The organism is Vibrio sp. MarTm2 (genome assembly GCF_027587055.1).
In the GTDB taxonomy this organism is placed as follows: Bacteria; Pseudomonadota; Gammaproteobacteria; order Enterobacterales; family Vibrionaceae; genus Vibrio; species Vibrio sinaloensis_D.
Window position 1 is genome coordinate 1 of sequence record NZ_JAPPTK010000006.1, and the last position, 115,343, is coordinate 115,343.

The following is a 115,343-nucleotide window of genomic DNA, read 5'->3' on the forward strand; positions in this document are numbered from 1 at the left end:
AAAACCTCACTTTTAAAAAAGCTTTGTCTTGATACATTAAGTGATGGTAAGTTTTCTGTATTCTTAGATGGTTCAGAAATAAAGAGAGCGGATAGATTCAAAGATAGTAAAATAGAAGAGCATATAAAAAAACAATATGAAGACTTTAGCTTCGATAAATTGTTATCAACAGATCAAGATAGGTACATATTTATAGATAACTTTAACTTGGTCAGAGGGGATGAGAATTCGTTATTAAAGCTAATTAAAACCCTGAAGAAATATTTTACTAAGTTAATATTGACGGTTTCCGATTCATATACATTGAATCACGATAAGATAAAAGGAGACGGAATATTAAATGAATCATTCACTAAGCTAGAAATATTGAAGCTAGGCCACGCTTCTCGTTGGGAGCTTATAACTAAGTGGAACAACTTAAAAAATGAGTGTAGAGAATCAACTCAAGAATTAATAGTTAGAACAGATCATGCTAATAAAGAGATTAGTCGCGTAATAGGAAAAAATTATATTCCGTCAACTCCTTTCTTTCTATTGACAATGTTGCAGTCTATGGATACGAGCATAGCAGCAGAATTAAATACTAGTTCTTATGGCCATTATTATCACTACTTAATTACATGTAGTCTGGGGCTTGCTGGTGTAAAAAAAGATAAGTTAGATGGGATATTTACCTATATTACTGAAATGTCTTATTTTTTCTATAACTCAGAACATAAAGAATTATCAAGAGACGAACTGTGGGAATTTAACTCTAAGATCAATGAGGAGTATACACTTAAGATAGATTGTGACAGTAGAATAAATCAACTTGTTTCTGCAAAAATAATTAAGGAAAATAACGGGTTTTATTCATTTAGATACCCTTACGTATATTACTATTTCTTATCTAAATACTTATCTGACAATCTATCTAATGATGGTATTCAAAACATTGTTTCAGACCTTATATCAGGTTTGGATAAGAGAAAAAACATGAATACATTAATGTTTTTAACTCATCATTCAAAGGATAGTCGTATACTTGATGGTATAATTAACCACTCAAAGACTATACTATCCGATTGCAATACCTCTCGGCTAGACGAAGACGTACTTTTTATTAACAATATAATTGATGAGTTAAACTTAGAAGAATTTGTATTTGTTGAAGGTGATGTTCAAGAAAATAGGATTAAGGCTGCCAAGGAGCAAGAAGAATATGAAGACATTCAAGGTAACCATGAGGAAGAGTTTGATAATGGCGTTAATGAGGAAGATAGTGATAAGCCAAATTCATCATTAAACAACCTATTGCGAGATTTTAATCTCGCTTTCAAGTCAGTTGATTTAATTGGGCAACTGACCAGAAATTATCACGAGTCTCTAAAAACTGAACCAAAAGTAAACCTTATAACGGAAGCTATAGAAGCGCCACTGCGAGCATTAGAAGCAATCTTAAAGATAATGCGTGAAGATCATGAAACACTTATAGATATGCTCAAGAAGAGGATTCAGGAAGAATTTGAAGTGCCTGATAAGTCTAAAGATGATATTGATTTAATAGCTAGGCAGCTTTTATTTAATATGGTTAGGGTTGTATCATATTCAATTATTAAAAAAATATCTTCTGCGATTGGAAGTCGAGATCTTATTCCTCTTATAGAAAAGGCTTACAGTGGTAAAGATAAATCTAATGCTATAAGATTAATTGAACTTTCAGTTCAGTTAGACTTGGGTAATTTCGGGTCTATTGACAAAATAAAAAAAATGAGTAGAGATTTTAAAATCAATACGGTGTCAGGAAATATTTTAAGAGATCTAATTGCTGACTATCTATACATGTTTGAAGACTCAGAGCGTAATAGGAAAGCTGTTTGTGCTGCGCTCCAAATAAATTACATTCCAATGCAAAGTAATCAACAACAAAAGTTGATATCAAAAACTTCATAATGCATACAACCCGGCCTGACACCATCATGGCGGGTTGTAACGCATCATCAATACTGGACACTACGCTAAGCTAACGTCCAAACTTGAAGTTAATCATTTATGCTAATTTACTAAATGGCTTTAAACTATTTCTGCTCAAAAATGAGCTAACCACTCAGGTGAGTTTAAAAAGACAAGCAGTTGCGATTAATTTCTTTATTCGTGGCTGCCACCTTCCTAGGCTTCATCCAAATCTACCTCTGTTTCAATCAGCTCTGCCAATTCATCAGCATGCGCAGTATAAGCATCTAATCCTTCGAGTAGCTCTTGCTTGGTAAAAGTCTTCTTATCCATTTCTGTAGCCTCACTAGAAAGCAATTTAACCGAAAGTATAACACTGATGTAGGATTTACTCGGAAGCCGTTTAGAGGTGCTTTCAGATATGTTCTAGAGTTAAAGAATAAAGTAGGGGAGTAGGGCAGTGATTTGAGTCGTGGTGAAAATGGGTCTAAGATAGTTGAGAGAGAAACTACTGTATAAGTCCACCTTTCGTCCACACTTAATCCACCCATAAATGATGTGGTTATTGTGGGGTTGGGTAAAGTGGCGAAGTTTCAGTAAGTTGAAGAGAGTTGAGAGCGTTTTTGAGGGCTCAAAAACGGTGAAACCCCGATGTTGGTAGCATCGGGGTTTCGAATTTTTAGATGTCTCGGTTGGTAAGTCCGATAATCTTTATGCAAAAGGTTGGATTAAATCCGGATTAATTCCTTGGTAGGGAATTAGATGCGGATGAAGTCCATGTGCTCAACTTTTGGCTTGAACGCGTGACGTTGAACGTCTTGTGGCTTAACTTTAACTTCAGCGCCGTCGATTACTAGAACGATACCTTCGTAGAACTCAGGCTTGTCCATTTGGTTAACAACGTCATCGTGGTTAAGAACGATAGAAACTGCTGCTTCTTCACCGCCGTATACAACTGCAGGGAATTTACCAGCGTGACGTAGGCGGCGGCTCGCACCTTTACCTAGTTCAGTACGTACTACTGCTTCAAATTTCATAGTATTTACTCTCAAATATGAAAAAATTTAAATTCACATTCAGCGATGCGACCTCGCTCGAATGTGCTAATCGCTTAAGAGTAATTGGTAGTAACTCTATAAGCGAGCGCGGATACTAACACTGTGCGGGGGTTCTAGCAATAGATAATCATGCTAACGGAACATCTTTTGAGTAAATCTATTCAATTAGTTAGCAAAAGGTTGTGGTTATTGTTCGTCGTGCTGAATTTATGAGCGCAAAGTCAGCCAAACCGCGTCATTTTGATAGTGGACGTTGCCCTCACAAGTGAATCGAATCTGAATGGCTTTCTCACGGGCGGTTAAGTCTACCTTGGTTAAATTGTTTATCAACAGCACAACAGTTTAATGAAAGGGTATCGCTATGGAACAGTTAAGTATTGTCATTATCACATTCAATGAAGAGAAGCGCATTGGTCGTTTACTCGAAAATCTAAGCCAGCAAACGTATAAGAATTTTGAAGTCATTGTCGTTGATTCAAACAGTGATGACGCCACATGCGATGTGGCTAAAGCTTACAGCAACGCTTTGCCGAAGCTAACCGTACATAAAATGGCGGGGCGCGGTACCAGTTTAGGTCGCAATACAGGGGCGGAGTTGGCGCAGTATGAGCGTGTCCTGTTTTTAGATGCGGATGTCCAGTTAAGAGCCAATTTCCTTCAAGAAGCGATGATGCAATTGGAAGAGAAGAAACTTGAAGTAGCAGGTGTGTTCATGGGGGCTAATGGCTTACCACTGATTCACAAGCTGGGTTACGGTTTGTTTAATGTCGGCTTATACCTGACTCAGTTCTTTTTCCCGACGGCAGTGGGCGCTTGTATCTTCTCGACTAAGCGTGTGCATAAAGAAATCGGAGGGTTTGATGAAGAAATCGTCTTATGTGAAGACTGTGATTACGTCAAACGAGCCAGTCAAACTTGGCGATACCGCTTTTTAAATCTTACCTTCAGCTTTGACCCACGCAGGCTGGATCAAGACGGCGTCTTTAAAATGGGTTACACCTATTTATCTGCCAATGTTCGTCGATTCATCTTTGGGGAAATGCGTAAAAACGAGATGAATTACCAGTTCGGTCACTACAAAGAGCAATAAGCGTTAGTGGTGACGAAATGGAAGGCGTAGTTAGTCTATTTTTTGGGGCGTTAATGGATGCGTTAATTGGCCCCAATTTGTTTGTACCCGGTGAGCCATTTCTATTGGCCGCTGGGTACCAATTGCATCAAGGCATCGTTACTGGTGTGTTGGCAGTATTGTTGGGCGGGTTGATTGGAGATCAAGCCAGTTACTTTATTGGTCGTCGATTAGGTAAACCCGCTCAGAGAAAACTACTCAACTGGCAACCCAAAACGAGAAGGCCAATTGCGCGCTGTCGTCATTTAATGGCGACAAAAGGGAATGCGATTTTGGTGTTTGCTCGCCTGCTTGGACCTGTCGCTTGGGTTGTTCCGTTTATGGCAGGGACGCAGCAGATAGGCTGGAGACGCTTTTCGTTTTATTCATCTATTGGGTTGCTATTGGGTGTTGGTCAGTTTGTATTCTGGGGCTACTTGCTGGCGTACGGCGTCGAGAAGTTTCCAATGTTAAATGAAGCAAAGACGTTTCTGATAGAGCACAAACTGTCTCTATATGCTTTGGCTGCAACAGGGCTGTTTTATCTCGTCGCGAGGGCGTTCAACTGGCGCTATAAAGTGAGTGCGTCTGTTGCTGTTCTCATGGGGTCAGCCCTGCTTGCCAATTACCTGCACTTTTTTCTCTACTCAGACGACTTTTTGCAGGTTGAGAAAACAGCAGAAAAATCGAATCATATTGCGTATGTTGAGCCTAGTGAGTTGGAACTAAAAGCGTACCCCGGGCGGTCATCGGTGTTCGATGCCCAAGCGGTCAATGTTATCTACTATGGCGAGAACCCAAGGCAAATAATGCTTGATTTGGGTTGGATTGAGAACCAAACCTTCTCACGTAATGATCTAGAGTTGGAGGATTATCTATCTTTGCTCAAGCAGAATACGCCGCCAGTCTCGGATCTATTTTGGAACGGGGTGCCACAAGAAATGGCGTTTCAACTGCCGGGAAACTTGCTAAAACGTAGCCATATTCGTTGGTGGAAGGGAGGGGTTGATCCTCAATCAGAGACGCTGTTTTGGGTTGGTGCGCTGAGCTATGACAATGGCCTGCAACTTACGCCTTACTCAGGTATTGTCACTGTTTTGCACAGCATTGACCCCAATGTTGATGTCGAACGAGATAAACTGGCACTGCAAGTTATGCAGTTGCCGGGTTTACGCCAAGTGTCACTTAATGCGACCGCGTTGCCGACTAGCCTTGATGAAGAGCACGATTACTACTCAGATGGTAAAGTTTTGTTCATTCGAGACAACGAACTTCAGATAGCCGAACGTTAACAGAATACTTGCCAAATACGGTCTTTATTTTTTAGCAAATTGCGCTAGGGTAAGAGGCACACTAAATCGCTTACCCAATCGATCATCATGCTAATAATTAATCAAATTTATCGTCTTAATTTGTTGGCGGGATTCATTGAGAACCTTTCCACGGGGCATAAGGCGTCCCTTGGCACCAATGAAACCGCTTTGCTGCAGTACATGGTGGATAATCCTCACAGACCTTTGTCTAAATTAGAACTATTGGAATACGTATGGCACCAAAAAGGAGTGATCGTTGAAGAGAGTAGTCTGCTTCACTGTGTCTCTAACTGTCGTAAGGCGATAGGTGACAGCGGAGAAATCATCACCACGGTTCGCGGAGTTGGTTATCAATTTAATGGTCAAGTTTCAAGCGAAGAAGAACGTGAAGAAGTACCAGAGCCGGCACCCCAGCCGGAAATCCTCCAACCTCAGATTGTTGAAGCTGAAGAGTCTCAGATCAAGAAGCGTAACCTGATCTGTATTTCACTGTTCACGCTTGCCACCGTTGTCAGTTTTGCCCTTTTTTCCTTTACTCGCTCTCCTTGGGTGCAAGCTGACTATCAAGAACAACGATTTATTGGTTGTACTATCCAAGCCAATACGCAAGACAAACCCATTGTGATGACCAACGTGCGTATGTTCACGACCAATAATCAGGTGATATTGGTTGACGCAGATGGCCATTCAATCAGCTACCTTGTTGATGAAGTGGAGGTGCAATGTGAATAAGCTTCTTATTGGGTTGAGTTTAGCCTCGGGTGCGGCCGTTGGCGCAATGGCGGCATACATTTTTTCGCCGACGGTTAGCCTTAATGTCGTCAGCAAAACCTCGATTTTAGTCCCGACTAAACAGAAGACTGAACAGTTAAACATGCACGCGACCATCACACTTAAACGTTCGGGGCAGTATGAAGCGTATTTCTTTACCGACGAAAAAGTGGGCTATAACGCATCGGGCAATTATGCGTTTGATTACCACGGTTTGTCGTTAACGCCGACCTCATCGGAGAAGGTGATTCCAGAAGGTAAAAAGCTAAGTCTGATTGAGATGATGTTCTCGCAGCAAGGTATGCACTCTATGGAAGGGTTAACCATCATTCCACTCTCTGATAAGCAGATGATAATGGTCGCGCCTCGATACTCCTATCTGTTTAGCGAAGTTACCCCTTAATCATAGGAGATTTTAAGAGCCATTTTTACTGGCTTTTTTATTGATTTAAATTCAATAAAATCAAAGGTTTGATATTTTTTTATAATCGCTAATTATTAAAAATCCTTTCGCTGACAAAGCGTTAACTTTGTAGGAGAAGTCTTAGGTATAACAACCGCAAGTTTCATCAATTAGAGACAAGCTATGACTCAGTACCTAAATTCTCCACTGTCGGTTTTCTGCGCAGTAAGTGCACTTTTTGCAACACACGTTTCTGCCGAAGAGACTCAACCTGCTATCCCTGTAACGGTAGAAGTGGTGGCGAAACAAGTCCATCAATCTTCGATTGAGGAAGTAGGGAAAGTAAAAGCAACAGATTCAGCGGCGTTAACGTTCAGCGCGGGTGAAAAACTTAAAGCCCTGAACTTTGAAGATGGCGACCAAGTTAACAAAGGCGATTTGATCGCACAGCTAGATGATGCACAAGCGCGAGCAGAATTGGATAAAGCCAAAAGCTCATTAGCGCTGGCAGAATCCAAGCTGGATCGCGTGCTCGCATTATTGAAAAAGCAACCTGATTCCATGTCTGCACAAGATGTCGAAGAGCTTAAGCAACAAGCCAATCTGGCTCGCGCCGACTTCCGTCAAAAGAAAACCGATCTGCAAAACTACCAATTGGTGGCTCCGTTTAACGGCCAACTGACTAATTTTACCCACTCAGTAGGCAGCCGAGTTGAGGCTGCGACGGCGTTGGTCAGCTTAATCAAGCTCGATCCTGTAGAAGTTCACTACTCAATCAGCCAAAACGAAGTCGGTAAAGCGCAGCTTGGCCAACCAGTATCGATTTCGGTTGACGCGTATCCTAACCAATCTTTTGTTGGCAAAGTGAACTACATTGCGCCTTTGGTCGATGAAAGCTCTGGCCGCGTTGAAATTCACGCCCATTTAGAGAATCAAAACAACCAACTGGTGCCAGGTATGTTTGCCAAAGTGTCACAAACCGTTGGTAAAGACAGTGCGGAGTTGGTGGTGTCACAGACCGCTGTTGATACTAATGGTGACCAGCGTTTTGTCTGGGTGATTGAAAATGACAAAGCAGTTAAGCGCTCGGTTGAGCTGGGCGATAATACAAATAATGGCTATGTCACGATTAAGTCGGGCTTGAAATTGGGTGAGATTGTGGTGGTCACGGGCCGTCAAAATCTAAATGAGCACTCTTCTGTAGCGGTGCAAAACTCTGTGTCAAAAGTGACGCTACCTTCGCGAACTTTACCTGCTACACCTAAACCCGCACCAAGCGAGGAAGTGAAGCAGGCGGTTAACAAAGACGCGAGTAAAGAAGTAAAACCAACCAATGAGCAATCTGAGGAGGTAACGAATGAAGCTGCCTGAGATATGCATTAAACATCCAGTGCTCGCATCCGTGCTGAGCATTGCAATTGTCCTACTGGGTATTGTCTCTTATCAAAAGTTGGCGATTCAGTATTTCCCTGAGCGTCAAACCGCATCAGCAACAGTGAGCGCTTCGATTACCGGTGCGAGTGCAGAGTTTATGTCGCAGAACGTGGCTGATGAGCTGATCACCGCGGTGACGGGGCTAGATAAGATTAAAACCATGACGACGGATTGTCAGGAGGGCAGTTGCTCTCTGAAAATTCAGTTCGAAGATGGGGTCAGTGACGTTGAATACGCGAGTCTTATGAACAACTTGCGTAGCAAAGTAGACGGTATTTCCGATTTTCCACCGGCAATGACAGATAAGCCAACCGTTACGGATGACTCATCTGAAACGTCTATGCCAAGTAACATCATCACCTTTGTGAATCGCGGCGAGATGGACAAGCAGGAAATGTTTGATTTCATTAGCCAGCAATTGGCTCCTCAGTTTAAGAATGTACTGGGTGTCGGCGGTGTATGGGGGCCATATGGTGGCTCAAACCGAGCTATTCGCGTTTGGTTACAGCCTGAGCGTATGGCGGCACTAAACGTCAGTGCTTCTGATGTGGTAGGCACGTTAAGTACTTACAACGCGACATTTACTGCAGGTACGATCAAAGGTGAAGTCCGTGATTTCTCAATCAACCCGGTTAACCAAGTCACTTCAATTGAAGACGTGCGCGACCTTGTTATTCGTGTCGACAATGGCAACATCATCCGCGTCAATGACGTAGCAGATATTCAAATGGGAGAGGAGAGCCTAGAGCCGAGTATGCTTAGCGTCGATGGCAACATGGCGATGTCTCTTCAGGTGCTACCGCTTAAATCTGAAAACCCAGTGACGGTTGCTAACCGAGTGAAAGCAACCATGGAGACCATGCAGGTGCCTGAAGGCATTGAAATGAAGATGGTCTACAACCAGGCGGACTTTATTGAAGAAGCGATCGATCAAGGTTTTATGACGCTAGTCGAAGCGATTGTGTTGGTTTCTGTGATTGTGGTGTTGTTCTTAGGCTCACTGCGTGTCGCGGCCATTCCATTGATCACTATTCCTGTGTGTGTCATTGGCGTATTTGCGGTTATGGCAATGCTTGGATTTAGTATCAACGTATTGACCATATTGGCGATCATCCTAGCCATTGGCTTGGTGGTGGACGACGCGATTGTGGTAGTAGAAAACTGTTATCGTCACATCGAAGAGGGGCTATCACCCTTTGAAGCAGCACTTAAGAGCTGTAAAGAGATCGTCTTCCCAGTTATCGCGATGACATTAACTCTGGCAGTGGTCTATTTACCTATCGGTTTAATGTCTGGCTTAACGGCGGATCTGTTCCAACAATTTGCGTTTACCTTAGCGGCGTCTGTGATTATTTCTGGCTTTGTTGCATTAACGTTGTCACCAATGGTGAGTGCTTATATGTTGAAATCAGTGACAACGTCACCAAAGTGGTTTCAATGGGTTGAGACAAAGCTAAATGCCATGACAGACAAGTACATGACATTCCTCAGTGCTTGGTTTAAACGCCCAATGCTGGTTATCGCAGGTACAACGTTGTTAACGGCGCTGTCTATTGTCGCAGTCTGGACCATGCCAAAAGTTTTATTGCCAACAGAAGATACTGGTTTCATCGAAGTCACGTCTCATGGCCCGGCGGGGGCAGGGCGACTGTACGACCTTGAAAACGCTGATCAGATCAACGCGGTATTTAAAGGTAACCAACAAATTGATGCAAACTTGGCCTACATCGAAAGTGCGCCAACAAACCATGTGCTACTAAAACCTTGGGAAGAGCGTAACCAAAGTGCCGATGAGGTCATTGATGAGATGAGCGCTAAGGCTAAAGAAAGTATCTCAGCCTACACGACTTCCTTCTCTGTGCGCTCTGCCGACAACCTTGATGTGGCGGACAATTTGATTTTGCAAGTTACGACGGTCAACCGTGACTTAGATGAATTGTTAGACACGGCAGCGAAAGTGGTGGAGTTGCTTGAAGGCTATGAAGGGTTAACCAATGTAGATAACTCAACTCACCGAGATCAAATGCGCTTTGACTTGTCGATTGACCGTAACGCGATTGTGTTATCAGGTGTTGATTATGGCAATGTGACCAATGCGATTTCTACTTTCCTAGGTTCAGTGAAAGCCGCTGATCTACAAGCGGATGATGGTTTCACTTATCCCATTCAGGTTCAGGTTAACCGCAAAGCATTAGGTGACTTTAAAGTACTCGATAAGCTGTACGTCAGCTCTGAATCAGGCCAGCGACTGCCGTTGTCTCAGTTTGTTTCGATCAAGCCTGTGACTGCAGAGTCGAACATCAAAACGTATGCGGGCAAAGATGCGGCAGAAATTACCGCGGACCTTGCTCCGGGTTACAGCGCAACGGATATTCAGACCTTTATTGACACTGAACTACCGGCGCTACTGAAAGCGGGGCAAAGCTACCAATATGACGGCGTGGTGAAAGAGCTCAATGAGTCGTCGGCGGGGATGCAAATGTTGTTTGGTTTAGCGTTGATTTTCATCTTCCTAATCCTGGCGGCTCAATTTGAAAGCTTCATTGATCCTCTAGTGATCATGATGACCGTACCGTTATGTCTGGTTGGCGCGGTGCTAACGCTGAGTGTGTTTGGCCAAAGCATTAACATGTACTCGAAGATTGGCTTGCTAACTCTGGTTGGGTTGGTGACCAAACACGGCATTTTGATGGTTGAGTTTGCTAACTTGAAGCGTAAAGAAGGCTTAGGCGTTTACGACGCGGCGGTAGAGAGTGCACGTTCTCGACTGCGTCCTATCTTGATGACGTCGTTGACCATGATAGTCGGCTCTTTGCCACTGGCACTAGCCGAAGGCCCGGGCTCGTTAGGTCGAGTGAACATCGGTTTAGTACTGGTTGGCGGGTTAACAGTGGGTACTTTCTTCTCCCTGTTCATCGTACCAATGGCGTATGTGGCTATCGCCAAAGTACGTGAAAAAATGCAAAACAAATCTCAGCTGGTGGAGGTGTAATTTATGTTGGTGATTAATGGCACCCACTTACTCAATCCAGATCAGGGTTTCATTCAGAGCCTGAACACTCATGTTCGTCATCCGATTGGGATTAACGAAATCACTCTGCTCAATTACATGATTGAGCGCAAAGGTGAAACGCTAACGAAAGATGAAATCATGCATGAAGTCTGGCTAAAGCGTGGCATTGTGGTTGAGAGCAGCAGTTTGTTGCATTGTATTTCAAACTGCCGCCGAGCGCTGGAAGATAAAGCGGCCATGGTGATACGCACGGTGCGAGGAATTGGCTATGAGTTTGACGCTTGCATTGAACCTTTCCAAGAGTTGAATACTGCTGAGGTGACTCAAGAGGAGCAGGTAGAATCGACCGTCGAGCAGATTGAGGAGCTGGCGATTGAGCCAGCTTCACAAAGCACGTCAATGAAGCAATGGGCGCTTGTCGCTGGGGTGGTCTTAGCCAGTGCAGGGCTGAGCTATGCACTCGTCGAGAAGCTTCATTCGCCGATACAAACGACCAGCTTCGAGCAACTGCACTACAGCCAGTGTACGTTTTCACCTAAAACAGAGCTGGCAAACATCCATTATCAAGAGGTGACTGTGTATAGATTTGACGACCTATCATTGCTGGTGAGTGCTGATGGGCGTTCCTTGAGTTTTGCAAGCGAGAGTAATGGGGTGCATTGTGAACAATAAGATAATCATAGGCGCGGTTGCATTGGGCGCTGTCCTTGGTGGAGCCGCTTCTTACTTAGATAGTAATAAGCTCAACCGCCACTTTAACAGCAGTACTATTGCGTACGTAGAAGCATCCAATCCAGATGATTCGTTCGCAAAGATGATTCCACTGAGGTTTGAGTTGACGTTAAAAGAGAACAGTGGCTATGACGTCTATGCGGCCATTCCTAACAGTAAAGTCGGTTACATGACTTCAGGTGACTATACATTGGACAGTGATGGCGTGTTTTTTAATATTCAAACTCACAGCCCGCTAAGGGCTGAGGGTAGCCATTATGGCCCAATAGAGCAGCTGTTCTTGCGTCGAAACGCATTTGAAGGACACAGAAAAGTAGCCAAATTAGAAGATAACAAAGCAGCCTTGATAGGCCATAAAGTGGTGTTACTGCTCAATTATTAAAGCTGAAACCACTAAAAAAGCGATGCTGAGCATCGCTTTTTGTTTTTAGGAAGGAGCATAACTTACACGAAGAGGGAAAGTGACCGAGTTAGCTAGAGAGTTTAAGGTGCAGTACTGCTTTTAGTCCACCCATCGAGCTTCTCTCTAGCGTGAAATTGCCGCGATAGCTGTGGGCCATTTCGCTAACAATATTCAATCCGAGCCCGGTTCCTGGGGTTGTCTCATCTAATCGCACACCACGTTTGATGACCTGTTCGAGTTTTTCTTCAGGGATGCCACAACCATCGTCTTCGATAATGATGTCGATTTCTTGATTCGAGTGTGTCGCTGAATGAACTCGAATGATGGAGCTTGACCACTTGTAGGCGTTTTCCAATAAGTTACCAACCATCTCATCAAAGTCGGTGTCTTCGACGGCAACGACAAGTTCAGAGTCGATTTCATTAATCAGTGTCACGTCTCGATGCGCGTAGACTTTATCAAACGCGAGTGAAATGGCGTCAATTCTCTCTGACGGGTTGGTTTTCACCGACAAAATGTTTTTTGAGCCGGCCATTCGAGCGCGACCAAGATGGTAATCAATTTGGTGCTGGATTTGGCTTACTGGGTCTTGCAGTCGATCACGAATGTCTTTCTCAGACGTACTGATCTCGTTTCTTAGTACCGATAGCGGTGTTTTGAGCGCATGTGAAAGGTTGCCTGCGTGGTGACGGGCGCGTTCAAGCAGCTCTTGATAGTGGAACAGCAACGCATTCAAGTCGAGCACGATAGGGGCAACTTCGCGTGGGTATTCTCCATCTAGGCTTGCTTTGTCTCCAGAGCGTACTTGCGATAGCTCTTTATGCATTTTGGTAAGGGGGCTAAGAGACCATTGGACCTGAATCACGATGATCATGAGAACGCCAAAATAGAGCAGGGCGAGGATAACCCAAAGTTGGCCCATAAGTTCGGCAACGGTGTCTTCTAGCGGTTGTTCATCAATGCCGATTAACACATCAATTGGACCGTCATATTCGGGGAAGTAAAGTGACGTTTCAATATAGATGAGACGCTCATCGCGTGCGCCTAGTGCGTGTTTTTCCCCTTTATCAAAGGTGATTTTTTTGTCCCAAAGCGAGCGTGAGCGAAGTTGATCTGCCGCGTTGTCAATAGACCAGTAGAGGCCACTGTATGGGCGATTGAATCTTGGGTCGGAAAGGGGAGTCGCTAAGGTCAGTTTGCCACTTTCATCGACTTCGATAGAGGCGGATAACTCATCAAGATAGAGAGAGAGCTGTTCGTTGGTCGAGTCCAACATATAGCTGAGCACCTGTTTGGGTACCGTTACGCCCGCAGCGATGACCATGGCGGTCAACCAAACAACGGCTGCCAGTACGAGGCGGCGTCTTAAGCTGAGGCGTTTAAGCGGGTAACGTATCTTATTCAGCATTCAATTGATATCCCAATCCTCTCACTGTTTTGATCACTTTAGGCGCAATTTTCTTTCGAATACGACCAATAAACACTTCGATGGTATTGGAGTCACGGTCAAAATCTTGCTTATAGATATGTTCCACCAGCTCGGTACGTGAGATGACCTTTTCAGGGTGGTGCATGAAGTAAGCGACAACCTTAAATTCAAGAGCGGTGAGGCTGATCGCTTGCCCTTGCCACATGACTTTAGACGTGCGGGTATCAAGGCTCAAGTTACCATTTTGAATCACAGGAGAGGCATTGCCCGAAGCGCGGCGAAGCTGAGCACGAATACGAGCAATCAGTTCGACCATTTCAAACGGTTTGGTTTGATAATCGTCGGCGCCAGCATTCAACCCTTCAACGCGTTGGGTGAGTGTATCTCGCGCACTGAGGATGATGATGGGGGTGTTGATGTTTTCATCACGAATGCTTTTCAGTACCGTTAGCCCATCAAGCTTGGGTAAGCCCAGATCAAGAACGATCGCTTCCCAGTCTTCTGAGGTAGCGCGATAGAGTGCGTCAATGCCATCGGTTGAGAGTTCTGGCGTCCAACCGTTTTGCTCAAGGGCTTCAACGATCTGTTCACCTAGGCGTGGTTCATCTTCTACGACAAGTATCTTCATATTATTGGTCTTCTAGATTCTTAAGGGCTTTTTTAAAATGGCGGCCTTTTATCAGCAGCATTTCGAGAGTTTCCGCATTGTATTCAACTTTGATGATGTTGTTTTGGTGATTGATCTTCAGCTCGTAAACCCAAATGTCGTCATCCTCTTCTAACTCAACTTCAATGATGCGTCCTCGCAAGTCGCGTTCAACAGCGGCATACATTTCAGAGAAAGGACGAATAACGCCTTTTTTGACGGCGTCATACACTTCATCTTGATCTTCTTCAAACTCAATTCTGGTTCCGGGTTTGTGCACATCTTGCACTAGCTCGTGGCCGTTATGGTCAGCCGCTACACAGCTGAAACTGGATAGAGAAAGTAGGCTAAGCATCAATGGAATGGAAAGAGATTTCATTTGGCGCACTCTCAATAGGTTGAATAGTCACAGTGTAAATGAACGAAGATGAATGGTGAATGAATAGTTGCCGTGCGGTCAAAACTGCTCCGCTTACAAAGTCTTACTTACTCTTAATATTGATAAGGATATCATCGCTGGGTTTGTATATTCGGTGTTAATTTATTAAAGCGGGTTTTACTCAATGGTTAGCAGGTTACTGGTTCTGTTTACGCTGTTTTCTAGCTTAGTGTATGCGGGTGATGGTAAGACAACATACACGTTGTCAGATGTCGACTATCGTCTGTTTGCGTCCAGTGAGCCTGCTGATGTAATTGCACAATCATCGAGTGAATATTTTAGCAGTGGCGTCATGTGTCGACCGAGTGCCAACGAGTCTTGCTGGCTTGAACTCTCTACAGCGGATGATGGCTTTGGCGATTACAGCCTTATTTTGAAAAGTTTGTCCTCTCGGGAAGGGGATGTCTATTTTGTCCATCAATCGAAAATCCAGCATAAACAGCAATTTGACCAATACCGCACCTTAAACTTGGAACGTAAATGGCCCTTTGAACGGGTGTTGCTAAGGTTCGATACCGGAAAATCAGTCAATGTCAGTACGATATTTATGCCCAACACTGTGTTGGCGAAAAAACTCATCGTCAATAATGGTATTGCACTGGCGATAACCTTGTTTATTTTTGCTGTCAGTCTGTTTTATGTGTTGAATGTCTGGCGAGTAAAGCGCTTTCAATCCGTCTATATTCTTCTTTACTCGGTTTCGTTTCTTCTGTTCTACATCTACAACTTCGGTTTTATATGGGATGGGTTGGATGAACTGGGCGTCTACATTCACCGATTTTTTGTCAGCCCTTATTGGTACGTTGCGTATACCGGCGCGCTGACAAGTTTGTATCTAATGATTGTCAGTGCAAGTGGTCTCCAAACCAATCACAGTCATTTCGCGATGTGTATAGGGATAGTGGCGCTTCAGGTTGCGATTATCTATTTTTCGCTGTTCCCCATATATTTAGTGATCAATAACACTTTGTTGGCGGCGCTTTCACTGTGTTTGTTGCTGAACGAGAAGAATATTAAGCATAAGCGCTATATTCTGTTTTGCTATCTGGTCTGTTTTCTCTCGTCGTATATGGTAGTGGAAACCTCGTTATCGCAGTCTAGGTTAACGCTTTATTTTTATGAAATTCAGTTGCTGTTTTTCATTTCTCATATGCTACTTATCTTGATCTGTATTTATGAGCTGTCAGAGCTGAGAGTGGTTAATTTCGGTGATTATAAGAAGCTAAAATCTTCGTCCATTCAAGACTTTATGACAGGGCTGCCGAATCGAAAGGCGATCAAATACAAGTCAAAGCTGCCAAACTCGATGTGCTTTTACTATATCGATGCAGACAAGCTCAAATTCACCAATGACACACAGGGGCACCATGTCGGCGATCGTATGTTGATTGGCTTGGCAAACCGGATTAAAGCGATTGCGGAAGAGTGCTTGGGTGAGGTCTATCGTGTTGGCGGTGACGAATTTGTGCTTGTGACGGCCAAATCTGCATCCAATGCGCTGATTCAATCGCAACAAGAAGTGGCATATGGAACAGGAGATGAGCAGTGTTTTCAGTTTAGCTTCGGACGTTACCGGAGCGTGCCGGGTGAATTGGTAGAGGACAGCATCTACAAGGCGGAGTACTGCTGCCGTAAAGCCAAGCAGTTAAAACGTCTTTTTCAGGATTGGTGTGACCAAGATGAGTTAATGCTTTACTCATTGCCAAGCTTGAGAATCGAAGCCATTAAACTGATAGAGTCGGACCGATTGGTCTGCTTTGCTCAGCAGATTGTTTCTCATTCATCCTCAGAGCAGCGCTATGAGCTGCTATGCCGATTAAAACGAAGTGACCAAGAAGGGGAGTTTCATTCTGCTGGTCAAGTTCTGGATATTGTGGCGTCCCATGGTCTCGAAAAAGAGCTCGATATCAAGATGCTTGCGTTTGCTCGCCAGTTTTTAACGCAGCATGACAATTTATATCTGAACTTAAACTTTTCGGTAAAAACCTTGTTTGAACCGCATGTGCTTGGATTGATCGAGCAGTTCCCACCGTCGAGTGCAAGGCGATTAACCATAGAGGTGACTGAGCAAGTGTTCTATCGAGCGGATGCCAAGTTTAAGAGTGTGGTGGCAAAGCTAAAGGCACTCGGTGTCGCGATTAGCCTAGATTATTTCGGTTCGGGGTACTCTTCCTATTCCATCTTGTCAGAAGTACAGTTTGATATGATTAAGATCGATGGTTCACTGATCAAAGATATTCATCTCTCACGCTTTAAACAGCATATGGTGAAATCAATGGTCGAGTTAGCATCGATGGACAATATACGTTTGGTTGCCGAGCGCATAGAGCTGCAATCTGAACTCGATATCCTGAAGCGACTTGGCGTTAAATATACTCAAGGGTATTTACTGCATAAGCCAGAATTGGCGTCATACCGATTCGATAGCATTTCTCATCAAGCGCATGAGACAACATGCGCTTCACAGTGGGTTGTGAACTAATCAGCAAGCTCATCGGTGAAAATTCGATCTCTCAGTTTCCAGAACCTACCCACCTTACGAGCGATGATAAACTGAGGTAGACGGAATCGATGCTGGTTGTTGACTACCTTGGTCGGTGATGCGTCATCAAACGGACGGTGTTTATCCGCCAAATGAGGACGAACAAACTGGTCTTTAAAGCGTTGCTTTTGGTTCTTGGTTGTCAGGGACCAAAACTCGTGAACTTGCGCCTGATTGTCGCCAATGTACGTGACCTTTAGGCTGCTTTTGCCTTTCTCGTCTTTGTGGACGGCTAATGTCATGTCTCGGCATTCAAATACTAACGCGTCTTTTAAGTTCAGCGCCTCTTTGAGTTTCTTGTCCGGGTCAACCAGCGTGGCATCGCACTCGTGACAAATACGTGCTGCAATGTCGTTATCAGCGCCGCATTCTCCGCAATACTTGGCGCGAAAACGGTAGTTACAATGCTCTCGTTCCCCCGTTTCTTCGTCTTCAAAAAAGCCTTGGCATTTGCGCCCGAAGTGTTCGATCAGAAAGCCATTGTTGTCTAATTTTCCCCAGAAATTGTTGTTAAAACCGCAAGCAGGGCAAGGAATAGTAATGATCTCGCTGTCGGAGTCTGGCTTCGCGTCGCCAACTTCAGGCTGATACAGATCGTAGCTGTTTCCGGCGTAGTCGAGGACCAAGCACTCTTCTTTACCCGGAGATAAACGAAGCCCTCGGCCGACGATCTGCTGGTACAAACTGATGGACTCGGTAGGTCGCAAGATAGCAATCAGATCAACGTGAGGGGCGTCGAACCCTGTTGTTAACACAGAGACATTGACCAGGTATTTCGTTTTACGGTCTTTGAAGCTTTGAATGATGCTATCGCGTTCAATCGTCGGCGTGTCGCCAATCACGAGGGCAGTTTCACCTTCTGGAAGTAATCCGTAGATTTCTTGTGCGTGCCTAACGGTGGCGGCGAAAATCATCACGCCTTGTTTGTCTTTGGCTAGGTGGATGATTTGCTCAACAATCTGAGGCGTAGCGCGCTTGGCTTTATCAATTACCATATCCATTTCGGATTCTTTGTAACGTCCGGTTGAGGCGGGAGTCAACTGCGAGAAATCGTAACTCAACACAGGCGCATCCATCATTCTCGCGGGCGTTAAGAACTTCTCATCGAGCAAATAGCGGATGGGCAGCTCGAAAATACAGTCGCGGAAGAACCTTGGCTCTTCGGTGCGTACCAAGCCGCGAGTATGATATTGGTATATCCAACCCATCCCAAGGCGATACGGTGTGGCGGTCAGTCCAAGTACTTTGATGCCAGGGTTGAGCTCTTTGAGGTGACCAATCACTTTTTGGTAACTGGTGTTTTTGTTGTCTGGGACGCGGTGGCACTCATCAATCACGAGTAGAGAGAACTGGTTCTTGAACTCGTCAAGATTCCTCACCACCGATTGAACGGAAGCAAATACCACCTGTTGATCGGTTTCTTTGCGTCCCAAGCCCGCCGAATATATCGCGCCTTTTAACCCATAGCCTTCATACTTTGCATGGTTTTGTTCAACCAGTTCCTTTACATGGGCAAGCACAAGAACGCGCCCTTTGGCTAAACGCGCCAGCTCTGCGATCACAAGGCTCTTTCCGGCACCGGTCGGCAATACAAGAACAGCAGGAGACGAGTGCTTACGAAAGTAATGAATAACGGCTTTGACGGAGTCGGCTTGATAGGGGCGAAGTGTATACATAAATTGTGTGAAATAGCTCAACTATTTGTGGCAGTCGCACTATAATACCCCACCTAACAAAGATGAGGTATTCATGCGTTTAGATAAATATTTGTGTGATGCACTGGGTGCGACACGTAAAGAAGCAACAAAAATCATTAAAAGTGGCGACGTAACGGTCAATGACGTTATGCAAAAAAGTGGTGCGTTTAAAGTTACCGATGCGTGTGTTGTTGAGTGGCAGGGACGCGAAGTTCAAAAGCCTGGCCCGCGCTACATTATGCTGTTTAAACCGGATGGTTTTGTTTGCTCGCATGAAGATGGTTTCAACCAAACGGCGTTCGCGTTGCTTGATGAAGTGAAAATGGAAGATCTACATTTCGCAGGTCGATTGGATGTTGATACTACAGGTTTGGTGCTCATTACCGATGATGGTCAATGGTCACACCGTATTACTTCACCTAAGCATAAGTGTGAAAAGACGTATCGTGTTTGGCTGGTGGATCCCATCGGGGGCGACTACGCGGATAAACTCGCCCAAGGCGTAGAACTTCGCAATGAAAAAGAGCCAACATTGCCTGCAAAAATGGAAGTGGTAAATCATGATGAAAACGAACTGCTACTGACCATCACGGAAGGCAAGTACCACCAAGTAAAACGCATGTTTGCAGCCTTGGGCAATAAAGTTGAGCATCTGCACCGTGAACGTATTGGTGCTATCGAGCTCGATTATTCGCTTGAACCGGGTGAATATCGCTACCTAACGGAAGAGGAAGTAGACTCTGTTTGGAAGTAATGCTCGTTATAGGAAATAGTTTAGTTCCAAATAGGAACTAGTTATTTTTATCAATTTGATTGAATATAGATCAGTTCAAGGCTCGCGGATGCGAGTCTTTTGTTTCTGTTTGGTTGCAGCACGGACGCTGCATATCTAACGCAACCGAGTAGGAGTCTTATGCCTAATTCTGCAGTCGAGCAAACCAGCACCCCACAAATCAATTTTCTTATCTTCGTTATTCTTGGGGCGATTGGTGCATTAACACCGCTCGCGATTGATATGTATCTACCTGCCATGCCAACGATCGCAAAAGATCTTGGGGTCGCGGAAGGTGCTGTTCAAATTACATTAACCGCTTATACCGCGGGCTTTGCTATCGGCCAGTTGATTCATGGCCCACTAGCTGACAGTTATGGACGCCGCCCAGTGCTGTTACTGGGTGTGCTGTTTTTTGGTATCGCTTCTGTGGTCAGTGCGACCACCACGGGAATCGAAGCGCTCACTTGGGTACGTACGGCTCAAGGTTTTGCAGGCGCTGCCGCTGCGGTGATTATCCAAGCGGTGGTACGCGACATGTTTGATCGCGAAGACTTTGCCCGCGCAATGTCGTTTGTCACTCTGGTAATGACAGTCGCGCCACTGGTGGCCCCTATGGTGGGGGGACACGTTGCCGTGTGGTTTGGCTGGCGCGCTATTTTTTGGATTCTGGCTGGTTTTGCGGCAATTGTTATTTTGCTGGTGGTCTGGAAAATCCCAGAAACGCTCAGTGAAGAAAAAAGGCAGCCTCTGCGTTTTAGAACGACGATGCGCAATTACTTCAGATTGTGTGCGAATCCGACTGCGATGGGGCTCATCTTCTCTGGGGCATTTTCGTTCTCTGGTATGTTCGCGTTCTTAACCGCGGGTTCGTTTGTCTATATTGATATCTATGGCGTGCGTCCTGACCAATTCGGCTATTTATTTGGGCTGAATATTATCGCCATGATCATCATGACAAGCATTAATGGCCGCTTGGTAAAGAAAGTCGGCTCCCATAACATGCTTCGTTTTGGTCTGGCTGTTCAGTTAATCGCCGGTTTGGGGCTTTTTGTCGGTTGGTTACTTGACCTAGGCTTATGGGGCACAGTACCTTTCGTGGTCATGTTTATTGGTACGATTTCGACCATAGGCAGTAACTCAATGGGGCTGCTACTCAGTGGCTACCCAACCATGGCGGGTACGGCGTCATCACTTGCTGGCACGTTGCGATTTGGTACGGGTTCCATTGTTGGTGCAATTGTGGCGTTTATGCCTGGTGGTGCTACTTGGCCTATGGTGACAACAATGACGGCATGTTCCGTGTTGTCTGCCGCGTTATATTGGATATTTGGAAGAAAGGCGTAATGTCTGAATACACGATTGAAATTCAAAAATTAGTCAACACCGCGCTCGCTGAACTGGCTGCCGAGCACAAATCTGGTAAAGCGGTGAATGCGCCTGCAGCAAACAACTTGTACTTGTTGCGCTGGGTAACGCGAGCGATCAAAGCTCAACGATTTCCTCGTGTTGTCAGTGGTGATCTCATCCGCTGGCAAAAGATGGGACGCTCAAAAGGCAATGATGCAGGCTTGATGATGACCTTTGAGCGTATCTCAAAATACTACGCTCAATTCTTTCCTGAAGGCCAACAAGATCGCGTGATTAAAGATCATGAGATCAATGCGTTCATTGACATGATGGAAGAGCAGGGCTGGGAAGTGACAACATCAGAAGCCTTGGTCGACTGCGGAAAGATTCAGATCTTTACTGAAGGTCCGAACTCTCTGGCGATGTGTACGGAACAGTGTGAAAGCTGTTTTGATGGTGAAGTGATGATCAAACCGATGAATTGGTTTGTAAGAGGCCATCACGCTGACTTTATTGAAAAGGCATCGGCAGCAGGGTTTATGGTTCACAAAGTGACCGACTATAAGTCTAACGTGAAATATCATGGTGAATACTTGGTTTACCCTGATAACCGAGGCGAGCATTTAGCGGAGATTCCGCTTAGCTTCAAAGCGTAGTAAGCCCCTAAGAAAGAGCTCCTATTATTGGAGCTCTTTTGATTTACGGACAATGGCTTTAACCATCCCTTTAAAGATAAACAGATGCGCTGGCATCATGGCAAACCAATAGAGCAATCCGAGCAACCCTTGTGGGTGCCACCAAGCGGTCACGTTTAAGACTCGTTTTTCTCCTAGATCTTCAATGGTGAATTCAAGCCTTCCTAAGCCAGGTCCTTTCATACCAAATAGCAGGGATATGAATCGATTAGGTTCACAGCGAATCACCTTCCAAGAATCAATGAAGTCACCGACTTGAAGCTCTGGACCGGGAGGAGAGCGACGAATCGGTTTCTGTCCGCCAAAGAAAATATCCAGCCATTCTCGTGTGCGCCACAGTAAGTTAGCGAAGAAGTACCCTTCTTTTTTACTACCAATCTGGCGGACGACTTTCCACAGCTGCTCACTTGAAAGCGAGGTCTCGATGCTTGCTCCGGTTTGTTTCGGGTAATAGCCATAACCCGCTTGCCAGCGCTTTAGTGCTGCGGGGTCAAATCCCCAAACTTCACTTCGCACAAAGGTTCCCTCAGCAGTAATGCTATTGCTCACCATTTCTCTAAACGAAATAAGAGGTTGAGGGAATCGCTGCCGAATAGCGGTGGAGTCAGCGATAAAATCGTGCTCCAGTCCTGAAAGTAACGCTGCTCCAATGCTCGAAGGTACGGAAGTAACTACGCCTAACCACTTTGACGCCATGGATGGAGTAAGTAGAGACGTGGACCACAGCTTTATCGGCTTTTTAATGACATCACTAATCACGTGGAACTGGTCTCGATAGGTTAGGGTATCGGGACCTCCGACTTCATAGAGCGCATTCTCAGTCGGTGTTTCTTCAGCAAGTGAGAGCAAATAGTGATTGAGATTTGGCAAGGCGATAGGGTTGGCTTTTGAATCTACCCACTTTGGCGTCACGAGTATCGGCATGTTATAGACAAAATCACGCATTATCTCAAAAGCGGCGGAACCGGGACCAATAATGACGCCGGCACGAAGTTCCGTAATAGGCACACCTGAACGACGAATAATGTCACCCGTCATACGTCGAGCTTTCAAGTGCTCAGAGTTGCCCGTCTGTGGCTGAATTGCGCTTAGGTAAATGACATGCTTAACAGCGCTGTTCTCTAATGCCGTTTTGAAGTTTTCAGCCAGGGAGAGTTCGTAGTCAAGGAAATCGTGGCCGTGTGCCATGCCATGGACAAGAAAATAGACTAAATCAAACTGAGGAACTAAGGCTTGCGTTGCATCGAGATCGGCAAGATCCAAATAGCAGATGTTCAAGTTTTGATGGGGGGTGATTCGTGCAGACAAATAATCAATTTGTCGAGCGGCAGCAGTGACATAGTAACCTTTTTCGCACAATTGAAATAACAGTTGCGAACCGACATAACCGGATGCTCCAAGGACAAGCACTTTTTTCATCCATTGCCTCTCTAAAATTGATGGTTTAGATATTCAACTGATCATATAATAAACAGTTAAAATTTCCCATTTATCATACTGTTGTTGTGAATCGGTAACGCCCTATGCTCTCAAATGTTTTATACCACACTAAAGGCGATTTTATTCGCCGCTTAATCGCAATCGCGTTACCCATCACGCTACAAAGTATTATGTTCTCGAGCCGTGGTTTGGTCGATGTCCTTATGCTTGGTCAGCTCGGTGAAGCAGAGATCGCGGCGGTTGGTGTGGCAGCACGGGCGACGTTTGTAACCACCATCATGCTCGTTGGTGTAACAACGGGGGGCGCGCTGCTCACGGCTCAATATTGGGGAGCAGGGGATAAGCAAGGGGTTCGCGAAAGTACCGCATTGACTTGGCTAGTCTCTAGTCTGTTTGCTGCATTCACTGCTGGCTTATTTATCCTCTTCCCAACTCAAATTATGAGCTTGGCAACCAGCGATCAAAACGTTATTGCTCTCGGTGCTGATTACTTGGTGATTACGTCGGTCAGTATGTTTGCGGTTGCTTGTGTGGCAAGTATGGCGGTGGGTTTACGCGCGATGCATAAACCAGGCGTCAGTACCTTTTTTAGTGGCATCGGAATTTTGTCGAACGTATTTCTTAACTGGGTACTTATTTTCGGTAAATTTGGTGTTCCCCCAATGGGCATTAAAGGGGCGGCTATCGCGACGGTTTTAAGTGGCGCGATTGAAGTGATGACCCTATTTAGCTACCTCTATATTCGTAAGCACCTTCTTGCTTTTGGACTCGTTGACCTTCGAAATGTCATCGATTGGCCGCGAATCGTAAAATTCCTAAAGCTCTCTTTGCCGACCACTTTTAACTTCCTCGCTTGGGCTGGTGGGTTGTTTGCCTACCACGCTATTTTAGGGCAATCAGGGGTGCAAGGCTTGGCTGCGTTGTCAGTTATGACACCAGTCGAATCCATTTCTCTTGCACTGTTAATTGGCATGTCCAACGCAGCGGCGGTGTTGGTGGGTAACCAAATTGGCGCAAAGAATTATGAGCAAGTCTATTACCAAGCGCTAGGCGTCACGATTCTTAGCCTTTTAGTAGGGGTTTGCGTGGCATTTTTACTCTATTTGCTGCAAGGGATAGTGCTAGATTCGTTTAGCGCCTTGACTCCAGAAACGCGCGCGCTCTCTGAAAAGTTCATGCTGGTATTGAGTTTGGGGATTGTCCTACGCTCCGTGCCGATGATGACGATAGTGGGGGTTTTACGGGCTGGTGGCGATGTCAAATTTTGCCTGTATCAAGACCTTGTCGCTCAGTGGTTGATTGGCATTCCGTTAGCAGCATTCGCTGCAATAGGTCTTGGATGGTCGCCAGAGTGGATTTATCTTTTGTTTTTGACGGAAGAGCTGCTCAAATGGTTTGGCTCTGTCTATAGAATGACCACGCGCAAGTGGATTCGTAATTTGATCGAAAATTAGACATAGAGCGATAACTTATTGCATTTCGATGCATATCTTGTGATCTAGTATCCAAAATGCTTCCTAGTTACGGCGAATTAGTGTAGATTCACAGTCCGAATTTTTTGTTTTCGAGAGTTTTGATGCTTCAACTAACAGACCTAAGTAAAGGCTATGTGGATGGTGGTGAGTTTCACCCAGTTTTACAAGGTGCTGAGTTGTCTTTAACCCAAGGTGAGCAAATCGCTTTGATGGGAGAGAGTGGTTCAGGCAAGAGTACGTTACTCAACCTAATTGCAGGTTTAGACACGGTTGACTCTGGCGAGATATTGTTCCCAAATTTTACTATGCATCAAGTCTCTGAAAGCAAACGAACGGCTTATAGACGAAACAACATTGGTCTTATTTTCCAGCAGTTTAACCTTCTGCCGACACTCAATGTCGCTGACAACATTCGCTTTTGTCGTCAACTTAAAGGCTTACCTGAAGATCAAGGTTTGTGGCGTCAAATCCTTTCCGCACTTGATCTTATGCCATTGCTTGGCCGCTACCCAGAGGAAGTCTCTGGTGGGCAACAGCAACGCGCTGCGATTGCTCGCGCTTTGTATATGGAACCTAAAATTCTGCTAGCCGATGAACCGACCGGAAGTCTCGATGAACGTAACGCTGAAGCGGTAATGCGATTGCTTACCTCGTTAACTAAGCAACTTGAATGCACGCTTTTACTGGTGACTCACAGTGAGCGAGTCGCTGCCCACATGGAAGGTAAGATTCGTCTTCAAGGAGGACAGCTTCATGTTATGGCCCGTAGTTAAAGCTCTACTTGGCCACTACAGACGCTATCCTTTTCAAATCCTCCTTGTCTGGCTTGGCCTCACTTTGGGTGTTTCACTCCTTGTTGGTGTGAGTTCGATTAACAACCATGCAAAACAAAGCTATGAGCATGGCGAAAAGCTGTTTTCCAACCCTCTTCCATACCGTATTCGTCCAAAACATACGACCAACAAGATCCCTCAAGGATTTTATGTCCAGTTGCGTCGTGATGGCTTCCACCAGTGCGCACCGTTTGAAAGCTTAAGAGTTCATACTGAGCAGGGGGCCGATCTCGTGCTAGTGGGTATTGACCCCGTTGCCATGCTTAAGATGCAAGACAGTGAGATGTTGAAGGACATCGCATCGCTCAAGTTGATGCGTCCACCGTACCCAGTACTGGTTAGTCAAGATCTCGCGGATCATATGAAGTGGCGAAATGGGGATTTTATTCGCTTAGAAGATGCCAGTAAGCTGGGGCCAATCCTAGTCGACACAGAAGGTATGTTGAACGGCACGCGTATAATCGCGGATATGTCGCTGCTGCGCATGTTGGAGCGTCGTTCGGGAATATCGGTTATTGCTTGCGGTGAAATGCCAGAAGCTAAACTGGCTCGACTGAAAGCCTCTTTACCAAATGGTATGGAACTAAGCCGTAGTTCTCGTACTCAACTGGAGTCCTTGACCCAAGCGTTTCATATGAATCTGAGCGCGATGGGGATGTTAGCCTTTTTGGTTGGCCTGTTCATTTTTTATCAAGCGATGTCGTTGTCTTTGGTTCAACGTCAGCCATTGGTTGGAATTCTCCGTCAAACTGGTGTCTCTGGATGGCAGCTCGCTCAAGCGCTGTTGCTTGAACTGATTTTCCTTGTGGTCGTGAGTTGGGTTTGCGGCAACGTGTTAGGGCTATTCTTAGCCAATCAACTGGTTCCTGCGGTTTCAGCCAGTTTAGGCGATCTTTATAATGCTAACGTTGGATTGGCTTTGAAGTGGAGCTTAAGTTCAAGTCTTCATAGCCTCTACCTTTCACTGACTGGGGCGTTTGTGGCTTGTGCTTGGCCACTGATTCGCTTGCTTCGATCGCAACCAATTCGTTTAACAACACGCTTGTCGTTGGTACGTTTTGCAGGCACTGAGTTTACGATTCAAGCGCTACTCGCATGTGCGCTATGTGTTGCAGCGATTGCGATCTATCAAGCCCCTCAAACGCAAGAGTCTGGCTTTGTCATCATTGCATTGATGTTGCTTAGCGTCGCTCTATTTACTCCTTTCCTTGTGTGGAAAGTGTTTGATGGGTTCTCTTACTCATTAAGGTGGGTGAAAGCTCGTTGGTTCTTTGCAGATGCGGCTGCCAGTATGAGTTATCGCGGTGTGGCTACCATGGCGTTTATGCTTGCGATGGCTGCCAATATTGGTGTTGAAACTATGGTTGGCAGTTTCCGCGATACAACGGATAAATGGTTGAGCCAGCGTTTAGCCGCAGATCTTTATATTTATCCAAACACCAACGCTGCCGCTCGTGTAAGTACTTGGCTGAGTAAGCAGCCTGAAGTCGACAAAGTGTGGTGGCGTTGGGAAAAAGAGGTCAACACCCTAAAAGGGCCATTACAAGTGGTTAGCACTGGGGCATCAGAAGGCGAACTCGAAGCGCTGACGGTAAAATTAGGTGTGCCAAACTATTGGTACCATTTGCATCATTCGAAAGGCGTGATGATCAGTGAATCGATGGCCCTCAAGTTGGATATCAGGCCAGGTGATTATGTTGACCTTGCTGAAGGGCTAGGGCAAGGCTGGCAAGTCGTGGGTGTCTACTACGATTACGGCAATCCATACAATCAAGTGCTTTTGTCACATCGTAATTGGCTCTACGCTTTTGCAGGCGGTGGCAGCGTTGCGCTTGGTGCAGTGTTGAATGACGGCGTTAACCCTATGGGATTGAAACGCCGGATGGAGTCTGTATTTAGAATCGACTCTGAACGCATTTTCGATAACAGCCACATCCATAAGCAAGCGATGCGGGTTTTTGATAGAACTTTCTCTATCGCGGATACACTAGGTAACATCACATTGGTGATTGCTGTGTTCGGTATCTTTTTTGCCACGATTGCAGGGGAAGTCTCGCGTCAAAAACACATCTCAGTGTTGAGGTGCTTGGGAATGTCGGGACGGGAGCTCGTCCTAATGGGAAGCTTACAGCTCTTTGTTTTTGGTGCAGTGTCTATTTTGATTGCCATGCCGTTAGGGATAGCCTTAGCGAATTTAGTCGTCGATATTATTATCAAGCAGTCGTTTGGTTGGACGTTAGAGCTGCAATTTATTCCAAGTGCATATTTGCAAACGGGCCTGCTAGCGATGATGTCTTTGGTCGTTGCCGGTGCAATACCAGTGTTAAGAATGATCCGCGGGACCGCCATGAAGTCATTGAGGGAATCGCTATAACATGAGCAAAAAATTAATAGCGTTTCTTCTTGTTGTGCTCGCCGTTTTGTCTTTGGTAGCTGTCATCTATTCTAATCATGACGAAGACAAGAACACCGCGGCTTCAAGCAGCGACGCCGTCAGTTCTGTTTTTCTGGCACAATCGAATCAAGTATTCGAACCTGTTTTGCCTGATGAACCCGTCATTTTGCCGCGTGACTTTGCATTCCATAATGCCTTTCAGCACGAGTGGTGGCACTACTTTGCTAATGTCACGGATCAATACGGTGAGAAGTACGGCATTCAGTGGAGCTACTTTCGAATCGCAAGCAGTGATAGCGATTGGTCGGGTTGGTTAAGCCCGCAGATTTTCGTCTCTCATATTGTGGTGACCCACGGAAAACGCGTGTGGAGAGAACAACGTATTGCTCGAGGTGGCATTGGCCAGGCTGGGATGTCTAACCGCCCATTTAGAACATGGATTGACAACTGGAGTTGGCGTTCATTGGCTCATACGCCATTCCCTGGGCAACTGACCGTATCGACCGATGAGTTTGATGTTCAGTTAACCACGATTACGCGCGGTCCTTACGTATTACCCGGTGAACGAGGTTATCGTCAGAAGCATGATCTTTTACCTGTCTCTTCTTACAACTTGTCTGCGCCGTTCTTGCGAGCCAAAGGACTCCTCAACTTGGGTGATGGCCGCTTGTTAACCGTTCAGGGAAATGCATGGATGAGCAAAGAGTGGGGAAGTGGCTTGATGGCTGAAGGTCAACAAGGTTGGGACTGGTTTGTCCTTCATTTAGATGATGAGCAAACATTGTCTCTTAGCCGTTACCGCCACGACAAACAGTTGCCATATTTGTTTGGCACGCTAGCAACCACAGATGGAAAGGTCGTTGACCTCACGTCAGAGGATGTGAAGATGGCGTCGTTACAATCGACGATGTTACCAAATGGAAAGGTGGTACCTGTTCGGTGGTCTATTGATATTCCGAAGCATGAGATCAGTGTAACGACACAAAGTGTGAATGCTGATTCTTGGCTGCCTTTTGTGATTCCGTATTGGGAGGGGCCAGTGACAACAACGGGGACTCATGATGCGAATGGATTTATGCAGTTGACCGGCTATTAGTGAAACCCGTAGTCAATTTGGGTGATAGAGAGCAGTTTCTCGTGATATGGGAAGCTGCTTTTTGCATTTCTGGGGTTCTTGCTTCATCTTGCCTATAATTGGCTAAAGAAAATGGAAGGAATTGCTCGAGTTTTTATCGGAAATTCCGAAATAAAAACTCTAAACAAGCGATTATTCCTGTGGTTTCGTAAACTATACACTCGTATTCTTTGTTAATCGCTTATTAACATAATAAATATAAGGAAGATATCATGAGTGATATTATTCGCGATTTTTTTAAGATGGAGTCAGCAGGCGGTATTCTGCTTGTTATTACTGCTGCCATCGCTATGACAATTGCTAACTCGCCATTAGGGGAGCTTTACCAGAGCACGCTTCATACTTATGTGTTAGGTATGTCAGTGTCGCACTGGATCAACGACGGCTTAATGGCGGTATTTTTCCTACTTATTGGCTTAGAAGTAAAACGAGAACTTCTTGAAGGTGCGTTAAAGTCTAAAGAGACCGCTATCTTCCCAGCCATTGCGGCTGTTGGCGGTATGCTAGCCCCTGCACTTGTATATGTATTGTTTAACTCTGGTGATCCAGAAGCGATTCAAGGTTGGGCTATTCCAGCGGCAACGGATATCGCATTTGCACTAGGTATCATGGCTCTGCTCGGTAAGCGTGTACCTGTGAGCTTAAAAGTGTTCCTTCTTGCATTAGCGATCATTGATGATCTTGGTGTTGTGGTAATAATCGCACTGTTCTACACGAGCGATCTGTCAACCACGGCATTGGCGATTGGTTTTGCCATGACGGCACTACTGTTCTTCTTGAACTCCAAGCATGTGACCAAGCTAACACCTTATATGATTGTCGGCTTTATCTTGTGGGTTGCGGTACTCAAATCGGGCGTACACGCGACACTTGCAGGTGTGGTTATCGGTTTTGCAATCCCACTTAAAGGGGATAACGGCTCTTACTCTCCATTGAAACACATGGAACATGCCTTGCACCCGTATGTTGCTTTCGCAATCTTGCCTATTTTCGCTTTTGCGAACGCAGGTATCTCGCTAGAGGGCGTATCACTTTCAAGCTTAGGCACTGCGCTGCCACTCGGTATCGCACTGGGTCTATTAGTTGGTAAGCCTTTGGGTATTTTCTCGTTCAGCTGGGCTGCAGTAAAGTTGGGTGTTGCCAAGTTACCAGAAGGGATCAACTTTAAGCATATCTTTGCTGTATCGGTGTTGTGTGGTATTGGCTTTACCATGTCGATATTCATATCGTCACTGGCGTTTGGCCAAGCGAACGTACAGTTCGACACGTTCGCTCGATTGGGCATCCTCATGGGATCAACGGTTTCAGCAGTGTTAGGCTATGTGTTGCTTAGATTGTCTTTGCCAGTTGCAAAAGCGTCAACTGCGAACAATGCAAATGAAGTGAACTCCCACCACTAATTTTGCTAAAGTGAGAACAAAAAGCGCCTCGTCAATGACGAGGCGCTTTCGTATTTAGGGTAGCTACTTCTCTTTCGACGTAAATATCGTCCATTCTTCAACGACAACTTCGCGTAATCCTACAACGGTAGCGGTTACTTTTCGGTTAAGGGCGTGAGAGGTTTCATCGTCACCTTCGGCTTCTAATCGAGTTTCACCATAGCCAACGATGGAAACTCGGCTTGGATCAACATCGAAAGAGATAAGTTCATCTTGCACTGCGTGAGCACGCTTTTTAGACAGCGCCAGATTGTACTCAGGAGCACCGACTTTACTAGCAAAGCCCTGAATTTGAATAGAGGCCGATTGGTATTTTTGTAGAAACTCTGCCATTGTCTGGATCTGGTCAGAAAAGATCGGATTAATCTCGTAGGAATCGTTAGCAAATAAAATTCTTAATTGCCGCTCTTCTTCGTTTTTGAGCGATTCTCCGCACCCGTCATTATCGACAAGGGCACCTTCCGGTGTGTTAGGGCAGAGATCACGGGCGTTAACCACCCCATCTTTATCGTCGTCAGTTAAATCCGCAATTTGCTCTGCAACAGGAGCCGCTATATAGCCGTACTCATCTTGTGCTGTGGTTATAAAAGAACCCGTTGTAGCCAAAACAGACAGAGGAACAATGATTAAAATTTTCATATTTAGTACTCCACTCTTTCGTTCCACTCTTTCGGCGTATCAACGAGTAATGCGTCTAAAAGAATGCCTGTTGCATTCATGACGCGGTATTTTGCGTACTGCTCGGAGTAATGAGCGTCGAGATAGTCTTTTCTCGCCTCAAACAATTCGTTCTCTGTGTTGAGCAAATCAAGCAATGTGCGTTGACCGATTCGATATTGTTTCTCATAGGAGATAACGGTTTCAGCTGCTGAGTCAACATGGTCTGCAAGGAAGTTTTTTTGCTGTAGGGTAAGATCTAGAGCGCTCCAAGAGAGTCGCAATCCTTCTTCAACTTGTCGATATGCGTCATCTCTGAGATCTTTGGCTTTATTCAATTGATACGCAGCTCTTTCTGAAAGATCAGAGTCCGACCCGCCATTGAACAAGTTATATCTCATCCTGATCATCGCGAGTGTTTCTTCGCTTCTTCCTTCATCGCCTCCGGCATCGTCTCGCCAGGTTTGGCTCGCTTCAATAGAGAATGTGGGGTAGAAGCTACCCTTAGATTGTTTGTATTGGAAGCGCGCTGCATCGACATCTATCATCGAGAGCTTGATCACAGGATGGTTGTCGTTGGCTTGAATGATGGCATCAGTGAGTGACAAAGGCAGTTTGCTTTCATCTGCTCTCGGGTAGATCAATCCCAGTGGGTCTTGACCCACCAATCGTTTGAACTGGGTGTGGGTATCAATCAAGTTGTTCTGCGCCGCGAGCAAGTTACCATGTGCTTTGGCAATTCGCGCTTCGACTTGAGAAACATCAGCCGTTGATCCAATCCCTGATTCTGCTCTGCGTTTTATGTCTCTATATATTTCTTTATGAACCGCTAAATTACTTTCAGATAGTGCGAGCACTTCGGTTGCTTTGACCGCATCCAAGTAAACATCAGTTACTTTTAATGCCATGTCTGACGCGTCTGATAGGAGTTGCAAACGTATGGATTCGGCTTCTGCCGCAGTTCTATCCATATCGTTAAGTGTCGCTGACCCATCCCAAATAAGCTGAGTTAGGCTCACGGTCGCTTCTTTTCTAGTTAAGTTAGTGGTGTCTCTCCGGGTCGAATCTGCCGGACTGATCCTTTCGTAACCGATGCCCGCATCCAGATCAATGCTAGGAAGGTAGGCGCCTTCAGCCGCAGAATTTTGTTTTACTGCGCTCTTAAACTCATTAAACACAGCTTTAATTTCTGGGTTGGTTGCAAGGGTAATCGCGACTGCTTGCTCTAAAGTTTGGCTATGACTATTAAAGCTAGCGAGTGCGACACAACTGGCAATCATGGATGTTTTCCAGTTCAAGGTGGCCTCCTTAAGCGCGAGCGTGAGCGGCTCACGAAAATGGGTTTGTGATGGAGAACAGGTACTAATGATAAGAAAAGCTTAGTCTAGTTAGTCAAAAAGTGAGCGTCATGTCTTAACTTTTAACTGTTTTAATAATGTTTTTATCAAGTTTCGTTGGTACTTTTTTGTCATTAATTGGTTTATCAGTTGTGAGACGACTAGCTTTATAGGATGCACCCTTACGTTTAAAAAACTGGATAGCCGAAGTTTGGCTTTTCAATTAGTCATACAACTAGGAAGTTTGACTATGAATACGAACAGTTCGTCCTTATTAGCAATAGCAAATTCAGTCGTCGTGATTGATGCCAATGGCCAGGTTAGAGAGTTACTTCCTGGTGAATCCCCACAACCTGGTGAAGTGGTCGTCTCTGCCGAACAAGGTGATAGTGCGCCTCCTCAGATAGATGCGCAGCTAGTTAACGACAATGGTGTGTTGAATGAGCTCAACTTAGACAATGAAATAGCGGCCATTTTTGACCAGATCGAGCAAGGCGTCGATCCAACCTTGAACGAAGAGTTTGCGACCGCTGCGGGTGGGCAAAATGGATCTAGCCTGACGGGTTCTGGTGATATCGAACGTATAGGCACGGAAACCATAGCGTCAACGTCGTTCGATACAACGGGATTGGAATCGCAAGGGCTTTCTGAAACTCAAAGTCTCTCTCTGTTGGATGTCGTACAAGATTCATTGACACCTCAAGCGATTATTTTGGGCGATGACTCAGTCAGAGCGGATGAAACAGACGAACCGTTAGTATTGACGGGAAGCTTGGTTGCGACAGAGTCGGAGGATACAAGCTTCATTCCTCAAACGGACGTGCAAGGAGAGTATGGTCTATTTTCGATTGATGCTGAGGGCAATTGGACGTTTACCGCTGATCACGCATTCGATGAGCTAAACGTTGGCGACTCTATTGTAGAAGTTTTTGAAGTTCAGTCTGGAGATGGCACAATTGCAAGTGTCTCCGTTGCGATTGATGGGACCAATGACTTACCGGAATTTGTGGCGACAGGGCAAGAAGCACCAGCAGATGATGTTAATCTCGCACCGTTTAATGTGAGCTCTTACTCGTTCGACTATTCTGAGGGAGCAAGTGCAGGAGAAACAATAGGCCAAGTTGCCGCGACGGATCCGGACAATAGCGTTTTAATCTTTAGTATTTCTACTAACCTTCAAGACAGCGAGGGCAACGACCTTTACCAAATTAACCCTGCAACAGGGGAAATCAGCTTAACTGAAGCGGGTACTGCTGCTTTTGTGAATGATTTTGAACAACTTTCCAATTCGCACAATATCGTTGTTACCGTGACAGAGGGAGATGGGGTTGGAGAGCCTCAATCTGTGGACGTTGATGTTTTCCTCAATGAGCAAAACCTAGACGATAATCCACCGACTTTTGAGGATGTCGATGATGGCGGCTACTCGTTTAATTACAACGAAAATGTGACTGATACTGACGTCATCGGTGTTGTGTCTGCATCTGATCCGGACGGCGAAAACGTCACCTACAGCATCACCACCAATGTGACCAACGACGCCGACGAGCCACTGTTTGAAATCGACGCCACCTCCGGTGAGATCAGCTTAACCGCAGCCGGGGTCGCCGCCTTTACTAACGATTTTGAGCTTGCGTCAAACGTGCACAATATTGTGGTCACCGCCACTGAAGACGAAGGCTTGGGTGACGTGAAATCCACCACCATCAATGTTGAGCTCAGTGAGCTGAACCTGGATGAAGACAGCCCAATCTTTGTCGATGATGACGACAATCCAGTGGAGGATTACGCGTTTGAGTACAACGAGAACTCACTCGACAGCGATGTGATTGGCACCGTAGCGGCGGTGGATGGCGATGGCGAAAACGTCACCTACAGCATCTCCACCAATGTCACCAACGACGCCGATGAGCCATTGTTTGAAATCGACGCCAACTCCGGTGAAGTCAGCTTAACCGCCGCTGGGGTGGCGGCGTTTACCAATGACTTTGAGCTTGCGTCAAACGTGCACAACATTGTGGTCACCGCCACCGAAGACGAAGGCTTGGGCGAAGTGAAATCCACTAACATCAATGTTGAGCTCAGTGAGCTGAACCTGGATGAAGACAGCCCAATCTTTGTCGATGATGACGACAATCCAGTGGAGGATTACGCGTTTGAGTACAACGAAAATTCGCTTGATAGCGATGTGATTGGCACCGTAGCGGCGGTCGATGGCGACGGTGAAAACGTCACCTACAGCATCGCCACCAATGTCACCAACGACGCCGATGAGCCGCTGTTTGAAATTGACGCCAATTCCGGCGAGATCAGTTTAACCGCAGCTGGGGTGGCGGCGTTTACCAATGACTTTGAGCTTGCGTCAAACGTGCACAATATTGTGGTCACCGCCACCGAAGACGAAGGTTTGGGCGACGTGAAACCCACCAACATCAATGTCGAGCTCAGTGAGCTAAACCTGGATGAAGACAGCCCCATCTTTGTGGATGACGACGACAATCCGGTGGCGGACTACGCGTTTGAGTACAACGAGAACTCACTCGACAGCGATGTGATTGGTTCAGTTTCCGCTGTTGATGGCGATGGTGAAAACGTCACCTACAGCATCGCTACCAATGTCACCAACGACGCCGATGAGCCATTGTTTGAAATCGACGCCAACTCCGGTGAAGTCAGCTTAACCGCAGCCGGGGTCGCCGCCTTTACCAATGACTTTGAGCTTGCGTCAAACGTGCACAATATTGTGGTCACCGCCACCGAAGACGAAGGCTTGGGCGAAGTGAAATCCACCAACATCAATGTCCAGCTCAGTGAGCTAAACCTTGATGAAGACAGTCCAATCTTTGTCGATGACGACGACAATCCAGTGGAGGATTACGCGTTTGAGTACAACGAGAACTCACTCGACAGCGATGTGATTGGCACCGTAGCGGCGGTGGATGGCGATGGCGAAAACGTCACCTACAGCATCTCCACCAATGTCACCAACGACGCCGATGAGCCATTGTTTGAAATCGACGCCAACTCCGGTGAAGTCAGCTTAACCGCCGCTGGGGTGGCGGCGTTTACCAATGACTTTGAGCTTGCGTCAAACGTGCACAACATTGTGGTCACCGCCACCGAAGACGAAGGCTTGGGCGAAGTGAAATCCACTAACATCAATGTTGAGCTCAGTGAGCTGAACCTGGATGAAGACAGCCCAATCTTTGTCGATGATGACGACAATCCAGTGGAGGATTACGCGTTTGAGTACAACGAAAATTCGCTTGATAGCGATGTGATTGGCACCGTAGCGGCGGTCGATGGCGACGGTGAAAACGTCACCTACAGCATCACCACCAATGTGACCAACGACGCCGATGAGCCACTGTTTGAAATCGACGCCAACTCCGGTGAGATCAGCTTAACGGCAGCCGGGGTCGCCGCCTTTACCAATGACTTTGAGATTGCGTCAAACGTGCACAATATTGTCGTGACCGCCACCGAAGACGAAGGTTTGGGCGAAGTGAAATCCACCAACATCAATGTTGAGCTCAGTGAGCTGAACTTGGATGAAGACAGCCCTATCTTTGTCGATGAAGACGACAATCCGGTGGAGGATTACGCGTTTGAATACAACGAGAACTCACTTGATAGCGATGTGATTGGTACAGTTTCCGCCGTTGATGGCGACGGTGAAGACGTCACCTACAGCATCACCACCAATGTGACCAACGACGCCGACGAGCCACTGTTTGAAATCGACGCCACCTCCGGTGAGATCAGCTTAACCGCCGCTGGGGTGGCGGCGTTTACCAATGACTTTGAGCTTGCGTCAAACGTGCACAACATTGTGGTCACCGCCACCGAAGACGAAGGCTTGGGTGACGTGAAATCCACCAACATCAATGTTGAGCTCAGTGAGCTGAACCTGGATGAAGACAGCCCAATCTTTGTCGATGATGACGACAATCCGGTGGAGGACTACGCGTTTGAGTACAACGAAAACTCACTCGATAGCGATGTGATTGGCACCGTAGCGGCGGTGGATGGCGATGGCGAAAACGTCACCTACAGCATCACCACCAATGTCACCAATGACTCCGATGAGCCGCTGTTTGAAATTGACGCCAATTCCGGCGAGATCAGCTTAACGGCAGCAGGGGTAGCGGCGTTTACCAATGACTTTGAGCTTGCGTCAAACGTGCACAATATTGTCGTGACCGCCACCGAAGACGAAGGTTTGGGCGAAGTGAAATCCACTAACATCAATGTTGAGCTCAGTGAGCTGAACCTGGATGAAGACAGCCCAATCTTTGTCGATGATGACGACAATCCAGTGGAGGACTACGCGTTTGAGTACAACGAAAACTCACTCGATAGCGATGTGATTGGCACCGTAGCGGCGGTGGATGGCGATGGCGAAAACGTCACCTACAGCATCACCACCAATGTGACCAACGACGCCGACGAGCCATTGTTTGAAATCGACGCCAACTCCGGTGAGATCAGCTTAACGGCAGCCGGGGTCGCCGCCTTTACCAATGACTTTGAGCTTGCGTCAAACGTGCACAATATTGTGGTGACCGCCACCGAAGACGAAGGCTTAGGCGAAGTGAAATCCACCAACATCAATGTCGAGCTCAGTGAGCTGAACCTGGATGAAGACAGCCCAATCTTTGTCGATGATGACGATAACCCCGTCGAGGACTACGCGTTTGAGTACAACGAGAACTCACTCGACAGCGATGTGATTGGCACCGTAGCGGCGGTGGATGGCGACGGTGAAAATGTCACCTACAGCATCACCGCCAATGTCACTAATGATGCCGATGAGCCGCTGTTTGAAATTGACGCCAATTCCGGCGAGATCAGCTTAACGGCAGCCGGGGTAGCGGCGTTTACCAATGACTTTGAGCTTGCGTCGAACGTGCACAACATTGTCGTCACCGCCACCGAAGATGAAGGCTTAGGTGACGTGAAATCCACCAACATCAATGTTGAGCTCAGTGAGCTGAATCTGGATGACAACGACCCTACCTTCAATGACACTAATCAAGAAGGCGAGTACTACTTTAGCTATGATGAAAACTCTAGCGATGACTATGTAATCGGCACTGTCTCAGCGACAGATGGTGATGGCGAGGAGATTGTTTACAGCATTAAAGAAAATGTGGTCAATGATGCAGACGAGCCATTGTTTGAAATTGATACCAGTAGCGGTCAAATTAGTTTGACGGTCGCTGGTGTGATTGCCTTTACCAATGATTTTGAACTTGCGGGCAATGTTCACAGTCTTGTCGTGACCGCTACGGAAGTTGATGGACTTGGTCCAATTAAATCTACTGACGTTCAAGTCACGCTTGAAGAACTCAATATTGATGACAATGCTCCGGTGTTTGATGCGAATGATGGTGACCAATATTCATTCTCCTACGATGAAAACAACAGCGACGAACATGTTATCGGAACCGTATCTGCAACCGATGCTGATGGCGAAGACGTCACCTACAGTATCACCACCAATGTCACCAACGATGCGAATGAGCCATTGTTTACGATTGACTCTTCAAGTGGTTCAATTTCCCTAACGGCTGCTGGTGTGCTTGCGTTTACAAACAACTTCGAGGCATTGGCCAATGCGCATACATTAGTGGTAACCGCCACAGAAGTGGATGGATTCGGTATTCAGAAGTCGACCAATATTGATGTGGTTCTTACCGAGTTGAATGTCAACGAGTTGCCGGTGGCAGAGGACTTTGAGGTTGATGCCGGAGAAGCCATCGTGATCCCGATTGTGTTTGACTCTGATGTTGAGGAATTTGACCATATTTCAGATGAAGACGACGATTTCAACGATGTACAACTCAACGTCATGCTGACTTCCTTACCAGAATATGGGACGTTGCTGTACACCGATGACTTTGGTGACACTCGTGTCATTACCGAAGCGGATCTGCATGTGATCGGTGCCGAGATTGACTCTAGCAAATTGTTTGATCCTGATAACATCAGCTATGTTCCAGGACCAGGGGAGGCCTTTGAAATAGGTTACTCTGGTGATCCGGACAATATTGTTTTGGATGAAGATGGATTCTACAACTGGGGTGAGTATGTCAGCGATACCGAGCGACTCATCACGCTGGACAACGGCAACACAATTGGCATCAGTATTACTGATAACAATGACAAACCACTCAAACAGTACACTGGCGGTCCTGCTCACGTTGGATGGGGGATTGGTGATACTGATGGCAACGGGCTAAACGCGCAGGAAACATTAATTGTTGATTTGAGCGATAACCCATTGGATGTGGTGACATTTGGTCTAGATGGAATGGGCGCGGGTTTTAACACAAATAGCAACGTCTATGTTGAGGTCACATACACCTTTGCAGATGGCACGACGGCTGTGGAGCAGTATCAAAAAGATGAAGGGGAGGTTGGAAACGACAAAATTCTTTATGAGTTTAGCTATTCATCTCCTGACAATCCAATCACGAAAATGGAGCTCAGTTCAACAGGGAGTAATTGGGAGTTTAGATACTTATCCGGCAACCAAGACATCACGGAAGATGTGTCGTTCGATTACGTCGCTGTCGACTCTGATCTGGCAATAAGCAATGAAGCGACCGTTACCATCGATGTGTCTGATTCTCCGGAATACACGGTGCTATCTGCCGAGTTAGGGGAAGACTTAACCGCACAGCTAGGTAATCAAATGATGCTTGGTGACGACAATAGCAACGTGTTTACTTGGCTTGATACCACGCTGGACAATGGTACTGATGTGATTGATAACTTCAAATTAGGCAGTGACTTAATCGACTTGCGTGAAATACTGCAAGACGATGACAACGTTGAAGTCGCCGATTTGGTTAATCAAATAGACGTGAGTATCAGTGAAGACGATGTAGTCTTTACCGTGAGTGATGAAGGTCGAGAGCAGACCATTGTTTTGGAGGGTGTCTATGACAGCTTTGCTGATGCGGGTCTCATCGTAAACAATGCGATAACTGATGAGCTGGAAATGCTCACTCAAGTCCTAAAAACTGACGCGGCGTAAGTGCGCTCGAGAGTGTTTTTAGCTAAAGATAAAGAGGCGAGTTAAGACGCTCGCCTCTTTTTGATAGATGAATAAATAATTTAACATTCAAAAGTGAAAAATTGTTGCCAGAAGATTTTATTTTATGATATTTTCGCGCGCAATCTCGGACGAGAGTCTAGTAAAGACATTCTGGGGGATACGCGAGGTGTTCATTCGGGCTGAGTGAGCATCGCGTAGGGTAGGTATCGGTAAGTTCTTTTACCGATAGACGGGATACTAATGTCGTGGATGCGGCATGTGAATGGGAAACCCAACATTGAACTCACTTAACAAACACACAATAATCAGCTTCGTTCTCCCTCAATGCCCTGTTCTGCAAGACAGTTGCATTACTGAACCTTGATCTAATTTCTTACATGTAACCCGCGTCTTGTGATGCGGAGCGATTTGTCGTACCCGATTCACTTCATTGGGGCGGCTGACTGTACCTTGCGTTCACCCATTACGTGAAATTGCGAGTGTTCATTTACATTTCATGGGATTAAATCATGAGCACAGCCTTTGAAGTCGATACGCCAGCCCTAGACGCTGGGATCGCAACACCATTTTCTCGTCAGATTCCAACTGTGGAAGGTCTTTATGATTTAACGCCTGATGAGGTGTTACTAGACCAAGAACAACACGAATCTGAAGTTCGTTCATACCCGCGTCGTTTACCGATTGCGATTAAACAAGCGTATGGCTGTTTAGTCGAAGATACGCGTGGTCAAATCTTCCTAGATTGCCTTGCGGGTGCCGGTACATTGGCTCTGGGCTACAACCATCCAGAGATCAACCAAGCGCTAAAAGAACAATTGGATTCTGGTTTGCCATACCAGACTCTCGATATCGCAACCTCAGCGAAAACACATTTTATTAGGTCTGTTAAGGGTTTCCTTCCTCAAGAGTTGAGCGACAACTGTGTGATCCAGTTCTGTGGTCCTTCTGGCGCGGATGCGGTTGAAGCGGCAATCAAACTGGCAAAGCAGACAACTGGTCGTAACACCATGTTCGCTTTCCGCGGTGCTTACCACGGTATGACGAACGGCACCATGGGTATGATGGGTAACTTGGGCACCAAAGCACGTCGCACTGGCTTGATGTCAGATGTCCACTTTATGCCATTCCCTTACGATCTGCGTTGTCCATTTGGTCTAGGTGGCGATGAAGGCGCGAAAGCGGGCATTCGTTATATTGAACGTCTTTTGAACGATGATGAAGCAGGGATCATGAAGCCTGCGGCGATCGTTGTAGAGCCAGTGCAAGGTGAAGGTGGTGTTATTCCTGCTCCTGCATTTTGGCTACGTGAGTTGCGTCGTATCTGTGACGAGCACGGCATCCTACTAATTTTTGACGAAATTCAATGTGGTGTAGGTAAGTCTGGCTACAACTTCGCATTTGAAGAAGCAGGCATTGTTCCTGATATTTTGTGTTTGTCTAAAGCGATTGGCGGTGGCTTGCCGATGTCGCTACTTGTGATCAACAAACAACACGACACGTGGAAGCCAGGCGAGCACACCGGTACTTTCCGTGGTAACCAGCTAGCGATGGTGTCTGGGGCGAAAGCACTAGAAATCATCCAACGTGACAACCTTGTTGAGCACGCTAACGTTGCTGGTCAGTACCTTCGTTTTGGTCTTGAGAGCATTCAAAAGCGCGTCAACTGTATTGCAGATGTGCGCGGCAAAGGTTTGATGCTTGGCGTTGAGATTAAACATCCAAGTGGCGAGCTAAACAAGTTTGGCGAGCCTTTGTCAGATGGCCAATTGACACTTGCGATTCAACGTGCGGCGCTTGAACGTGGCTTAATGGTAGAGAAGGGCGGCCGCGACGGTTCGGTGATTCGTTTCCTTCCACCACTGATTATCTCTTTCGAGCAAATCGACTTTGCACTACGCGTACTGGAAGATGCGATCATTGCGGCAGGCGGTAGCCACGTTGAAGCAGACCCACAAGAAGAGTGGAAGAAGCACTTCATTCAAACTGGTGAGCTAGGCGGTACTGAGTTTGCCTCAGTAATGAATCACACCACAGCCGCGATGAAGTCAGTATTCGAGCAGGTGGACGCACCATACTCTGGTATGGATCCAAAACTGCTCGAAGCGGCCATTAACGCAGTTGATCTGGACAACAAAAACGCATCGCTAAAATCTGTAATTGATGAAGCAGCAGAGCTTGTTGCGAAGAATGCGATTTTCACTCAGCACCCAGATTGCATTGCTCACCTACATACACCGCCTCTTATGCCAGCAGTCGCGGCAGAAGCCATGATTGCAGCATTGAACCAATCAATGGATTCATGGGATCAAGCGTCGTCTGCGACTTACGTAGAGCAAAAGGTGATTGACTGGCTGTGCGATAAGTACGAATTTGGTGAAAAGTCGGACGGCATCTTCACTAGCGGCGGCACACAAAGCAACCAAATGGGCTTGATGCTGGCTCGTGATTGGATTGCAGACAAGCTAAGCGGTCACTCTATTCAGAAGCTGGGTCTTCCAGATTACGCAGACAAACTGCGCATTGTGTGCTCTAAGAAATCACACTTCACGGTTCAAAAGTCAGCATCTTGGATGGGGCTAGGTGAAAAAGCCGTGATGACCGTCGATGCGAACGCTGACGGCACAATGGACGTAAGCCAATTAGATCAAGTTCTAACTCAGGCAAAAGCAGAAGGTTTGATTCCATTCGCGATTGTTGGCACTGCGGGGACGACCGATCACGGTGCGATTGACGATCTTGATTTCATTGCTGATATGGCAGCGAAACATGAGATGTGGATGCATGTTGACGGCGCTTATGGTGGTGCTCTGATTCTTAGCAGTCACAAATCACGCTTGAAAGGTGTGGAGCGTGCAAACTCGATCAGTGTCGACTTCCACAAATTGTTCTACCAAACAATCAGCTGCGGCGCGTTGCTGGTGAACGATAAGTCGAACTTTAAGTACTTGCTTCACCATGCTGACTACCTAAACCGTGAACATGATGAGCTACCAAACTTGGTAGATAAATCTATCGCAACGACAAAGCGATTTGACGCATTGAAAGTCTTTATGACGATGCAAAACGTCGGTCCTAAAGCGCTTGGTGATATGTACGATCACTTGTTGGCACAAACGAAAGACGTTGCTGAGATGGTTCGGGCACATGATCAGTTCGAGCTTCTGGCTGAACCAGCACTTTCAACGGTTCTTTTCCGCGCAACCAACGCGTGTGCCGATCTTGATGAATTGAACAAAGCGTTGCGCCTTGAAGCGTTGACTGGCGGTATTGCAGTTCTCGGTGAAACCATCGTTGATGGTAAGACCGCACTTAAATTTACGATTTTAAACCCTTGTTTGACGACAGCGGATTTTGAATCTTTGCTTTTGAAAATTAACACGCTAGCGGCTGAGCTAGCTTAATAAAGGTAACGGAAAACTATGGCTATTCTACAGATTGGTGCAGGTGGTGTTGGTTGGGTTGTTGCACACAAAGCGGCACAAAACAACGACGTTCTAGGAGATATAACTATTGCGTCTCGCACGGTTGGTAAGTGTGAAAAAATCATCGAATCGATTCAGAAGAAAAATAACCTGAAAGATGCATCTAAGAAACTCGAAGCACGCGCAGTGAATGCTGATGATGTCGATGCACTCGTTGCTCTTATTAACGAAGTGAAGCCAGATCTTGTGATTAACGCAGGTCCTCCTTGGGTTAACATGACCATTATGGAAGCGTGTTACCAAGCGAGAGTTTCATACCTAGATACATCAGTAGCCGTTGATCTCTGTTCTGAAGGTCAGCAAGTGCCAGAGGCTTACGACTGGCAGTGGGGTTACCGTGAAAAGTTCGAAGAAGCGGGCATCACAGGTATTCTAGGTGCGGGTTTCGATCCAGGTGTAGTGTCGGTATTCGCGGCGTACGCTGTGAAGCATCTGTTTGATGAAATCGATACGATCGACGTTATGGACGTAAACGCGGGCGATCACGGCAAGAAGTTCGCAACCAACTTTGACCCAGAAACGAACATGCTTGAGATCCAGGGCGATTCGTTCTACTGGGAAAACGGTGAGTGGAAACAAGTACCTTGTCACTCTCGTATGCTAGAGTTCGATTTCCCGAACTGTGGTTCACACAAAGTGTACTCAATGGCACACGATGAAGTTCGCTCAATGAAAGAGTTCATCCCTGCTAAACGCATTGAATTCTGGATGGGTTTCGGTGACCGTTACCTAAACTACTTCAATGTAATGCGTGATATCGGTCTATTGAGCCCAGATCCACTCACGCTGCACGATGGCACTGTTGTACAGCCTCTACACGTGTTGAAGGCACTATTACCAGATCCAACATCACTAGCGCCAGGCTACACAGGTCTAACGTGTATCGGTACTTGGGTTCAGGGTAAGAAAGACGGCAAAGAGCGTAGTGTGTTTATCTACAACAACGCAGACCACGAAGTGGCTTACGAAGATGTAGAACACCAAGCGATCTCTTACACGACAGGTGTTCCTGCCATTACTGCTGCACTGCAATTCTTCCGTGGTAAGTGGGCGGATAAAGGCGTGTTCAACATGGAACAGCTAGATCCAGATCCGTTCCTAGAGACAATGCCAAGTATCGGTCTAGATTGGCACGTTCAGGAGTTGGAAGCGGGCCAAGGTCTGCCAGTAATTCACGAGCTTAAGAAGTAAGCATTGAACGTTTAATCGTTGATTGAAGGGGACATGGATTGTTCCCTTTTTACTGACTAGTACCTTTATGGAAAGGTATCATTTACTTTGGTTTTGTAACTCACTTCGTTCAGACAGGACAAAATCAAAGTAAATGACACCAACCTTCTATTTATCCTTTTTCATCTCTAGAGACTGTTTGAGTACATAAAATGACATTTCAGAAAGAAGAACTTAAAACCCCGTACTTCATGATCAACGAAGATAAGTTGATTGAGAACCTTGAGAAAGCGAAACAGTTGAAAGAGATTTCGGGCGTGAAGCTAGTGTTGGCGCTGAAATGCTTCTCAACATGGGGTGTATTTGACATCATCAAGCCTTACCTAGACGGCACAACTAGCTCTGGCCCGTTTGAAGTGAAACTTGGCTACGAAACGTTTGGTGGTGAAACACATGCATACAGCGTGGGCTACAGCGAAGATGATGTACGTGAAGTCGCGGATATCTGTGACAAAATGATTTTCAACTCGCAGTCACAGTTAGCGGCTTATCGCCATATCGTTGAAGGCAAAGCGTCGATTGGCCTGCGTCTGAATCCAGGTGTGAGCTACGCAGGTCAAGACTTAGCGAACCCTGCACGTCAGTTTTCTCGTCTAGGCGTACAAGCTGACCACATCAAGCCGGAAATTTTCGATGGCATTGATGGCGTGATGTTCCACATGAATTGTGAGAACAAAGACGTGGATGCGTTTATCGGCCTGCTGGATTCAATCTCCGAACAGTTTGGCGAATATCTAAATAAACTCGATTGGGTCAGCATGGGCGGTGGTGTGTTCTTCACATGGCCAGGCTATGACGTCGAGAAACTGGGTCTTGCACTTAAAGCCTTCTCTGAAAAACACGGCGTGCAAATGTATCTAGAGCCGGGAGAGGCAATCATCACCAAAACCACGGATCTTGTGGTGACTGTGGTCGACATCGTAGAAAACGTGAAGAAGACTGCGATTGTGGATTCGGCAACGGAAGCGCACCGACTAGATACCTTGATTTACAAGGAGCCTGCGTCAATCTTGGAAGCATCTGAAAACGGTGATCATGAATACGTGATTGGTTCGTGTTCTTGTCTGGCTGGTGACCAGTTCTGTGTTGCGAACTTCGAGCAGCCACTAGAAATTGGCCAGCGCTTGCACATTTTGGACAGCGCTGGTTATACCATGGTGAAACTGAACTGGTTCAACGGTCTAAGAATGCCTTCGGTATACTGTGAACGTTCCAACGGTGATATTCAAAAGCTGAACGAATTTGATTACTCAGACTTTAAACGCTCTCTCTCTCAGTGGAGTGTAGAGTAAGCGTAAATTGATTGGTGAGATGTAAAAAGAGCAGCTTGTCGCTGCTCTTTTTTTGCCTTTCTGAACTACTGATAATCTTTAACCAAACGAATAAGAATTCTATCGTTTTCTCCGTTAATAAATTCTTCTCCATTATTAAAGTCGATCACTAAACCTTTGATATCAGCGTTTATCTCAGTATTAGCAACTCCGTTCACAGTTCTCGGAGCATCTGGAGTGTTGGTCCAATAAGGCTCATTTTCCGTTGCTGGGAAAAATGTCGTATCAATGGCTGGAAATACGCACTGATAGTTCACGATCGAGGTGAGCTCTTTGATATTCGGTAAACGAAAACCAGGGATTCCTTCTACAGTCGTAATAGCTGGGTCTTCCGTTGCTTTGAGAGCCTCTTGCCATGTCCCAAAGTGGGTTGCACCATCGTTAGTACAACTGTTGCTGTCAGGCAAGTAGGTTTGCCCCAATGTACATTTTTGCCAAAGCAAGTTGGTTTTTACATCAAGGATGGTACCGTTTTCAAGGTCGACCAACTGCCCCTCGTCTTGTGACAGTGGCTGGTTGGTGATACAAGTTTGAGCCCAAGCCGAAGTTGTTGCGAACGTTAAGCAAGCTAATAGATGTAGTGCTTTCATTATTCTTTACCTCCGCTTACGGCAATAACTGAGTTGTAGGATCCTTTAAGACAGAGTTTTGCTTGCCCAGAAACCGTATCGACACACCAAGCGGCGCCATTGCGTTCAGCATTGGTTGCATTGGTAAAATAGGTTTTTCCATGGATAAACTTTAGAAACGCTCGGTTATTGTTGTCGTTATTATCTGCATTGAAGCTAACTAGTGATTTCATTTCTGCTGGTCTTGGTAAACGCCAGTCAGTAAAACCACAAATCGCAAATCGATTCATTTGGCTCAAATAACCCGATGTATCACAGCGACGATCGCCCTCCGAGTTTTGTGAAACAGCACAAGTAAAGTCAATAGGAACTTCTTGGGGCATAGTCATGTTCTCTGCCCCTTTACTACCACCGTTTAGGGTGTCGTCCTTTTCGAACCACGTATACAAGTATGTTGAGTTTTGCCAATAACGCGATGCGGTAACATAATCTGGTCTAGTAGGATCAGTTCCATCCGGGTAGATATAATTATCTGGATCGTCTTCCTGTGCTTTTTGTTCATCTTCTACTTCTTTACGATTTAATGGTAAGTCGACAGAAACAGTTGGTTTGCTCTCAATATACAGGCCTGTCGTGTTATCACGTACACAAGCATAGTCGGATGCGCTTATAGGTAAAACGTTGCCATGGATATCAAACTTAGTGTAACTAAAGCCGTAGCGGCCGTCTGTATGATCAACTGGGCTGTCTGTATCGGAGCCAAAATCAGCATCTTGATTTGGATAGTCCGTTTGAGGGTTAGCGCTGTTAAAGTTGTTACCATCGTAACGAGTCACAAATCCGGTATCGTTAAAGCGTTTGTCACCCGGAATATAAATGGTGAGCGCTTTGTGTTGTTCATCAATTGTGACGTTGTTTGGGTTTGTGAGAGTATAAACTAACTTCTCTGCGCCTTCGCTGATGTCATCTTTTGTCGCGGTGACGTCAAATGTTACGCTTAATTCGTCTTTTAATATTGTGACGGTTTTCTCTGGGGTGAGTGTGTCGGTGAAGTCATTTTGATTTACTGTCCCAGATTGTTCCAAAGTCACAGATATGGGTAGGCTCGACGGATGAGTAACACTAATAGAGAAAGTGTCACTCTCGCCTTCAAGCAGTGTGCGGTTCAGTTTTTCAAAACTAATATGGGGTTCGCCATCGATGTCAGATAGAGTAACAACCGATTGACCGCGCTCAATTGTGTAGTCAGATCGAATTGGGCCGGAGATGGAATAGGTTAGTGACACATCATTTTCGAAATATTTGTTATTGCTTAAGCTAAGTGGCAATTTTACTTCTGTTTGCCCGGCAACAATCGTAAAAGGCTCAGATACTTTCGCTGTGTAGTTTTTGAATTTACCACTACTTCTCGCATTTATATCCGAAGTGGTGATATATAGCGTAAGGTCGCTTTTTAAAGCTTCCGAGAGTGTCAGTTGAATATATTGTGTTTCACTACCATTAATAGGCTCAACAAAGCTGATTGAGCTAGGGACATTGATTTTACTAACAATAGGGAGAGGATCAGGATTGGGTGTTGGTCCCGGATTTGGAGAGACTCCACCATTGTCACCACCTAGACTTCCGCCGCTGCCACCTTTACAACCACCAAGCAGAATTGCAAATAATGCAATAGCTATCGCTTTCTTATTATGCGTAATCTCATGCATGAGAATATAAATTCCTGAATGTGTAATAAAACTAATCTATCGATTGTATCAGAGATGTGTGCTGTAAAATAAGGGTATTTCTTGGATAGTTAGAGTTAATCACACTTGATTGGTGTCACTTTGTATATATAAATACTTTGATTATAATGCGGTGGATTATTTATTATCTGGAATACAAAAAATGTATAAAGCCCTTCTCATTGCGCTGTCTGCTTCGGTTGCATTTACCGCACAAGCAGAGCAGGAAAAAGAGTATTTAACACAAGATTTCTATGTTGGCGGTAACTTAAGTTCTTACAGTCTTGAAGGTAATAACGGAGCGTCATTTGGTGCTCATGTCGGCGCGAAAAATATTTATAATGAGCGCTTTTTGGTTGGTGGTGAGTTTGTCATTGCTGGTTACAGCAGCAGTGATTTTGAAAAAGAACAAAACGCCTCAGAAAAATACTCTATTGCTGGTAATATCCCACTCGGTGTAAGGATTGATGCTGGCAACGCATTAAATGTAGATATTTACGGTTTGCTTGGTTATAAAGTGCTGTTTCTTGATGGTGCAAGTGACGACTATATTAAAGGTGTATCGTTTGGTGCTGGCGCCGATTTAGATTTCAAACACTGGGCATTGGGTTTGCAATTCTCTCGTACAGAGTATGACTATGAGATTACGGACAACACAGTAATGCTTAAAGGCAGTTACAAGTTCAATTTGTAATTGGTTAAGTCAGTTCTTACGATGAAAGACCGTAAGAACTGACCTTTCGCTATGCTTCAACCATTACTCTTGTATCTTCACTCAGTGACTCAAGCTCATTGGCTATATCATCAATACTGATTTCTTGAGGCAATCGAATCGCCATATTGGCTGTAAACAAACTTGAACTTACACCGCCGCCACCAGCAATAAAGACGCGCTGACAGTCCATATCCAAAATATTTACGCCTTGTCCATCCAAAACATGGGTAATCTCATTAACGATGCCTGCACGATCGTTTGAATCGAGTCTTAGCTGATAAATCGTATCGACGTTATGACCCACAGAGTCAGAATCAACAATCTGTACGACAAGATCAGGGTGTTGTTTAAACGCTTCTTGAACAACTAAAGCATTTTCTTCTGGAACGTCAATTTTGATAACCGCAGCCACTTGATCTTCGATAAAGTTAACTTTGCTAATTAGCCATTTCCCACCGTTTTCGTGTGTGACAGCGGCTAACTGCTTAATGGTCGCAGGTGTTGCTTTACCAACGAAGTTGGCGATAAAGGTTGTATTCACAGTGGGCCTCCTAAGAGATTGCAGGAAGGGTTTAATTTGAGTGTAGATGGGGAGGCCATAATAGGTTTGATATGCGTCAAGTTTTCAACCTAATCCATTGTTCAGGTTGTAGTTATTGTATCTGGAGCACAAAAAAAGCGACGCACTGCGTCGCTTTTATAAGAACGTCGTCTCTACTCTAGAAAGTGATTTTCATTTCTACGCCGTAGAATGCTTTGTCATAACTTGCGCCTGCATCCATCGCAAATTGTGCTGCATTGTGATTGCCAAACCATGGTGTACTGCTGTATTGAAACTCTGCACTGCCACCCCAAGCATCACTAACCCAGCCGTGAATGTGTCCTACCGGGTTTAGGAAAAAGAGGGTTACACCGCCCATGGTTTCTGAACCCCAAACTTCTCCCCCTGACGCCACGATGTCTTGCTCTGCTTCGAACATCAACTCACCGACAACCGCACCAAAGAAAGGGGTAATGAACAGATCTTGCCAAGATGGAACTTCAGCAAATGCTTCTACGCCATACTCCCAGAAAAAGGCAGACATTGTCGCGGAGTAGAGGAATGATTCAAATTCGTTGAAACCAGCATGACGCGCCGCAGTGTAATAAACACCACCGAAATAAGGGTGCATAATGTAGTTCAAGAAATGTTCGTCGCGATCCCAAACTGGACCGTCAGTGACGTTATCTTTCCACTTGCTGCCAAGGCCGCTTAAGTTGCGATCTTCCGCATCCCATTTTGTGATGGATTCAGGGAGCAATGTCATTAAGCCGACCGTTGCCACACTCAAGCCCAAGATTGTATAAGTTTGCCCTTTTAGGTAATCCCAATCCTTCTCGTTTTGTACAGTCAGGTATTTAGGTAGTGGTGGCTCTTCAAGATTCAGCGTGTTCTCTGACAAACTTAAGCTAAACGGGTCTGGGTTGATTGCGTCATTGGAGTATGAATACAAGGTGTAATTTTCCGCTTGATCAACCGTGTAGGAAAACTCAATATGTTGGTTGTAGTTGCTCATATTGGCATGAGCTAGGGTAGAGGTTGACAAGACTAAAGCGGCAATGCTTTTTTTGAACACGGAAAACTCCACTGCGATTTTTTAATGATCAGACTCACAATTATCTAATAAAGTCATGCTAATGGAAACCAGAAATTCGCTTGCAGGAACGATTTGTCAGATTCTCACTCTATAAGTAGCGAAAACTACAATTTCAAGTGCACCAAAAGTAATGCCTACTAGTAAGGACCTTTTTATGTTGAAAATTGCGATGCTGAGCACCGGGGAAGAAGTACTTCACGGAGATATCGTGGACACCAATGCGGCTTGGTTGTCTCAGCGTTTCTTTGAGAAGGGTTACTCCCTCAGCAAGCGTTCCACTGTTGGGGATGAGAGCCAAGCTCTAGTCGAAGAGCTTCTAATGCTGAGTTTCAACAGTGATGTGGTCATTGTGAATGGTGGTCTTGGGCCCACAACTGATGACCTCAGTGCTCAGGCGGCAGCTCAGGCTGCGGATGTAAACCTTGTTGAGTTCCCAGAGTGGATAGAACGGCTAGAAGCGTTTTTCGCTGCTCGTGGTCTAACCATGCCTGAAAGTAACCGAAAGCAAGCGATGTTACCGCAAGGTTCCTTACTCATTGATAACCCAGTTGGCACTGCGTGTGGTTTCAAACTTAAGATTAACGACTGTGACTTTTATTTTACGCCGGGCGTTCCAAGTGAGTTTAAGACGATGGTAGACACTCAGATTCTACCAGACCTTAAAAAATCACACTCTCAACTGGTCGGAATGGACTGCAGTAAACTGCACACCTTTGGTACCTCTGAGTCAGCATTGTCCGATGCGTTAGACAAAGTCCAACTGCCGGAAGGGTATATGCTTGGATACCGTTCTTATTTGCCTTACATTGAAGTGAAGCTGTTTGGGCCAAAAGGGGATGTAGATACACGCATCAAGTTGCTACAGCTTATTTTCAAATTGATAGAGCCCAATGTTGTTAGTGTCGATGAGTCGATGCAAGATCACGTTGGTCACTTGATTCTGGATAAGAAACTTTCTATCTCGACAGCAGAGCAATCAACACAAGGTTGTCTGTCACATTGGCTACATTCGAATGAGCGCGCCGCTGACTATTGCGGGCACGGTTGGGTTTTAGGAAAACGTGTTGAAGTGGGGCAAGCGGATCAAGACTCGCTTGCAGCGGCTTTTGCCTTAGCCGGAGCAACTAAAGAGAAGTGTGCTACTGACATTTCGATCGTAACTGGACGTGTCTATGATAAAAGCTTTTCTGTCGCCATCTCTACCCGTGAAGGTGAATGGGGGCAAACATTGAGCTTTAATCGTCAGTTCTCAGCAGATGATCAAGTGCTACTAATTACCACCGTGGCGGCCGATATGTTAAGGCGTTACCTAGCAGCAAAGCCCATGTTTCCTAATTACAGCTCGCTGAAACGTGAAAAGGAAATGTATGTTCCTCAGAGTGCGATTCAAACGGGGTAGGACTCGGTCGTCATTGCGTAATTAAATCGGTCCACCATGCTGTTTTAACTGAATGAATATTCTTGTTATTACTCATTTGCTTTCATACTTTTCTGTTATAGCAAAATCGTCTAATTGCTAAGCTAATGATTTCTAATAGGAGCGATTTTTGTCTCTAAATTGCAACGTGCATTTGCAACATTAGATCTTAAACTAAGAGTTCGTCGCAGGAATCATTCAGGGAGGAAGGCATGTTTCATCAGTCTAAAATACTGGTTTGGTATCAAGTCGCAAGCCAAAAAGTGATTCTGGGTGAGGCAGTTAACTCAGAAAGCTTGGATGCAATTTCAATGTGGTTGACCGCGCCAGAAGAGAAGGAAGTCATCTCTACCATGGGGTATCGACTCTCTCTATTTGATGATGATGGTAGAGAAATCGCGGATAAAGCCGTGTCTATGCTGACAGCAGACGAGTTTTTATCAGGAGCAAATTTACGCGCTTAGATACAAAAAAGCCCGGATGAGATACATCCAGGCTTTCTTTTTATTGAATAGTTATGCGCGTTTTTCTCTTAGCGTGTAATTGACATCTTGCAGTTCAATATCCGTTTTCGCACGAGATATACAAGGTAAAATTTCATCGCTTTGCACATAAGCCATCGCAAAACCAACGTATTCCACTTCACCTGATACAATTTTGCAGCGGCATGCACCACAATGACCATCTCGGCAATTGTACTCTGGCTCTAACCCCGCTTGTTCCATTGTTTCCAACAGAGTATTCGAAGGGTTTGATTGAATCGGTGTGAAGCCGTTAATTTTAATTCTTGGCATATTCGTTTTTATAGCTCGAAGTCTTTAAAGTCGTCTGCACGAACGTCGCTGTCGATCTGACCAACAAGGTAAGATGAAATTTCAGCTTCTTGCGGAGCAACCTGAACGTTGTCCGAAGACAACCAAGCATTGATCCAAGGGATCGGGTTAGAGGTCGCTTCTGGATACGCCGCACTCAAGCCAACCGCTTGCATGCGGATGTTGGTGATGTATTCCACGTACTGGCAAAGAATGTCTTTGTTTAAGCCGATCATCGAGCCATCTTTGAATAGGTATTCTGCCCACTCTTTCTCTTGCTCTGCCGCTTCTTTGAACAGGTCGAAACACTCTTGTTTACACTCTTCGGCAATCTGCATGAAAGAGAAGTCATCCTGACCGTTACGAAGAAGGTTGATCATATGCTGAGTACCGGTTAGGTGCAGCGCCTCATCACGAGCGATAAGCTTGATGATTTTTGCGTTGCCTTCCATCAGTTCACGCTCTGCAAACGCAAATGAACAAGCAAAGCTCACGTAGAAGCGAATAGCTTCTAGAGCGTTAACAGACATCAGACACAGGTAAAGCTTCTTCTTCAGGTCGTGAAGCTTGATAGTCTTCTCTTCACCGTTGATGACGTGAGTGCCTTCACCGTAACGGTGATAGTCGTTTGTTAGCTCAATTAGGTCATCGTAGTAACCAGAAATATCTTTCGCACGTTTTAGGATGTGCTCGTTCTCAACGATGTCATCAAATACGATACCTGGATCGTTAACGATGTTACGAATGATGTGTGTGTATGAGCGCGAGTGAATCGTTTCAGAGAAAGACCAAGTCTCAATCCATGTCTCTACTTCTGGCAGAGAAACAAGAGGCAGAAGCGCAACGTTCGGGCTACGACCTTGAATAGAATCAAGCAACGTTTGATATTTTAAGTTGGAGATGAAAATGTGCTTTTCGTGATCAGGCAACTTGTTGTAGTCGATGCGGTCGCTTGATACGTCTACTTCTTCTGGACGCCAAAAGAAAGAAAGCTGTTTTTCAATCAGCTTTTCGAAGATATCAAATTTTTGTTGGTCGTAACGTGCTACGTTGACTGATTGACCTAAGAACATTGGTTCTTTTAGTTGATCGTTTTTGTTTCTGTTAAAAGTACTGTAAGCCATGCTGCCTCAATTCCTTTTATGCCCCTCACGGTGGAGGGGCGAATAATGTCTATTGCCTAATAATCCGCTAGGGGATTATGGATTAAATCTTACAACCGCCGCCTGCACAATCATCATCTTGTGGCTGCACTGCGTCTTTCTGGTCATCGCTCGCACCATCACGAGTATTGTGGTAGTAAAGCGTTTTCACACCGTACTTGTACGCAGTAAGAAGATCTTGGAGAAGTTTCTTCATTGGTACTTTACCGCTCTCGAAACGTGTTGGATCATAGTTTGTGTTCGCTGAGATTGCCTGATCGACAAACTTCTGCATGATGCCCACAAGGTGTAAGTAGCCATCATTCGAGCCGATATTCCAAAGAAGCTCGTAGTTTTCCTTGTATTCAGTGAACTCTGGAACAACTTGCTTCAAGATACCATCTTTAGACGCTTTGACTGATACATAGCCACGTGGAGGCTCAATACCGTTGGTTGCGTTCGAAATTTGAGAAGACGTTTCAGACGGCATTAGCGCAGTTAGCGTCGAGTTACGCAGACCGTGTGTCATGATTTCTTCGCGTAGGCCGTCCCAGTCGTAATGCAATGGTTCGTCACACACAAGATCGACGTCTTTCTTGTAAGTGTCGATTGGCAGTAGACCTTTCGCGTAGTTCGTCTCGTGGAAAGAAGGACATTTACCTTGCTCTTTCGCTAGTGCCACAGACGCTTTGAGCAAGTAGTACTGCATTGCTTCAAATGTACGGTGAGTTAGGCCATTTGCACTGCCGTCAGAGTACTTCACGCCATTTTTCGCTAGGTAGTAAGCGTAGTTGATCACGCCCACACCCAAAGTACGGCGGTTCATCGTTGACTTGTAAGCCGCTGGAAGCGGGTAATCTTGGTAATCAAGCAGCGCATCAAGAGCACGAACAACTAGGTCAGACAGCTCTTCGAAATCATCAAGAGATTTAATCGCACCAAGGTTGAATGCAGAGAGTGTACACAGCGCAATCTCACCAGAGTCATCTTCAACGTTGGTTAGCGGCTTGGTTGGCAGCGCGATTTCCAAACACAGGTTAGATTGACGAACAGGTGCAACTTCTGAATCAAACGGGCTGTGGGTGTTACAGTGGTCAACGTTTTGAATATAGATACGACCTGTAGAAGCACGTTCTTGCATCAAGATAGAGAACATCTCGATTGCTTTAACCGTTTCTTTCTTAACTGAAGGATCGTTTTCGTATTTAACGTATAGGCGCTCGAACTCATCTTGGTTCTCAAAGAACGCATCATACAGACCTGGTACGTCAGAAGGAGAGAACAACGTGATGTTGCCACCTTCTACCAAGCGTTGATACATCAAGCGGTTCAACTGAACACCGTAATCCATGTGACGAACACGGTTCTCTTCAACACCACGGTTATTCTTAAGAACCATCAGAGCTTGAGATTCACCATGCCACAGTGGGTAAAATACCGTTGCAGCACCACCACGAACACCACCTTGAGAACAGCATTTTACTGCGGTTTGGAAGTATTTATAGAAAGGAATACAACCCGTGTGGAATGCTTCACCACCGCGGATTTCTGAACCCAGAGCACGGATACGACCTGCGTTGATACCGATACCGGCACGCTGAGAAACGTAACGAACAATGGAGCTTGCCGTTGCGTTGATAGAATCTAGGCTGTCACCACACTCGATCAGTACACACGAGCTGAACTGGCGAGTAGGAGTACGTACACCTGACATGATCGGTGTAGGTAGAGAAATCTTGAATGTAGAGGTCGCATCGTAAAAACGCTTGATGTAGTCAAGGCGCGTTTTTTTCGGGTATTTTGCGAACAAACAAGCAGCAACAAGAATGTAAAGGAACTGCGCACTCTCGTAGATCTCACCAGATACTCGGTTCTGAACAAAGTACTTACCTTCAAGCTGTTTAACCGCAGCGTAAGAGAAATCTAAATCGCGGCGGTGATCGATATACGCGTCAAGCTCATCCAATTCCGCTTTTGTGTAGTCCTCTAGAATATGCTGGTCGTATTTACCCATATCGATCAGCTTCGCAACGTGATCATACAGTGCTGGTGGTTCGTACTGACCATACGCTTTTTTACGCAGGTGGAATACCGCCAAGCGAGCAGCAAGGTATTGATAATCTGGTGTCTCTTCTGAGATCAGATCAGCAGCGGATTTGATGATGGTTTCATGGATGTCTGAAGTCGTGATGCCATCATAAAATTGAATGTGAGCGCGTAGTTCTACTTGAGATACAGAAACGTTGTCGAGCCCTTCTGCTGCCCAAGCGATTACTCGGTGGATCTTCTCAAGATCAATGCTTTCTTTACGACCGTCGCGTTTGGTAACGGTAAGTTGTTGGTTCATTCTGCTTAATTTCCCTAACAAAACTGATAAAAGCCGTGTTTTTGTGTAATTCTTGTAAAATTCGTACCGGCTTTGTGATCAAAGTCTATCTATATATTGTAGTACAAACACAATATATAGGGGTGCATTGGTGTGCGGGTTACAAGATAGTGCTATCTGAGGTGGTTTTCAAGTTGGAGATCTTGGATGACTTGTGGATAACTAACAAAATTGAAAAAATCAGTAAGTGACTACTAACCGATGAAATAAGAGCGGATAAGATTGTAGAAAATTACCGTTTTGGAATCGGTTTATTCGTAACCACAAACAAAAAAAAATATCTTGATCTTTGCCAATTTTTTCCCGCATTTTTTCGCCTGGTGAAAATGGAATCAACTCGACAAAAATCGTTCAAAAAAGCACTAAAAAAGGCGGTGAGCTTATGCTACCGCCTTAAAAATAACCACTAGATATAGGGTGTTATCTTGGTGTTAAAACTTCTGAGTGTGGACGATGTAATTGACGTCGACCTTACGACCAAGCTTATATGAATCAGTGAGCGGGTTATAGTGTAGCCCTGTAATTCCTGTCTCTGTCAGGTCGGTTTGGTCAACCATTTTAATCAGCTCAGACGGGCGAATGAACTTCTCATGATCGTGAGTACCTTCAGGGACGATCTTAAGTAGTTTCTCTGCACCGACGATGGCAAACAAGTAAGACTTAATATTGCGATTTAAGGTCGAGAAAAAGACATGGCCACCTGGTTTAACAAGTGCTGCGCAAGAGCGAACAACGGAAAGCGGGTCAGGGACGTGCTCAAGCATCTCCATGCAAGTGACGACATCGTATTTTCCAGCATTGGTTGCGGCATGGTCTTCGATGGTGCTTTGGATGTACTCAAGCTTGGTTCCTGTCTCCAGAGCGTGAAGTCGAGCGACTTCAAGGGGTTCTTTGCCCATGTCTAATCCGGTCACGCTCGCGCCTTCTTTCGCCATACTCTCAGCGAGGATGCCACCACCACAGCCAACGTCGAGCACTGTCTTGCCAAAAAGGCCATTGGCGTTGTCTAAAACATAGTTCAAGCGTAGCGGGTTGATTTGATGAAGAGGTTTAAACTCACCCTCCAGATCCCACCAGCGTGAAGCCATATCCTCAAATTTCTTAATTTCGTTTGGGTCGACGTTTTGTGCTTGTGTCATAACTGCTCTGTGTTGTACCGCTTCCTGGAATTAGGCAGGCATTATAGCGCGTTAAAATGAACACTCCATAGGGCATGTCACTTTTATACTGAGCTGGTGAAAATATAACCATTAATCAGCGAGATAAAATAAGAGTGTGCAATTTCTCGGCATTTGATTCACAACCAAGCTCACAACCTGATAAAAGGAGAGGGAAAGTAATGCCGAAGAGTCGATTTGTGTGTTATATTTTTGCACCTTAAACGTATTGTACATACGATCTATAAATAGAGGGATAATGGCTCTATGAGCGATCTAGCTAAAGAGATCACGCCCGTAAACATTGAAGATGAGCTTAGAGGTTCATACCTTGACTATGCGATGTCCGTAATCGTTGGTCGTGCTCTTCCTGATGTGCGTGATGGCCTAAAGCCTGTACACCGCCGCGTTTTGTTCGCGATGAATGTGCTAGGTAATGATTGGAATAAACCATACAAAAAATCTGCCCGTGTTGTTGGCGACGTAATCGGTAAATATCACCCGCATGGTGACAGTGCTGTATACGACACTATCGTTCGTATGGCTCAGCCGTTTTCATTACGTTACATGCTAGTTGATGGCCAAGGTAACTTTGGTTCTATCGATGGTGACTCAGCAGCGGCAATGCGTTATACCGAAGTTCGCATGGCAAAAATTGCCCATGAACTTCTCGCTGACCTAGACAAAGAAACCGTGGATTACGTACCAAACTATGATGGTACTGAGCAAATCCCAGCGGTTCTTCCTACTAAAATTCCTAACCTATTGGTAAACGGTGCTTCTGGTATCGCAGTAGGTATGGCAACCAACATCCCGCCACATAACCTTGGCGAAGTGATCGATGGCTGCTTAGCATACATCAATAATGAAGAGATCACGATTGATGAGTTAATGGACTACATTCCTGGTCCAGATTTCCCAACAGCGGCACTCATCAGTGGTCGCAAAGGCATTGTAGACGCGTACAAGACTGGCCGCGGTAAAATTTACATGCGTTCTAAAGCGGAAATCGAAGCGGACAAGAATGGTAAAGAGACCATTATCGTTACCGAGATCCCTTATCAGGTGAACAAAGCTCGCTTGATCGAAAAGATCGCTGAGCTTGTTAAAGATAAGAAAGTCGAAGGCATTAGTGCACTGCGCGATGAGTCTGACAAAGACGGTATGCGCATTGTTATCGAATGTAAGCGTGATGCAGTGGGCGAAGTGGTTCTAAACAACCTATACGCCAACACTCAGCTGCAAACGACGTTCGGTATCAACATGGTTGCGCTGAACAACGGCCAGCCACAGCTGTTCAACCTAAAAGAGATGTTGAAGTGCTTCGTTGATCACCGCCGTGAAGTGGTGACTCGTCGTACTATCTTTGAATTGCGTAAAGCTCGTGAGCGTGCCCATATCCTAGAAGGTTTGGCACTGGCATTAGCGAACATCGATGAGATCATCGAATTGATCCGTAAAGCGCCAACACCAGCAGAGGCGAAAGCCGGTCTTGTGGCTCGCGGTTGGGATCTAGGCAATGTAGCAGCAATGCTAGAGCGCGCAGGTACTGATGCCGCTCGTCCTGAGTGGCTAGAAGCACAATACGGTATCCGTGATGGGCAGTACTTCCTGACAGAAACTCAAGCGCAAGCAATCCTAGACCTACGTCTACACAAGCTTACAGGTCTTGAGCACGAGAAGATTCTTGACGAGTACAAAGCGCTTCTAGAAGAAATCGCTGAACTGATGCACATTCTTGCAAGCACTGAGCGTTTGATGGAAGTGATCCGCGAAGAACTAGAAACAGTTCGCGATGCATTTGGTGATGTTCGTCGTACGGAAATCACAGCAGCAAGCCATGACATCGACATGGAAGAGCTGATTGCTCGTGAAGATGTTGTAGTAACGCTTTCAAACGCGGGCTACGTTAAGTACCAAATCCTAAGCGACTACGAAGCACAGCGTCGTGGTGGTAAAGGTAAGAGCGCAACGAAGATGAAAGATGAAGATTACATCGAGCGTCTGTTGGTTGCGAATACCCACGATAACATCTTATGTTTCTCTACACGTGGTAAAACTTACCGTCTGAAAGTATATCAATTGCCTCTAGCAAGTCGTACTGCTCGTGGTAAGCCAATCGTCAACATTCTTCCACTAGAAGAAGGTGAGCGTATTACTGCAATTCTACCAGTTGATGAGTTCTCACCAGAGAAGTTCATCTTCATGGCAACTGGTGACGGTACGGTTAAGAAGACATCGCTTGATCAATTTGCAAACGTACGTTCAAACGGCCTAATAGCTGTTAACCTACGTGATGACGACTCGTTAATCGGCGTAGATATCACTAATGGCGACAGCGACATCATGCTGTTCTCGAAAGCCGGCAAAGTGGTTCGTTTCGCGGAAGACAAAGTCCGTGCAATGGGTCGTACTGCGGCAGGTGTTCGTGGTATGAAGCTAGCTGAAGATGACCAAGTTGTTTCACTGATTGTTCCTGCAAACGAAGGTGACATCCTAACAGTGACGCAAAATGGTTACGGTAAGCGTACTGAACTTGCTGAGTACCCAACCAAAGGTCGTGCGACTCAGGGTGTTGTCTCTATCAAAGTGTCAGAGCGTAACGGTCCAGTTGTTGGCGCGGTACAGGTAGAAGAAGGCGATGAGATGATGATGATCACTGACGCCGGTACTCTAGTTCGTACACGTGTTTCTGAAGTGAGCCAAGTTGGCCGTAATACGCAAGGTGTTACGCTAATTCGCACTGCAGAAGATGAGAATGTTGTTGGACTTCAGCGTATTGACGAAGTAGAAGAGGTGGATTTACCCGAAGGTGAAGACGCTGCTGATACAGAAAACACTGCTGAAGTAACGTCTGAGAATCCAGAAACGCCGACTGTCGATGATGAGCCTCAAGCGTAAACACGTTTTTAAATGAATCAAAGCCGAGCAAGTGCTCGGCTTTTTTGTGCTCAGAATTAAGCAATATCGCCAATACTTTCAATAAGGTGTATAACTCGTCTCAAAAGTGTCTCTTTCCGAGTTAGTCTGTATCTTGGTTCACGTATAGTGACCAAACTACACAGTAAAAGGAGAGATGAGATGGGTTTAGATACACCAATGGCGATATCCAATTATCTAGGTGGCTTGCTCGCCTTGCTCATTTTCTATCCATTTGCTCTTGTTACACTGCAAATTGCTATTTACTCGCCCACTAAACGCGTCCGTATTACGAAAAAATTTAATATTCTTTGCGCTTGTGCAGCAGCGTTCCTTCTTGTCATGCATATGCAAACTGAGGTGATTTATGGCAAAGAGCTGTTAGATCGCTACTATTCGACGCACGCCAACGAACTACCGGTTGTAAGTGAAGAAGATGGAACCACGCAAGAGGCTCGCGATGGGGTGGGACTGCCTGAAACGACGAAAAAATGACGTCAATATTTTGCAGTCATTTCAATAATTTACAGTCTGTTGTTTGGTTGTCAAATGTTCGTGCATCTTGGTTAAAATCTCGATAATATTCGCCACTTTCCTACTGTTCCAGGCGAAATATCAACCATGAAATTATCATTAAAACAAAAACTGATAGGTGCCAGCTTATTAGCGGTGGTGCTAATGGCAAGCGTGCTAACTTGGCTATCTGCAGACCAACTTTTCCAACAAACTCGTAACGGCGTATACGCTCGTGCAGAGAGTCTAGCCGCTGCTGCTTCAGAAGGGATCTCTGACTGGATTTCCATTCGTAAACAAATTTCTACTGCGTTCAACGATTACAGCCAAGAAGCCGATGTCGTTCCATACTTGCAGCAAGCGCGTAAAGCTGGCGGGTTCGATGATATCTTCCTCGGTACTCCAGAGGGCGGAATGTACCGCTCGCACCCAGAGCGAAACCGTGCAGACTATGATCCACGTACTCGCCCTTGGTACAAAGATGCCAATGCTGCGGGCAAGCAAATCATCACAACTGCCTATAAAGATGCGATTACCAATGCGCTATTGGTGACAATTGCTGAGCCAGTTCGTCGCAACGGCCAGTTTGTCGGTATTGTTGGTGCTGATGTTTTGATCGATCAGTTGATCAACGATGTCATCAATCTCGATGCGGGTAAAAACGCTTACGCGATGCTTATTGATACTCAAGATGGCAACTTCCTAGCACACCCAAACAAAGACTTATCGCTGAAACCTGTGTCAACGCTTTCAAATAAATTTACCCTTCGCGCGATTCAAGAAGCGGCAAATACCGGCTCTATTGAGCTGATTGAGCGAAACGGCGTAGAGAAAATGGTCTTTTTTAAGCAAGTACCAGATACCCCGTGGATTTTTGCGATAGAAATGGATCGCGCGACAGAAGAAGCGGCACACTCAGAGTTATTGGTTGACCTGATCATTACGGCAATCATGATTACTTTGATCGTCGTCTTCGTTGTCTCTTGGTTGGTGAGCTTCTTGTTCCGCGATTTAGGCCGCGTATCCAAAGCGTTGGAAGAAATTGCGTCAGGTGAAGGCGATTTGACTCAAAGACTTGAACCTCGTAGTGACGACGAAGTTGGTCAATTGGCGTCAAACTTCAATATCTTCGTTGGTAACATGCATTCGATGGTGTCTAAACTGAGCTTAGTGTCAGCGTCACTGTCAGAGCAAGCGAAGCAAACCGCGCAACATGCTGAAGAGCGCAGTGCCCGTATTCGTCATCAACAAGATGAAATCAACATGGTTGCTACTGCTATCAATGAAATGGCTGCAGCCACACAGGAAATCGCGGGCAACGCCGATCATACGGCACAAAACTCATCAGAAGCGGTATCAGCGTGTGTGCATGGTGGTCAGCAAGTGGTGCAAACACAAAGTTCGATTCAAAATCTGGCACAGGAAGTTCAGGTAGCGACCGAGGTTATTCAAGAACTTGAAGCACACGGCAATAGCATTAGTACGATTCTATCGACCATTCAAGATATCGCCGAGCAAACCAACCTACTTGCACTTAACGCGGCAATTGAAGCGGCGCGTGCGGGTGAACAAGGGCGTGGATTTGCAGTGGTGGCCGACGAAGTTCGTGTGTTGAGTCAACGTACTCATGCTTCGACGAAAGAAATCCAGCAGATGATTGAAACTCTACAAGGTACGACGGGTAAAGCCGTAGGCATTATGGGCGATAGCCGCATGTTGGCGGATACCAGTGTCGGCGATGCAGATTCTGCGGCAGTGAGTTTAACTCAAATCCAAACGGCCGTTGAACGCATCAGTGATATGGCGACTCAAATTGCTTCAGCAGCAGAAGAGCAAGCGTCGGTCACATCTGAAATTACGCGAAACACTGTGGGTATTCGTGATGTGTCGAATGACTTGGCGGATGAGGCACATGATGCGGCATCTCAAGCGGCGCAATTGTCAGAGTTATCCCATGAGCTAGAACAAGAAATCAATCGCTTCAAGTTGTAAGTGCCATACCCTAATAAGCCCGGTTTTTACTACCGGGCTTTTTTTGTTTGATACGTTTCCAAAGTGGAAAAATAAACTTATCAAAGTTTCAATAGTAGAAATGATTGTGCAAGTTTTAAAATCCATACAAACAACAAGGATTACAAGCTATGCCGACTTCTCTCAACGCATTCCAACAACGTGTTCACGCTATCGTGACCGACACCAACCTTAGCCCAAAGCAAAAGAACCAATTTCTCGCTTTAGAAGCGGAGGCGAACCTTCCATATTTGGAGGTGTCTGATGCCGTTTCGGTGGCAATGGAGCAAGGCATCATTTGTGATATGTTTGAGGGACACGCACCTTTCAAACCTCGCTACGTGCTGCCCGATTATGCAAAATATCTAAAGCAAGGCTCGATGCATCTTGAAGTTGAGCCTGCACAAGATTTTGATGATGCCCTCAATTTGCTGACCATTCTTTATCATCACGTTCCCTCAGTCACTAATATTCCCGTTTATCTTGGTCAACTTGACGAAGTGCTGCTTCCTTATGTCGGCTCTCTAACAGAGCAACAGGTTTATGCCAAACTCAAGCGCTTCTGGATCATGTTGGACCGTACCTTACCTGATGCGTTCATGCATGTGAATATCGGTCCTACGGACAATGTGATTTGCCGAACCATTCTTAAAGTCGATGCAGAGCTTAAGCAGATCGCGCCCAACTTAACTTTCATGTATGACTCGAACGTCACTCCGGGTGATCTTTTAAGGCAAGCAACCAGTAATATTTGCGAATGCAGTAAGCCACACATCGCCAACTATCCGATGCATGCAAGCGCGTATGGTGATAAACAGTTTGGCATTGTTAGCTGCTACAACTCATTGCCGTTAGCGGGTGGTTCCAACACGCTAGTGAGAATGAACTTGAAAGAAGTGGCTAAGCGTTCAAAAGACAGTACGGACTTTATTGATTATGTTCTGCCGGCGTACAACGAGCTAATGATTGAGCTTATTGAGGCAAGAAGCCGTCATCTGCATGAACACTCAAACTTCTTTAAAGGCTTTTTGGCGACGGAGGCGTTGATTGACGAGAACCGTTTTGCACCAATGTACGGGATATACGGCATGGCAGAGGCGGTCAATATTCTTTTAGAGAAAGAAGATTGCAATGAACGATATGGCCACAGTGATAAGGCAAACCGACTCGCGCTTGCCATTTCAGAAAAGCTGGCGCATTTGGTCGACACTAGCCCGGTCAAATACGGCTATGAAGGCAAAGCGTTACTACATGCTCAAGGTGGGATTAGTCTTGATAAAGATGTCACACCAGGTGTGCGTATTCCTTATGGGACCGAGCCGGATCCGGTGAGCTATGTTCAAGCGACCGCGCTTCAGCACAAATACTATACGTCGGGGATCAGTGATATTTTAACGATTGATGAAACCGTTAAATCGAACCCTGAAGCGATGTTCAATCTTTGCAAAGGTGCGTTGGCGATGGGCTATCGCGAGTTTACGGCAAACGTGGCATCAAACGATTTAGTTCGTGTAACTGGCTATATGGTTAAACTTTCTGACATCGCCAAGTTCGCCGCTTCAGGTTCACGCTCGAACACGACATTTCTTGGGGCAGAAGCGGCAAATAACACCGGCATACTTGAGCGTACTCCACGAGTCGTCAGCATGGAATCGCAGCCATTCTATCAGTAAGGCCTTAAGATGGAAAAAAGCGCATTTGTCAGCCGAATTCTGAACTTTTCATGTGTGGATGGACCAGGAAATCGCCTGGTCATCTTCCTACAAGGGTGTAATTTTAGCTGCATTACCTGCCATAATCCTCACACAATCAATCACTGCAACCATTGTGGTGATTGTGTTGCTGTGTGCCCAAGCGGAGCTTTAACGCTAGAGGATAGTGGGCGAGTCGCATGGAACGAGGTCAAGTGCACCCATTGTGATGATTGCCTTGATCGCTGCGATCATCATTCGAGTCCCAAGGTTGCGAGTTACACTGTCACTCAAATCGTGAGGCTGATTAGAAAGCAGCGCCATTTCATCAGTGGCATTACCATGTCCGGAGGTGAAGCGACTTTGCAGCTTCCTTTCATCATTGATCTATTCAAAGCGATCAAACAGGACGAAGAGTTATCACACCTAACTTGTTTTATTGATAGCAATGGTTATTTGTCGCAACAAGGATGGCTCAACGTGTTGCCCTTTATGGATGGGGCGATGATTGATCTGAAATCTTGGCAGAATGAAACCCATCAGTGGCTTGTTGGTCGCGACAACCATAAAGTCATTCAATCGATTCGCTTGTTAGCAGAGCACGGAAAATTACACGAGCTTAGACTTCTTCACGTGCCAGATAAAAGTGATTTTGAGAGTGAAATTGCCCATATTGCAACGCTTATCAACCAGCTACCAGCCAACGTCAATATTAGGCTCAACGCTTTTCAACATCATGGCGTGATTGGCGAAGCGCTATCATGGCCAAAATGTAACGAAGGGCAAATCGATCAACTCTACCAACGGCTTGAAAAGCTCGTTCCAAATCCGATCAGCCGCCCCAGCGTTTACGTCTGATGCACTGCCAAAAGTTGCTGATGGAGCCAGCGCAATGCAGGATGATTTAAACTGGCTTGATTCCAAACCAAACTGTATCCAACTTGGCCATAATCGAAGGGTAAAGGCTTCTGAATGAGCGATTTTGCTTGATATGCCTTGTCTGCCCACGCTTTCGAGCAGGTTAATATTCGTTCGGAGTGATGGCACAAAACGGCGGCAGAACCAAAATCTGAAACAGAGATACTCACATCACGTGAACGATGTTGTTGAGTCAAATTCTGTTCGAAGAAGGGTTCGGCAAGGTCGTCATCGTGAATCCCAACATGTTGGTATTGTAGATAATCATCGATTGATATTGTTCGTTTGCTCGCTAAAGAGTGGGTGGGCGAAAGCAAACAGACCATTTCATCTTCCATGATCTGCTGCCACATCAAATCGCGGCTACGTGTTGGCGGTTGGCTCACGTCATGGGGCAGCAGCATAAAATCGACCTGACCGCGACTCAACGAATCAAAGTTCATTTGCTCTTTAGCGAAAAGCTGAACGTGTTTAGCAGAGGACAACTGTTGGCAGATTTGTTCAATTCGCTCGGCAAATAGCTCGAAGGTACTTTCGCGCATGGACAATGAAATAGTGCCGGTAAAACTGGCAGGTTCGAATTCTCCTTGATGAAGAATACCGTTCATACTCGACAAAATACCATGGATTTGCGGAGCAATGCTGAGAGCAAAGGAGGTCGGGAGCAATAATGTTCCCTCTCGATAAAATAGCTCATCACCTAATTGCTCTCTAAGTTGTGACAGCGTTTTGCTCACACTAGAGGGCGTGACACATAATTTCTCAGCCGCTTTTGTCACGCTGTTGGTTGAAAGCATAACGTGAAGTACCGTTAAGTGCTTCATGCTGATTCGGGAAAGGGCAATAAAATCCATGGCGTAACATTGTTGGTCAGTTTCTACTGCATTATATCCGCGTTGACTGCTTTGCAAAGTGCTCGTTGTGTGGAAATGCTATTCCGCTTCTATACTAGAGTAACAATAGCTATTGATTTATTTCTCAATAGTTAGATCGTGTTGGACTAGGAGGAAAACATGAAGGTACAAGGTTTATTGATCATTGGTTTGTTGTTGGTGGTTAATCCAGTGCTGGCTGATGAGGATGATATGGATGAAGCGACCAAGGTGAAGGTTGCTCCAGATTTTCAAGTCATGGACGAGGATAAAGACGGGTTCGTATCGAAAGAAGAGTTTGATGCGTTTCGTTCAACGATGGACGACGGTGAAGAAGAGGAAGAGAGCTCATTAAGTGCCTTCGCTTCATTTGATAAAGACAAAGATGGTTTTGTTAGCGAAGAAGAGTTAGCGGCTCACGCAAAATACTCAAACCCAGGTAATGGCACAGGCGCATTGCTTGATAACAAAAAGCAAAAGTCCAACGCCAACCGTAAAGAGAAAAAGGAAAAGCCCGACCGCAGTGATAGAGGAAAAAACAGCGATCGCGGCAATGGCGGTGGAAAAGATAAATAATCGTATTAAACAAAACGCCCCCAAATATTGGGGCGTTGTGTTTATTGATATCAGTCAATCAGACCATACTGAGATCCAAGGACATCGATAATCTCTTGCTTTGGATTATCACTTAGCTCAATTGGGCGACCTGTAATCTTTTCTGCGATCCCTGTGTATGTGCGGGAAATATCCATAAGCGCTTCAAGAGGCAGTGCATTTTCGCGAGCCAGTGCTTCACGTTCAGGCATACGTTCTTTGTTAAGAAGGATATCTGGATCAGGGAAGTGGTTAAGCAAAAATTGTCTGAATCCTTCTTTTGAATTCTCGACAATATTACCGGCTTGATACTCCTTTTCATCCCAAATACGGGATGAATCTGGCGTACCGACCTCATCCATGTAGATCAGTTTTTCGTTGCCTGCAGCATCGTGAACGTAGCCAAACTCAAATTTTGTATCGACAAAGATTTGGTCCACTTTAGACAGTGCATCACTGATGACGCCAAACCCTTCGCGGAGCAACTTCTCGTAGAGTGCAATATCCTCTGGTTTGGAAAAGTTGAATGCGGCAAAGTTGTCTTCGATATTTTTACGAGTGATGTTGACATCATCGGCTTCTGGAACGTCTGGGATACCTTTAAGAATGCCTTTGGTTGAAGGAGTCATCAGCAAGTCAGGGAGTGCTTTATCGCGCTCGAGTCCCTCTGGAAGTTCAATGCCACAGAACTCACGCTCCCCCTTTTCATAGGCACGCCACATCGAGCCTGTGATGTATTTGCGACAAATCGCTTCGATCATAATTGGTTTGGCTTTTTGAACGATCCAAACTAGCGGATGAGGGATATCAAGAATGTGGCTATCGGCGAGTCCATTTTCTTTAAAGAGGCCAAACCAGTGATTAGAGATCGCATTCAACGCAGCGCCTTTTCCTGGGACACCTTGCAATCCTCCCTCTGCGTGCCAAATGCAGTCAAACGCCGAAATGCGGTCACTGATAACCATGATGGCTAAAGGCGCATCAGGGGCAACATCGTAGCCTTTTTCTTGAATAAGGCGTTGGCTGTCTTCTTCAGTTAACCAATATACAGAGCGTACTTTTCCGCTATGAACAGGCTTATTTGTGCGAATTGGAAGATCGTCATTTACGGCGAGAACTTGATCGGCGAGACTCATTTAGACATTCCTATCTTTGTCAAAAATGGGTGAAAGACGTAATTTGCTTTCGATTCGCAGTGCATAATACCAGAACTTAGCGAGGCTTCCAGATAAAAAGCAAACGTTTGCTTAATTTTTTAACGGCGCAATGGCGATGTGATAAAAAGAAAAAGCCCCTCACAAAGGGAGGGGCCAAAGACAGTGTAAATGTTGAGCTTATTAGTGGTACTGGAATGATCTGCCCTCAACAAAAAAGACAGCACACTGGAACTGGTTAGCGAGATCAGTAAGTAACGCTTGATCTAATTCTGAAATTTGGTTGGACGCGACAACGGCACTTGCGTTACCCGATTGAATGGCTTTGGTCACAATCTCTACCTCTGACTGAGTTTGAGATGCTCTCATCTGGATGATCTTTTTGCAGCTGACATTGTATGAAGCGAACTGCTCGTAGTCAGGACGTGGACATTCAGCAGTAAACAAAATCCATTGCTTTTGGTGCGATAGGCTCGCTAAGCGGTAAAGAACGGCGTCATCGATGTTCATCGGCTGGGTAGGTTGAGCGAGAACATTGAATTTAGAAACCGAGCGACTTGTTGTTTGAAACTGAATCATAATACTGTCCTTTCATGCATGCTGTATGTGTATACAGTAGTTTGTTTGCCGGAAGTGATCAAGACATTTTGTTGTCTTTTTAATCGATAAATTGAAAATCTTAAGCGGAATTTATGGTTAAGCTGTTGAATTTAAAGAGTTGTCCTTGTTTTCTTACAAGTAAGCTAAGTATGAGAAACTGTGAGTGAACGCACATGGCTTTATACAGTACTGTGGAGAAAGTACTGTATAAAGCCAGAGAGGTTGTTTGTTGGAAATCGCCCCTAAGTGTCAAGATATTTTCAACCAGCTTGGTATCTTGTCATCTTCATGCTCAGGCTTCGCGGTTTGGGGGCGCTAATTTCGACTTGAGCTAATTTAGCACTTTCTAGGGGTTAAGAAAGCGCTCAGGATAATCACTAAAAATACCATCTAGATTGCTCAGGCGCTTTAAGCGATTTGGGTTGTTTACTGTGTAGCACCAGACTTTATAGCCGAGCTTTTGCAGAGAAGAAATCTGTCGTTTGCTTGTCCAGAGGTGGTTGAGATTGCAACCAACGGCTTGAACTTCTTCTAGAAGAAGCCGATCTTTTCTCTTCAACCTTTCTGACAAAACGGCAATGGCGTGGGTGGGAAACTGCTTTCTAAGCTGGCGAATGACATCGTGGTTAAAACTCGAAAACAGAATCGACTCTTTTGGCAGCTCAATGCCTTTGACTGCGTGCGCAAGGAGGTCGACAACGTGTTCAGGGTCATGGTGATCGACTTTCACTTCAAGGTTTAACTTGATGCGGTGTTGATTGGCAATGTCGAGCAACTCACTCAAGGTCAATATTGTTTGCGGAGAACATTCAGGATAATGATGGGCAAAATTAAGCTGGCGTAGTTCGCTTAAGGTCAGTGCATCAACTCGACCTTCACCATTACTGCACCTATCAACGGTATGATCATGGCAAACCACGAGAACATCATCTTTGCTTGGTTGGATATCGACTTCTATCCAGTTGAGGCCGAGCTCTATCGCAGCTTCAATACTCACTCGGGTGTTTTCAGGGTAATGACCGGCAATGCCTCGGTGTCCGACTATATTCATTTGCTTAACACAATCAAAAAATAATGAGTGGTTAGATTAGCGCTAAAGAGTGGTTGTCACTACAAAAATCTGAGACTATCGCCAAACAACAAAACAATAAAAAATAACGAAGAGATTTGATTTTGAACGCTGAACGTAAAGCTGCTTGGATACTTATTGCCACAACGATGTTGGCAGGTCTGGGGTGGATATTTTCCAAAGAAACCATTCAAGGCTTACCGCCTTTCGGTTTTATAGGCCTTCGCTTTTTGGTTGCTTCGGTTTGTTTACTGCCATTGTGTATTCGGGCATTTCGACGCTTGAGTCACGTTCAGCTAGCTCAAGCCATTGGTGGGGGCGGTATTCTCGCTCTGGCACTTTTGGCTTGGGTACACGCGATCTCTATAAGCGAAACCCTTGGAGAAGGGGCGTTTATTGTCAGTTTGTCGATGATCATTGTGCCAATTGTGGCTTGGGCACTGTTTAAAGAGCGGCCAAAGCGTGCATTTTGGTTTGCGATGCCAATTGCCATCGCTGGATTGGCGTTTCTTTCGTTGCAAGGAGGCTGGAATAGCTCGCCCGGGCAAATTTGGTTTCTTGCCAATGCGTGTTTGTTAGCACTTCATTTCAATGTTAATAGCAAGCTAGCGCAAAAGCTTCCAATCTTACTGCTTACGTGTATACAGCTATTTGTGACGGGCTTGATTGCCTTGGTGATGTCACTTCTGCTCGAAGAGCCGCCAGTCAGTGTCGATTCGTCAATCTGGGGGTGGTTTGCAGCCAGCGCGGTTCTGGCCACTAGTCTAAGATACGTGATGCAGACGCTTGGCCAGAAGGGATGTAACCCCGGCAACGCGGCGCTCATCATGTTGTTAGAACCTATTTGGACGGTGATTTTAAGTATCCTCTGGTACGGCGAACAACTTTCAACCAACAAACTGATTGGGTGCAGCTTGATCTTATTTGCTCTTCTATTTTATCGCACCGATGGTAGGTTTTTCAGAGTTCGCCGCTAGCAATAGTCTAGGTTTCTAGTGAGATCCTTCATTACTTATTTAGAAGGTAAAATTAAATTGCTATAATTGATGTGATTATTAGTAATTTGTCGTAAGAAACACAGGGATGAACGCATGAAAATTGGAGTAATTGGTGCTGGTGCCGTTGGGGTGGGAGTGTGCAACTACCTCCTGACAATAGGCAGTGTGAGTGAGCTGGTATTGCTTGATAAAAATCTTGAACGTGCCGAAGGTGAAGTGTTCGATTTTCGCCACACCGCAGCGCTGACGTTTTCAAAGAATACTCACTTAGTGCCAACCGATGATTATTTGAACCTGATTGGCGCGGACATTGTGGTGATTACCGCAGGCGCACAAATCCAACAGGGTCAGACTCGAATCGATTTGGCTGAGGTCAATAGCCGAATTGGTGTTGAAATTGCCAAAGAAGTCGAGCGAGTGGCACCCAACGCCATTTTGATCGTCGTATCGAACCCTTGCGATATTGTGGCGCATTTTATCGCGACAAATACCAAGTTTCCTCGCTCTAAAGTGATCAGTAGCGGTTGTGTAATTGATACTGCGCGCTTAATGACCATAGTGGCAAACCGAGTAAACTTAGACCCTAAAAACGTGTTTGGCTATGTGTTGGGTGAGCATGGGAGCAACTGCTTCACGCCTAAAAGTTTGATTTCAATTGCTGGGCAGCCTGCAGACTACTATTGTGATACTCACCATATCGACCGAATTTGCGCGGACGAGTTATTAGAGTCTGTAAAGCAAGCTGGCTATGAAATATTTAAGCGTAAACAAAATACCACTCACGGTATTGCGGCCAGTGTGTTTAGAATTATCCAAGCGATAATGATTAACGAACGCTCAGTATTGCCTGTGGCGACTCTTCTTGATGGGCAGTATAGTATTAAGGATGTTGTTTTAAGCCTTCCAACCGTGGTTGGTAAGAATGGGGCGGAATCTGTCTTGAGCCATCCATTTACCGAAGAAGAACAACAGACATTGAAACAAATAGCGCAAAACTTGGACGCCGTTGTGGCTGAAGTTGCCGAAAAAACGGGGCTTCTAAAGTCGTAGCAAATTCACACCTTAGAGTTTTTGCTCTTTCCATTTCTTGAGGACTCGCTAAATTAACAAGTGTAAATAATTTGTTAATAGTTGCGAATGATACTCCACACTCTCAAAGGCTATATACAAACTCTGTATATAGCCGAATATCCCGATAAATTGATGCTGCTCGATGGTGCGAGCCGAGCGGATGTTGACGATATAACGCAGTTCATCACCCAGGAGTTAAACAGACCAATCTCTGATCTTAAAGTCGTGGTGATTACCCATATGCACCCTGACCATGCTGGCGGAGCCAATCTACTGCGGGCGCGCACGGGGTGTGCACTGGTGTCGGCGGACCTCCCTAATCAGTGGTATTCGGGGCTAGATGGTTTCATCATGCACCTAACGGATATTGCATTGGCTATGTGGGTGGCTAAGCGCAAGGATCAGCCTAAGCGAAACCTTTGGTATAGTCGCCATTTACATCCTCAGGTAAGGGTTGGAGAGGGCGATGTTATACCTGGATTTGAAGATTGGCGGGTAATGGAAACACCAGGTCACACCGATAGAGACTTGTCACTGTACCACTGTGAACAAGACCTGCTTTATGTGGCGGATCTAATTGTTGAAGTTAAGCAGCGTTTGATCTCTCCCTTTCCGATATTCCACCCGAATCAGTACAGAGCTTCAGTAAAAAGGGTATTTGAAATGGCTCCGAAGCGTCTACTTGCGGCGCATGGAGGGGAGGTGACTTTTGATAAGGAAACCTATCGATACCTGATCGAAACCACCCCTCGCGCGCCATCCACGCATTGGCGCGCCACTAAAATTCAATTGAGAAGTTTATTCACCGCACTTTGGTCACTCGGCCGAGCGAAACGGAAAAATCAATGACTCGGTGTTAAACCCTGCTTGTTCGGCAATGCGGAGATATTTATTCAGCTTGTAATCTGGAATGGTGGTGTTGCGAGATAGAATCCAGAAATACTCGTTGTTATAGCCAGAAACCAGCGCAGTTGAGTAATCCGGTTCGAGATAAAAGACAACATAGCTGCTGTAAAATGGACCAAAAAATGAAACTTTCAAATGACCGACATCAGCGTCTTGAACAAACTTCGCTTTGCCGATGGCTTCATTCCAGATTTGATCTTTCTCACTCCAACCTCGGTTGATGACTTTAATGGTGCCATCTTCGTTAAACGAATAGTTTGCCGAGACATTTGTCAGCCCACGTTCAAAGCTGTGGTCAAGCCTAGCGATTTCATACCATGTGCCGAGGTAACGATTGGCATCAAAATCTGAGACGGGTTTTACTCGCTCAGGAATTGCCGTACAGCCGTGGAGAAATATAAGTGCAATGAATAGAATGATTCTTTTCATATTTATCAGCCAGTTAACATAGATATCAGTAACTTTAGCTCTGTTGGGCGTGAAGATCTAGCAAAGTCTTATCGCGACTCATTTGCTTCGAGGATTTTCAGGCAATAAAAAAGAGAAGCTGAGCTTCTCTTCGTCGAAAGGTTGAATCTTGCGCGATTCACGGTGCACTATTTTTGTTCTAAACAAGCGAATTCAGCACGCCACAGTAACGAGTTAGATGACTCCATGTTGGCCAAGATCTCCTTCCCGGATAATTGGGGGAAAGCGTGCATCACCTTCGCATCGTCTTCGCGATTTGATCTTGCATAAGCCCTAACATGAGTGAAAGTGCCAGATAAATTACTAGACAGCATAGAGCGTGAAAGGCAGATCCCAAATATGTCCCTTTTCATTTCGATTCCCTCAAAAAAGCAGCGATTATAGAGTGTTATTTTTTGCTGCGTAGCCAAATACGTTGCGCGCGTTTGCGCTGCTTAATAATTATACAAGAGGATTGCGTAAATAGCGCAAAAAATGAACATAAAAAAGATTGATCGTAATCAATAAACGATGAGTTTCTGCTCGTAGGTTTGGAGCGTCCTCTGGGTAATTCATTTTAGTTATAAAAATGGCTAAAACCAATAAATCATATACACACTTCATTCACAATTTCGCTACGACAAACTCGGACAGACTCGGCAACAGTGATAGCCTATAGGCGAGTTAAGGAGAGGCTATGAAATGGAGCAGTATCAGCTTTCGTAAGCGAATGTTGATTATCATGACGCTGTCTGGATTGATCGAGCTACTATTGCTTGTGGCAGCGGGCTTTATCTACGTGAAGCATTCTCAGGAAGAAGAGATGGGAATGAAAGCACTAGGTTTGGCCTCTTTTTTGTCGAAATCCCAATATGTGATTGATGCAATCGAAACGGGTGTGACACCGGAGCAACAGCAGCGATTTAGGGACCTGACTCAGCTTGTCGGTGCGGCGTTCATTGTGATCGGTGACGAAAATGGCGTTCGGCTCGTTCATCCTGTTGATGAGCGCATTGGTTTACCGATGAAAGGCGGTGACAACAAGCGCGCATTAGTGGATGGTGAGGCATACATTTCTACTGCTAAAGGATCATTGGGCTACTCTGTGAGGGGAAAAGCAGCAGTATTTGATTCTCACGGAAACATTATTGGGGTGGTATCTGTTGGCTATTTGCTAGATAGACTTCAAGATCGAATCGAACCCTTCTTGCTTTATCTCATTTTGATGGCGCTTGCCGTCGTTGCCGCTAATGCGATTGTGTCGAGCTACGCCTCTCGACGTTTTCAAAAAGCCATTCTGGGTTTTGAGCCAGAAGAGATAGGGCGTTTGTATGTTGAGCTTGACGTCACGTTGGAAACATTAAAAGAAGGAATACTGAGTATTGACGGTGATGGTCGACTCCGATCGATAAACCGTAGTGCTTGTCAGATCCTGAGTATTAATAAAGCGGAGTCTATCAACAAGCCATTGAGTGAAGTACTCCCTGATAGCGACCTGCAATCGGTTCTTCAAACGGCGCGAACCGACCATGATATCAACCTCTATTTAAACCAAAAAAGGCTAATTGCGAACCGCAGTCCAATCATCGTTGATGGAAAGGTGGTCGGTGCGGTTTCAAGTTTCCGACTCAAAGATGATTTGACCGAATTGACCGAGCAGCTCGCAAAGACCAAAGAATACGCAGACCTATTGCGCTCTCAGACACATGAGCATCGTAACAAACTCAACACCATCAGTGGCATGGTTCAAATGGGAGAACTCGAAGCTGTTCAACATCTAATTGGCCAAGAAACCGCCCATTACCAAGCGATTATCGAGTTTTTGCGTGAAACCATTAAAGAGCCACTCATTGCAGGTATGTTACTCGGAAAGACAGAGAGAGCGAGAGAGCTTGGCCTCGAGCTGATGGTTGAAGAAGGATCAAGGCTACTTCCTCTGCCGGATCGAATTAACGCCGAAGATGTGGTAACGATTTTAGGCAACTTAATCGACAATGCTTTTGATGCCTCGAGAGAAGCGATGGCCAAAGACTCCGCGTTTAACGCCATTAGGCGCAAGGTTGAAGTTTCCATCAGTGATTATGGCAATGAAATCATTTTGGAAGTGTTGGATCGTGGATGCGGCTTACCTGAGACCATAACACCAGAATCACTGGTTGAGAGAGGAGTCTCTACCAAAGATCAGGAAACCCGAGGCGTCGGCTTGTATTTAGTTAATGAGTTGGCGATGCGCTATCGAGGCGAGCTGGAAATGGTCAATAACAAGGATAATGGAGCACGAATGACGGTGTATTTACCGAAGGAAGATGTGGTATGAGCAAGCAAACAAAGGTGATGATCATCGAAGATGATATTGCCATAGCGCAATTGCATCAAAAGTACTTGGAGCAAATTGGTGGTTATGAAGTGATCGGTATTTGTACCACTAAGATGGAAGCCAATATTCAACTCGAGATCTTGAAACCTGACCTAATTATGCTCGATGTTCATCTTCCTGATGGTTCGGGTTTAGAGATCCTCAATGAGCTGCGCAGCAAAAGTCTTCAGTGTGATGTAATTTTGATTACCGCCGCAAGAGATGTGGATACGCTGCAAATGGCGATGCGCGGTGGCGTGGTTGATTACTTACTTAAGCCCGTTATGTTTCCGAGATTAGAGGCGGCCCTGGCTAAGTACGTCGAGCAAAAGCAGCAGCTGACGCATGCTTCTGATTTAGACCAAACAATCGTTGATAAAATGCTGCAATCCACCAACATTCACGAACCTTCCGTCAACCGACTGCCTAAAGGAATCGATGGCGTCACCTTGGATAAAATAAAAGCGTTATTCCAAGAGCCGATAAGCTTAACGGCCGATGAAGCTGGCGAGAGAATCGGTGCCAGTCGAACAACGGCGCGCCGTTATCTGGAGTATTTAATTAGCACTGGAGAGTTAGAAGCCGATCTGAACTATGGTTCAGTAGGCCGTCCAGAGAGAAGTTACCGAAGATCTCAATAAGAAGAGCCATTCCTCACTCTCACCTAGACGTTTCAGGTATCGACCTCTAAAGTTGAAGAGTGGCTCGTGTCAGTTTATTCGCTCAATAGGGCGGACACTATAAGATGGAGCGTTGAACGCAACAGCTTCACGTATTGAACGCTATTTTGATTAGTTGTCACGCGACGTTGTCACTTTTGGTTGGGAGTTTGACAAGATAAGTTAACTAAAACATTTCCAGCCGCTTAGGAGGGTGTATGAGAGTTTCAATTCTTTTCCTTTTGTTCGTTGCTCAAATGGTCGCTGCGAACCAAGAGATAAAACTCAGTTTGTCCTCACAATTGGATGGCGGTCACTCCTTTTATCACGAGTTATTGTATGAGTCGTTAACCGATCTCGGTTACAAAGTGTCAATCTCAAGCCCTAGTGAGCATATTCCTCAGAAACGCGTGGTTAAAATGGTTGAGAGTGGAGCGCTCACGCTCACTTGGTTACTACCCACACCAGAGCGAGACGAAAGGTTCGTTGTGGTACCTGTGCCGTTAACCAACGGAATGATTGGCAAACGGATCTTACTCATCCCTCCCCAATTACAATCACAATTTGATGCAGTTAACAGCCTCGATGAACTGCAACGTTCGGGTTTAGTGGCGGGGCTCGGTATTAACTGGTTTGATGTCGCAGTGTGGAAAACCAATCAACTCCCAGTTTATCTCGCCGATGGTGAGTGGCGCTCTCTTTACAGGCTGATTTCTACGGATGGAAAAGTGAACTACTTTCCAAGGGGACTTAATGAGATCGTGTCTGAGGCGGAGCTTAACCCTCATTTGGCGATTGAGCAGCGTTTAATGCTGCAATATGATCGAGATTTTTATTTCTATTTGTCACCGCAAGCAAAAGAATACCAGCCCATCATAGAGCGTGCGCTTCGGAAAGCGAAGAGTTCTGGGCTGCTCGATAAGATCATCACTAAGCATTGGGGACGAACGTTTCAAGTCGTAGACCCAGCCAAGCGGGTCGTTATTCGACTCACCATCCCGAACGCCAAATCGCAAAATAACTAGCCGGATCTTGCTGTAAGCGTATAAAATCTAATAATAAACCTTTGAACATGTTTTAACCGGTGAGTCTTCGATGGAAAGTGTTTTTATTGTTGTTGCTATCTTGGTGATCTTTTTCTTTGTTGTGCAGCAGCGATACCTTAAGCAAGATGAGTTAAAAGACAGTGCTTACAAAAAGAAAGGGCCTTTGCTCAATATGCAAGAGTCTGCCTTTTATAACGCTTTGGTTACCGCGGTTGGTCAACATGGCGTCGTGTTAGCCAAAGTCAACATGAGCAATGCCATCGCACCTTTGGCAACCAACAAGAAAGAATGGTTTATTGCAAACAATCGCATCGCAAAGAGCTACTTTGACTTCGTCGTGTGCGACCCACGTACCTTGCATCCGAGAGTAGTGATCGAACTCGATAACGGCAAAGAGTTGGATAAAGGAAAGGTCGAACGACAAAAGCTCTTGATGCACGTTTGTAAGTCTGCTGGAGTGCCTTTGATTGGGGCGAGTATTAAGCACAGCTATCAAGTTGGACGACTAAGACGCTTACTGGCGGCGCATATTGATCTGATTGAGCCAGAAAAAGAAGTTCGATTTTGCAAGCGCTGCGGTAGCCCAATGGTGATCAAAATTGCTAGCCAAGGTGAACACAAAGGGCGTCGTTTCTTTACGTGTAGCCGTCAGCCTCATTGTACCTATACGGAAAACTATAATGTGGTCTTTGATGAAGAGGCATCGTAGAGCCTTCAAGATAAGAAGAGACTGACACTCGTTAAGCGCGAGCTCCTAAGAAAGCAATTCCCCGAGCGCTTATCACATCAAGCAAAGGTTAAGGATCTAGTGGTTAGGATTAGTGACTAAGAACTGGCTGAGGTCACTACCTCTTGACTTACCATCACTTGATTACGACCATTTTTCTTCGCTTTGTATAGCTCTTTGTCGGCCTCTTTTAGCACAGACTCCAAGCTATCGAAGTGGTGGCACTCATAGACACCAATACTCACGGTGAGTTTAATGGGGGCTTCCGCACCACTGAAAGAGTATTGCTCGATAGCTTGGCGAATGAGCTCAGCTTTGTACTTAGCGTGCTGTAGGTTTGAGTTGTGCAGCGCGATACAAAATTCCTCCCCACCTATGCGATAGACTAAATGCTCATCGCACAACGCATCAAGCAACGCTGCGGTTTCAACTAAGACTTTATCGCCGACATCATGGCCATATTGGTCATTCACTTGCTTAAAATAATCCAAATCCAATATCAAAAGAGATAACGGAACTTTTGCACTTTCATTGTGATAGCGGTTGAAATTGTGCACCAGTGCATGACGATTGTAGACACCGGTAAGAGAGTCCCGTGAAGCAAGTTGCCCTAATGACGCTTCAGAGGTTTTTCGTTTCACTTCCAGAATGTGGGAGGTAAGCCAAATACAGCAAAAAGTCAGGGCGAAATTGATCGCTAAATGAGCGCTATCAACAAAACTGCATTCAATGATTTTGTAGCTAACCGTCATTAGAACGGTTAAAAAACCCGCTCCGGTCGCGAGCGTCCCTTTACGCCTACCCAATATGAGATAGAACAAGACAGGGAACAAGCATGCCCAAGTGAACAAGCCATAGGATAAGGGGTAGACGAAGGTCGCATAGGTGACCAGAGATATCATCGTGAACACATAACTCACTGTTAACGGCGCGCCTGAAGAGTGTTGGTAGGTGTTGTAACTAACAAACAGCGAGATAAGGCTAAACGTCGCTAAAGGCCATATTTGAATCGGGTCTGCGCCGTCTAAAAAGTTGAAAATGCTAAAAATTGCAGACATACAGGCAAGCATAAGGCTTAACCAAAAAAGGACAGCCCGACGTAAATGTCGAGAAGGATGAAATATATCTAGCTCCATGTCCTTACTTCCTGCATTAATATGCTCTATAGCGAATATCAGACCATAGTATGCTTTTAGTTGCCGGAATCAAGATTGTATCGGGCTCAAGATCACATAATTAAAACGAGAATCGTTGCTTTTGTGAACAGACTAGTCCAAAAGTACTGTCGTTGAATAGCTATGCATTTAACTCAAAGGTAATTTATTTTGAAATATAAAAGAATTCCTTTCGGGTAGTATCTTTACCGTATGAATGAATAGGAAAACAAAGGGGAAAGCATGCTGAACAAATCGCCAGCATGCTATTGAGAGGGTTACTCGTAGTCTGAAGCGTAAGTTTCTTCATATGAGTGCGAGTAAAACTCAAACAAGTTGCCAAATGGGTCTTCTAGGTACACCATTTGCGCTTGTTTTAGCTCATCTTCTGGATGGTAACGCATAATATCCATGCGAACCTTACCGCCAAACTCTTCAACGCGTTTAATCGCCGTTGCAAATTGCTCTTTTGATACTTGTAGACAGAAGTGGAAGATACCTAATCGAGAGAAATCTACGTCGTGACGCTCTTGACGTTCTTTCATTTCGAATAGCTCAACACCAATACCGTCTGAAGTCACAAGGTGAGCGATGTTAAAGCCTTTAAAGCCCTCTCCGAATACAGCGATACACATGCGGCCGATTGCAGTTTCACGTTCTTCAATCACTTTGGTGTTGTTCATAACAATACGAAGACCGAGTGCTTTGGTGTAAAACTCGACCGCTTTGTCCATGTCGCCAACCATGATGCCTACGTGATTCATTTTCATAATATGCTCCAAAATTCGTTGTGTGTTTCGTTTCAATGGAGAGAAGTGTAGGGTGAGCATTGATAAAATAAAAATTATTGATAATTATTATTTTGATAAATATTGGTTATCAGTAAGGGTGGTTGCAAACAGGAAATTAGCAAGGCGTGCTTTGTCACAAACATCGTTATAGAGTTCGAGATATTTCACAAAATGGAACTGGCCGTCCTAAAATGAAAAGTAATTACGAAATATAAGTGGTTATTTTGTGTTCCTACCCCTTTCGAGTAGTTTAATTTTGTAATTGATTTACATCATGTATTAATTTTTTTTCATAATTAACAATGCGCTCAGATAAGAACCTAACCCCTAGGAAGTATTATGAGCAAGTTGAAGCTGGTCGTTATCGGTAACGGTATGGTAGGACACCGTTACATCGAAGACCTAGTAGAGAAGACAGATGCTTCTCAGTATGAGATTACCGTTTTCTGTGAAGAACCGCGTGTCGCTTACGACCGTGTCCACCTCTCTTCTTACTTTTCTCACCACACCGCAGACGAACTATCGCTAGTTAAAGAAGGCTTTTACGACAAACACGGCGTAAACATGTTGATCGGCGAGCGCGCGATTAACGTTAACCGTGAAAAACGTATTGTTCATTCAAGTACTGGTCGTGAAATTCAGTACGACAAGCTGATCATGGCAACTGGCTCATTCCCATTTGTTCCACCGATTAAGGGTCGTGAGAGTAAAGACTGTTTTGTATACCGTACCATCGAAGATCTCAAAGCGATCGAAGCGTGCGCGAAGAAGAGCAAAGTCGGTGTGGTTATCGGTGGCGGTCTACTTGGACTTGAAGCCGCGGGCGCATTGAAAGCGCTGGGCGTTGAAACGCACGTGGTGGAGTTCGCACCGAAGCTGATGGCTGAACAGCTAGACCAAGCGGGTGGTAATCAACTTCGCCAAAAAATCGAGAGCATGGGTGTTAAGGTTTATACGAGCAAAAACACACTTGAAATCGCTCCTGAGGGTAAAGATGCTCGTAACGTTATGCGTTTTGCTGACGGTACTGAGTTAGAGACTGACTTCATTGTTTTCTCTGCAGGTATCCGTCCACAAGACAAACTTGCGCGAGATATGCAGCTTGAAGTAGCTCCACGTGGTGGTATTGCTATTAACGACTTTTGCCAAACGTCGGATGAAAACATCTACGCAGTAGGCGAGTGTGCCTCTTGGAATGAGACTTTCTATGGTCTAGTTGCTCCAGGTTACAAAATGGCAACGGTCGCAGTTGATCATCTAATAGGTAATGACAGTAAGTTCGAAGGCGCTGACATGTCTGCCAAGCTTAAGCTATTGGGCGTGAAAGTGGGCTCAATTGGCGATGCTAACGGTCGTACTCCTGGCTGTAAGAGCTACGTTTACCAAAACGAAGAGCAAGAAGTTTACAAACGCCTTATCGTTTCTGAAGACAATAAGAAGCTCCTTGGAGCGGTAATGGTTGGTGATACCTCTGATTACGGCGATCTTCTGCAGCTAATGCTTAACGAAATCGACCTACCAGAACACCCAGACGCATTGATTCTGCCAGCTCACACAGGTGCAGAAAAACCAACGCTAGGCGCTGATGCTCTGCCTGACTCTGCGGTTATCTGTTCTTGTTTTGACGTAACGAAAGGCAAAATCGCGGAAGCGGTTGCTCAAGGTCACCACACGATTGGTGATATTAAAGCGGTAACAGGTGCAGGTACGGGTTGTGGTGGCTGTATCCCACTTGTAACGTCAGTGCTAAATGCTGAGCTTGAAAAAGCGGGCGTTGAAGTAAAAGCAGACGTTTGTGAGCACTTTGCTTACTCTCGCCAAGAGCTTTTCCACCTAGTACGCATTGGTGAAATCAAATCGTTTGAAGAATTGCTAGAGAAACACGGTAAAGGCTACGGCTGTGAAGTGTGTAAACCACTAGCAGGCTCTATCCTTGCTTCATGCTGGGGTGACCATATCCTGAAGCCATCTCTGGTCAAGCTGCACGATACCAACGATAACTTCCTAGGTAACATTCAAAAAGACGGCACCTACTCAGTGATCCCACGTATGGCTGGTGGTGAAGTTACGCCTCAAGCACTAGCAGCACTGGCTGACGTTGCGGCAGAGTACAATCTGTACACAAAAATCACCGGTGCACAGCGTATCGGTCTATTCGGCGCGCAAAAAGATGATCTACCAGCAATCTGGAAGAAACTGGTTGCCGCAGGTTATGAGACAGGTCAAGCGTACGCAAAAGCACTACGTATGGCGAAAACGTGTGTCGGCTCTACTTGGTGTCGTTACGGCGTTCAAGACTCAGTTGGCTTGGGTGTGATGATTGAGAACCGCTACAAGGGCATTCGTACTCCGCATAAGATGAAGTTTGGTGTCTCTGGCTGTACTCGTGAGTGTGCAGAAGCGCAGGGTAAAGACCTAGGTATTATCGCTACCGATGCAGGCTGGAACATGTACGTATGTGGTAACGGTGGTATGAAACCTCGCCACGCAACACTACTAGCTGGCGATCTAGACCAAGAAACGCTGATCAAATACATCGACCGTTTCATGATGTTCTACATCCGCACGGCTGCGCCACTACAGCGTACATCAGTATGGTTTGAAAACCTAGAAGGCGGTATTGATTACCTGCGTGAAGTAATCATTGAAGACAAGTTAGGCATTAATGACCAACTTGAAACAGACGTAGCGAAATTGGTTGAAGAGTATCGCTGTGAGTGGACTGACACGATTAACGATGAAACTCAGCTTAAGCGTTTTGCACACTTCGTGAACTCTGATGAGCGTGACGACAACGTTATGTTCGTCACGGATGGCCGTGAGCAACATCGCCCGGCAACATTCACTGAAAAACACTCTGAAGCCATTGCTAAGAAGCATCAGGGCGACATCATCCACGTTGAGACAGTTTAATGGGAGACGACATCATGGCATTTACAAAAGTTTGCAACATTGAAGACATCATCCCAGGCACTGGCGTAGTCGCACTATTTGCGGGGGAGCAAGTGGCTATCTTCCGTCCTCGCGCGACTGAAGAAGTCTTTGCAATCAACAATATGGACCCATTTTTTCAGTCAAATGTACTGTCACGTGGCCTGATTGTTGAGCACGATGAGCAATTATGGGTAGCAAGCCCACTTAAGAAGCAACGCTTTAACCTAGCAACAGGTGCATGTATGGAAGATGAGCGCATGAGCGTGAAATCGTACAAAGCACGTGTCGCGAAGGGCAAAGTCGAGATAGCGGCTTAAATACCCGTTTAAAATGTAGTTTTAACTTTTTACTTTCAATTTTGAATAAGGACACATTCATGTCTACAGATTTTAAACCTGCTGAATTCGTGCAAACTATGATCAATGTTGGCGAAGCAAAGACGAAAACGAGCGCTCGTGACCTGCTTCTTCGCGGCACAATGGCGGGTATCATCTTATCGCTTGCAGTGGTTGTTGCAATTACAACCATCGTACAAACAGGTGTGGGCGTCGTTGGTGCGTTAGTCTTCCCAGTTGGCTTCGTTATTCTATCTGTGATGGGCTATGACTTGGTAACAGGGGTATTTGGTCTAGCGCCGCTGGCTAAATTTGAAGGTCGTCCTGGTATTACTTGGAACCGCATTTTCCGTTGTTGGGGGCTTGTTGGTCTGGGCAACCTTATCGGTTCTTTGATTGTTGCTTACCTAGTAGCAATCTCACTAACAGGTAACTTTTCTCTAGAGCTTAACGCAGTTGCGAAGAAGTTCATCGCTGTTTCTACTGCACGTAGCCTAGGCTTCGAAAACATGGGTATGGACGGATGGATCACCTGTTTCGTGCGCGGTATCTTCTGTAACCTGATGGTGTGTCTAGGCGTTATCGGCAACATGACAGCACGCACTGTCGCTGGCCGCGTCGCAATGATGTGGTTCCCAATCTTCATCTTCTTCGCACTCGTGTTCGAGCACACAGTAGTCAACATGTTCCTATTCCCACTAGGCATGATTCTAGGCGCGGACTTTGGCATTGCAACTTGGTTGAACTTCAACCTAATCCCAACAATCCTAGGTAACATTGTGGGTGGCTTGATCATGACTTGTATCCCGCTTTACTTAACTCACGCAAAAACAGCGCCTTCTCTAAGCGATGAAGAGAATGTGAACGCAAAACCTGTGCTAGCAAAATAGTGATGTAAAGACCTCACGCTAAAACGTGGGGTCTTGTTTCTTTCTCGAGTATCACTCTATTTGAATATAAACAGTCTTTATTCCGCCGCTTCGCACGAGTATGACTCTTTATATCCAAATTTATTAATAGGCATCGACATGAGCGTGACGACAAACTCTCAAATCAACCAAGGCTTCGTATCACTTGTTGGAGCAGGGCCTGGCGATCCAGACCTACTAACAGTGAAAGGCTATCGAGTCATTCAACAGGCTGACGTTGTTGTTTATGACCGACTGGTGTCTGTGGAAATCCTCGCGCTAGCAAACTGCACTGCGGAAATGATTTATGTGGGTAAAAAGTTAGATTTTCACTGCGTCCCGCAAGATCAGATTAACCAACTGTTAGTAGAGAAAGCACAACAAGGTAAGCGAGTCGTACGTTTAAAAGGTGGAGACTCGTTTATATTTGGGCGAGGCGGGGAAGAGTTGGAAGAACTTGCACAGCATGGAATATCGTTTGAGGTGGTGCCGGGTATTACCGCAGCAGCTGGTGCTACGGCGTACGCGGGGATTCCACTCACTCACCGAGACCATGCGCAAAGCGTTCAGTTTATTACGGGCCATGTACAAAAAGACGGTCGTGAGATTGAGTGGCACTCATTAGCGCAGTCGAATAATACGCTCGTGTTCTATATGGGGCTTAAGCAAAGTGGCTACATTACCGAGAAGTTACTCGAAACAGGTTTAGACGCTGAGATCTCTTGCGCCATCATTGAAAATGGAACTCGTCGAGAGCAACGTGTATTTACCGGCCCACTAAAAGATTTGCCAAATATGGCGAAAGACGCCGTGAGCCCAGCGCTGATTGTTATTGGTAGCGTCACCTCGCTACACGACAAGCTGAATTGGTTTAACTAACCATGAGCTTGGCGGCATATCAGAGTAAAAAATCGCTGGCCAAATGGGTTAGCTTACTGAAAACATCAAGCGGTTCTGTTACAGTCTCGGCGTTGCAGTAAGGGTAATCTAATCATGGAAAAAATCGCTATTTTCGTCGATGTGCAAAACATCTACTACACCACCAGAGATAAATATCGCGCAAACTTTGACTACAACGAGTTTTGGTACCTTGCAACTGAAGGGAAAGAGGTCGTGGAGGCGAAAGCCTATGCCATTGCTTCAACGGATCCTAAGCAGAGGCAGTTTCACCACATCTTGAGAGGGATTGGGTTCGATGTGAAGTTGAAGCCTTATATCCAGCGCGCCGATGGCAGTACCAAAGGGGACTGGGATGTTGGCATCGCGTTGGATGTGTATGAGGCCGCAAGCAAGGTCGACCGCGTGATTCTGTTGTCAGGAGATGGCGATTTTGAAATCTTGGTTGAGCGCATTCAGCAACGATTTGGAACCAAGGTGGATGTATACTCCGTCCCTGGTCTAACCGCACAAGCCTTGATAGACGTGTGCGATAAACATATTCCGATTGAAGAGAACTTATTGCTCAGAAGAGTCGGTTGAGGTTGACTCATGCTCGCTGAGCTCGGTTGAGGTTTGTTCAGTGTTGTCTTCTGATTCAAGCTTTGCACGCTCAGCTTTGGAGATATAGCGAGGCTTGTTGCTTTTATGTAGCTTCGCGTTTTTCTTCTTAAGTTTCGCCTTCAAGATACTGTTGATCTTCTTTTTACGATTCATGGCTTCTGGTCTGCTGTCTAAATGTGGCGCGCATCATACCGAACTTACCACCAAACCACAAAAGATAACGTTACAGAGCGGGTTGCAAAACGTGCGGTGTGGCAAATGCTCGATTAAAATCTTTTACCGGTAACGGCCGACTGATCAGGTACCCTTGGCCGTATTCGCAGCCCAATTGCTCGAGTAACAAGCATTGATGTTCGGTCTCGATTCCCTCAGCGACGCTTTGCATTTTCATACTTTTCGCGATAGATAGAATCGCTTCAATCAGAGATGTATTGTTGTTCTCTGGTGATAAACAAAAGATGAAAGAGCGATCTATTTTAACGCCATCAAACTGGTACTCTTGCAAATAACTTAGCGATGAATAACCCGTACCAAAATCATCGAGCCAAATTTTGATCCCCAAATCGCGGATTCCCGCCAGTACTTTTTTGATGCGCTCACTGTCAGAAAGCAGCAGCGTTTCGGTGACCTCGACGTGAAATGCGCAAGCAGGGAGATGAAATTCGCTGAGCACTTGCTGGAAAATTCCTACCAAATCTTGTCGATGCAACTGCCTTGGCGATAGGTTTAATGCGATGTAAAACCCTTGATCATATTGGCTTCTCCATTCTGCCGCTTGCTTAGCGGCCAGTCGAATCAGGTACTCGCCGAGCTGAAGAATAAAGTCTGTAGACTCTGCGACGGGTATGAACTTATCTGGGCCAATATAACCTTGTGTTGGGTGATTCCAGCGGACAAGCGCTTCGGCACCCACAATGCGTCGTGTCTCGGTATGAAACTTAGGTTGATACCAGAGCTCGAACTGGGACAAGTCATCCATTGCTTTGCGCAGCTCTCGTTCAATATACAAGCGTTCTTCAATCGATTTGTCCATTTCGCGTGTGTAAATGCTGTAAGCGTTCTTACCTTTTTGCTTTTGCTCAAACATGGCCAACTCAGCATGTCGACACAGCAGATCCGCGGCGTTGCCAAAGTCGGGATAACACGCGACCCCAATGCTGGCACTGCATGCGAGCTTGTAGCGCTCATGTTCAATCGGCTCTGTGACTGTGGTTAATACGGCGTTGGCTATAGAAGTGATTCGAGTATCACGCGAGTAAGGCACCATCAGCATAAACTCGTCACCGCCGACTCGTGAGAGGATCACCGAATCGCTAAGTGTCGTTTCGGCAAGTCGACGCAAGCGAGTACAGACATGCTGAATTACATCATCACCAATATGGTGGCCGTAATTGTCGTTAATAAATTTGAAATCGTCGAGGTCAATAAACAATACCGCGAGTAATTCGTGTTGCTCCGTTGCGATAGCTTCGTCAAGCAATTGAGTGAAACGCAGTCGATTGGGTAACCCAGTAAGTTGGTCATGAAACGCGAGGTGCTGGATGTGATCTGTGTGTCGAGTGACGGAGTGCTGCATCTCGTTGAAGGCGTCGACTAGGCGATGTAGTTCTTTGTAAGGGGCAGAATTCTCTATGGGTTTGAAACGACCAGACTTAGTTTGCTGGAGCTGCTTGATGATCTGAGTGATTGGGTTAGCAAATGAGTTTGCGACGCTGTAAGCCATCGCGACGCCGCACACAAGTCCAATGGCGGAAAACACAATTTGCCAATGACGCATTCGCTGGCTGTCTTGCTCGCCAAGCGTATCGATCTGCTCAGCGCTGTTTTTGAGTTCAGCAATCAAGCTGTGTTTATTTAGCTCCAAATAGAGAACGCCAATCGGATTCCCCGGCTCGGAAATAGGCGAGGCGACCAAAAAACGTCCCTCGTCATGTTTCGTAATAGTACTTTGAGTGGCGAGTACCTGTTTGATCATATCTGGATGAGTGTTAGGCAAACCATATCGAACAATGTCTGGCGTACCATCGTGGAAAATTAAACCTTCTTTGTCGACGATCTGGATCGTTTCCACATTTGGTTGGCTTAGGTTGGTTTGCAACAGGTGCAATGCTTCCGAAACATTGTAGTGATAAAGAGGATTGAAGGTTTGCTGGCTAAGGGTCTGAGCCAGCGAGACCGCTTGTTGCTCAACTTTTTTCTGTAACGTTTGTTCAACGCTTTGGGTAATTTTGTCGAGGTTCTGCTGCGATTGTTGCTCATAAGCAACCGTGTAAAGGATAAAATTAAGCGCACAAACTAGAGCGACAACGCAAGCTGATGAGAACATCAGGTGTCCTTTGAATCCGATGTTCTTCATTACTTACTTTTGTTCCTCAAACTGGCTTAAAAGCTGTTCCGCTTCGTCGAGTAGTTTTTCTGCATTACTATCTATAACGGAAAATCTCTTGGTTTCTTGATAGCTTTGCAGCACTTTTTTCCCCATGTCAGATTGATCTAAATGGAGTAAAACGGATCTGAGCTTTTCCGCTACCGCTGGGTCCAGTTTCGAAGAGACACTGATGATAGAGCGAGGGTAATGACCTGTTTGGGCAAACATGTGCAAGTGCTGTTTGAGTGCTGCCGGGGTATCTTTGGGGTTTGTCCAATTTGATGAGCTGTAAGCGATGGCATCGACTTTACCCATAGCCGCCCACATACTCATGTTGACCTCATTGGTTTCCCTCAGCCGGTCATCAAAAAAGAAATAGCCGATTTTGTCGCTGTTAGGCTGCTGTTGCGCTGAGGTTATGTGCTGTACTTCAAGCCCTTGATTGAGCAAGGTCACCATAGGAAGAAAATACCCGCTGGTGGAATTGCGGTCTTCAAAACCAATGATTTTGCCTTGAAGTTCGGATAAGTCGTTATAACGCTGACGGTTGTTGGCGACAAAAACAGAGCTATAGCTGGCTTCGCCTTTCTTCCATCTCACCAAAAAGGGCTGAGCTTGTGCTTTATTCTTCAGCAACAGCGCGGGATAAATGGTTGAACTAATCAGATCAATACGACCAGATTGTAAGTCTGAGGCAAGTTCATCGATAGAAGAGTAGACGTGGACTTGTGCGCCTTCAAATCCAGAATCAGCCAACTGTTTTGCAACATACGAAAACAGTGGGTAGCTGTCTTTGATGCGCTTGCTTGGCTTCGAGGAGATGACACCATAATTGAGAGTGCGTGCCGATGTGTTCTGTTCCGCGTGTATGGGATAGGAGAATCCCACGCAAGTGCATACAAGTATCAGAGCGACTGCTTTTGAACTGATGACCATCTACGTTTTACCTCTTTCATGGTACGCTATACTTTTTATCATGACGCGAGGTCAATTGGAAGTTTATAGGTCAGCTATTAACAAAGACAAAAACTATAATTGGCTAATTATGCGGCAGGCAACACGATTATCTGGCAATAAGTTTGATAATAATCAACTCGTTTCTCAATAACGGGACATAAGTATCACTCAATGCGCAAGTGTTTAAAATGGCGTTAAATGAATCATGGGTCTATTTTCGTAGCTGTAGTTTTGCCACACGTTTACTCAATGTGTAGATGCGTTTGAGTGCTTCAACCCATTCCATTTGAATACGGAAAATATCCAAACGTTGCTCAGTCGCTTGTGAGAGTCGCTCAGCTTGAAGCTCCAATATGGACTCCAACAATACGTTGATCTCCCGCTTCGCGCTCAGCACACTCTCGGCCAATTGACGATCACCACGTCGGGTAGCATTCACACTATCCAACAACGCTTGGTTCACTCTAGCATGGGTTCGATCTAGCGTTTTTCTCATTTCGGGGCTTGCCGTGAGATTGGCGTCGAGGGTCTTATAACTTAACGGGAGCATAGAGTTAACGACTAAGTCTGCCACGCTCTCTAGTTGGTCGGTAATACTCACCAGTTTGATTTGCAAGCGACTTTCCTCTTTGGTCAGAGGAGACTGGCGCAACTTTCCTAAGTACGCGAGGATTTTGGCGTGGAGTATGTCGACTTCATCTTCAACTTTTTCGATCTCTCTTAAAGCTTGCCGAATGGATTCTTTGTTTTGTTCATTGTGGACGGGGGTGGCTAATGGGGGAAGTTGATTCACCATATTAGCAACACGTCGTCCTAATCGGCCAATTTCAAGGTGAGTTTGTTCAAGAGCGATATCGGGGGTCGCCAGGTATTCAGGTTTGATGTATTTGAGTTCGACTTTCTGCTGCTCTTTGTTAGTCGCAGTATGCGGCACGAGCTTTTTAACGGCGGTGACAAAAAAAGTGCTTAGCGGCAGCATGATTAAGGTGTTAGCCACATTAAACAAGGTATTGGCGTTGGCGATTTGGCGCGGCGTTTCTGCTGCCAAGCGATCCATACCGGTTAAGTCGACGTAACTTGGCGAGATAGAAGTGGACGCAAAGGCGATAATGCTAATTGCGGGTAGCCATATCAATACCCCCGCGAGATTAAAGATGAGGTGAATCGCAGACGTCTGTTTTGCTTCGGTACTTTTACCAATTGCGGCCAATAATGCGGTAACACAAGTACCAATGTTTGCTCCCATGGCCATAGCAATACCGGACTCGAGCGAGATAAATCCTTGGCTTGCAAGTACGATGACGATCCCTGTTGTGGCAGACGAAGATTGAACCAGTGCAGTAAAGGAAGCGGCGAGAAGAATGGCAAAGATGGGGTTATCCATTTTTGCCATGAAATCAATAAAGGGCTGAAACACGCGAAGTGGTGACATCGCTTCGCTCATCAGGTTCATGCCTAAAAACAGTAGGCCAAGACCAAACAGGATGTTGCCATAGTTTTTGTTTTGTTGCTGTTTAGACGCCATTTCAACAGCAAAACCGATCGCTATCATCGCCATTGCTGCTTTTGTCACTTTGAAGGCGATGATCTGAGCCGTGACAGTGGTACCGATGTTAGCGCCCATGATGACGCCAACCGCTTGATTTAACGACATGAGACCGGCACTTACAAATCCCACAACCAGTACCGTTGTGACGGATGAGGATTGGATTACTGCAGTCAAACCGGCTCCGGTGGCGACAGAGCTGAGCCGCGTTTTGGTTAACGTCCCGAGCACTTGCTTCATCTTGCTGCCAGCGGTGCGCTTTAAAGCATCTGACATCTTCTCCATCCCATAGAGAAACATAGCCAAGCCGCCAAAAAGGCCCATAGACATGGAAAGGTAGTCGAGTTGGCTCTCTGAAGTCTCCGCCAGAGCGCACGGTGAAACGAATAAGATCAAGAATAGAAGGGCAGTCTGCATAGCGATACTTATTATTGTTTTTTATAAGTATAGGAGAAATTTGCCCAAACAGAGGAGGGGTTAACTGCTTGAAATAAAGAGGGAAGAGTTCGGAATGTAAAAAAGCCACACCTTGGTATGGCTTAAGACATTAACGAAGAAGTGAGTGAGTGCTTAAAGTCGTGGACTGGAGAGGGCTTGTCACAGTGTAAACTGCAATCCAACCGTTACTGCTGTCTCTGGCTTTAGGCGTTTTGCGTATTCCATTCCGATCGTGAATCCAAAAACTGAGCCAAATTGAAAGACGTTGTTGATTCGATAGGTATCCTTCGCGATGTCAAAGAAGTCGTGCTGGTATGTGGCATCAACCAGCCAATGTTGTGCGACTTGGGCCCTTAGACCGCTCTTGCAGTAGGCCGCTTGCTCAGCATGTGATGATGTTTTATCTGTATCTGCATAGTAGTTAATAACACCGCAAGATAAAGGTATTCTAGCGACAGGCGAGATCGGGGTGTTAAATCCAGCACCAGCTTTCCAAGAATCGATAGAAGAACTGAAGCGGGTAATGAAGTCTGCGTTACCTTCCAAGAAAACGGTGTCGGTGACACTCAATCCAAGGTTAAGGTATAAGCCACCATAAGTTTTGCTCTCGTCATTGATATATTTACTATCTGAGTAGGGTTCAAATGCCCCTTTTCTAAGGTGTGCATGTTTATAGCCAAATCCAATGTGGGACATTTGAGCAACTATGTTGCTATCAGCGATTGTTGCAAATGAAGTCATCGAAAGAAGGGGCAGTAAACAGAGTGATTTTTTGCGCATAATAAACGTCTTATGTCGATTCGGAACCGTGCATAACAGTGTAAGATCGATGAAAGTTTCGTAAGCCTGTGTAAGTGATACACAACTTACAAATACAACAAAGCCCGCTAAAAAGCGGGCTTTGCGTTTCGTTCACTGGGAACTAAATTTGGTGGGTTCGGGCGAACTCGAATATATCAAGACATTACAAACTTGGGGTGAAGGTTGATTGGCTTGGCTAGGAGTTATTCACCCACTTGCTGCTGCCAAAGTTTAGCGTATAAGCCTTGCTGGGCAACTAACTCATCATGTGTGCCGCTTTCGGCAACTTGGCCTTTATCGAGCACAAAAATGTTATCGGCATGACGAATGGTGTTGAGTCGGTGCGCAATACTGATCACCGTTCGGCCACGACAAATTTCATCCATATTGCTCATAATTGCCGCTTCAGAATTGTAGTCAAGCGCGGACGTCGCTTCATCGAGCAACAAGATTCTTGGATCCACCAGTAGGGCTCTTGCCAAAGCAATACGCTGTCTTTGACCACCAGACAGTGCCGCGCCTTTTTCACCCACTGGTTGGTTAAAACCGTGAGGAAGTCCTTCAATAAATTCTAACGCGCCTGCTAACTGGGCGGCGTGGCGAATCTCTTCGTCGCTGGCTTGTGGTTTACACAAACAAATGTTGTCTGCCACACTGCCGGAAAAGAGGATACTCTCTTGCAATACCACGCTCATGTTGCGACGCAGAGAAACGGGGTCGGCAATGGCGAGATCCATTCCATCGACCAACACTTGCCCATGCTGAGGAACATATAAGCGCTGTAGCAAACGAGTGAGCGTGCTTTTCCCTGAGCCTGAAGGTCCAGTAACACCAATAAATTGCCCGGGCTGAATCTTTAGGGACAAATTGGCCAACACTTCTGGTGCATCCTCGTGATAGCGAAAACGAATGTTACTAAACTCAATGCCGCCTTCGAGCTCGGGTACCGAGGCTAAACCTTGTTTACTGTTCTCTCGTGGTTCATCGAGAATATCGCCCACGCGTCTTAAAGCGATGAGTGTGTGCTGAAAATCTTGCCAAATTTGTGCCAGTCGCAAGACAGGTTGCGTCACATGGCCAGCAAGCATGTTGAATGCGACTAATTGCCCTGGCGTGATTTCCCCTTTAAGCACCGCGCTCACTCCCCACCAAAGCAGTAGCGCAGCAGTGAGCTTTTGCACCAAAGCGATGGCTTGCCCTGCAACCAGCCCCGATTTTTGCGCGTCAAAGCTTCGGTTTAATTGTTGGCTAAGAATGCGTTGCCACTGTTCGAGAAAGCGATGCTCTGTGGCAGTGGTTTTGATGGTTTCAATGCCAGTCACGGCCTCGGTCAAAAACGTGGTTGCATTGGCGTCGGACTCGTACTCCGATTCCACTTTTTTGCGGATCAGCGGTCCTGCAATGAGCCATAACACAAAGTAAATCACCAAGGAGCCAATCACCAACCAAGTGAGCGTGCTGGCGTAATGAAACATGACGGCAAGGAAGACGGTGACAAAAATCAGATCAAGCAGCAGCATCAGTGTCGATCCCGTCAAAAACTGACGGATCTGCGCCATTTCACGTACCCGAGCAATGATTTGTCCGGTTTGACGTTGCTTAAAATAGGTTAATGGCAGACCGACTAAGTGACGATAAAGCCGACCTGAAAGCTCAGCATTTACTTGGCTGGCAAGGTGGCCAAACACCGTGTTTCGTAAGTAGCTGTATGCTGGTTCGGCAACGGCCAATGCCAACATCGCCAGCGCTAGCACGTGCAAACTGGATAAACTGCGCCCAACCAGCACCTTATCGATGACATTTTCAAACAACATCGGGCTAACGAGAGCAAACACCTGCAACGCGATGGCGTAAAGAAATACATCACGCAGTTGGCTCTTTTGCCGTAGGATCGAAGGCGCAAACCAGCTCAGACCAAATTTGACCTCTTTGCTGCTGAGCTGCTCATCGGCGAGCAACATAACTCTGTGCTCTTGCTGAGAGGGGGTTGGAGATATAGGTTGTGTTTGTAGCTGCTGTGTCGAGGGATCATAAAATGTCCAATGCCCATCTCTGACTTGGGTAATCACTTTCCAGTTATGGTTATGCTCGATAAGGGCAGGGAGCGGCAAAGTGTCGAGCGCTTGAGTATGTAGCGTGGTGACTTGGCTTTTAAGGCCAAGATAATCCGCCGCTTCTCTCATCTCCATGTCACTCAGGTGAGCATAACTCACGCCTAATGCGTGCTTAAGCTGTGAGCTGGAAGATTGTTTATGGAACTGTTGGCCAGCGTAAACCACTGCCTCGATCCCCCAGTTATTACGTACGGTTTCTTCTGGTCGCGCTTGCCCTATGGTGTCCATATGCTCACTGGCTGATAACGTAGCCGTCATTTCTATCTCTCCCTCAACGCTTCAGCTTGGTATTCGCGAATTGGGCTGAGTAGGTAGTCGATAACGCGTCGTTTATCGGTCTTAATCTCAGCAACGACCGACATGCCAGGAGTCAGCTCAACCGTTTGACCATCGATGACGATATTGTTTTTCTTCAGTTGTACTTGAGCAGGGAAGACCAGCCCAAGTTTCTCGTCGGTAGTAGAATCGCGTGAGATACTCAGCAACTGAGCGTCGATTGTTCCGTAACGTGTATAGGGAAACGCATCCACTTTGACCGTGACCGATCGGCCCGGATAGACAAACCCAACGTCTTTATTGAGGATCTGAACTTCCGCCAACTGCACGCTGTTTTCCGGTACGATGATCATCAAATTTTGCGCAGGTTGTAGCACTGCGCCTAGGGTATAGACGCTAAGTTGCTGCACAGTGCCATCGACAGGAGAGCGAATGATTTCCAACTGCTCTCGCTCACGCACTTTAGACAGCTCTTGATTCAACGCGGCCAACTGCAATTTTGCTTGTCGGCGCTTTTCCAGCCACTCCCGATGCTTTTGCGCTTTGAAGCCCGTTTGACGCTCTTCGAGGCTTTGATATTGCGATTTCAGCACTTGTAGCTCTGCTCGTTGCTGAGCGATTTGGCGCTGTACTTCTAGCAACTCTTTCTCTTGCTCTAGATACTCAACGTGGCCAATAACCTTAATCTGATTGAGCGTTTTACGCGCAGCAAGACGTTGGCTGATGTTCTCGGTGAGCTGAGTTAGGGCGTTGATGTCGCTTTGGCGAGCGGCTTGAGAGGTGCGATTGACCTTCATTTCTGCACTGATGCTCGCTAACGTGGCGTCAAATTCTCGTTTCTCACTGAGATAGTTTTCATTGATCAGTGCCTGTTGCTCTGCTGGCAAGGCGGTGAACATCGGGTCTTGAACCAAAGGTTGGTCGTTGAGTAAAGTGCGGTAACGAATGAGTTCATTGGTTTGAAACTCGGATTGAGTGATCAAACGTGTGATGTCTTGATTCACTCCGAGAGTATCCAAGGTCAACAGGGGCGCACCTTTTTTCACCCGCTGGCCATCCCTCACATGGATGCTCATTACGCGGCTTTGCTCATAAGATTGGATAACTTGTGAGCGGCCTGAGACCACAAGACGGCCCGTGGCGGTGGCTTGTACATCCAGTTTTCCCCAATACGCCCACAGCAGCGCAGCCAGTACGCCAATACTCAATGTTATCGCGGTTAGTCGTGCAAAGGGCGATGGCGGCCTTTGAGCCAAAGCAAGATGCGCAGGCAGAAATTCATAGTGGTGTTCGGCACTTTGGCGAGGTTGCCCTTTACCCAAGAAACGCTTAATGATGCTCATCATGCGGTGGTTTCCTCTTGTTTGAGCTCTTGCTGAAGCTGCCATAACTGTTTGTATTGTTTGCCGTGGGTGAGTAACTGCTGATGCGAGCCTTGTTCAACAATTGCGCCTTGATGAAGTACAATGATGCGATCGCAATCGCGCACGGTAGACAAGCGATGAGCGATAGTGATAACGGTGCGGCCTCGAGCGATGTTGGCCATGTTGGACTGAATTAACGCCTGAGATTCATCGTCTAGGGCGCTGGTGGCTTCATCCAAAATCAATACTTTTGGATCCGACAGTAGTGTTCGTGCAATCGCGAGTCGTTGTCTTTGGCCGCCAGAGAGAGATTGTCCGCCTTCCGCTAGAATGGTGTCGTAACCCATTGGCAACTTGAGAATGAATTCGTGCGCGCCAGAGAGTTTCGCCGCTTCAATAATTTCTTCTAAGCTGGCATCGGGCTTCGACTGGGCGATGTTTTCACTCACACTTTTGTTAAATAAGAAATTTTCTTGTAGTACCACTCCCACTTGTTGTCTCAATTGCTGAATGTGGATGTGATTGAGTGGAATGCCATCAATCGTGATGCTGCCTTGTTCAGGACTATAAAGTCGCAACAGCAAGCGAGCCAAGGTGCTTTTGCCTGAACCGGACGTGCCGACAACGCCCAATGTTTCACCCGCTCTTATGTCCAATGACAAGTCGTTGATGGTGGGGGGAACATCCGGTTGGTAACGAAAGAGGACATTTTTAAACGAGACGGCTCCATGAAGTGTGACGATGTCGCTTCCTGTATGTTGTTCTACTGGTAGGTTGAGCATATCCCCGAGTTTTTCGACGGCGACGCGAGTTTGAATAAATTGCCCCCACAATTCGACCATACGCGCTAGCGGCTGGGCGATGTGATTGGTCATCATATTGAAGGCGATCAATTGACCGATGGTCATTTCAAGAGAGAGTACTTCCGTCGCCCCAAGCCACAAGATCGCCACACTGGTGATTTTTTGCAGCAATTGAACTAGGTGGTTTGAGCGATTATTGAGCTGTTGGACATCGTAACCGGTTGAGACCATTTTTTCGGTTTGTTCATCCCAGCGACGAATAAAGCGTGGCTCAACCGCCAAACTTTTCAGGGTTTCACTGCCTGCCACGGTTTCGGTAAGAAAGGATGTGTTTGCCGCAGCATGCGAAAACTGCTTTTCAACCGCCGCCAGCATCCTTGGCGTTAACCACCAAGCAAGAAGGGCGTAACACGGTATTGTGGCGATGAAAAGCCAAGTGAGCGGGCCGGAAAGTAAACTCATTACATACAGGAAGACGAACATAAACAGCAGTTCGACCGTTAGAGTAAACATGGAGCCAGTTAAAAACTCACGCACGGTGTCGAGTTCTCGCACGCGTGTAACAATCGCCCCGACTTGGCGGGATTTGAAAAACATCAACGGTAGGCCGAATAGATGCTTAACCAGTTTTAGTCCGAGTTGTATGTCAATCCGATTGGCTGTGTGGGCATACTGATATTCACGTAGACCACGAAGGACCACTTCGATCACCCCGGTAACCACGAGGCCAAACACCAGTACATCCAGTGTTGACCAAGCTTGGTGAACCAGCACTTTATCCATTACCACTTGGAAAAAAAGAGGCGAAATAAGTGCAAGGATCTGCAAAACAAAAGAGAACAACAGAATCTCACTCAAGACTCGTTTGTGCTGAAGAAATTCGGGAATGAACCAGGTGATGTCAAAGCGAGCTTGTGCTTGTTTTATTTCTAGGGACTTTTTGTTCCAAGTCGAGTTAACTTCTTGATAAGAGACAACTTCCGGACTTTCTTTATTAGGTCTTTGTATTAAACATTTATCTTTATTAGCTTTTGCTAGAATAAATGGTGCACCTTGTGAATCAAATAAAATGGCGGGTGTTTTTATTTTATCTATGTTTTTAAATTGTGAATGTTTTGTAGCTATTTTTACTTTGTTTGCTTTTTTTATTTTTTTGAGTTCTTCTTTATAATTATTAGTTTTTGTTAAATTAGCATTTTCTTCAAATTGTTCTCTATTTCCGCTGATGATACTTAAATAAAAGTGAATACATATCAGCGTTAACCCTTCATTGTTGGACATAATTAAATTACTTAGCCGATGTTCATTGCAGCGTTTTTGAAGGAGCAGAATCCTATCACCGCTTGTTAACACGATCAATCATCAATTTCGGACTGTTCTGCTCATTTGGTGGGCATTTTGTATGTTTATTGTACAAATTTGATTTAAATGAATGATGCGTATCACGAAAATAAGTAAACAATGTCATTGTTACATGATTATGGTATTGAGTGAATAATGGATGATAAAGGTAGAATAATTACTCTAATATAATCGATTTAAGTCTATTGATGACCACTGTTTTACGATGTAATATTTCGACATAAAATAAATATCACAATAATTATTTATGGCTGAATTCTTATATTCTGCCTTTTAATTGAGCTTGCGGGCGGACAGTGATTTCTTTTGAAAGGAATTGTTTTCGTCTTATCTATATAAAACAGTTAGGGGAAATTTATGACTGAGAAGTTTGTTCAAACAGTATCTAGTGTTAACTACAATAAAGGTGTTTTTTCTCTTTATTTTGTCGGGCAGGATCAAAATAATATGGCGAATGGCGTAATGGCTGAAAGCGATAATGATCTTGAACTTAAACAGGTTGTCCATATGCCGGCCTCTGGTTTTATGTATATGGTATCGATGATTAAGAACATGCTAGAAGATCCAAGAATGGAAGCTGAATTTGACAAGCTTGTTGCAGCCGGTTTTCTACCAGCAGGTGATGCTGCGGTAAACCAGGCAGAAGAATCACCAGCGGAAACTCTCGTGAAAGAGAAAGCCGCTCCGAAGAAACGCACTTCCCAAGCAAAAAAATAACAGCATATTGGTTGATATAGGGCAGATGTCTATTACACATCAACCAGCAAATCTCACATTAGCGCAAAAGCAACAGATGATAGGGGGTGTCATGCTGCTCAGCCAGCACTCGCCCCTTCATCGCCGATACGTGGTTGCAGAATGGCAGCAGCGTATTTTGCCTGCTTTTGAGCTAAACCAGTTTTGCTATTACGAAGATGAACACGGACGCCCAATTGCATTTTGTAATTGGGCATTTGTCTCTGAGCAGATCCGAGATGAGCTGTTATCTGGAGTGCGTGAAATATCTCCTTCCGACTGGCGTTCCGGCCAGCATATCTACATTCCAGAGATGATTGCTCCATTCGGGCATGGCAGAGAGGTCGTTAACGATCTTCGTCGCCGTGTGTTTTTACCGTGGAAAGGGCAGAAGGTCTGCACTGTTCGCGGCAAAGTGGATGCTCAAAATGATCGCTGTATCAGAAAGATACAGTGGTTTTCTATTTAACTCCTAAAGAAGAGTTTGGCTTATGGGAAAACCATTTTGGAGAAGTGTTGAATACTTCTTCACAGGGAACTATTCCGCCGACGATGGCAACAACAGTATTGTTGCCATCGGTTTTGGTGGAGAAATTAATGCCTACGGTGGTGATGATCATGTCACTGTCGGGTCGATTGGCGCAAAGGTTTATACCGGTAGCGGCAACGATACGGTCGTAGGCGGTTCGGCATACCTAAAAGTGGAAGACACCACTGGGCACCTTTCTGTAAAAGGCGCAGCTGGGTATGCAGACATTAACAAAAGTGGCGATGGCAATGTGTCGTTCGCCGGCGCTGCTGGCGGTGTGTCGATTGACCACTTAGGTCATCATGGTGATGTCAGTTACGGCGGCGCTGCGGCTTATAATGGCATTACCCGCAAAGGTTTGAGCGGCAACGTCACCTTTAAAGGCGCTGGCGGTTACAATGCCCTTTGGCATGAAACCAACCAAGGTAATCTCTCTTTTGCTGGTGCAGGAGCGGGCAATAAACTAGACCGTACTTGGTTCAACCGTTATCAAGGCTCTCGCGGTGATGTGACGTTTGATGGCGCTGGCGCTGCAAACAGCATCAGTTCACGTGTTGAAACCGGCAACATTACTTTCCGTGGTGCTGGTGCTGACAACCATTTGGTCCGTAAAGGCAAGGAAGGCGATATTCATTTGCAAGGTGCGGGCGCATCAAACCGTATTGAGCGTACACGCCAAGCGGAAGACGTTTACGCACAAACACGCGGTAACATTCGCTTTGAAGGTGTTGGCGGTTACAACAGCCTTTACTCCGATGTGGCACACGGTGACATCCATTTCTCCGGTGGCGGTGCTTATAACACCATTACACGAAAAGGCAGTGGTAGTAGCTTTGATGCTCAAGGTATGGAATATGCAAAAGCGGAAGAAATCGTTCTCACCACGGCGCAGATGCATGGTTTATCGATTGACAACGGCAACAAGTTCCATGCGGTCACCGCTGTAAAATCAGAGCGAGAGCCAAATACCTATCTGTTTGCTATCGCAGACGGTACTTACACCAAAATCAACAAAGTTCGTCTCTATAACGATCCAGAAACGGGCAAACTCAAATACTACTCTGAAGCTTGGTTCAAGCGCGGTAATCATGTATCTGAGCTTGCTCGTTCTGATGTGTCTTCTGCTGGTGGTTTTGAAGTCAATCCAGTCAATGGTGGTTACACCCTTTCTAATATTGCCGTTGAGCATCAGCAATCGTTAACCGTTCATGCTGTCGAGAAAGACCTGACCGAATATGAGTGGGTGACCTACGCCGATGGTGCACTGATTGATGCAAAAGATGTGGCATTATCAGATGCGAAAATGGGCGGTCACGCCATCTCGACAGATGGGACGACAGTCGATGTTCAAGCGGTTAAATCAAACCGAAAACCAAATACTTATGTTTACGCAAAAGTGCTTGGGCCTTACACAAAAATGGTGGTGGTTGAACTTGCTAATGATCCCAAAACAGGGGTGCTTAAGTATCAAGCTCGCTCTTGGTACAAAGAGGGTAATCACACTGCAAACCTAGCCAATGAAGATATTTCGTCTGCAAACGGATATCACTCGATGGGCACAGGCGGCTACTCACTCAGCGATCTGCATTACAGCGTTAACGCGGTAAGAAGCACCAGCGAAACCGTGGCCGATATCGACGAGTACACCGATCAAGCCTTGTTTAAGCCAGCGACCGATAGTGGTGAAAGCTCTGGTGACGTGCGTTTCAATGGCGCGGGTGGCGGTAACGTCATCAAGTCCAATGTGACTCGCGGCAATGTCTATTTTAATGGTGGTGGTATCGCCAACGTCATCCTCCACAGGTCTCAATTTGGTAATACCGAGTTTAACGGTGGTGGCGCGGCAAACGTGATTGTCAAAAGTGGCGAGGAAGGAGATCTCACCTTCCGCGGTGCGGGTTTGGCGAACGTATTGGTACACCAAAGCAAGCAAGGCAAGATGGATGTTTACGCGGGCGGTGCGGTAAACGTATTGGTTCGAATTGGCGATGGTCAATACCTTGCGCATTTGCTGGCTTACGGCAACATTTCTGTGCACAAGGGCAATGGCAACAGTCGTGTCGCCATGCTCGGTGGTTACAACACCCATACTCAAATTGGCTCCGGCAACGGCTTGTGGTTGGCGGCGGGCGGCTTCAATGTGATGACGCAAATGGGTAAAGGTGATGTGGTATCAGTGCTGGCTGGCGGCGCGAACGTGCTTACCAAAGTGGGTGACGGCGATCTAACCGCGGGTATGTTGGGCGGCGCAAACGTGATTACCCACATCAGCGGCGACAATGAAACGTCGAATACCACAGCGGTAGCCTTAGGCGGTGCCAACATTCTCACCAAAAAAGGCAAAGGGAATACCCTTGCGGTGATGGGCGGTGGCGCAAACGTGTTGACGCATGTGGGTGATGGTACAACAACTGGCGTAATGGTCGGTGGTGCGAACATTCTCACCAAAGTAGGTAACGGCCACACGACCGGCATTATGCTCGGTGTTGGCAACGTGCTAACACATGTTGGTGATGGCCAAACTCTTGGCGTGATGGGCGCGGCGGGTAACATCTTCACCAAAGTCGGTGATGGAACCTCTATTGCGGTCATGATTGGTGCAGGTAACATCTTTACCCATGTAGGAGAAGGGAATGCTTGGGCGCTGATGGGCGGCTTGGGTAACGTCTTTACCAAAGTAGGCAACGGTGATGCTCTCGCGTTAATGGTGGCAGAAGCCAACGTCTTCACTCACATTGGTGATGGGATGTCGGTCGCACTGATGTTAGCCAAAGGCAACGTTGCGACAAAAGTGGGTAATGGAACCACACTCGCTGCAATGGTTGGTAACGCCAATATCTTCACTCACGTAGGAAGTGGCAGCACATTTGCAGCAATGCTCGGCCAAGCCAACATCATGACCAAAGTGGGCAATGATCTCACTGCGGCATTGATGGTCGGTAAAGCCAACATCTACACCCATGTCGGTGATGGAACCAGCCTAGGACTATTCGCGGGCGAAGTGAACGTGATGACTAAGGTAGGTAACGGTACGACCTTGGCGGCGATGTTCGGTAAAGCCAACATCATGACGCATGTCGGCGATGGCCTAACGGGTGTGTTAGCACTGGGCGAAGCCAATATTGTCACCAAAGTGGGTGATGACTTCATGGGCGTTGTGGCGGCTGCAAAAGCTAACGTTATGACTCATGTTGGTGATGCAACAACCGCTGCTGTGTTGGCTGGTAAAGGCAATATCCTAACCAAAGTGGGCGAAGGCACCACGGTAGGGTTGTTGATTTCTGATATCGGCAACGTGATGACCCATGTCGGAGATGGCACGACCATTGGTATTGCCAAAGGCAAGGCAAACATCATTACCAAAGTCGGTGATGGTTTGGGCGTCAATGTCGCTTGGGGGCAAGCAAACGTGTTTACCCAAGTGGGCGAAGGTGATCGCTATAACTTCGCCAAAGGTGAAGCCAATATCATCACTAAAGTGGGTGATGGCCAAGAAGTCTCCGTTGTGCAAGGTAAAGCCAACGTCATTACTCATGTGGGCAATGGTGACGACTACACCGGAGCTTGGGGTAAAGCGAACGTCATTACTAAAGTGGGTAATGGCCGTAACGTGGTACTGGCAAAAGGTGAAGCCAACATCGTGACCCAAGTGGGTGATGGCGACAGCTTCAACGCACTTTGGAGCAAAGGTAACATCGTCACCAAAGTGGGTGATGGTATACAGGTGACAGCAGCAAAAGGCAAAGCCAATATCACCACCACCGTTGGTGATGGCTTGAGTGTGACAGCCGCCTATGGTGATGCCAACATCAACACCAAGGTCGGTGATGGCGTATCCGTCAACGTCGCTTGGGGTAAATATAACATCAACACTAAAGTGGGTGATGGCCTGAATGTTGCTGTAATGAAAGGCAAAGCCAACACCAATATTCATGTGGGCGATGGCCTCAACATCAACGCCTCTTACGCACAAAACAACGTTGCAATCAAAGTTGGTAACGGTGATTTTTACAGTTTGGCTGTTGCGTCGAGCAACACCAGCAGCAACAAGCTCTCGGCACTGTTTGATAACATCAAACAAACCCTACTTGGTGTCGGTGGCAGCCAAGCCATCAACTACTTAGTGCAAGGCGATGAAGCATCGTCATCTGGTGCGCAAAAAGGCCGTGGTGCGATTGCAACACCTGAAATCACCAAGCTGGATGGTTTCCAAATGGATGCCATTGAAGAAGTGAACTCGGACTTGGGCGATAGCCTTACCGGCAGTGTCACTAAGGTAGATACTCCAGATCTCAACAAGATGCAAAATGCGCTCAACGTTGACGGTTCTACTGATCAAACTCAAGCTCCGAATCTGATTGTGAATGGCGATTTTGAGCAGAGTGGTTTCGGTTGGAGTTCTACGCATGGTGTCGAAGCTTATGCGTCTGCAAATTCATATGGTTTGGAGCGGGATGGACACGGTAACAATGTGTCTGAATTGGCAACAGATCAAAGCACGACTATCTACCAAGATATTCAGAACCTGACGGAAGGCGAGGTCATTGCTGTGAGCTTTGATTTTGCAAAACGTGCAGGTCTATCGAATAACGAAGGCATTGAAGTTCTTTGGAATGGCGAAGTCGTCTTCTCATCGTCTGGTGACGCCTCTGCTTGGCAGCAAAAAACCTTAAAACTAACGGCGAATGCTGGCAGTAACCGAATCGAATTCAAAGGCACAGGCCACAATGATGGACTGGGCTATATCCTAGATAATGTCGTGGCGAAATCGGAATCGTCGCAACAAGCCAACGCAGTGAGTGAGCACGCGACACAAAATCAAGCGTCGCAGAATGCCTTATCAGATAAAGAGCGCGCAGAAGCGGATCGCCAACGTCTTGAACAAGAAAAACAGAAACAGCTTGATGCTGTCGCAGGTTCACAAAGTCAGTTGGAGTCGACCGACCAACAAGCGTTAGAAAATAACGGTCAAGCTCAACGTGATGCGGTGAAAGAAGAATCGGAAGTCGTGACCGCCGAGTTGACAAAACTGGCGCAAGGTCTCGATGTGCTTGATGGCCAAGCAACGCATACTGGCGAGTCAGGCGACCAATGGCGTAATGATTTTGCCGGTGGTCTGCTTGATGGCGTTCAAAACCAGCTCGACGACGCCAAGCTGCTTGCCAATGACAAGATTGCTTCAGCGAAGCAGACGCAGGCTGACAATAACAGCAAAGTCAAAGAATCCGTTGCGAAATCTGAAGCGGGTGTGGCAAAAGGTGAGCAAAATCGCGCAGGTGCAGAGCAAGATATTGCTGACGCAAAAGCCGATGCAGAAGCACGCAAAGCCGATGCCGTGGCGAAAAGTAACGATGCGAAACAGGCCGAATCTGACGCACACAGCGCAGCAAACGATGCGGAATCGCGTGGTGAACTCGATGCGATGAATGCCGAAAATAAAGCCAACCAAGCGCAGAATGATGCAAAAGGGACGAAGCAAAACGAAGGCGATCGCCCTGACCGAGAAGGCGTGGCTGGCAGCGGCCTTTCAGGTAACGCTCATAGCGTGGAAGGCGCTGGCGAAACGGGCAGTCATGTCAACACCGACAGTTCAACCAACGCCGATGGCCGATTCAGTGAAGGTCTGAGCGAACAAGAGCAAGAAGCGCTGGAAGGTGCGACAAACGCAGTGAACCGTCTGCAAATTAATGCAGGTATTCGCGGAAAGAACAACGGTAGCACAATCACCTCAATGTTCACCGAAACAAACTCCGACAGCATTGTGGTACCAACCACTGCGTCTCAGGATGTGGTTCGAAAAGAGATTCGCATTTCTGGGGTGAACTTAGAGGGGCTTGGTGAAGCTTCGCATGATGGAGCCTTAGTCAATACCATGTTGCGTGAATCTCTACCATTCTATTCACTTCGTACTGAGCGCAGCCTCTTAGTGCAAGAAGGCGAAGAAGGTTTTGAAGTTCGCTCGTGGCCGGGAGCCGATGGAAAGAGCAAGACTATTCTGCTTGATGACCCTGAAGATGCAGCTCAACAAAAATCCATTGAGCGCTTTATCTTGGCAAACTTCGACAACTTCGAGCAGATGCCGGATGAGCTTTTCCTAGTGGATAACAAGGTGCTCTCGCATCACGATGGCCGCACGCGAATTTTAGCGCAAAAAGAAAACGGTACTTGGACGTACAACACCAATGTTGAACTGATGTCTGTAACTGAGCTACTCGATGCTGCTCATGTGAATGGTAAAGTTCGCGGTGAAAGTTACCAACAAGTGATCGACGCTCTGACGGAGTATCATACGAGTACGGTTGAATACGCGGATTACGAACTAGAATCTGTGGAAAAACTGCTCAACCTGCGTAAACAGATTGAAGGTTATGTATTTGGGCATCCGGATTCTGGCCGTGTGGAAGCAATGAACTCACTGTTAAATCAGGTGGATTCTCGTCTGGAAGAAGTCTCTGTTCTTGCGGTCTCTGAGCAAAGCATTAAAGCGCACGATAGCTTTAGCCGTCTATATGACCAGCTTGATAATGCCAACTTAAAAGAAAGCAAACATCTGTATCTGGATGGAAACGGCGATTTCGTCACTAAGGGCAAAGGCAACCTAGCCACTGTCGATCAGCTAGGCGGTAGCGATGCTGTACTTGAAAAAGTAAAAGCAGCCGTAACTCATGAATATGGTCAAGTCGTTGCCGATACGATCTTCGCAAGGCTTTCTGCAAACGAACTGGCGAAAGATGGTAAAGGTATTGATATTGCTGGTTTAAACAAAGTACACCAAGCGATTGAACAGCATATGTCGCCGGTGAGCGCGACCATGTACATCTGGAAGCCGAGTGATCACAGCACACTGGGTCATGCCGCATTGCAAATTGGCCAAGGTCGCACGCAGCTTGAAGGTCAAGCCGCAGCAGACTTCAACAAGCAGAATTACGTGAGTTGGTGGCCAATCGGTAGCAAGTCATCCAATATCCGCAATATCTTCAACGTTGCTACAGAAGATCAGCCTGATCTTAAACTGCGTTGGAGCGATTTCAGCCAACCTGCTCATCAAAATGACACACTTGAGCACGATATGACATCGGAAGAAAACGACGGCTTTGGTTTGAAAGATGGTGAAACTAAGCTGAAACGCTTTATCGAAAAACTCAACGCCGCGAAAGGTATTGATGCCTCATACAAAGATGCTTCTGAAGGTTATGCGAGTGTGCTACTGGGCAATCCGGATATGCTTGCATCGACAGGCATTCCTGCTCATGTATTCCAGCCATTCGTCGACCAATGGAATGACACCAGCTACGACATGATGGACGTCGCAAACCGTTTTGCTGAAGAGCTACAGAAACAAGCTCAGGCAAGTGGTGATCCCGCCCTTGTGGAAAAACGCATCGACAACGTGGTTCGCCTGTTTGCTGAAAGAGCGCTGGAAGAAATCGAAGCCTTTAAGGCTAGCCAAGCAGATGAAGGCCGAGTGTTCCGCATTAACTTAGAAGGGTTGGATGTGGCGGCGATGCAAGCTGAATGGCATCGTCTAAGCAACGATCCGGATGCTCGCTATCAGTTATTGACCAGAAACTGCTCAAGTACAGTCGCAAAAGTGTTGAAAGCGGGTGGCGCTGATAAACTTATCGGCCACACATGGCGACCTAAGTTTGGTGTTTGGACGCCGACAGAGCTTTTCAACTTTGGTCAGGCGCTGCAGGAAGCTCAGCTTGAAATTGCTGCGAAGAAGCAAAGTCATCAAGCCACTGATGTCCTTGATGCCTTGTCAGGCAATGAAAAGCACAAAGAAAACACGGCGATTGAAAATGATGGCACACCACCGCGTGATAAAGAATCTCTTAGCCCGCTGACTCGATTCCTCAACAATGAGTTATACGGTGAGAAAGACGCGCGTCGTAAGATTGGTGAAATCACGCAAACCCTACTTGACCATGCGGTAGAAAATGGAGAATCGCAGAAAGTTACCTTAAAAGGGGAAGCGGGCCGTCTAACGGGGTATTACCATCAGGGAGCGGCTTCAAGCGAAGGTGAAACAAGCGCGACAAGCGGCAAAGTCGTATTGTTCCTGCACGGTTCTGGTTCTTCTGCTGAAGAGCAAGCGAGCGAGATTCGCAGCCACTACCAGAAACAAGGTATCGACATGCTCGCAGTCAACCTGCGTGGCTATGGTGAAAGCGACGGCGGACCAAGCGAAAAAGGCTTGTACCAAGACGCTCGCACTATGTTCAACTACCTAGTGAACGACAAGGGTATTGACCCAAGCAATATCATCATTCACGGCTACTCAATGGGTGGTCCAATTGCCGCAGATTTAGCACGTTATGCCGCGCAAAACGGCCAAGCGGTGTCTGGCTTATTGCTTGACCGTCCTATGCCAAGCATGACCAAAGCCATCACCGCTCATGAAGTGGCGAATCCAGCGGGCATTGTGGGGGCTATCGCGAAAGCGGTTAACGGCCAGTTCTCAGTGGAGAAGAACCTAGAAGGCTTGCCAAAAGAGACGCCGATTCTGCTGCTAACGGACAACGAAGGCTTAGGCGAAGAAGGCGAGAAGCTACGAGCTAAACTTGCGATTGCTGGCTACAACGTCACGGGTGAACAAACCTTCTATGGCCACGAAGCGAGCAACCGCTTGATGGGTCAGTACGCGGATCAAATTGTCTCCGGTCTGTTCAATGCAGAGCAAGCAGCAGTAGAAGCGGGCGAAGTGCTGAAAGGGCTAGAGAAAGACTTTAAACGCTATGGCGACGCGCTGAAACCAGATACGAGCGTACCGGGTAAATCGAAAGACATTCGCACCACCAAAGATTTCCTAAATGGTTACAAAAACGACCATGCGAAGGAGATCGTTGATGGCTTCCGCTCAGAAATGAGCATCAAGCAACTGGTGGATCTGTTTGTTAAAGGCAACTGGAGTGCAGAGCAAAAAGGTGCGCTTGCTTGGGAAATTGAAAGTCGTGCACTGAAAGTAACGTTCCAGAACAAGTCTGAGAAGTACAACCGATTGTTCCGTGAGATTGCTTCTGCTGGCGTGGTGGATGCGAAAGCGACTGAACAGCTTGCACCACAGTTAATGCTGTTGAACCTATCGAATGACGGTTTTGGTGGACGTTGTGATCCACTTTCTAAACTCGTTTTGGTTGCTAAACAGCTTGAAAACGATGGTCAAGTTGGCGTGGCAAGACAACTGCTGGAAAAGATGTACTCTGCGGCAGCGGTGCTGAGCAATCCAACCCTTTACTCAGACAGTGAAAAAGCCAATGCAAGCAAGTTGCTCAGCAGCTTGGCGGCCATTCATGCGAAGAACCCAATGCATGATACGTCGATGAAAGTGTGGCAGGAAAAGCTGGAAGGCAAGCAAGCACTGACCGTAAACGGTGTGGTTGAGAAAATCACTGACGCATCGGCTAACGGTAAACCTGTATTGTTGGAACTTGATGCTCCGGGGCATGCGATGGCAGCTTGGGCAAAAGGCTCAGGTGACGATCGTGTTTACGGCTTCTACGATCCAAATGCTGGCATTGTTGAGTTCTCGTCAGCAGAGAAGTTTGGCGATTACCTAACGCGTTTCTTCGGCAAGTCCGATCTGAACATGGCTCAAAGCTATAAGCTGGGCAAAAACGACGCAGGTGAAGCAATCTTCAACCGCGTGGTGGTAATGGATGGCAATACATTAGCAAGCTACAAGCCAACATTTGGCGATAATACCACCATGCAGGGGATCCTCGACTTGCCAGTGTTTGACGCTACACCGATTAAAAAGCCTACGGGTGGAGTCGTGAGCGATCTCGAAGCATTGGGTGATAAAACCAAGGTCGTGGTTGATTTAGCGCAAATCTTTACGGTGCAAGAGCTGAAAGAAAGAGCAAAAGTTTTTGCTAAACCGATTGGCGCATCCTACCAAGGTATTCTCGATCAACTCGACCTTGTGCATCAGGCTAAAGGCCTCGATCAAATCGCAGCGAGCTTTGAGCTTAATAAGAAGATTAATGCCTACATCGCTGAACATCCAACTTCGGGGCGTAATCAAGCGCTAACGCAGTTGAAAGAGCAGATCACCAGTGCGTTGTTTATCGGTAAGATGGAAGTCGCCCAAGCGGGTATTGATGCAATCGCCCAAACAAGACCGGAGCTTGCCTCTCGTATCTTTATGGTCGCGATTGAAGAAGCTAACGGTAAACACGTAGGTTTGACGGACATGATGGTTCGTTGGGCCAATGAAGACCCATACTTGGCACCGAAGCATGGCTACAAAGGCGAAACGCCAAGTGACCTTGGTTTTGATGCGAAGTACCACGTAGATCTAGGTGAGCATTACGCTGATTTCAAACAGTGGTTAGAAACGTCCCAGTCGAACGGGTTGTTGAGTAAAGCGACTTTAGATGAATCCACTAAAACGGTTCATCTTGGCTATAGCTATCAAGAACTTCAGGATTTGACGGGTGCTGAATCGGTGCAAATGGCGTTCTACTTCCTGAAAGAAGCGGCGAAGAAAGCGGATCCGATTTCTGGTGATTCAGCTGAAATGATACTGCTGAAGCAATTTGCAGATCAAAGCTACTTATCTCAACTTGATTCCGACCGAATGGATCAAATTGAAGGTATCTACCGTAGTAGCCATGAGACGGATATTGACGCTTGGGATCGTCGTTACTCTGGGACAGGCCACGATGAGCTGACAAATAAGCTTGCTAGCGCAACGGGCGTTGACGAGCAGCTTGCGGTTCTTCTGGATGATCGTAAAGGCCTCTTGATTGGTGAAGTGCATGGCAGCGACGTCAACGGCCTACGCTTTGTTAATGAACAGATGGATGCACTGAAAAAACAGGGAGTCACAGTCATTGGCCTTGAGCATTTGCGCTCAGACCTTGCGCAACCGCTGATTGAACGCTACCTAGCTACGGGAGTGATGTCGAGTGAACTAAGCGCAATGCTGAAAACAAAGCATCTCGATGTCACTCTTTTTGAAAACGCACGTGCTAACGGTATGCGTATTGTTGCGTTGGATGCAAACAGCTCTGCACGTCCAAACGTTCAGGGAACAGAACATGGTCTGATGTATCGTGCTGGTGCTGCGAACAACATTGCGGTGGAGGTATTACAAAATCTGCCTGATGGCGAAAAGTTCGTTGCTATCTACGGTAAAGCGCATTTGCAGTCTCACAAAGGGATTGAAGGGTTCGTTCCTGGTATCACGCACCGCCTCGATCTTCCTGCGCTTAAAGTCAGTGACTCGAACCAGTTCACAGTTGAACAAGACGATGTAAGTCTGCGTGTTGTCTACGATGATGTTGCTAACAAACCGAAGATCACGTTCAAGGACAGTTTGAGTGGCGCAAATACCGCTCTTCTCAACCAAAATGTGAATGACTGGGAACGTGTTGTTGTGACTCCGACAGCGGACGGCGGTGAAAGCCGTTTTGATGGTCAAATCATCGTGCAAATGGAGAACGATGATGTTGTTGCAAAAGCCGCTGCGAACCTTGCGGGTAAGCACCCAGAAAGCAGTGTAGTGGTGCAGATCGATTCAGACGGCAACTATCGCGTGGTGTATGGCGATCCGTCAAAACTGGATGGAAAGCTACGTTGGCAGTTAGTGGGTCATGGTCGAGATGACTCAGAAAGTAACAATACGCGTTTAAGTGGCTACAGTGCCGATGAGCTGGCAGTGAAATTGGCCAAGTTCCAACAGTCGTTTAATCAAGCGGAAAACATCAACAATAAGCCTGATCATATCAGTATTGTTGGTTGTTCTTTGGTGAGTGACGACAAGCAAAAAGGCTTTGGTCATCAGTTTATTAACGCGATGGATGCGAATGGTCTTCGTGTCGATGTCTCTGTACGCAGTTCTGAACTGGCCGTAGACGAGGCAGGGCGTAAACATACCAAGGACGCGAATGGCGATTGGATCCAAAAAGCCGAAAACAACAAAGTTTCGCTAACCTGGGACGATCAAGGTGAAGTTGTTGCCAAAGATGAACGTATTCGCAATGGTATTGCGGAAGGCGACATTGATCTCTCTCGTATTGGTGTCAGCGACGTTGACGAGCCGGCTCGTGGTGCAATCGGTGACAACAATGATGTGTTTGATGCGCCAGAAAAACGCAAAGCGGAGACAGAAACCTCATCTTCTTCTGCAAACAATAAACTCAGCTACTCAGGTAACATTCAAGTCAATGTGGGTGATGGTGAGTTTACGGCAGTGAACTGGGGCACATCGAATGTGGGCATTAAAGTCGGCACGGGTGGCTTTAAGTCGCTGGCTTTTGGTGACAATAACGTCATGGTTCACATCGGCAATGGTGAGAGCAAGCACAGCTTCGATATTGGTGGTTATCAGGCACTAGAAGGTGCGCAAATGTTCATCGGTAATCGTAATGTGAGCTTTAACTTAGGTCGAAGTAATGATCTGATTGTGATGATGGACAAGTCAATTCCGACTCCGCCATTGGTTAATCCGTTCGATGGTGCCGCTCGTATTTCGGGCGTACTGCAAAGCATTGCCAGCTCGGGTAAGGGCCAAGATTGGCTAGCGGCTCAAGAGCAGCAATGGACATTGTCTGGCGCCAAGAAGTTCGTCAAAGATATGTCTGGTTTGGATCAAAGCAGCAGCGTTGATTACACCAGTTTGGTTGAACTGGACTCGCAGAATGAGCGAAGCAGCCGTGGCTTGAAGCACGATGCAGAAGCCGCTTTGAACAAGCAGTACAATCAATGGTTAAGTGGCAATAGCGATTCTGACACCAGCAAGCTCAGTCGTGCAGATAAGCTTCGTCAAGCCAATGAAAAGCTTGCGTTTAACTTTGCTGTGGGTGGTCAAGGTGCGGATATCCAAGTCACGACAGGTAACTGGAACTTCATGTTTGGTGACAACATCCAGTCTATTTTGGATACCAACCTAGGCTCACTGTTTGGCCTCATGACACAGCAGTTCTCTGCTACGGGTCAGGCCAAAACAACTTTCACCTATACGCCAGAAGATTTGCCTCGTCAGCTTAAGAACAAGCTACTTGGGCAGTTAGCAGGTGTAGGATCCGAGACCACGCTAGCGGATATTTTTGGCGTGGATTACACCGCGTCAGGTCAAATTGTTTCGCGTAATGGTGAAGCCGTCGATGGTGTAGCGATTCTCAAAGAGATGTTGGAGGTCATTGGTGAGTTCAGTGGTGATCAACTGCAGGCCTTTGTCGACCCAGCTAAGTTACTGGATAACTTGAAGTCGGGTATCAACATGGGTGCGGATGGCATTAAGTCTTTTGCTGAAACCCATGGATTGAAAGAGAAAGCGCCAGAAGAGGAAGAGGACAACTCTTCGGTTTCTGTTAATGGTGCGAGCGTAAACAGTGCGCAAGGCGCGACTGTGGCTGATAGCAGCACCGAAACAGCAGAAACACCTGATCGTGCCTTTGGCTTTAACTCGCTTAACCTGCCGAACTTGTTCGCCACTATCTTTAGTCAAGACAAGCAGAAAGAGATGACATCGCTGGTGGAAAATCTCAAAGAGAATCTCACCGCCGATCTGTTGAACATGAAAGAGAAAACCTTTGATTTCCTTCGTAACAGTGGTCATCTCCAAGGTGATGGTGATATCAATATCTCCCTAGGAAACTACAACTTCAACTGGGGTGGTGATGGTAAAGATCTCGGAGCGTATCTAGGAGACAACAACAACTTCTGGGGCGGACGAGGCGATGATGTGTTCTACGCAACCGGCACGTCAAACATCTTCACGGGTGGCGAAGGCAACGACATGGGCGTTCTGATGGGACGTGAAAACATGATGTTTGGCGGTGATGGCAACGACACAGCAGTAGTTGCAGGACGCATTAACCATGTCTTCCTTGGTGCCGGTGATGACCAGTCGTTTGTCTTTGGTGAGGGCGGTGAAATTGACACCGGTTCAGGCCGCGACTATGTGGTGACGTCTGGTAACTTCAACCGTGTGGATACGGGGGACGATCAAGACTACTCCGTTACGATTGGCAACAACAACCAAGTAGAGTTAGGCGCTGGCAATGACTTTGCTAATGTCTTCGGTAACTATAACCGTATCAATGCAAGCGCTGGCAACGATGTTGTGAAGCTAATGGGCTATCACGCCGTGTTGAATGGTGGTGAGGGCGAGGACCATCTCATTGCATCGGCCATCTCTAAGTTCAGTCAATTCAACGGTGGCGAAGGGCGCGATCTGATGGTGTTGGGCGGTTATCAAAACACGTTCAAAGGTGGCACGGATGTGGACAGCTTTGTGGTGAGCGGTGATGTTATCGACAACCTTGTTGAAGACATTCGCAGCGAAGATAACATTGTCTTCAATGGCATCGATTGGCAGAAACTGTGGTTCGAACGCAGCGGATATGACCTGAAGTTGTCTATTCTTCGTGACCCGGCAAGCGACAGTGACCAAGCGAAGTTTGAGCATATTGGCTCGGTGACGTTCAGTGATTACTTCGACGGTAATCGAGCGCAGGTGATCATCGCAATGGGTGAGAAAGATGCGACGGGTGAACGTGAGTACACAACGTTATCTGAAAGTTCGATTGATGCTCTAGTACAAGCCATGAGTGGCTTTGACCCTCAGGCAGGTGACAATGGATTCATCGACAACCTAGACAGCAAATCTCGCGTGGCGATTACCACTGCGTGGGCAGACGTTGTCCATAAAAAGGGTATAACGGTGTAATATTCACCTACCATTAACATCAAAGCCGCCTGAATAAAGGCGGCTTTTTTATATGCAGCCCCTAGCTTAGCTGAGGGTTACATTGAGCTTATAGCCATTTATTAGTCAATGATCTCTCGTTAAACAAATATCAGCAGGTTGGGGAGTTTGTCGCTAGTGTAATGCACTTAGTAATAGCGAGAATAGGGAGGGAATTTGGATATCATCAATACCAAATCGAAGTTTAGATACAACAAAGCCCGCTAAAAAGCGGGCTTTGCGTTTCGTTCACTGGGAACTAAATTTGGTGGGTCCGGGCGAACTCGAATCGCCGACCCCTACCATGTCAAGGTAGTACTCTAACCAACTGAGCTACGGACCCAAATTTAATGTTCGGCATACTTTGGTTTTAGTATGGCTTTAAGGAGTGGTGGGTCCGGGCGAACTCGAATCGCCGACCCCTACCATGTCAAGGTAGTACTCTAACCAACTGAGCTACGGACCCATTCCTTAAGAACGAGATGGATATTACCGAGAGTTATTCTCGCGTGCAAGAGCAAATTATTGGTTTTTCTACCGTTTGCTTTACATCTAATCAAAAAGCCTGTTTTTTATACGCTGCGGCCGAATAAATGTGCACTAAATCATGTTTTGATTTTTGTTTGAGGTGAACTTATCTACCTCGTCCATCAAACATGACGATAATCGTGCGAGTAATAATATCAATATCCATCGCCAACCATGAGCGTAGCGAGCGAAGCGAAAGGGCGTAGCTGTGGTCAAAGCCGACTTTTCTGCGTACATCGTCAATACAGGTATCATAGCCTTGGTTTACTTGAGCAAGTCCAGTAATGCCTGGCATTACGCCATAGGTTCGATCAGCAAAGAAGGGGATCGCGTTTTCCAGTTTACTGTAGAAACTTGGGCGCTCTGGTCTTGGTCCAATCAACGACATTTCCCCACGAATCACGTTGAACAATTGTGGAATCTCATCAAGGCGTGTCTTTCTTAGGAAACGCCCCACAGGCGTAATGCGAGGATCGTTTTCTGTCGCCCAAACGGCACCGGTGCGCTGTTCGGCATCTTGATACATAGTGCGAAACTTGATGATTTCGAAGAACACCATTTTTTCTGGCGTCGATTTACCAACGCGCAGCTGTTTATAAAACACGGGCCCGGGTGACGAGAGCTTTATCGCAATAGCAATAAACGGCAGGATTGGTAAAAGCAGGATCAAAGCCACAACCGAGCCAGTAAGATCAAACAGACGCTTTGCAAAGTAGATGCTCATTGGGGTAGTTAAAATACTCATCATAAACTCCTTAGTGGTTCACTTTTGACCACTTGCCGGTTTCAATACCAAGTAAGTAACGGACGCCACCGACGAAGTTGGCAAGGTGCCCGGCAACAACATATAGAACTAATTTGCACACTTTGTGCTTGAAGATAAACGGGAACTGATAGCTAAGATATGCAAGGCAGTAAACAGCCAGTTGGCCTGCACACAAAACTGCAAATAGCGGTGAATGTAAAAGCAAGGCAGAGCTTAGCAAGCACGCAATCATTAGGTATGGGGTAACCAGTCTTAATCCTTTACCAGACAGAAAAGCAAACGCGACGCCGCCGTGTCTTGGGAGGAACATTTCAGCAAGCAGGATGGCTTGCTGCATGTTGCCAGCGGAGATACGCAGGCGGCGTTTGAAATCCATGCTCTCTGATGAGGCTTCCAGTTCAAGGGCTGTCATGTTTGCATCGTATTCGGCAAGGTAACCTTTTTTAACTATGTTCATCGGCAAGATGAAATCATCATTGATGGTGTTGGCTTGCAATTCGTCAAACAAACGCGTTCTGAATAGATAGAAGGCTCCGTGCGCGCCAAGTGTTGAGCCGAATGTGGCTTCATTCATTTTGACTTGGCACTGGTATTGCCAGTACTTTTGCTCACCTTTGTTTTGCGTATCGAACAAGGTGTAAGCGCCATTGACTACGCCCACTTCTGGGTTGACAAAATGCTTATTGGCTCTCCAGAGTGCATCGAGAGAGATGATGGCAGAAACGTCGCTCAGCGCAGTAATATCACTGGTGATGTGTTTCATTTCA

The 115,343-nt window shown here is 46.1% G+C and carries 80 protein-coding genes and 2 tRNA genes (1 of these 82 running past the window's edge); 46 read left to right on the forward strand and 36 right to left on the reverse strand.

Going from position 1 to position 115,343, the window contains the following annotated elements:
• On the forward strand, positions 1-1,932 hold a 1,932-nt coding region (locus tag OH458_RS13060; RefSeq protein ID WP_443088520.1), incomplete at its 5' end, for an STAND family AAA ATPase.
• A gap of 758 nt (positions 1,933-2,690) precedes the next feature.
• On the opposite strand, the gene rplY is transcribed toward OH458_RS13060, so the two are convergent.
• Positions 2,691-2,969 carry a 50S ribosomal protein L25 gene (gene rplY, locus OH458_RS13065; protein ID WP_005471955.1) on the reverse strand — a complete coding sequence of 93 codons (279 nt, stop codon included), beginning with the start codon at positions 2,967-2,969 and terminating at the stop codon, positions 2,691-2,693.
• A gap of 382 nt (positions 2,970-3,351) precedes the next feature.
• Here rplY and OH458_RS13070 point away from each other — a divergent pair, with 382 nt between their 5' ends.
• The 8 genes from OH458_RS13070 (at position 3,352) to OH458_RS13105 (ending at position 12,146) form a co-directional block, all read left to right on the forward strand.
• The gene (locus OH458_RS13070; RefSeq protein WP_269978634.1) at positions 3,352-4,080 is read left to right on the forward strand and encodes a glycosyltransferase family 2 protein; all 729 of its coding nucleotides are present in this window, start codon (positions 3,352-3,354) and stop codon (positions 4,078-4,080) included.
• 17 nt (positions 4,081-4,097) lie between these two features.
• Positions 4,098-5,390: an LssY C-terminal domain-containing protein gene (locus OH458_RS13075; RefSeq protein ID WP_269978635.1), complete on the forward strand. Its 1,293-nt coding sequence runs from the start codon at positions 4,098-4,100 to the stop codon at positions 5,388-5,390.
• 87 nt (positions 5,391-5,477) lie between these two features.
• Positions 5,478-6,143: a winged helix-turn-helix domain-containing protein gene (locus OH458_RS13080; protein ID WP_269978636.1), complete on the forward strand. Its 666-nt coding sequence runs from the start codon at positions 5,478-5,480 to the stop codon at positions 6,141-6,143.
• Entirely contained in the window at positions 6,136-6,585 is a 450-nt protein-coding gene (locus tag OH458_RS13085) for a hypothetical protein (RefSeq protein WP_269978637.1), read from the forward strand. The genes OH458_RS13080 and OH458_RS13085 overlap by 8 nt, the downstream gene beginning before the upstream one ends.
• A 183-nt stretch (positions 6,586-6,768) precedes the next feature.
• Positions 6,769-7,956 carry an efflux RND transporter periplasmic adaptor subunit gene (locus OH458_RS13090; protein ID WP_269978638.1) on the forward strand — a complete coding sequence of 396 codons (1,188 nt, stop codon included), beginning with the start codon at positions 6,769-6,771 and terminating at the stop codon, positions 7,954-7,956.
• Positions 7,943-11,011: an efflux RND transporter permease subunit gene (locus tag OH458_RS13095; RefSeq protein ID WP_269978639.1), complete on the forward strand. Its 3,069-nt coding sequence runs from the start codon at positions 7,943-7,945 to the stop codon at positions 11,009-11,011. The genes OH458_RS13090 and OH458_RS13095 overlap by 14 nt, the downstream gene beginning before the upstream one ends.
• Positions 11,012-11,014: 3 nt before the next feature.
• Positions 11,015-11,704, forward strand: coding sequence for a winged helix-turn-helix domain-containing protein (locus OH458_RS13100; RefSeq protein WP_269978640.1), 690 nt, complete (start codon positions 11,015-11,017; stop codon positions 11,702-11,704).
• Positions 11,694-12,146 (forward strand): hypothetical protein, encoded by a 453-nt coding sequence (locus tag OH458_RS13105; protein ID WP_269978641.1) that lies wholly within the window; start codon positions 11,694-11,696, stop codon positions 12,144-12,146. Before OH458_RS13100 ends, OH458_RS13105 begins: the two co-directional genes overlap by 11 nt.
• 88 nt (positions 12,147-12,234) lie before the next feature.
• On the opposite strand, the gene OH458_RS13110 is transcribed toward OH458_RS13105, so the two are convergent.
• The 3 genes from OH458_RS13110 to OH458_RS13120 are packed head-to-tail and all read right to left on the reverse strand — an operon-like array spanning position 12,235 to position 14,597.
• Positions 12,235-13,575 (reverse strand): ATP-binding protein, encoded by a 1,341-nt coding sequence (locus OH458_RS13110; RefSeq protein ID WP_269978642.1) that lies wholly within the window; start codon positions 13,573-13,575, stop codon positions 12,235-12,237.
• Positions 13,565-14,224 (reverse strand): response regulator transcription factor, encoded by a 660-nt coding sequence (locus OH458_RS13115; RefSeq protein WP_005472004.1) that lies wholly within the window; start codon positions 14,222-14,224, stop codon positions 13,565-13,567. The genes OH458_RS13110 and OH458_RS13115 overlap by 11 nt, the downstream gene beginning before the upstream one ends.
• A gap of 1 nt (position 14,225) precedes the next feature.
• Positions 14,226-14,597 carry a PepSY domain-containing protein gene (locus tag OH458_RS13120; protein ID WP_086028704.1) on the reverse strand — a complete coding sequence of 124 codons (372 nt, stop codon included), beginning with the start codon at positions 14,595-14,597 and terminating at the stop codon, positions 14,226-14,228.
• Between the two features lie 208 nt (positions 14,598-14,805).
• Here OH458_RS13120 and OH458_RS13125 point away from each other — a divergent pair, with 208 nt between their 5' ends.
• Complete coding sequence (locus OH458_RS13125) at positions 14,806-17,163, forward strand: EAL domain-containing protein (RefSeq protein ID WP_269978643.1); 2,358 nt, start codon at positions 14,806-14,808, stop codon at positions 17,161-17,163.
• Here OH458_RS13125 and OH458_RS13130 read toward each other — a convergent pair.
• Entirely contained in the window at positions 17,160-18,899 is a 1,740-nt protein-coding gene (locus tag OH458_RS13130; protein WP_269978644.1) for a DEAD/DEAH box helicase, read from the reverse strand. The two genes, OH458_RS13125 and OH458_RS13130, sit on opposite strands and share 4 nt — an antisense overlap.
• A gap of 73 nt (positions 18,900-18,972) precedes the next feature.
• Between OH458_RS13130 and rsuA the strand changes: the two genes are divergently transcribed.
• The 3 genes from rsuA to OH458_RS13145 all read left to right on the forward strand — a co-directional run bounded on the left by rsuA (position 18,973) and on the right by OH458_RS13145 (position 21,698).
• Positions 18,973-19,674, forward strand: a complete 702-nt coding sequence (gene rsuA, locus OH458_RS13135) for a 16S rRNA pseudouridine(516) synthase RsuA (RefSeq protein ID WP_269978645.1) — start codon at positions 18,973-18,975, stop codon at positions 19,672-19,674.
• A gap of 159 nt (positions 19,675-19,833) precedes the next feature.
• Positions 19,834-21,039: a Bcr/CflA family multidrug efflux MFS transporter gene (locus OH458_RS13140; RefSeq protein WP_038191967.1), complete on the forward strand. Its 1,206-nt coding sequence runs from the start codon at positions 19,834-19,836 to the stop codon at positions 21,037-21,039.
• The gene (locus OH458_RS13145; RefSeq protein WP_038191969.1) at positions 21,039-21,698 is read left to right on the forward strand and encodes a DUF2913 family protein; all 660 of its coding nucleotides are present in this window, start codon (positions 21,039-21,041) and stop codon (positions 21,696-21,698) included. Before OH458_RS13140 ends, OH458_RS13145 begins: the two co-directional genes overlap by 1 nt.
• A gap of 24 nt (positions 21,699-21,722) precedes the next feature.
• Here OH458_RS13145 and OH458_RS13150 read toward each other — a convergent pair whose 3' ends face one another.
• Complete coding sequence (locus tag OH458_RS13150) at positions 21,723-23,156, reverse strand: DUF2867 domain-containing protein (RefSeq protein WP_269978646.1); 1,434 nt, start codon at positions 23,154-23,156, stop codon at positions 21,723-21,725.
• 104 nt (positions 23,157-23,260) lie between these two features.
• On the opposite strand from OH458_RS13150, the gene OH458_RS13155 reads away from it, so the two are divergent.
• The 5 genes from OH458_RS13155 to nhaA all read left to right on the forward strand — a co-directional run bounded on the left by OH458_RS13155 (position 23,261) and on the right by nhaA (position 30,415).
• Positions 23,261-24,631, forward strand: coding sequence for an MATE family efflux transporter (locus OH458_RS13155; RefSeq protein WP_269978647.1), 1,371 nt, complete (start codon positions 23,261-23,263; stop codon positions 24,629-24,631).
• A gap of 122 nt (positions 24,632-24,753) precedes the next feature.
• Positions 24,754-25,425 carry an ABC transporter ATP-binding protein gene (locus OH458_RS13160; protein ID WP_005471946.1) on the forward strand — a complete coding sequence of 224 codons (672 nt, stop codon included), beginning with the start codon at positions 24,754-24,756 and terminating at the stop codon, positions 25,423-25,425.
• On the forward strand, positions 25,406-27,859 hold the full coding sequence (locus OH458_RS13165; RefSeq protein WP_269978648.1) for an ABC transporter permease: 2,454 nt from the start codon (positions 25,406-25,408) through the stop codon (positions 27,857-27,859). Before OH458_RS13160 ends, OH458_RS13165 begins: the two co-directional genes overlap by 20 nt.
• A 1-nt stretch (position 27,860) precedes the next feature.
• On the forward strand, positions 27,861-28,976 hold the full coding sequence (locus tag OH458_RS13170; protein WP_269978649.1) for a lipocalin-like domain-containing protein: 1,116 nt from the start codon (positions 27,861-27,863) through the stop codon (positions 28,974-28,976).
• A 251-nt stretch (positions 28,977-29,227) separates the two neighbouring features.
• Positions 29,228-30,415, forward strand: coding sequence for a Na+/H+ antiporter NhaA (nhaA, locus tag OH458_RS13175; protein WP_269978650.1), 1,188 nt, complete (start codon positions 29,228-29,230; stop codon positions 30,413-30,415).
• Between the two features lie 63 nt (positions 30,416-30,478).
• On the opposite strand, the gene OH458_RS13180 is transcribed toward nhaA, so the two are convergent.
• Complete coding sequence (locus tag OH458_RS13180) at positions 30,479-31,093, reverse strand: OmpA family protein (RefSeq protein WP_269978651.1); 615 nt, start codon at positions 31,091-31,093, stop codon at positions 30,479-30,481.
• A 2-nt stretch (positions 31,094-31,095) separates the two neighbouring features.
• On the reverse strand, positions 31,096-32,391 hold the full coding sequence (locus tag OH458_RS13185; RefSeq protein WP_443088521.1) for a TolC family outer membrane protein: 1,296 nt from the start codon (positions 32,389-32,391) through the stop codon (positions 31,096-31,098).
• A gap of 307 nt (positions 32,392-32,698) precedes the next feature.
• Between OH458_RS13185 and OH458_RS13190 the strand changes: the two genes are divergently transcribed.
• The 4 genes from OH458_RS13190 to nspC all read left to right on the forward strand — a co-directional run bounded on the left by OH458_RS13190 (position 32,699) and on the right by nspC (position 45,518).
• A complete protein-coding gene (locus OH458_RS13190) occupies positions 32,699-39,493 on the forward strand; it encodes a VCBS domain-containing protein (RefSeq protein ID WP_269978653.1) in 6,795 nt (2,264 codons plus the stop codon).
• A gap of 530 nt (positions 39,494-40,023) precedes the next feature.
• Positions 40,024-42,915, forward strand: a complete 2,892-nt coding sequence (locus OH458_RS13195) for a pyridoxal phosphate-dependent class III aminotransferase (protein ID WP_269978654.1) — start codon at positions 40,024-40,026, stop codon at positions 42,913-42,915.
• A gap of 18 nt (positions 42,916-42,933) precedes the next feature.
• The gene (locus tag OH458_RS13200; RefSeq protein ID WP_269978655.1) at positions 42,934-44,187 is read left to right on the forward strand and encodes a carboxynorspermidine synthase; all 1,254 of its coding nucleotides are present in this window, start codon (positions 42,934-42,936) and stop codon (positions 44,185-44,187) included.
• A gap of 191 nt (positions 44,188-44,378) precedes the next feature.
• Positions 44,379-45,518, forward strand: coding sequence for a carboxynorspermidine decarboxylase (gene nspC, locus OH458_RS13205; protein ID WP_269978656.1), 1,140 nt, complete (start codon positions 44,379-44,381; stop codon positions 45,516-45,518).
• A 65-nt stretch (positions 45,519-45,583) separates the two neighbouring features.
• Here nspC and OH458_RS13210 read toward each other — a convergent pair whose 3' ends face one another.
• Entirely contained in the window at positions 45,584-46,147 is a 564-nt protein-coding gene (locus OH458_RS13210) for an Lcl C-terminal domain-containing protein (protein ID WP_269978657.1), read from the reverse strand.
• A complete protein-coding gene (locus tag OH458_RS13215) occupies positions 46,147-47,835 on the reverse strand; it encodes an Lcl C-terminal domain-containing protein (RefSeq protein WP_269978658.1) in 1,689 nt (562 codons plus the stop codon). Before OH458_RS13215 ends, OH458_RS13210 begins: the two co-directional genes overlap by 1 nt.
• Positions 47,836-48,016: 181 nt before the next feature.
• Here OH458_RS13215 and OH458_RS13220 point away from each other — a divergent pair, with 181 nt between their 5' ends.
• Complete coding sequence (locus tag OH458_RS13220) at positions 48,017-48,547, forward strand: hypothetical protein (protein WP_269978659.1); 531 nt, start codon at positions 48,017-48,019, stop codon at positions 48,545-48,547.
• 49 nt (positions 48,548-48,596) lie between these two features.
• Here OH458_RS13220 and OH458_RS13225 read toward each other — a convergent pair whose 3' ends face one another.
• Positions 48,597-49,109 (reverse strand): glycine cleavage system protein R, encoded by a 513-nt coding sequence (locus OH458_RS13225; protein ID WP_269978660.1) that lies wholly within the window; start codon positions 49,107-49,109, stop codon positions 48,597-48,599.
• 178 nt (positions 49,110-49,287) lie between these two features.
• The gene (locus OH458_RS13230) at positions 49,288-50,184 is read right to left on the reverse strand and encodes a DUF3943 domain-containing protein (RefSeq protein WP_269978661.1); all 897 of its coding nucleotides are present in this window, start codon (positions 50,182-50,184) and stop codon (positions 49,288-49,290) included.
• Between the two features lie 175 nt (positions 50,185-50,359).
• Here OH458_RS13230 and OH458_RS13235 point away from each other — a divergent pair, with 175 nt between their 5' ends.
• Positions 50,360-51,604 (forward strand): CinA family nicotinamide mononucleotide deamidase-related protein, encoded by a 1,245-nt coding sequence (locus OH458_RS13235; protein ID WP_269978662.1) that lies wholly within the window; start codon positions 50,360-50,362, stop codon positions 51,602-51,604.
• Between the two features lie 230 nt (positions 51,605-51,834).
• Positions 51,835-52,086: a hypothetical protein gene (locus OH458_RS13240; protein WP_269978663.1), complete on the forward strand. Its 252-nt coding sequence runs from the start codon at positions 51,835-51,837 to the stop codon at positions 52,084-52,086.
• A gap of 51 nt (positions 52,087-52,137) precedes the next feature.
• Here OH458_RS13240 and yfaE read toward each other — a convergent pair whose 3' ends face one another.
• The 4 genes from yfaE to ubiG all read right to left on the reverse strand — a co-directional run bounded on the left by yfaE (position 52,138) and on the right by ubiG (position 57,101).
• Positions 52,138-52,416 carry a class I ribonucleotide reductase maintenance protein YfaE gene (gene yfaE, locus OH458_RS13245; RefSeq protein ID WP_005473726.1) on the reverse strand — a complete coding sequence of 93 codons (279 nt, stop codon included), beginning with the start codon at positions 52,414-52,416 and terminating at the stop codon, positions 52,138-52,140.
• 8 nt (positions 52,417-52,424) lie between these two features.
• The gene (gene nrdB, locus OH458_RS13250) at positions 52,425-53,558 is read right to left on the reverse strand and encodes a class Ia ribonucleoside-diphosphate reductase subunit beta (RefSeq protein WP_269978664.1); all 1,134 of its coding nucleotides are present in this window, start codon (positions 53,556-53,558) and stop codon (positions 52,425-52,427) included.
• An 82-nt stretch (positions 53,559-53,640) separates the two neighbouring features.
• Positions 53,641-55,923 (reverse strand): class 1a ribonucleoside-diphosphate reductase subunit alpha, encoded by a 2,283-nt coding sequence (gene nrdA / locus OH458_RS13255; protein WP_269978665.1) that lies wholly within the window; start codon positions 55,921-55,923, stop codon positions 53,641-53,643.
• A 470-nt stretch (positions 55,924-56,393) separates the two neighbouring features.
• On the reverse strand, positions 56,394-57,101 hold the full coding sequence (ubiG, locus tag OH458_RS13260; RefSeq protein ID WP_269978666.1) for a bifunctional 2-polyprenyl-6-hydroxyphenol methylase/3-demethylubiquinol 3-O-methyltransferase UbiG: 708 nt from the start codon (positions 57,099-57,101) through the stop codon (positions 56,394-56,396).
• Positions 57,102-57,386: 285 nt separating this feature from the next.
• Between ubiG and gyrA the strand changes: the two genes are divergently transcribed.
• The 5 genes from gyrA (at position 57,387) to OH458_RS13285 (ending at position 65,110) form a co-directional block, all read left to right on the forward strand.
• Positions 57,387-60,020 carry a DNA topoisomerase (ATP-hydrolyzing) subunit A gene (gyrA, locus tag OH458_RS13265; protein ID WP_269978667.1) on the forward strand — a complete coding sequence of 878 codons (2,634 nt, stop codon included), beginning with the start codon at positions 57,387-57,389 and terminating at the stop codon, positions 60,018-60,020.
• A gap of 180 nt (positions 60,021-60,200) precedes the next feature.
• Complete coding sequence (locus OH458_RS13270; protein WP_269978668.1) at positions 60,201-60,533, forward strand: hypothetical protein; 333 nt, start codon at positions 60,201-60,203, stop codon at positions 60,531-60,533.
• 126 nt (positions 60,534-60,659) lie between these two features.
• Positions 60,660-62,543 (forward strand): methyl-accepting chemotaxis protein, encoded by a 1,884-nt coding sequence (locus OH458_RS13275; RefSeq protein WP_269978669.1) that lies wholly within the window; start codon positions 60,660-60,662, stop codon positions 62,541-62,543.
• Positions 62,544-62,692: 149 nt separating this feature from the next.
• Entirely contained in the window at positions 62,693-64,234 is a 1,542-nt protein-coding gene (locus OH458_RS13280) for a YjjI family glycine radical enzyme (RefSeq protein ID WP_269978670.1), read from the forward strand.
• 9 nt (positions 64,235-64,243) lie between these two features.
• Positions 64,244-65,110 carry a YjjW family glycine radical enzyme activase gene (locus OH458_RS13285; protein ID WP_269978671.1) on the forward strand — a complete coding sequence of 289 codons (867 nt, stop codon included), beginning with the start codon at positions 64,244-64,246 and terminating at the stop codon, positions 65,108-65,110.
• Here OH458_RS13285 and OH458_RS13290 read toward each other — a convergent pair.
• A complete protein-coding gene (locus tag OH458_RS13290) occupies positions 65,101-66,024 on the reverse strand; it encodes a LysR family transcriptional regulator (RefSeq protein ID WP_269978672.1) in 924 nt (307 codons plus the stop codon). The two genes, OH458_RS13285 and OH458_RS13290, sit on opposite strands and share 10 nt — an antisense overlap.
• Before the next feature lie 159 nt (positions 66,025-66,183).
• Here OH458_RS13290 and OH458_RS13295 point away from each other — a divergent pair, with 159 nt between their 5' ends.
• Positions 66,184-66,618 carry an EF-hand domain-containing protein gene (locus tag OH458_RS13295; protein WP_269978673.1) on the forward strand — a complete coding sequence of 145 codons (435 nt, stop codon included), beginning with the start codon at positions 66,184-66,186 and terminating at the stop codon, positions 66,616-66,618.
• A 50-nt stretch (positions 66,619-66,668) separates the two neighbouring features.
• Here OH458_RS13295 and OH458_RS13300 read toward each other — a convergent pair whose 3' ends face one another.
• The 3 genes from OH458_RS13300 to OH458_RS13310 form a co-directional block, all read right to left on the reverse strand.
• Positions 66,669-67,772: a phosphoribosylaminoimidazolesuccinocarboxamide synthase gene (locus OH458_RS13300; protein WP_269978674.1), complete on the reverse strand. Its 1,104-nt coding sequence runs from the start codon at positions 67,770-67,772 to the stop codon at positions 66,669-66,671.
• 201 nt (positions 67,773-67,973) lie between these two features.
• The gene (locus OH458_RS13305) at positions 67,974-68,369 is read right to left on the reverse strand and encodes a SulA-like leucine-rich domain-containing protein (RefSeq protein ID WP_269978675.1); all 396 of its coding nucleotides are present in this window, start codon (positions 68,367-68,369) and stop codon (positions 67,974-67,976) included.
• 367 nt (positions 68,370-68,736) lie between these two features.
• Positions 68,737-69,441 (reverse strand): glycerophosphodiester phosphodiesterase, encoded by a 705-nt coding sequence (locus OH458_RS13310; RefSeq protein ID WP_269978676.1) that lies wholly within the window; start codon positions 69,439-69,441, stop codon positions 68,737-68,739.
• Positions 69,442-69,563: 122 nt separating this feature from the next.
• Between OH458_RS13310 and OH458_RS13315 the strand changes: the two genes are divergently transcribed.
• The 3 genes from OH458_RS13315 (at position 69,564) to OH458_RS13325 (ending at position 72,377) form a co-directional block, all read left to right on the forward strand.
• Positions 69,564-70,436, forward strand: a complete 873-nt coding sequence (locus OH458_RS13315) for a DMT family transporter (RefSeq protein WP_269978677.1) — start codon at positions 69,564-69,566, stop codon at positions 70,434-70,436.
• A gap of 114 nt (positions 70,437-70,550) precedes the next feature.
• A complete protein-coding gene (locus tag OH458_RS13320) occupies positions 70,551-71,507 on the forward strand; it encodes a lactate/malate family dehydrogenase (protein ID WP_269978678.1) in 957 nt (318 codons plus the stop codon).
• Positions 71,508-71,594: 87 nt separating this feature from the next.
• Positions 71,595-72,377, forward strand: a complete 783-nt coding sequence (locus OH458_RS13325) for an MBL fold metallo-hydrolase (RefSeq protein ID WP_269978679.1) — start codon at positions 71,595-71,597, stop codon at positions 72,375-72,377.
• On the opposite strand, the gene OH458_RS13330 is transcribed toward OH458_RS13325, so the two are convergent.
• The gene (locus OH458_RS13330; protein WP_269978680.1) at positions 72,345-72,863 is read right to left on the reverse strand and encodes a lipocalin family protein; all 519 of its coding nucleotides are present in this window, start codon (positions 72,861-72,863) and stop codon (positions 72,345-72,347) included. The genes OH458_RS13325 and OH458_RS13330 overlap by 33 nt on opposite strands.
• Positions 72,864-73,030: 167 nt before the next feature.
• Positions 73,031-73,255 carry a hypothetical protein gene (locus OH458_RS13335; RefSeq protein ID WP_038187030.1) on the reverse strand — a complete coding sequence of 75 codons (225 nt, stop codon included), beginning with the start codon at positions 73,253-73,255 and terminating at the stop codon, positions 73,031-73,033.
• A 323-nt stretch (positions 73,256-73,578) separates the two neighbouring features.
• Between OH458_RS13335 and OH458_RS13340 the strand changes: the two genes are divergently transcribed.
• The 4 genes from OH458_RS13340 (at position 73,579) to OH458_RS13355 (ending at position 77,651) form a co-directional block, all read left to right on the forward strand.
• A complete protein-coding gene (locus tag OH458_RS13340; RefSeq protein WP_269978681.1) occupies positions 73,579-75,198 on the forward strand; it encodes an ATP-binding protein in 1,620 nt (539 codons plus the stop codon).
• The gene (locus OH458_RS13345) at positions 75,195-75,878 is read left to right on the forward strand and encodes a response regulator (RefSeq protein ID WP_269978682.1); all 684 of its coding nucleotides are present in this window, start codon (positions 75,195-75,197) and stop codon (positions 75,876-75,878) included. Before OH458_RS13340 ends, OH458_RS13345 begins: the two co-directional genes overlap by 4 nt.
• Positions 75,879-76,114: 236 nt before the next feature.
• The gene (locus OH458_RS13350; protein WP_269978683.1) at positions 76,115-76,921 is read left to right on the forward strand and encodes a hypothetical protein; all 807 of its coding nucleotides are present in this window, start codon (positions 76,115-76,117) and stop codon (positions 76,919-76,921) included.
• 70 nt (positions 76,922-76,991) lie between these two features.
• Positions 76,992-77,651 carry a DUF2726 domain-containing protein gene (locus tag OH458_RS13355; protein ID WP_005473818.1) on the forward strand — a complete coding sequence of 220 codons (660 nt, stop codon included), beginning with the start codon at positions 76,992-76,994 and terminating at the stop codon, positions 77,649-77,651.
• Between the two features lie 116 nt (positions 77,652-77,767).
• On the opposite strand, the gene OH458_RS13360 is transcribed toward OH458_RS13355, so the two are convergent.
• Both OH458_RS13360 and OH458_RS13365 read right to left on the reverse strand, forming a co-directional pair.
• Entirely contained in the window at positions 77,768-78,805 is a 1,038-nt protein-coding gene (locus OH458_RS13360; protein ID WP_269978684.1) for a GGDEF domain-containing protein, read from the reverse strand.
• 296 nt (positions 78,806-79,101) lie between these two features.
• Entirely contained in the window at positions 79,102-79,593 is a 492-nt protein-coding gene (locus OH458_RS13365; RefSeq protein WP_039477684.1) for a VOC family protein, read from the reverse strand.
• 360 nt (positions 79,594-79,953) lie between these two features.
• Here OH458_RS13365 and nirB point away from each other — a divergent pair, with 360 nt between their 5' ends.
• The 5 genes from nirB to OH458_RS13390 all read left to right on the forward strand — a co-directional run bounded on the left by nirB (position 79,954) and on the right by OH458_RS13390 (position 85,270).
• On the forward strand, positions 79,954-82,527 hold the full coding sequence (gene nirB / locus OH458_RS13370) for a nitrite reductase large subunit NirB (RefSeq protein ID WP_269978685.1): 2,574 nt from the start codon (positions 79,954-79,956) through the stop codon (positions 82,525-82,527).
• Positions 82,528-82,541: 14 nt separating this feature from the next.
• The gene (gene nirD, locus OH458_RS13375) at positions 82,542-82,865 is read left to right on the forward strand and encodes a nitrite reductase small subunit NirD (RefSeq protein WP_269978686.1); all 324 of its coding nucleotides are present in this window, start codon (positions 82,542-82,544) and stop codon (positions 82,863-82,865) included.
• A gap of 59 nt (positions 82,866-82,924) precedes the next feature.
• Complete coding sequence (locus OH458_RS13380; RefSeq protein ID WP_269978687.1) at positions 82,925-83,773, forward strand: formate/nitrite transporter family protein; 849 nt, start codon at positions 82,925-82,927, stop codon at positions 83,771-83,773.
• A 138-nt stretch (positions 83,774-83,911) separates the two neighbouring features.
• Positions 83,912-84,670 (forward strand): uroporphyrinogen-III C-methyltransferase, encoded by a 759-nt coding sequence (gene cobA, locus OH458_RS13385; protein WP_269978688.1) that lies wholly within the window; start codon positions 83,912-83,914, stop codon positions 84,668-84,670.
• Between the two features lie 114 nt (positions 84,671-84,784).
• Positions 84,785-85,270 carry a LabA-like NYN domain-containing protein gene (locus tag OH458_RS13390; RefSeq protein WP_269978689.1) on the forward strand — a complete coding sequence of 162 codons (486 nt, stop codon included), beginning with the start codon at positions 84,785-84,787 and terminating at the stop codon, positions 85,268-85,270.
• Here the strand turns inward: OH458_RS13390 and OH458_RS13395 are convergent.
• The 8 genes from OH458_RS13395 to rtxB form a co-directional block, all read right to left on the reverse strand.
• On the reverse strand, positions 85,247-85,444 hold the full coding sequence (locus tag OH458_RS13395) for a DUF2986 domain-containing protein (RefSeq protein ID WP_269978690.1): 198 nt from the start codon (positions 85,442-85,444) through the stop codon (positions 85,247-85,249). The two genes, OH458_RS13390 and OH458_RS13395, sit on opposite strands and share 24 nt — an antisense overlap.
• Before the next feature lie 70 nt (positions 85,445-85,514).
• Complete coding sequence (locus OH458_RS13400) at positions 85,515-87,647, reverse strand: bifunctional diguanylate cyclase/phosphodiesterase (RefSeq protein ID WP_269978691.1); 2,133 nt, start codon at positions 87,645-87,647, stop codon at positions 85,515-85,517.
• A gap of 3 nt (positions 87,648-87,650) precedes the next feature.
• A complete protein-coding gene (locus OH458_RS13405) occupies positions 87,651-88,595 on the reverse strand; it encodes a phosphate/phosphite/phosphonate ABC transporter substrate-binding protein (protein ID WP_269978692.1) in 945 nt (314 codons plus the stop codon).
• Between the two features lie 232 nt (positions 88,596-88,827).
• Positions 88,828-90,579 (reverse strand): Na/Pi cotransporter family protein, encoded by a 1,752-nt coding sequence (locus OH458_RS13410; RefSeq protein ID WP_269978693.1) that lies wholly within the window; start codon positions 90,577-90,579, stop codon positions 88,828-88,830.
• Positions 90,580-90,759: 180 nt separating this feature from the next.
• Positions 90,760-91,380, reverse strand: coding sequence for a hypothetical protein (locus OH458_RS13415; protein ID WP_269978694.1), 621 nt, complete (start codon positions 91,378-91,380; stop codon positions 90,760-90,762).
• Between the two features lie 224 nt (positions 91,381-91,604).
• The gene (locus OH458_RS13420) at positions 91,605-93,773 is read right to left on the reverse strand and encodes a type I secretion system permease/ATPase (protein ID WP_269978695.1); all 2,169 of its coding nucleotides are present in this window, start codon (positions 93,771-93,773) and stop codon (positions 91,605-91,607) included.
• A gap of 2 nt (positions 93,774-93,775) precedes the next feature.
• A complete protein-coding gene (locus OH458_RS13425) occupies positions 93,776-95,137 on the reverse strand; it encodes an HlyD family type I secretion periplasmic adaptor subunit (protein WP_269978696.1) in 1,362 nt (453 codons plus the stop codon).
• On the reverse strand, positions 95,134-97,239 hold the full coding sequence (rtxB, locus tag OH458_RS13430; RefSeq protein ID WP_269978697.1) for an RTX toxin T1SS ABC transporter subunit RtxB: 2,106 nt from the start codon (positions 97,237-97,239) through the stop codon (positions 95,134-95,136). The genes OH458_RS13425 and rtxB overlap by 4 nt, the downstream gene beginning before the upstream one ends.
• Positions 97,240-97,677: 438 nt before the next feature.
• Between rtxB and rtxH the strand changes: the two genes are divergently transcribed.
• Genes rtxH through rtxA form a run of 3 tightly spaced genes read left to right on the forward strand, consistent with a single transcriptional unit; the run spans position 97,678 to position 113,264 of the window.
• Positions 97,678-98,037, forward strand: a complete 360-nt coding sequence (rtxH, locus tag OH458_RS13435; RefSeq protein ID WP_269978698.1) for a protein RtxH — start codon at positions 97,678-97,680, stop codon at positions 98,035-98,037.
• Positions 98,038-98,062: 25 nt separating this feature from the next.
• Positions 98,063-98,524 carry an RTX toxin-activating lysine-acyltransferase RtxC gene (rtxC, locus tag OH458_RS13440; RefSeq protein WP_269978699.1) on the forward strand — a complete coding sequence of 154 codons (462 nt, stop codon included), beginning with the start codon at positions 98,063-98,065 and terminating at the stop codon, positions 98,522-98,524.
• 22 nt (positions 98,525-98,546) lie between these two features.
• Entirely contained in the window at positions 98,547-113,264 is a 14,718-nt protein-coding gene (gene rtxA, locus OH458_RS13445; RefSeq protein ID WP_269978700.1) for an MARTX multifunctional-autoprocessing repeats-in-toxin holotoxin RtxA, read from the forward strand.
• A 284-nt stretch (positions 113,265-113,548) separates the two neighbouring features.
• On the opposite strand, the gene OH458_RS13450 is transcribed toward rtxA, so the two are convergent.
• The 4 genes from OH458_RS13450 to OH458_RS13465 form a co-directional block, all read right to left on the reverse strand.
• Positions 113,549-113,625: transfer RNA gene (locus OH458_RS13450), tRNA-Val, on the reverse strand.
• A 46-nt stretch (positions 113,626-113,671) separates the two neighbouring features.
• A tRNA-Val gene (locus tag OH458_RS13455) sits at positions 113,672-113,748 on the reverse strand.
• 168 nt (positions 113,749-113,916) lie between these two features.
• Positions 113,917-114,555: a sugar transferase gene (locus OH458_RS13460; protein WP_038134513.1), complete on the reverse strand. Its 639-nt coding sequence runs from the start codon at positions 114,553-114,555 to the stop codon at positions 113,917-113,919.
• Between the two features lie 10 nt (positions 114,556-114,565).
• Positions 114,566-115,343 carry the 3' portion of a glycosyltransferase family 2 protein gene (locus OH458_RS13465; RefSeq protein ID WP_269978701.1) on the reverse strand. 410 nt of this gene lie beyond the right edge of the window, so the window shows 778 of its 1,188 coding nt (coding positions 411-1,188); the start codon falls outside the window, past its right edge; its stop codon occupies positions 114,566-114,568.

Excerpts from the sequence above, each read along its gene's own strand:
- OH458_RS13150 (WP_269978646.1), bottom strand. The coding sequence starts at position 23,156 with ATGAAAAAAGTGCTTGTCCTTGGAGCATCCGGTTATGTCGGTTCGCAA.
- OH458_RS13350 (WP_269978683.1), top strand. The coding sequence starts at position 76,115 with ATGAGAGTTTCAATTCTTTTCCTTTTGTTCGTTGCTCAAATGGTCGCT.
- OH458_RS13270 (WP_269978668.1), top strand. The coding sequence starts at position 60,201 with ATGGGTTTAGATACACCAATGGCGATATCCAATTATCTAGGTGGCTTG.
- OH458_RS13390 (WP_269978689.1), top strand. The coding sequence starts at position 84,785 with ATGGAAAAAATCGCTATTTTCGTCGATGTGCAAAACATCTACTACACC.
- OH458_RS13080 (WP_269978636.1), top strand. The coding sequence starts at position 5,478 with ATGCTAATAATTAATCAAATTTATCGTCTTAATTTGTTGGCGGGATTC.
- ubiG (WP_269978666.1), bottom strand. The coding sequence starts at position 57,101 with ATGACACAAGCACAAAACGTCGACCCAAACGAAATTAAGAAATTTGAG.
- OH458_RS13200 (WP_269978655.1), top strand. The coding sequence starts at position 42,934 with ATGGCTATTCTACAGATTGGTGCAGGTGGTGTTGGTTGGGTTGTTGCA.
- OH458_RS13355 (WP_005473818.1), top strand. The coding sequence starts at position 76,992 with ATGGAAAGTGTTTTTATTGTTGTTGCTATCTTGGTGATCTTTTTCTTT.
- OH458_RS13275 (WP_269978669.1), top strand. The coding sequence starts at position 60,660 with ATGAAATTATCATTAAAACAAAAACTGATAGGTGCCAGCTTATTAGCG.
- OH458_RS13335 (WP_038187030.1), bottom strand. The coding sequence starts at position 73,255 with ATGAAAAGGGACATATTTGGGATCTGCCTTTCACGCTCTATGCTGTCT.
- OH458_RS13400 (WP_269978691.1), bottom strand. The coding sequence starts at position 87,647 with ATGAAGAACATCGGATTCAAAGGACACCTGATGTTCTCATCAGCTTGC.
- OH458_RS13215 (WP_269978658.1), bottom strand. The coding sequence starts at position 47,835 with ATGCATGAGATTACGCATAATAAGAAAGCGATAGCTATTGCATTATTT.
- nirD (WP_269978686.1), top strand. The coding sequence starts at position 82,542 with ATGGCATTTACAAAAGTTTGCAACATTGAAGACATCATCCCAGGCACT.
- OH458_RS13210 (WP_269978657.1), bottom strand. The coding sequence starts at position 46,147 with ATGAAAGCACTACATCTATTAGCTTGCTTAACGTTCGCAACAACTTCG.
- OH458_RS13305 (WP_269978675.1), bottom strand. The coding sequence starts at position 68,369 with ATGATTCAGTTTCAAACAACAAGTCGCTCGGTTTCTAAATTCAATGTT.
- OH458_RS13115 (WP_005472004.1), bottom strand. The coding sequence starts at position 14,224 with ATGAAGATACTTGTCGTAGAAGATGAACCACGCCTAGGTGAACAGATC.
- OH458_RS13170 (WP_269978649.1), top strand. The coding sequence starts at position 27,861 with ATGAGCAAAAAATTAATAGCGTTTCTTCTTGTTGTGCTCGCCGTTTTG.
- OH458_RS13325 (WP_269978679.1), top strand. The coding sequence starts at position 71,595 with ATGATACTCCACACTCTCAAAGGCTATATACAAACTCTGTATATAGCC.
- nrdB (WP_269978664.1), bottom strand. The coding sequence starts at position 53,558 with ATGGCTTACAGTACTTTTAACAGAAACAAAAACGATCAACTAAAAGAA.
- OH458_RS13410 (WP_269978693.1), bottom strand. The coding sequence starts at position 90,579 with ATGCAGACTGCCCTTCTATTCTTGATCTTATTCGTTTCACCGTGCGCT.
- rtxC (WP_269978699.1), top strand. The coding sequence starts at position 98,063 with ATGTCTATTACACATCAACCAGCAAATCTCACATTAGCGCAAAAGCAA.
- OH458_RS13190 (WP_269978653.1), top strand. The coding sequence starts at position 32,699 with ATGAATACGAACAGTTCGTCCTTATTAGCAATAGCAAATTCAGTCGTC.
- rtxH (WP_269978698.1), top strand. The coding sequence starts at position 97,678 with ATGACTGAGAAGTTTGTTCAAACAGTATCTAGTGTTAACTACAATAAA.
- OH458_RS13095 (WP_269978639.1), top strand. The coding sequence starts at position 7,943 with ATGAAGCTGCCTGAGATATGCATTAAACATCCAGTGCTCGCATCCGTG.
- OH458_RS13300 (WP_269978674.1), bottom strand. The coding sequence starts at position 67,772 with ATGAGTCTCGCCGATCAAGTTCTCGCCGTAAATGACGATCTTCCAATT.
- yfaE (WP_005473726.1), bottom strand. The coding sequence starts at position 52,416 with ATGCCAAGAATTAAAATTAACGGCTTCACACCGATTCAATCAAACCCT.
- OH458_RS13340 (WP_269978681.1), top strand. The coding sequence starts at position 73,579 with ATGAAATGGAGCAGTATCAGCTTTCGTAAGCGAATGTTGATTATCATG.
- rtxB (WP_269978697.1), bottom strand. The coding sequence starts at position 97,239 with ATGTCCAACAATGAAGGGTTAACGCTGATATGTATTCACTTTTATTTA.
- OH458_RS13290 (WP_269978672.1), bottom strand. The coding sequence starts at position 66,024 with ATGGATTTTATTGCCCTTTCCCGAATCAGCATGAAGCACTTAACGGTA.
- nhaA (WP_269978650.1), top strand. The coding sequence starts at position 29,228 with ATGAGTGATATTATTCGCGATTTTTTTAAGATGGAGTCAGCAGGCGGT.
- OH458_RS13120 (WP_086028704.1), bottom strand. The coding sequence starts at position 14,597 with ATGCTTAGCCTACTTTCTCTATCCAGTTTCAGCTGTGTAGCGGCTGAC.
- OH458_RS13425 (WP_269978696.1), bottom strand. The coding sequence starts at position 95,137 with ATGATGAGCATCATTAAGCGTTTCTTGGGTAAAGGGCAACCTCGCCAA.
- OH458_RS13160 (WP_005471946.1), top strand. The coding sequence starts at position 24,754 with ATGCTTCAACTAACAGACCTAAGTAAAGGCTATGTGGATGGTGGTGAG.
- OH458_RS13420 (WP_269978695.1), bottom strand. The coding sequence starts at position 93,773 with ATGACGGCTACGTTATCAGCCAGTGAGCATATGGACACCATAGGGCAA.
- OH458_RS13140 (WP_038191967.1), top strand. The coding sequence starts at position 19,834 with ATGCCTAATTCTGCAGTCGAGCAAACCAGCACCCCACAAATCAATTTT.
- OH458_RS13235 (WP_269978662.1), top strand. The coding sequence starts at position 50,360 with ATGTTGAAAATTGCGATGCTGAGCACCGGGGAAGAAGTACTTCACGGA.
- OH458_RS13185 (WP_443088521.1), bottom strand. The coding sequence starts at position 32,391 with ATGATTGCCAGTTGTGTCGCACTCGCTAGCTTTAATAGTCATAGCCAA.
- gyrA (WP_269978667.1), top strand. The coding sequence starts at position 57,387 with ATGAGCGATCTAGCTAAAGAGATCACGCCCGTAAACATTGAAGATGAG.
- OH458_RS13075 (WP_269978635.1), top strand. The coding sequence starts at position 4,098 with ATGGAAGGCGTAGTTAGTCTATTTTTTGGGGCGTTAATGGATGCGTTA.
- nrdA (WP_269978665.1), bottom strand. The coding sequence starts at position 55,923 with ATGAACCAACAACTTACCGTTACCAAACGCGACGGTCGTAAAGAAAGC.
- OH458_RS13360 (WP_269978684.1), bottom strand. The coding sequence starts at position 78,805 with ATGGAGCTAGATATATTTCATCCTTCTCGACATTTACGTCGGGCTGTC.
- OH458_RS13285 (WP_269978671.1), top strand. The coding sequence starts at position 64,244 with ATGGAAAAAAGCGCATTTGTCAGCCGAATTCTGAACTTTTCATGTGTG.
- OH458_RS13195 (WP_269978654.1), top strand. The coding sequence starts at position 40,024 with ATGAGCACAGCCTTTGAAGTCGATACGCCAGCCCTAGACGCTGGGATC.
- rtxA (WP_269978700.1), top strand. The coding sequence starts at position 98,547 with ATGGGAAAACCATTTTGGAGAAGTGTTGAATACTTCTTCACAGGGAAC.
- OH458_RS13405 (WP_269978692.1), bottom strand. The coding sequence starts at position 88,595 with ATGGTCATCAGTTCAAAAGCAGTCGCTCTGATACTTGTATGCACTTGC.
- nirB (WP_269978685.1), top strand. The coding sequence starts at position 79,954 with ATGAGCAAGTTGAAGCTGGTCGTTATCGGTAACGGTATGGTAGGACAC.
- OH458_RS13310 (WP_269978676.1), bottom strand. The coding sequence starts at position 69,441 with ATGAATATAGTCGGACACCGAGGCATTGCCGGTCATTACCCTGAAAAC.
- OH458_RS13240 (WP_269978663.1), top strand. The coding sequence starts at position 51,835 with ATGTTTCATCAGTCTAAAATACTGGTTTGGTATCAAGTCGCAAGCCAA.
- OH458_RS13180 (WP_269978651.1), bottom strand. The coding sequence starts at position 31,093 with ATGAAAATTTTAATCATTGTTCCTCTGTCTGTTTTGGCTACAACGGGT.
- OH458_RS13345 (WP_269978682.1), top strand. The coding sequence starts at position 75,195 with ATGAGCAAGCAAACAAAGGTGATGATCATCGAAGATGATATTGCCATA.
- OH458_RS13145 (WP_038191969.1), top strand. The coding sequence starts at position 21,039 with ATGTCTGAATACACGATTGAAATTCAAAAATTAGTCAACACCGCGCTC.
- nspC (WP_269978656.1), top strand. The coding sequence starts at position 44,379 with ATGACATTTCAGAAAGAAGAACTTAAAACCCCGTACTTCATGATCAAC.
- cobA (WP_269978688.1), top strand. The coding sequence starts at position 83,912 with ATGAGCGTGACGACAAACTCTCAAATCAACCAAGGCTTCGTATCACTT.
- OH458_RS13165 (WP_269978648.1), top strand. The coding sequence starts at position 25,406 with ATGTTATGGCCCGTAGTTAAAGCTCTACTTGGCCACTACAGACGCTAT.
- OH458_RS13330 (WP_269978680.1), bottom strand. The coding sequence starts at position 72,863 with ATGAAAAGAATCATTCTATTCATTGCACTTATATTTCTCCACGGCTGT.
- OH458_RS13380 (WP_269978687.1), top strand. The coding sequence starts at position 82,925 with ATGTCTACAGATTTTAAACCTGCTGAATTCGTGCAAACTATGATCAAT.
- rplY (WP_005471955.1), bottom strand. The coding sequence starts at position 2,969 with ATGAAATTTGAAGCAGTAGTACGTACTGAACTAGGTAAAGGTGCGAGC.
- OH458_RS13415 (WP_269978694.1), bottom strand. The coding sequence starts at position 91,380 with ATGCGCAAAAAATCACTCTGTTTACTGCCCCTTCTTTCGATGACTTCA.
- OH458_RS13155 (WP_269978647.1), top strand. The coding sequence starts at position 23,261 with ATGCTCTCAAATGTTTTATACCACACTAAAGGCGATTTTATTCGCCGC.
- OH458_RS13280 (WP_269978670.1), top strand. The coding sequence starts at position 62,693 with ATGCCGACTTCTCTCAACGCATTCCAACAACGTGTTCACGCTATCGTG.
- OH458_RS13220 (WP_269978659.1), top strand. The coding sequence starts at position 48,017 with ATGTATAAAGCCCTTCTCATTGCGCTGTCTGCTTCGGTTGCATTTACC.
- OH458_RS13365 (WP_039477684.1), bottom strand. The coding sequence starts at position 79,593 with ATGAAAATGAATCACGTAGGCATCATGGTTGGCGACATGGACAAAGCG.
- rsuA (WP_269978645.1), top strand. The coding sequence starts at position 18,973 with ATGCGTTTAGATAAATATTTGTGTGATGCACTGGGTGCGACACGTAAA.
- OH458_RS13125 (WP_269978643.1), top strand. The coding sequence starts at position 14,806 with ATGGTTAGCAGGTTACTGGTTCTGTTTACGCTGTTTTCTAGCTTAGTG.
- OH458_RS13460 (WP_038134513.1), bottom strand. The coding sequence starts at position 114,555 with ATGAGTATTTTAACTACCCCAATGAGCATCTACTTTGCAAAGCGTCTG.
- OH458_RS13395 (WP_269978690.1), bottom strand. The coding sequence starts at position 85,444 with ATGAATCGTAAAAAGAAGATCAACAGTATCTTGAAGGCGAAACTTAAG.
- OH458_RS13110 (WP_269978642.1), bottom strand. The coding sequence starts at position 13,575 with ATGCTGAATAAGATACGTTACCCGCTTAAACGCCTCAGCTTAAGACGC.
- OH458_RS13130 (WP_269978644.1), bottom strand. The coding sequence starts at position 18,899 with ATGTATACACTTCGCCCCTATCAAGCCGACTCCGTCAAAGCCGTTATT.
- OH458_RS13320 (WP_269978678.1), top strand. The coding sequence starts at position 70,551 with ATGAAAATTGGAGTAATTGGTGCTGGTGCCGTTGGGGTGGGAGTGTGC.
- OH458_RS13100 (WP_269978640.1), top strand. The coding sequence starts at position 11,015 with ATGTTGGTGATTAATGGCACCCACTTACTCAATCCAGATCAGGGTTTC.
- OH458_RS13295 (WP_269978673.1), top strand. The coding sequence starts at position 66,184 with ATGAAGGTACAAGGTTTATTGATCATTGGTTTGTTGTTGGTGGTTAAT.
- OH458_RS13090 (WP_269978638.1), top strand. The coding sequence starts at position 6,769 with ATGACTCAGTACCTAAATTCTCCACTGTCGGTTTTCTGCGCAGTAAGT.
- OH458_RS13070 (WP_269978634.1), top strand. The coding sequence starts at position 3,352 with ATGGAACAGTTAAGTATTGTCATTATCACATTCAATGAAGAGAAGCGC.